This window comes from Flavobacterium sp. JLP (genome assembly GCF_015350755.1).
Classification (GTDB): Bacteria; Bacteroidota; Bacteroidia; order Flavobacteriales; family Flavobacteriaceae; genus Flavobacterium.
Window position 1 is genome coordinate 1,095,755 of record NZ_JADKPS010000001.1, and the last position, 115,343, is coordinate 1,211,097.

General features: G+C 33.7%; 100 protein-coding genes and 1 tRNA gene (2 of these 101 running past the window's edge). 75 read left to right on the forward strand and 26 right to left on the reverse strand.

The genetic code is table 11. The features are described from left to right. Together pepT and IRZ83_RS04905 are read left to right on the forward strand one after the other, a co-directional pair. On the forward strand, positions 1-364 hold the 3' portion of the coding sequence (gene pepT, locus IRZ83_RS04900) for a peptidase T (protein WP_194567179.1). Its footprint begins 914 nt before the window's first position; 364 of the gene's 1,278 nt are visible here — the last part of the coding sequence; its start codon lies beyond the left edge, outside the window; the stop codon is at positions 362-364. Continuing rightward, positions 365-952: a YdeI/OmpD-associated family protein gene (locus tag IRZ83_RS04905; RefSeq protein ID WP_194567181.1), complete on the forward strand. Its 588-nt coding sequence runs from the start codon at positions 365-367 to the stop codon at positions 950-952. It begins immediately after the preceding gene. A gap of 289 nt (positions 953-1,241) precedes the next feature. Here IRZ83_RS04905 and yajC read toward each other — a convergent pair whose 3' ends face one another. From yajC to IRZ83_RS04920, 3 genes are all read right to left on the reverse strand, one after another. Beyond that, positions 1,242-1,514 carry a preprotein translocase subunit YajC gene (yajC, locus tag IRZ83_RS04910; RefSeq protein WP_026981843.1) on the reverse strand — a complete coding sequence of 91 codons (273 nt, stop codon included), beginning with the start codon at positions 1,512-1,514 and terminating at the stop codon, positions 1,242-1,244. Between the two features lie 52 nt (positions 1,515-1,566). Next, positions 1,567-2,478, reverse strand: a complete 912-nt coding sequence (gene nusB, locus IRZ83_RS04915; protein WP_029268695.1) for a transcription antitermination factor NusB — start codon at positions 2,476-2,478, stop codon at positions 1,567-1,569. A gap of 212 nt (positions 2,479-2,690) precedes the next feature. Next, a complete protein-coding gene (locus IRZ83_RS04920; RefSeq protein ID WP_194567183.1) occupies positions 2,691-3,800 on the reverse strand; it encodes a Glu/Leu/Phe/Val family dehydrogenase in 1,110 nt (369 codons plus the stop codon). A 204-nt stretch (positions 3,801-4,004) separates the two neighbouring features. Here IRZ83_RS04920 and IRZ83_RS04925 point away from each other — a divergent pair, with 204 nt between their 5' ends. The 4 genes from IRZ83_RS04925 (at position 4,005) to IRZ83_RS04940 (ending at position 7,787) form a co-directional block, all read left to right on the forward strand. After that, on the forward strand, positions 4,005-5,783 hold the full coding sequence (locus tag IRZ83_RS04925) for an ABC transporter ATP-binding protein (protein ID WP_194567185.1): 1,779 nt from the start codon (positions 4,005-4,007) through the stop codon (positions 5,781-5,783). A 68-nt stretch (positions 5,784-5,851) separates the two neighbouring features. Then, positions 5,852-6,220 (forward strand): PUR family DNA/RNA-binding protein, encoded by a 369-nt coding sequence (locus tag IRZ83_RS04930; protein ID WP_029268690.1) that lies wholly within the window; start codon positions 5,852-5,854, stop codon positions 6,218-6,220. A gap of 173 nt (positions 6,221-6,393) precedes the next feature. Continuing rightward, on the forward strand, positions 6,394-7,224 hold the full coding sequence (locus IRZ83_RS04935; protein ID WP_194567186.1) for an alpha/beta hydrolase: 831 nt from the start codon (positions 6,394-6,396) through the stop codon (positions 7,222-7,224). 17 nt (positions 7,225-7,241) lie between these two features. Next, positions 7,242-7,787 carry an RBBP9/YdeN family alpha/beta hydrolase gene (locus IRZ83_RS04940; protein ID WP_194567187.1) on the forward strand — a complete coding sequence of 182 codons (546 nt, stop codon included), beginning with the start codon at positions 7,242-7,244 and terminating at the stop codon, positions 7,785-7,787. Between the two features lie 72 nt (positions 7,788-7,859). Here IRZ83_RS04940 and IRZ83_RS04945 read toward each other — a convergent pair whose 3' ends face one another. After that, the gene (locus IRZ83_RS04945) at positions 7,860-8,195 is read right to left on the reverse strand and encodes a tRNA-binding protein (protein WP_194567188.1); all 336 of its coding nucleotides are present in this window, start codon (positions 8,193-8,195) and stop codon (positions 7,860-7,862) included. A 128-nt stretch (positions 8,196-8,323) separates the two neighbouring features. Here IRZ83_RS04945 and IRZ83_RS04950 point away from each other — a divergent pair, with 128 nt between their 5' ends. From IRZ83_RS04950 to IRZ83_RS04960, 3 genes are all read left to right on the forward strand, one after another. Then, a complete protein-coding gene (locus tag IRZ83_RS04950; protein WP_029268684.1) occupies positions 8,324-9,217 on the forward strand; it encodes an alpha/beta fold hydrolase in 894 nt (297 codons plus the stop codon). A 127-nt stretch (positions 9,218-9,344) separates the two neighbouring features. Further along, positions 9,345-9,899 carry a thioredoxin family protein gene (locus tag IRZ83_RS04955; RefSeq protein WP_029268683.1) on the forward strand — a complete coding sequence of 185 codons (555 nt, stop codon included), beginning with the start codon at positions 9,345-9,347 and terminating at the stop codon, positions 9,897-9,899. A 379-nt stretch (positions 9,900-10,278) separates the two neighbouring features. Further along, on the forward strand, positions 10,279-10,674 hold the full coding sequence (locus tag IRZ83_RS04960) for a GreA/GreB family elongation factor (RefSeq protein ID WP_194567189.1): 396 nt from the start codon (positions 10,279-10,281) through the stop codon (positions 10,672-10,674). Positions 10,675-10,791: 117 nt separating this feature from the next. Here the strand turns inward: IRZ83_RS04960 and IRZ83_RS04965 are convergent, their stop codons facing one another. The 6 genes from IRZ83_RS04965 to IRZ83_RS04990 all read right to left on the reverse strand — a co-directional run bounded on the left by IRZ83_RS04965 (position 10,792) and on the right by IRZ83_RS04990 (position 15,242). Further along, positions 10,792-11,109, reverse strand: a complete 318-nt coding sequence (locus IRZ83_RS04965) for a cytochrome c (RefSeq protein ID WP_194567190.1) — start codon at positions 11,107-11,109, stop codon at positions 10,792-10,794. Between the two features lie 98 nt (positions 11,110-11,207). Beyond that, a complete protein-coding gene (locus IRZ83_RS04970) occupies positions 11,208-12,140 on the reverse strand; it encodes a peptidylprolyl isomerase (protein ID WP_194567191.1) in 933 nt (310 codons plus the stop codon). A gap of 67 nt (positions 12,141-12,207) precedes the next feature. Beyond that, positions 12,208-13,350: an MFS transporter gene (locus tag IRZ83_RS04975; RefSeq protein WP_228520660.1), complete on the reverse strand. Its 1,143-nt coding sequence runs from the start codon at positions 13,348-13,350 to the stop codon at positions 12,208-12,210. A 142-nt stretch (positions 13,351-13,492) separates the two neighbouring features. Then, positions 13,493-13,843 (reverse strand): cupin domain-containing protein, encoded by a 351-nt coding sequence (locus tag IRZ83_RS04980; RefSeq protein WP_194567194.1) that lies wholly within the window; start codon positions 13,841-13,843, stop codon positions 13,493-13,495. 47 nt (positions 13,844-13,890) lie between these two features. Further along, on the reverse strand, positions 13,891-14,763 hold the full coding sequence (locus IRZ83_RS04985) for a sugar phosphate isomerase/epimerase family protein (RefSeq protein ID WP_194567196.1): 873 nt from the start codon (positions 14,761-14,763) through the stop codon (positions 13,891-13,893). A 116-nt stretch (positions 14,764-14,879) separates the two neighbouring features. Next, the gene (locus IRZ83_RS04990) at positions 14,880-15,242 is read right to left on the reverse strand and encodes a hypothetical protein (protein ID WP_194567198.1); all 363 of its coding nucleotides are present in this window, start codon (positions 15,240-15,242) and stop codon (positions 14,880-14,882) included. 247 nt (positions 15,243-15,489) lie between these two features. On the opposite strand from IRZ83_RS04990, the gene trmD reads away from it, so the two are divergent. The 14 genes from trmD (at position 15,490) to uvrB (ending at position 30,278) form a co-directional block, all read left to right on the forward strand. Beyond that, the gene (gene trmD / locus IRZ83_RS04995; protein WP_029268668.1) at positions 15,490-16,164 is read left to right on the forward strand and encodes a tRNA (guanosine(37)-N1)-methyltransferase TrmD; all 675 of its coding nucleotides are present in this window, start codon (positions 15,490-15,492) and stop codon (positions 16,162-16,164) included. A gap of 195 nt (positions 16,165-16,359) precedes the next feature. Continuing rightward, the gene (gene rplS / locus IRZ83_RS05000; protein WP_007804248.1) at positions 16,360-16,710 is read left to right on the forward strand and encodes a 50S ribosomal protein L19; all 351 of its coding nucleotides are present in this window, start codon (positions 16,360-16,362) and stop codon (positions 16,708-16,710) included. Between the two features lie 279 nt (positions 16,711-16,989). After that, the gene (locus IRZ83_RS05005; protein ID WP_194567200.1) at positions 16,990-19,212 is read left to right on the forward strand and encodes an NADP-dependent isocitrate dehydrogenase; all 2,223 of its coding nucleotides are present in this window, start codon (positions 16,990-16,992) and stop codon (positions 19,210-19,212) included. 144 nt (positions 19,213-19,356) lie between these two features. Continuing rightward, a complete protein-coding gene (locus IRZ83_RS05010; RefSeq protein WP_194567202.1) occupies positions 19,357-21,741 on the forward strand; it encodes a TonB-dependent receptor in 2,385 nt (794 codons plus the stop codon). A 36-nt stretch (positions 21,742-21,777) separates the two neighbouring features. Beyond that, positions 21,778-22,599, forward strand: coding sequence for a DUF4249 domain-containing protein (locus IRZ83_RS05015; RefSeq protein WP_194567204.1), 822 nt, complete (start codon positions 21,778-21,780; stop codon positions 22,597-22,599). Positions 22,600-22,608: 9 nt separating this feature from the next. Continuing rightward, positions 22,609-23,091, forward strand: a complete 483-nt coding sequence (locus IRZ83_RS05020) for a GyrI-like domain-containing protein (RefSeq protein WP_194567206.1) — start codon at positions 22,609-22,611, stop codon at positions 23,089-23,091. Positions 23,092-23,108: 17 nt separating this feature from the next. Continuing rightward, the gene (locus IRZ83_RS05025; protein ID WP_194567208.1) at positions 23,109-23,552 is read left to right on the forward strand and encodes a DinB family protein; all 444 of its coding nucleotides are present in this window, start codon (positions 23,109-23,111) and stop codon (positions 23,550-23,552) included. A 120-nt stretch (positions 23,553-23,672) separates the two neighbouring features. Continuing rightward, the gene (locus tag IRZ83_RS05030) at positions 23,673-24,335 is read left to right on the forward strand and encodes a thiamine diphosphokinase (protein ID WP_194567210.1); all 663 of its coding nucleotides are present in this window, start codon (positions 23,673-23,675) and stop codon (positions 24,333-24,335) included. 333 nt (positions 24,336-24,668) lie between these two features. Then, positions 24,669-24,905 carry a hypothetical protein gene (locus tag IRZ83_RS05035; RefSeq protein WP_194567212.1) on the forward strand — a complete coding sequence of 79 codons (237 nt, stop codon included), beginning with the start codon at positions 24,669-24,671 and terminating at the stop codon, positions 24,903-24,905. Between the two features lie 20 nt (positions 24,906-24,925). Beyond that, entirely contained in the window at positions 24,926-25,189 is a 264-nt protein-coding gene (locus IRZ83_RS05040) for a hypothetical protein (protein ID WP_194567213.1), read from the forward strand. Between the two features lie 171 nt (positions 25,190-25,360). After that, complete coding sequence (rlmF, locus tag IRZ83_RS05045; RefSeq protein ID WP_194567215.1) at positions 25,361-26,311, forward strand: 23S rRNA (adenine(1618)-N(6))-methyltransferase RlmF; 951 nt, start codon at positions 25,361-25,363, stop codon at positions 26,309-26,311. Positions 26,312-26,493: 182 nt separating this feature from the next. Next, positions 26,494-26,730, forward strand: a complete 237-nt coding sequence (locus IRZ83_RS05050) for a DUF3800 domain-containing protein (protein ID WP_194567217.1) — start codon at positions 26,494-26,496, stop codon at positions 26,728-26,730. A 516-nt stretch (positions 26,731-27,246) separates the two neighbouring features. After that, positions 27,247-28,191, forward strand: a complete 945-nt coding sequence (locus IRZ83_RS05055) for an alpha/beta fold hydrolase (protein WP_194567219.1) — start codon at positions 27,247-27,249, stop codon at positions 28,189-28,191. Between the two features lie 95 nt (positions 28,192-28,286). Further along, positions 28,287-30,278 carry an excinuclease ABC subunit UvrB gene (gene uvrB / locus IRZ83_RS05060; protein ID WP_029268645.1) on the forward strand — a complete coding sequence of 664 codons (1,992 nt, stop codon included), beginning with the start codon at positions 28,287-28,289 and terminating at the stop codon, positions 30,276-30,278. On the opposite strand, the gene IRZ83_RS05065 is transcribed toward uvrB, so the two are convergent. Continuing rightward, positions 30,275-30,676, reverse strand: a complete 402-nt coding sequence (locus tag IRZ83_RS05065) for an excinuclease ABC subunit B (RefSeq protein ID WP_194567221.1) — start codon at positions 30,674-30,676, stop codon at positions 30,275-30,277. The genes uvrB and IRZ83_RS05065 overlap by 4 nt on opposite strands. Before the next feature lie 57 nt (positions 30,677-30,733). Here IRZ83_RS05065 and IRZ83_RS05070 point away from each other — a divergent pair, with 57 nt between their 5' ends. The 4 genes from IRZ83_RS05070 (at position 30,734) to IRZ83_RS05085 (ending at position 34,156) form a co-directional block, all read left to right on the forward strand. Next, positions 30,734-31,537: an alpha/beta hydrolase gene (locus IRZ83_RS05070; RefSeq protein ID WP_194567223.1), complete on the forward strand. Its 804-nt coding sequence runs from the start codon at positions 30,734-30,736 to the stop codon at positions 31,535-31,537. Positions 31,538-31,565: 28 nt separating this feature from the next. After that, entirely contained in the window at positions 31,566-32,576 is a 1,011-nt protein-coding gene (locus tag IRZ83_RS05075) for a dipeptide epimerase (RefSeq protein ID WP_194567225.1), read from the forward strand. Between the two features lie 5 nt (positions 32,577-32,581). Beyond that, the gene (locus IRZ83_RS05080; protein WP_194567227.1) at positions 32,582-33,610 is read left to right on the forward strand and encodes an aminotransferase class I/II-fold pyridoxal phosphate-dependent enzyme; all 1,029 of its coding nucleotides are present in this window, start codon (positions 32,582-32,584) and stop codon (positions 33,608-33,610) included. Between the two features lie 81 nt (positions 33,611-33,691). Continuing rightward, positions 33,692-34,156 (forward strand): DUF1456 family protein, encoded by a 465-nt coding sequence (locus IRZ83_RS05085; protein WP_029268637.1) that lies wholly within the window; start codon positions 33,692-33,694, stop codon positions 34,154-34,156. Between the two features lie 190 nt (positions 34,157-34,346). Here IRZ83_RS05085 and sucC read toward each other — a convergent pair whose 3' ends face one another. Then, on the reverse strand, positions 34,347-35,540 hold the full coding sequence (sucC, locus tag IRZ83_RS05090; RefSeq protein ID WP_029268636.1) for an ADP-forming succinate--CoA ligase subunit beta: 1,194 nt from the start codon (positions 35,538-35,540) through the stop codon (positions 34,347-34,349). A 415-nt stretch (positions 35,541-35,955) separates the two neighbouring features. Here sucC and gltB point away from each other — a divergent pair, with 415 nt between their 5' ends. From gltB to IRZ83_RS05140, 10 genes are all read left to right on the forward strand, one after another. After that, a complete protein-coding gene (gene gltB, locus IRZ83_RS05095) occupies positions 35,956-40,473 on the forward strand; it encodes a glutamate synthase large subunit (protein WP_029268635.1) in 4,518 nt (1,505 codons plus the stop codon). 97 nt (positions 40,474-40,570) lie between these two features. Next, positions 40,571-42,025, forward strand: a complete 1,455-nt coding sequence (locus IRZ83_RS05100) for a glutamate synthase subunit beta (protein ID WP_194567229.1) — start codon at positions 40,571-40,573, stop codon at positions 42,023-42,025. Between the two features lie 312 nt (positions 42,026-42,337). Next, on the forward strand, positions 42,338-43,561 hold the full coding sequence (gene lysA, locus IRZ83_RS05105; RefSeq protein ID WP_194567232.1) for a diaminopimelate decarboxylase: 1,224 nt from the start codon (positions 42,338-42,340) through the stop codon (positions 43,559-43,561). A gap of 450 nt (positions 43,562-44,011) precedes the next feature. After that, positions 44,012-44,407, forward strand: coding sequence for a DUF5004 domain-containing protein (locus tag IRZ83_RS05110; protein WP_194567234.1), 396 nt, complete (start codon positions 44,012-44,014; stop codon positions 44,405-44,407). A gap of 29 nt (positions 44,408-44,436) precedes the next feature. Continuing rightward, a complete protein-coding gene (locus IRZ83_RS05115; RefSeq protein WP_194567236.1) occupies positions 44,437-44,886 on the forward strand; it encodes a hypothetical protein in 450 nt (149 codons plus the stop codon). Between the two features lie 63 nt (positions 44,887-44,949). Continuing rightward, the gene (locus IRZ83_RS05120; protein ID WP_194567238.1) at positions 44,950-45,312 is read left to right on the forward strand and encodes a hypothetical protein; all 363 of its coding nucleotides are present in this window, start codon (positions 44,950-44,952) and stop codon (positions 45,310-45,312) included. After that, positions 45,309-46,469 (forward strand): DUF1624 domain-containing protein, encoded by a 1,161-nt coding sequence (locus IRZ83_RS05125; RefSeq protein ID WP_194567240.1) that lies wholly within the window; start codon positions 45,309-45,311, stop codon positions 46,467-46,469. Before IRZ83_RS05120 ends, IRZ83_RS05125 begins: the two co-directional genes overlap by 4 nt. Positions 46,470-46,617: 148 nt before the next feature. Next, on the forward strand, positions 46,618-46,944 hold the full coding sequence (locus IRZ83_RS05130; RefSeq protein WP_029268623.1) for an ArsR/SmtB family transcription factor: 327 nt from the start codon (positions 46,618-46,620) through the stop codon (positions 46,942-46,944). After that, positions 46,934-47,437: an SRPBCC domain-containing protein gene (locus IRZ83_RS05135; protein ID WP_194567242.1), complete on the forward strand. Its 504-nt coding sequence runs from the start codon at positions 46,934-46,936 to the stop codon at positions 47,435-47,437. The genes IRZ83_RS05130 and IRZ83_RS05135 overlap by 11 nt, the downstream gene beginning before the upstream one ends. Positions 47,438-47,680: 243 nt before the next feature. Further along, the gene (locus IRZ83_RS05140; protein ID WP_194567244.1) at positions 47,681-48,358 is read left to right on the forward strand and encodes a GNAT family N-acetyltransferase; all 678 of its coding nucleotides are present in this window, start codon (positions 47,681-47,683) and stop codon (positions 48,356-48,358) included. Positions 48,359-48,425: 67 nt separating this feature from the next. On the opposite strand, the gene IRZ83_RS05145 is transcribed toward IRZ83_RS05140, so the two are convergent. After that, positions 48,426-49,961, reverse strand: a complete 1,536-nt coding sequence (locus tag IRZ83_RS05145; protein ID WP_029268618.1) for a YifB family Mg chelatase-like AAA ATPase — start codon at positions 49,959-49,961, stop codon at positions 48,426-48,428. 696 nt (positions 49,962-50,657) lie between these two features. After that, a complete protein-coding gene (locus IRZ83_RS05150) occupies positions 50,658-51,635 on the reverse strand; it encodes a Gfo/Idh/MocA family protein (RefSeq protein ID WP_194567245.1) in 978 nt (325 codons plus the stop codon). Between the two features lie 131 nt (positions 51,636-51,766). Here IRZ83_RS05150 and IRZ83_RS05155 point away from each other — a divergent pair, with 131 nt between their 5' ends. From IRZ83_RS05155 to IRZ83_RS05165, 3 genes are all read left to right on the forward strand, one after another. Continuing rightward, positions 51,767-54,766 (forward strand): amidohydrolase family protein, encoded by a 3,000-nt coding sequence (locus IRZ83_RS05155; RefSeq protein WP_029268609.1) that lies wholly within the window; start codon positions 51,767-51,769, stop codon positions 54,764-54,766. Positions 54,767-54,803: 37 nt separating this feature from the next. After that, positions 54,804-56,111, forward strand: a complete 1,308-nt coding sequence (locus IRZ83_RS05160) for an amidohydrolase family protein (RefSeq protein ID WP_194567246.1) — start codon at positions 54,804-54,806, stop codon at positions 56,109-56,111. Positions 56,112-56,458: 347 nt separating this feature from the next. After that, positions 56,459-57,784, forward strand: coding sequence for an ammonium transporter (locus tag IRZ83_RS05165; RefSeq protein ID WP_029268605.1), 1,326 nt, complete (start codon positions 56,459-56,461; stop codon positions 57,782-57,784). A gap of 171 nt (positions 57,785-57,955) precedes the next feature. Here IRZ83_RS05165 and IRZ83_RS05170 read toward each other — a convergent pair whose 3' ends face one another. The 3 genes from IRZ83_RS05170 to IRZ83_RS05180 all read right to left on the reverse strand — a co-directional run bounded on the left by IRZ83_RS05170 (position 57,956) and on the right by IRZ83_RS05180 (position 62,785). Then, entirely contained in the window at positions 57,956-60,052 is a 2,097-nt protein-coding gene (locus tag IRZ83_RS05170; protein WP_194567248.1) for a protein-disulfide reductase DsbD family protein, read from the reverse strand. Continuing rightward, the gene (gene tilS, locus IRZ83_RS05175; RefSeq protein WP_194567256.1) at positions 60,052-61,362 is read right to left on the reverse strand and encodes a tRNA lysidine(34) synthetase TilS; all 1,311 of its coding nucleotides are present in this window, start codon (positions 61,360-61,362) and stop codon (positions 60,052-60,054) included. The genes IRZ83_RS05170 and tilS overlap by 1 nt, the downstream gene beginning before the upstream one ends. 124 nt (positions 61,363-61,486) lie before the next feature. Beyond that, complete coding sequence (locus tag IRZ83_RS05180) at positions 61,487-62,785, reverse strand: anthranilate synthase component I family protein (protein WP_194567258.1); 1,299 nt, start codon at positions 62,783-62,785, stop codon at positions 61,487-61,489. A gap of 185 nt (positions 62,786-62,970) precedes the next feature. On the opposite strand from IRZ83_RS05180, the gene IRZ83_RS05185 reads away from it, so the two are divergent. Together IRZ83_RS05185 and IRZ83_RS05190 are read left to right on the forward strand one after the other, a co-directional pair. Beyond that, on the forward strand, positions 62,971-63,867 hold the full coding sequence (locus IRZ83_RS05185; RefSeq protein ID WP_194567260.1) for a DUF4349 domain-containing protein: 897 nt from the start codon (positions 62,971-62,973) through the stop codon (positions 63,865-63,867). Between the two features lie 206 nt (positions 63,868-64,073). Further along, the gene (locus IRZ83_RS05190) at positions 64,074-64,448 is read left to right on the forward strand and encodes a DoxX family membrane protein (protein WP_029268596.1); all 375 of its coding nucleotides are present in this window, start codon (positions 64,074-64,076) and stop codon (positions 64,446-64,448) included. A 60-nt stretch (positions 64,449-64,508) separates the two neighbouring features. Here the strand turns inward: IRZ83_RS05190 and IRZ83_RS05195 are convergent, their stop codons facing one another. From IRZ83_RS05195 to IRZ83_RS05205, 3 genes are all read right to left on the reverse strand, one after another. Next, positions 64,509-65,051, reverse strand: a complete 543-nt coding sequence (locus tag IRZ83_RS05195; protein WP_029268593.1) for a lipocalin family protein — start codon at positions 65,049-65,051, stop codon at positions 64,509-64,511. A gap of 168 nt (positions 65,052-65,219) precedes the next feature. Then, positions 65,220-66,623: a dihydrolipoyl dehydrogenase gene (gene lpdA, locus IRZ83_RS05200; protein WP_029268591.1), complete on the reverse strand. Its 1,404-nt coding sequence runs from the start codon at positions 66,621-66,623 to the stop codon at positions 65,220-65,222. Positions 66,624-67,117: 494 nt separating this feature from the next. Then, positions 67,118-67,576, reverse strand: coding sequence for an Lrp/AsnC family transcriptional regulator (locus IRZ83_RS05205; RefSeq protein WP_029268589.1), 459 nt, complete (start codon positions 67,574-67,576; stop codon positions 67,118-67,120). Positions 67,577-67,851: 275 nt separating this feature from the next. Between IRZ83_RS05205 and IRZ83_RS05210 the strand changes: the two genes are divergently transcribed. Continuing rightward, entirely contained in the window at positions 67,852-69,102 is a 1,251-nt protein-coding gene (locus IRZ83_RS05210) for an aminotransferase class I/II-fold pyridoxal phosphate-dependent enzyme (RefSeq protein ID WP_194567262.1), read from the forward strand. Positions 69,103-69,253: 151 nt separating this feature from the next. Here the strand turns inward: IRZ83_RS05210 and IRZ83_RS05215 are convergent, their stop codons facing one another. Together IRZ83_RS05215 and IRZ83_RS05220 are read right to left on the reverse strand one after the other, a co-directional pair. Further along, a complete protein-coding gene (locus IRZ83_RS05215) occupies positions 69,254-70,348 on the reverse strand; it encodes a DUF695 domain-containing protein (protein ID WP_194567264.1) in 1,095 nt (364 codons plus the stop codon). A gap of 147 nt (positions 70,349-70,495) precedes the next feature. After that, positions 70,496-72,430 (reverse strand): amino acid permease, encoded by a 1,935-nt coding sequence (locus IRZ83_RS05220; protein ID WP_194567266.1) that lies wholly within the window; start codon positions 72,428-72,430, stop codon positions 70,496-70,498. A 457-nt stretch (positions 72,431-72,887) separates the two neighbouring features. On the opposite strand from IRZ83_RS05220, the gene IRZ83_RS05225 reads away from it, so the two are divergent. Further along, positions 72,888-74,042, forward strand: a complete 1,155-nt coding sequence (locus tag IRZ83_RS05225; RefSeq protein ID WP_194567268.1) for a Gfo/Idh/MocA family protein — start codon at positions 72,888-72,890, stop codon at positions 74,040-74,042. 155 nt (positions 74,043-74,197) lie between these two features. On the opposite strand, the gene IRZ83_RS05230 is transcribed toward IRZ83_RS05225, so the two are convergent. From IRZ83_RS05230 to IRZ83_RS05240, 3 genes are all read right to left on the reverse strand, one after another. Then, on the reverse strand, positions 74,198-77,104 hold the full coding sequence (locus IRZ83_RS05230) for an FAD-binding and (Fe-S)-binding domain-containing protein (protein ID WP_194567270.1): 2,907 nt from the start codon (positions 77,102-77,104) through the stop codon (positions 74,198-74,200). A 312-nt stretch (positions 77,105-77,416) separates the two neighbouring features. Then, positions 77,417-77,929, reverse strand: coding sequence for a hypothetical protein (locus IRZ83_RS05235; RefSeq protein WP_194567272.1), 513 nt, complete (start codon positions 77,927-77,929; stop codon positions 77,417-77,419). Positions 77,930-78,365: 436 nt separating this feature from the next. After that, on the reverse strand, positions 78,366-79,115 hold the full coding sequence (locus IRZ83_RS05240; RefSeq protein WP_194567274.1) for a DeoR/GlpR family DNA-binding transcription regulator: 750 nt from the start codon (positions 79,113-79,115) through the stop codon (positions 78,366-78,368). A 214-nt stretch (positions 79,116-79,329) separates the two neighbouring features. Between IRZ83_RS05240 and IRZ83_RS05245 the strand changes: the two genes are divergently transcribed. The 27 genes from IRZ83_RS05245 (at position 79,330) to IRZ83_RS05375 (ending at position 111,850) form a co-directional block, all read left to right on the forward strand. Continuing rightward, positions 79,330-82,410, forward strand: a complete 3,081-nt coding sequence (locus tag IRZ83_RS05245) for a SusC/RagA family TonB-linked outer membrane protein (protein ID WP_029268566.1) — start codon at positions 79,330-79,332, stop codon at positions 82,408-82,410. 10 nt (positions 82,411-82,420) lie between these two features. After that, positions 82,421-84,037 carry a SusD/RagB family nutrient-binding outer membrane lipoprotein gene (locus tag IRZ83_RS05250; RefSeq protein ID WP_194567276.1) on the forward strand — a complete coding sequence of 539 codons (1,617 nt, stop codon included), beginning with the start codon at positions 82,421-82,423 and terminating at the stop codon, positions 84,035-84,037. A 27-nt stretch (positions 84,038-84,064) separates the two neighbouring features. Then, the gene (locus tag IRZ83_RS05255) at positions 84,065-84,967 is read left to right on the forward strand and encodes a DUF4397 domain-containing protein (RefSeq protein ID WP_194567278.1); all 903 of its coding nucleotides are present in this window, start codon (positions 84,065-84,067) and stop codon (positions 84,965-84,967) included. Between the two features lie 111 nt (positions 84,968-85,078). After that, the gene (locus tag IRZ83_RS05260) at positions 85,079-86,272 is read left to right on the forward strand and encodes an exo-beta-N-acetylmuramidase NamZ domain-containing protein (protein WP_194567280.1); all 1,194 of its coding nucleotides are present in this window, start codon (positions 85,079-85,081) and stop codon (positions 86,270-86,272) included. A 141-nt stretch (positions 86,273-86,413) separates the two neighbouring features. Next, positions 86,414-87,235, forward strand: a complete 822-nt coding sequence (gene murQ / locus IRZ83_RS05265; RefSeq protein WP_194567282.1) for an N-acetylmuramic acid 6-phosphate etherase — start codon at positions 86,414-86,416, stop codon at positions 87,233-87,235. Between the two features lie 34 nt (positions 87,236-87,269). Continuing rightward, positions 87,270-88,775, forward strand: coding sequence for a sodium:solute symporter (locus IRZ83_RS05270; RefSeq protein ID WP_194567284.1), 1,506 nt, complete (start codon positions 87,270-87,272; stop codon positions 88,773-88,775). Positions 88,776-88,837: 62 nt separating this feature from the next. Continuing rightward, positions 88,838-91,837, forward strand: a complete 3,000-nt coding sequence (locus IRZ83_RS05275; protein WP_194567286.1) for a glycoside hydrolase family 3 N-terminal domain-containing protein — start codon at positions 88,838-88,840, stop codon at positions 91,835-91,837. A 212-nt stretch (positions 91,838-92,049) separates the two neighbouring features. Continuing rightward, entirely contained in the window at positions 92,050-93,255 is a 1,206-nt protein-coding gene (locus IRZ83_RS05280; protein ID WP_194567288.1) for an anhydro-N-acetylmuramic acid kinase, read from the forward strand. 50 nt (positions 93,256-93,305) lie between these two features. Continuing rightward, positions 93,306-94,577, forward strand: coding sequence for an acyltransferase family protein (locus tag IRZ83_RS05285; protein ID WP_194567290.1), 1,272 nt, complete (start codon positions 93,306-93,308; stop codon positions 94,575-94,577). 95 nt (positions 94,578-94,672) lie between these two features. After that, on the forward strand, positions 94,673-96,244 hold the full coding sequence (locus IRZ83_RS05290) for a glycoside hydrolase family 10 protein (protein WP_194567292.1): 1,572 nt from the start codon (positions 94,673-94,675) through the stop codon (positions 96,242-96,244). Continuing rightward, positions 96,231-97,778 (forward strand): MFS transporter, encoded by a 1,548-nt coding sequence (locus IRZ83_RS05295; protein ID WP_194567294.1) that lies wholly within the window; start codon positions 96,231-96,233, stop codon positions 97,776-97,778. Before IRZ83_RS05290 ends, IRZ83_RS05295 begins: the two co-directional genes overlap by 14 nt. Before the next feature lie 22 nt (positions 97,779-97,800). Continuing rightward, a complete protein-coding gene (locus IRZ83_RS05300; protein ID WP_029268541.1) occupies positions 97,801-98,142 on the forward strand; it encodes a hypothetical protein in 342 nt (113 codons plus the stop codon). Positions 98,143-98,168: 26 nt separating this feature from the next. Continuing rightward, positions 98,169-98,618, forward strand: coding sequence for a GNAT family N-acetyltransferase (locus IRZ83_RS05305; RefSeq protein WP_194567296.1), 450 nt, complete (start codon positions 98,169-98,171; stop codon positions 98,616-98,618). A gap of 2 nt (positions 98,619-98,620) precedes the next feature. Continuing rightward, positions 98,621-100,234 carry a glycoside hydrolase family 3 protein gene (locus IRZ83_RS05310; RefSeq protein WP_194567298.1) on the forward strand — a complete coding sequence of 538 codons (1,614 nt, stop codon included), beginning with the start codon at positions 98,621-98,623 and terminating at the stop codon, positions 100,232-100,234. A gap of 136 nt (positions 100,235-100,370) precedes the next feature. After that, positions 100,371-101,009: a peroxiredoxin gene (locus tag IRZ83_RS05315; RefSeq protein WP_194567300.1), complete on the forward strand. Its 639-nt coding sequence runs from the start codon at positions 100,371-100,373 to the stop codon at positions 101,007-101,009. Between the two features lie 222 nt (positions 101,010-101,231). Next, entirely contained in the window at positions 101,232-101,540 is a 309-nt protein-coding gene (locus IRZ83_RS05320; protein ID WP_007805605.1) for a thioredoxin family protein, read from the forward strand. A 109-nt stretch (positions 101,541-101,649) separates the two neighbouring features. After that, the gene (locus tag IRZ83_RS05325) at positions 101,650-101,907 is read left to right on the forward strand and encodes a DUF6952 family protein (RefSeq protein WP_017495510.1); all 258 of its coding nucleotides are present in this window, start codon (positions 101,650-101,652) and stop codon (positions 101,905-101,907) included. A gap of 301 nt (positions 101,908-102,208) precedes the next feature. Next, positions 102,209-102,706, forward strand: coding sequence for a thiol peroxidase (gene tpx / locus IRZ83_RS05330; protein WP_194567302.1), 498 nt, complete (start codon positions 102,209-102,211; stop codon positions 102,704-102,706). Between the two features lie 13 nt (positions 102,707-102,719). Beyond that, on the forward strand, positions 102,720-103,094 hold the full coding sequence (locus IRZ83_RS05335; protein ID WP_029268526.1) for a diacylglycerol kinase: 375 nt from the start codon (positions 102,720-102,722) through the stop codon (positions 103,092-103,094). Positions 103,095-103,112: 18 nt separating this feature from the next. After that, positions 103,113-105,569 carry a DNA translocase FtsK gene (locus IRZ83_RS05340; RefSeq protein ID WP_194567305.1) on the forward strand — a complete coding sequence of 819 codons (2,457 nt, stop codon included), beginning with the start codon at positions 103,113-103,115 and terminating at the stop codon, positions 105,567-105,569. A 7-nt stretch (positions 105,570-105,576) separates the two neighbouring features. Then, entirely contained in the window at positions 105,577-106,269 is a 693-nt protein-coding gene (locus IRZ83_RS05345; RefSeq protein WP_051662694.1) for a LolA family protein, read from the forward strand. Positions 106,270-106,276: 7 nt separating this feature from the next. Continuing rightward, a complete protein-coding gene (locus IRZ83_RS05350; RefSeq protein WP_194567307.1) occupies positions 106,277-107,731 on the forward strand; it encodes an LptF/LptG family permease in 1,455 nt (484 codons plus the stop codon). Between the two features lie 2 nt (positions 107,732-107,733). Next, complete coding sequence (ribB, locus tag IRZ83_RS05355) at positions 107,734-108,867, forward strand: 3,4-dihydroxy-2-butanone-4-phosphate synthase (protein WP_029268517.1); 1,134 nt, start codon at positions 107,734-107,736, stop codon at positions 108,865-108,867. 1 nt (position 108,868) lies between these two features. After that, positions 108,869-109,267: an acyl-CoA thioesterase gene (locus tag IRZ83_RS05360; protein ID WP_029268515.1), complete on the forward strand. Its 399-nt coding sequence runs from the start codon at positions 108,869-108,871 to the stop codon at positions 109,265-109,267. Between the two features lie 150 nt (positions 109,268-109,417). Continuing rightward, a tRNA-Ser gene (locus IRZ83_RS05365) sits at positions 109,418-109,502 on the forward strand. 421 nt (positions 109,503-109,923) lie between these two features. After that, positions 109,924-110,445, forward strand: coding sequence for a hypothetical protein (locus IRZ83_RS05370; protein WP_194567309.1), 522 nt, complete (start codon positions 109,924-109,926; stop codon positions 110,443-110,445). A gap of 319 nt (positions 110,446-110,764) precedes the next feature. After that, positions 110,765-111,850: an adenylate/guanylate cyclase domain-containing protein gene (locus tag IRZ83_RS05375; RefSeq protein WP_194567311.1), complete on the forward strand. Its 1,086-nt coding sequence runs from the start codon at positions 110,765-110,767 to the stop codon at positions 111,848-111,850. A gap of 274 nt (positions 111,851-112,124) precedes the next feature. Here the strand turns inward: IRZ83_RS05375 and IRZ83_RS05380 are convergent, their stop codons facing one another. Beyond that, positions 112,125-112,727 (reverse strand): 2,3-bisphosphoglycerate-dependent phosphoglycerate mutase, encoded by a 603-nt coding sequence (locus IRZ83_RS05380; protein ID WP_194567313.1) that lies wholly within the window; start codon positions 112,725-112,727, stop codon positions 112,125-112,127. A gap of 401 nt (positions 112,728-113,128) precedes the next feature. Here IRZ83_RS05380 and IRZ83_RS05385 point away from each other — a divergent pair, with 401 nt between their 5' ends. The 4 genes from IRZ83_RS05385 to IRZ83_RS05400 all read left to right on the forward strand — a co-directional run. Then, a complete protein-coding gene (locus IRZ83_RS05385) occupies positions 113,129-113,269 on the forward strand; it encodes a hypothetical protein (RefSeq protein WP_194567315.1) in 141 nt (46 codons plus the stop codon). Positions 113,270-113,284: 15 nt separating this feature from the next. Beyond that, positions 113,285-113,764, forward strand: a complete 480-nt coding sequence (locus tag IRZ83_RS05390) for a hypothetical protein (RefSeq protein ID WP_194567317.1) — start codon at positions 113,285-113,287, stop codon at positions 113,762-113,764. A gap of 78 nt (positions 113,765-113,842) precedes the next feature. Continuing rightward, positions 113,843-114,652, forward strand: coding sequence for a universal stress protein (locus tag IRZ83_RS05395; protein ID WP_194567319.1), 810 nt, complete (start codon positions 113,843-113,845; stop codon positions 114,650-114,652). Positions 114,653-114,665: 13 nt separating this feature from the next. Beyond that, positions 114,666-115,343, forward strand: the start of a protein-coding gene (locus tag IRZ83_RS05400) for a cation-translocating P-type ATPase (RefSeq protein ID WP_228520661.1). Its footprint extends 1,836 nt past the window's final position; 678 of the gene's 2,514 nt are visible here — the first part of the coding sequence; its start codon is at positions 114,666-114,668; its stop codon lies beyond the right edge, outside the window.

Consider the following 115,343-nt stretch of genomic DNA (forward strand, 5'->3'; position numbering starts at 1 on the left):
AAAATATGCCAAACAATTTGGCGAAGATATTGTAATTACTGAAGTTAAAGATCAGTATTACAACATGAAAGAAAAAGTGCTTCCTGTAAAACATATTGTAGATATTGCTGAAAAAGCAATGCGTGAGTTAAACATTAAACCTATTATCAAACCTATTCGTGGCGGTACTGACGGCTCACAATTATCCTTTATGGGATTGCCTTGCCCGAATATTTTTGCTGGTGGTCATAACTTTCATGGAAAATACGAATATGTTCCTGCAGAAAGTATTCAAAAAGCAACCGATGTTATTGTAAAAATTGCCGAATTGACCGCAATTCCAGGCATTTTTGATGCTAGTGAAAAACCTAAAAGAAAAAAATAATTGGAACCGACTTCTGAGAAAAAACACGTTTGGAATAAAGTCAATCAATGGGAAGAAGAACTTCTTTACCTGAAAGCAATTATTGACAAAACTGAACTTGTTGAAACCATAAAATGGGGCGGTCCTGTGTATGTTTACAACAAGAAAAATGTGATTGGAATTGGAGGATTTAAAGATTATTTTACCATTTGGTTTTTTAACGGAGTTTTTCTGAAAGACGAAAAAAAGAAGCTCATTAATGCTCAGGAAGACAAAACAAAATCTTTACGCCAGTGGCGATTTACATCTAAAGAAGAGGTTAATGAAAAAGACGTTTTAGAATATATAGCGGAAGCAATCGAAAACGAAAAACAGGGAAAAATCATAAAACCTGCAAAAAAAGAAGCAATAGTTTCTGAACTTCTTGAAAATGAAATGACTAAAAATCCAGCTTTAGCAGAAGCTTTTCAAAAATTCAGCGCTTACAAACAATATGAGTTTTTAGAATATATTGAAAGTGCCAAACAGGAGAAAACCAAATTAGCAAGAATCGAGAAAGTGATTCCGATGATATTAGCAAATATTGGTCTGAATGATAAATACAGATAGTTTTATTGAAGTCTAGCAATCATCTGTCACATCGAGCGGACAAACATTAACAACAAATTTTTTTTACGTATTTTTTATCATACTGAGGAACGAAGGATCACACTAGAAGCTCGACAACGTTTTTCGACAATCTTTGAGGAATTCCTTGTGTGATCCTTCGTTTCTCAGGATGACAAGATTGGTTTAGTACTTTATGAATATTTCCTAAATCATTACAACAAGATTAATAAAAAAATCCCAAATTCTAAATTAGAATTTGGGATTTTAAATTTTATTGGAATTTCTAAAATTAAGCCTTTTTCAAAGCAGCACTCATTTCCATTGAAATTGCTGAACGCTCGATTTTTAATTTCCCAGACATTGTTTCGATGATTGCACTTGTTTCAGCAAGTTCAACGATTTTACCATGAAAACCACTTTTAGTGATTATTTTATCACCTACTTTTAGGCCGCTTTCAAATTCTTTCTCGTTTTTTGCTCTTTTTTGTTGTGGTCTGATCATGAAGAAATACAACACTACAAACATTAGTAAATAAGGAGCAAATTTCATTAAATCTTGCATAATATTCAGTTTTTATTTTTGTTATTAAATTTGTTTTTGGCTTTTTAAAATATTACATCAAACCTCTTCCTACTTTAACCATCTTTTTATTGGCTGTAAGTTCCTTCACAAGGTTATCTAAAATACCGTTGATAAAAATACTGCTTTTTGGCGTAGAATATTCTTTAGCAATTTCTAAATATTCGTTTAATGTTACTTTTACTGGAATAGAAGGGAATTTTAAAAATTCGCAAATAGCCATTTTCAAAATAATGGTATCAATTTCAGCAATTCTTTCGCTGTCCCAGTTTGGCGTTTTATCATCGTATTCTTTTGCCAAGATTGATTCGTTTAAAACTGTTCTTCTGAACAAATCTTTAGCGAAATCTTTATCTTCAACATCTTTGTACAATTTTGGCACTCTAAAATCGTCTGGATCTTCAGTTTTTATTGCTTTTAATTGCTTAACAATATGTGTATTTACAACCGGAATATCATCAACCCAAGTCAATTTATCATCTTCTAAATACTCATATAATTTTTCGTTTGGAACAATTACTTCCGCGAACAAATCAATTATAAATTGTCTGTCTTCTTCAAAAGTATTAGTGGAAGTTGTCATGTATTTTGCATACAATTCGCTTGACTTGATATCATTTAAAAGCAATAAAATATAATCATCATTTAATGACCAGTTATTGATTTTACGATTTTCTAGAGCGATACTAAGGGAATTGCTTTCGGCAAGAAGTTGAAAAATTTTGTTTTTGATAAATTTTTCATTCGGATTACGTTCTGCAGCAGTTGCAAGATGTTTTTTGCTTGAAAGATGTAAAAAAACAGATTCTTTTTTGCAGATTTCAATCAATGAAGAAAGCATTATAAGATATAAATCCTGAATATTATCAATACTGTAAAAAAGAAATTTCTCTTCTTTTTCCATATTATCAGAACCGCTTTGATGCATTGCATAAATGGATTGCATTACTTTAACGCGTATGTGTCTTCTATTTACCACCTTGTAAGAACATTTAAAAATTAGTCTGCAAAATTAGGAATTTCAATCCTTAAAATAAAATTAAATCGTAAAAAAGTCGCAGTTTTCAGCCACCATTTTTAGTTTTAACTCAATAAATAAAAAAGTCTCAGTTTTCAGTTTACCTGAAAACTGAGACTGAGACTGTAAACTAAAAAAAATTATTTCTTAGCAGCGTTTTCAATTCTTCTCGCATCAATACGATTTTGAGCAATTGTAAGCGCAGCTTTATGTGTTGTCATTCCGTTTTTCACAGCGTAATCGATAATTTCTAAAGTTGTGTTATAGATATTTTCGGTCTTACTCATGATTTCAGCTTTTCCGTAGTGCTCTAATTCAGCATACACATTAATGATTCCACCAGCATTGATCAAGAAATCTGGAGCATACAAAATACTTCTTTCCTGCAATCTTGCACCGTGAATGTTTTCATCCGCTAATTGATTGTTGGCAGCACCAGCAATAACCTTAGCTTTAATTTTATTAACTGTATTATCATTGATTGTTGCTCCCATTGCGCATGGTGCATAAATATCAACATCCGCACTATACAAATCTTCACCTGTATAAATTGTTGCGTTGTATTTTTGAGCAACTTCATATAATTTTTCTTCGTTGATGTCAGCAATAGTAACCTTTGCTCCTTCTTTAGTTAAATATTCAACCAAAGCTTCACCAACGTGGCCAATTCCCTGAACCAAAACTTTTTTACCATCTAGAACATCAGAACCAAACTGGCTTTTTGCAGCCGCTTTCATTCCTAAATACACACCGTAAGCAGTTACAGGAGAAGGATTTCCAGAGCCGCCTCTTTCTTCTGAGATACCCGTTACATAAGGCGTAACATCTCTTACAGTATCCATATCTTTTGTTTCCATTCCAACATCTTCAGCAGTGATGTATCTTCCGCTTAAAGAGTGAACAAATTCACCAAACTTACGCATCAATTCTGGTGTTTTTTGCGTTTTTGCATCACCAATAATTACTGCTTTACCACCACCAATATTTAAACCAGTAATAGCAGATTTATATGTCATACCTCTAGAAAGACGCAAAACGTCGTTTAACGCTTCCCATTCCGTATTATAATTCCACATTCTAGTTCCTCCTAAAGCTGGACCCATAACCGAATTATGAATACCAATAATTGCTTTTAAACCCGTATCTTTGTCATTGCAAAAAACAATTTGTTCGTGATCGTCAAAAGATAATTGACCAAAAACAGGGTCCATTTTTTGAAGTTCCTTTCCAGTTGCGAAAGTTGCATCCATAGTGATAGTATTTATTAGTTGTAAATTATGAATTTGTCAAAAAGACATCTCAAACTTAAACAAAAAATACATATGTGCTATTTTTTTATCTTTAAAATAACAATTTTACAATATAATTGTTTTGATTAAATTACATTTTATTATACTTTTAATTAAGAATAATTCATAAAATTCAATCAAGTCAATATTGAATCTCTTAAAAAAATGAAAGAATTAAGCTATTTAAACAAATATTTCATTAAATATAAATACAGTTTCTCCTTAGGAATTTTAATAACCATAATCGCACAAATATTCTCTTTATTTACTCCTAAGCTTATCAGCAAGTCATTAAACGCTATCGAAAAGTTTGATAAACTTCCTGAAGGACAACAAACTTCTCAAGTTATAATCGATTCTTATCGTCAAGGTTTAATTCATAACGTACTGCTAATCATAGCAACTACAATTGTAGCCGGGTTTCTAACTTTTTTAATGCGCCAGACTTTAATCGTCATGTCACGTCATATTGAGTTTGACTTAAAAAATGAGGTTTTTAAACAATATGAAAACCTTTCACAGAACTTTTACAAACAAAACCGTACTGGAGATTTAATGAACAGAATCAGCGAAGATGTTTCAAAAGTTCGTATGTATGTAGGTCCGGCCGTAATGTATACTATAAACACGTTTATTCGTTTTGCTATCGTTATTATATATATGTATAGCGTTTCGCCTTTGCTTACATTATATACAATTTTGCCTTTACCAATTTTATCCTATTGTATTTTTAAATTGAGTTCAGAAATTAATAAGCGAAGCACAACTTTTCAACAATATTTATCCAAGGTTTCAAGTTTCTCTCAGGAAATATTTTCAGGAATTCGCGTTATAAAAGCCTATTCATTAGAAAATCAGCATCAGAATAATATGGTGGCTCTTGCTGATGAAAGCAAAAAGAAAAGTTTAGATTTAGCCAAAGTACAATCATTATTTGGTCCTTTGATGATTGCGCTTATCGGAATCAGTAATTTGGTTGTAATTTATTTTGGAGGCGTTATGTATATTAATGGAACAATTCCGAATATTGGTACGATTGCCGAATTCATTTTATATGTAAACATGCTGACTTGGCCGGTCGCTTCGCTAGGCTGGGTTTCATCAATGGTACAGGAAGCAGAAGCTTCGCAAAAACGATTGAATGAATTTTTAAAAATCGAACCAGAAATTAAAAACAACAATCACGGTTCATCCGATATTCAAGGCTCAATTGCTTTTGAAAATGTAAGCTACACTTATGAAGATACTAATATTGAAGCTTTAAAAAATGTGACTTTTACAGTTAAAAAAGGAGAGACACTCGCCATTTTAGGAAAGACAGGTTCTGGAAAATCGACTATTTTATCTTTAATTTCGCGATTATATGATGTTACTGATGGAAGAATCGCGATTGACCAAAATGAAATAAGTACTTTAAATTTAAATGATTTAAGAAACAACATCGGAATTGTACCTCAAGATGCTTTTTTATTCTCAGACACTATTAAAAACAACATCAAATTTGGCAATCAAAATGCTTCTGATGAAGAAGTAATCGAAGCGGCTAAAAATGCTGTGGTTCATGATAATATTATTGCTTTCAACAAACAATACGACACAATTTTAGGCGAAAGAGGAATTACCCTTTCGGGCGGACAAAAGCAGCGTGTGTCTATTGCGAGAGCGATTATTAAAAATCCTGCCATCTTACTTTTTGACGATTGTCTCTCTGCAGTTGATACTGAAACAGAAGAAACAATTTTGAATAATTTGTTTGAAATCTGCAAAGACAAAACAACCATTATTGTAAGTCATCGAGTGTCTTCTGCTAAGAATGCAGACAAAATAATCATTCTAGAAGATGGCAAAATCATTCAACAAGGTTCTCATAATCAATTAATAAATCAGGACGGTTATTATTCATCGTTATATTTAAAACAACTTTCGGAAAAAGAATTACTTTAAATGTTGCGTAATAGATTATTTTTTATGATTTTTGAGTACTATTAATTCCAAAAATGATAGAACGTATTATGAGAGAAAATGACATGTTAGAAAAAGAAGAAATTTTTTCTAAAGTATTACGAGCAGGAAGAAGAACTTATTTCTTTGATGTGAGAGCTACTAAAGCTGACGATTATTATATCACTATTACAGAAAGCAAAAAATTTACTGAAGAAGATGGTTCTTTTCATTTTAAAAAACACAAAATTTACTTGTATAAAGAAGATTTTAGTGCTTTTGCTGAAATACTAGAAGAAATGACTTCATACGTCTTGAACCACAAAGGCGAAGAAGTAATCTCTGAAAGACACCAAAAAGATTTTAAAAAAGAATACGGTTCTGATAAACCTGAAGGACAAAGATCTAGTTTTACTGATATTGATTTTGACGATATTTAGTCCCAAATAACTTTTTGAAAAGTACGAGTCCAATATGTCCAGCATTTTGGACTTTTTTTATATATTTATTTCATTGTGAAATGTTATTTGTAAAGTGTGAAACGAAACAAAAGAATTTAAGATGCTTCTTTTTCACATTTAACATCTTACCTAAAACTTCTAACAAACTAAAAATGAAAAAATTAATTCTTTTACTTTGTTTCTTTTTTATCTGCATGAATTCATTTTCGCAGAAATTAGAATACGAAACAAAATCAAACATTCAATATTATAACGCAGCAACAAACAAATCTGACAGTTATATAAACGAAAGATGTGTTTTAGATATTTATTATCCAAAAAACACAAAAGGTTTTGCAACAATTGTTTGGTTTCACGGCGGTGGATTAACCGGCGGAAGCAAAGAAATTCCAGAGGCATTAAAAGACAAAGGTTTTGCCATTATTGGTGTAAATTACAGACTATCACCAAAAGTAAAAACTGCAAAAGCTATAGATGATGCTGCTGCAGCCGTTGCTTGGGTTTTTAATACTATTTCAAATTACGGGGGCGATACTTCTCAAATTTTTGTCTCAGGACATTCTGCGGGAGGCTATTTAGGTTTGATGATTGGTCTGGACAAAAAATACCTTCAGAAAGAAGGAATTGATGCGAATAAAATTGCAGGACTTATTCCGTTCAGCGGTCAATGTATTACGCATTTTGAAATCAGAAAAGAAAGAGGAATCCCTGATACACAGCCAACAATAGATGAATTTTCACCTTTATTTTACGTTCGCGCAGATGCTCCCCCTCTTTTATTAATTACGGGCGACCGCGAATTAGAAATGCTGGGCCGTTATGAAGAAAACGCATATATGGCAAGAATGATGAAATTAGTTGGCCACAAACAAACTAAACTATATGAATTAGACGGATATGGCCACGGCATGACTGAACCAGGTTTTCCGTTGCTTGTAAACGAAGTAAACCGAATTTTAAAAGAGAAACAATCTAAAAAATAAACATAAACTCCACGGCAATGGAAATTCAACTATTCATTTTACCCGGCTTAGGAAATTCTGGTGAGAAACACTGGCAAACCTTTTGGCATAAAAAATTCGAAAACTCAATTCGTTTAGTTCAAGACAATTGGGATGAACCTATTCGCGAAGAATGGCTTGAAAGATTAAATGAAGAAATTGCTAAACTAGACAAGCCTACTATTTTAATAGCACACAGTTTAGCTGTCTCATTAGTTTTGCATTGGGCCGAGTCAAACCATAACAAAAATATTATTGGCGCTTTACTAGTGGCTCCAGCTGATGTAGATTCACCTCAGCATACTCCAGAAATTATACGCAATTTTGCACCAATGCCTATTTATAAATTACCATTTCCGTCGATACTTGTGGCAAGCGAAAATGATCCCTATGCTTCATTTGAAAGAAAACAGTATTTTGCCGAAAAATGGGGAAGTGATTTTGTAAACGTCGGAAAAAAAGGCCACATCAACTCTGACTCTGACTTAAAATACTGGGAAGAAGGACAAGTGATTTTACAGCATTTGATTGATAAAGTAAAGTAGTATTCAATCTCAGTTTACAGTCTCAGTCTTCTGTTGATACTGAAACTGTAAACTGCAAACTGAGACCGTAAACTAACCTATACGAAGTCCATTCGGAATCTTAAAATCAGGCGCCAATAAAATAACATCTCCCTCCTCACCTACAGCACCTAAAACGAGGCATTCGCTCATAAATTTTCCTATTTGTTTTTTAGGAAAATTTACAACTGATACGATTTGCCTGTTTAACAAATCTTCTTTTTGATAACGTTTGGTAATCTGAGCCGATGATTTTCTTATTCCTATTTCAGCCCCAAAATCAATTGTGAGCTGATAGGATGGTTTTCTGGCTTCGGGAAAATCATTTACCTCTATAATAGTTCCTACACGCATGTCGGTTCTTTCAAATTCATTCCAAGTTAAATCCATTAGTTTTGAAAATAGGTTATTTACAAACCTATTAATTTTGTAATTATAAATACTAATTCTATAACTGATTTTTTTAGTACTGCTTCTAATTTTACATACACTACACATTCTAAATAAAAAAATGTAAAATGGAAAATAGTCTTATTAATACAGCCCAATCTTTGAGAGATTCAGATTTTGATGTTCAAGAGCAAAATACTGATAAATATATAGAAACTGCAAAAAACGTAAAACTCTACGTAAGAGATTACGGAAAAGGAAAACCTGTAATTTTAATTCACGGGTGGCCATTATCTAACGAGATGTGGGAATATCAAATAGACTTTTTAGTACAAAATAATTATAGAGTAATTGCTTATGACCGACGTGGTTTTGGAAAATCATCTCAGCCTTGGAACGGTTATGATTACGATACACTAAGTGATGATTTAAGTGAAATCATTGAACAGCTGCAATTAGAGAATGCAACTCTTGTAGGTTTTTCTATGGGAGGCGGTGAAGTAGTACGCTATTTCAGTCGTCATGGCGGAAAAGGCGTTACAAAAGCAGCATTAATTTCATCAATCATCCCTTTTCTTTTAAAAACTGAAGATAATCCAGAAGGACGTCCGAAAGAAAAAGGAGAAGCAACTGCGGCTGCAATTAATGAAGACAGAATAGGATTTCTAGAAAATTTTGGCAAAACCTTTTTTGGAGTTAATATTATAAACAAACCCTTAAGTACGCCTTTGTTAGAATATTACAGAATGTTATGTTCATTTGCATCGCCTAGAGCTACGCTAAAATGTTCAGAAGCTTTAACGAATACTGATTTTAGAGATGAGCTTCATACTATTAAAGTTCCAACTTTAATAATTCATGGAGATGATGATAAAAACGTTCCGATTGAATTAAGTTCAGAAAAAACTGCTGCTGCTATAGCAAACAATACTTTCCTTGTTTATGAAGGTGCACCACACGGGCTATTTTACACTGAAAAAGACAAATTAAATCAAGATTTACTTGAGTTCTTGAATTCATAAATTTAATATACATATCCAAAGAGTTTAATAATTTCGAGTAAAATTCTCTTTGGATATTTTTTTTTCTGCTTGTGCTGTTCTTTTTCCAGAATTTAAAAGTTATTTTTGAGTAAATAATTCTTTAAAAATGGCACGAACTCCTTCAAATATGGTTCCACTTGGAACTCTTGCTCCAAACTTTAAGCTTCAGGATACCAATTCTAATAATGCTTTTTCATTTGAAGATTTAAAAGGAGCAAAAGGTACGCTTGTCATTTTTATGTGCAATCATTGCCCTTTTGTACTTCACGTAATCAAAGAAATTGTTATGATTGCCAATGATTATCGCGTACAAGGACTTGGGGTTGTTGCCATTTCGAGTAATGATATCGAAAAATTTCCACAGGATTCACCAGAATTAATGACAGAATTTGCATTTCAGAATAAAATAGATTTCCCGTATTTATTCGATGAAAATCAAGAAGTTGCTAAAGCTTATGATGCTGCCTGCACGCCAGATTTTTATTTATTTGATAATCAGAATCGATTGTTTTACCGAGGTCAATTAGACGATTCTAGACCTGGAAACGGAATTCCGTTAAGCGGAAGTGATTTAAGAAGCGCCATTGACGCCTTAATTTACAACCGAACTCTAAATGAAATTCAGAAACCAAGTATTGGCTGTAGTATCAAATGGAAATAAGGTTTTCTATATTTTAGAAAAATTTTCCTACCTTTGTATTTCAATAATCAATTCTCATTGTGAGCACTATAACAATAATTACAGTTTATATCCTGTTGTTTTCTTTAAAAAGAAAACCAATTATTGGTGTCTTTATATCACATAGCAAGGCCTTTATTAATTAGGCCTCCGTCTGTTTCAATATCTTCTTAAGGCGGAGGATTTATACCACATTTTAATTTTTATTTTTATTTTATTTGGAGCTGTTGCTTTCGAATAAATATTATCCTTACTCATCCTTATTTTCCAACTGACATTCTATTTTTAAATAGAGACAGTTGCCAATGTCATTCATATAAATTAGGAAAAAAATATTCAATATTAATAAATACAAATAGATATGAAACCAATACCAACTTTCTGTAAAACAGATTATCAATTTTTAAGAGAATTGATATTAAAAAGCAAAAATTCAACAAATGCAAAAGAAGCAAATCAGCTTTCGCAAGAATTAGATCGTGCTGTCATTAGCAAGGAAAGCGATTTAGACAGTTCAGTTATCAGGATTAATTCTTTTGTAACAATTGAAGATGTAAACGCAAAAAAACAAATGAAAATTCAAATCGTTTTACCTTCATATGCAGATTTAAAACAATCTAAAATTTCAATTCTAGCACCTTTAAGTGTTGCTATTATTGGTTTTAAAGAAAATGACGAAGTAGATTGGGAATTACCAGCAGGAATCAAAACTTTAAAAGTAATTGCTGTAGATAATTCGGCTGTATATCATTCTTAATTTTTTAAACACCTCATTTTGTGAAGGTGTTTTTTTTTATATCTTCTTTAAACATAAAAAAAAACTATTCAAATATAATTATTGAATAGTTTCATTTAAATCTGCTTTCTAAACTTCTTATAATTGAGAAGTAATATAATTTGAAATTGATGCCATTTGAGTGTCATCTAAATGTGCTTTTTTCTGCATTCTTGTCAAAATTGGCTTCCATTCTTCTTGAGAGAATTTCTTTGGTTCATATAATTTATGACATCTTGCACAACTATTTTCATACAAGTTTTTGCCTGCTGCCAATTCTGGAGTTAATTCTGTGGCTTTTACTGTTTCAGTTACTGCTGGAGCAACTGGGGGTGTTGAAGCTGTTGGTGCTTTCTTAGTACCGCACGAAACTAAAAGCATCGTTACGGCAGTTAGAGTTAAAATTTTTGATTTCATTATTTTGCTTTGTTTTATTTTGAGTAAATATAAAAAAAATCCCATTCGGCAAGCGAATGGGATTCTTATTTAAAACAAAACTAGATTGCTCTAATTCCTTATTTTACTTCCATTAATTCAACGTCGAAAATTAAAGTTGCGTTTGGTGGAATAACTCCTCCTGCTCCAGATGCACCGTAAGCCAAATCAGATGGAATTACAAAACGAGCTTTGTCTCCAACTTGCAATAAAGCAATACCTTCGTCCCATCCTTCGATAACTTGACCTTGACCTAATCTAAATTCGATTGGTTTTTTACGTGGATAAGACGAATCAAAAACTTTTCCGTTTTCTAAAGATCCTTCGTAATGAACCGCAACTGTTTTACCAGCTTCTGCTTTTTTACCATCTCCTTTGTTAATCATTTTATAACGTAATCCGCTTTCTGTTTTATCAAAACCAGCAGCCAATTGCTCCATTTTTGCTTCAGATTCTGCTTTCAAAGCTGCGTCTCTTTTTAGACGTGCACCTTTTAAACCAACAAAAGCTTCGATAGCGTTAAATTTTTCAGCTTCTTCTCCAACTCTAATAATTTCTATAGTTTGCAAAGCATCACCTTGAGCAACTGCATCAACAACATCTTGACCTTCGATTACATGACCAAAAACAGTGTGTTTTCCGTCTAACCAAGAAGTTGGTACGTGAGTAATGTAAAATTGAGAACCGTTACTTGCAGGTCCTGAATTTGCCATTGCTAAAACTCCTGGACGATCGTGTTTTAAACTTGGGTGAAATTCATCATCAAATTTATATCCTGGATCTCCAGTCCCAGTTCCCTTAGGACATCCACCCTGAATCATAAAATCAGGAATTACTCTATGAAATGTTAATCCGTCGTAGAATTTTTGTCCTTGAGGTTTTACTTTATTTTCCATATTTCCTTCTGCAAGAGCTACAAAATTCCCTACGGTTCCTGGTGTTAAATCGTGTGTTAGTTTTACTAAAATCGAACCTTTGCTTGTGTTGAATTTAGCGTATATTCCGTTTTCCATTGTTGTAATTTTTAATTTGAATGCAAATTTACAAATTAATTCTATATCAATTTGTGTTTTCTATTTGTTAGTCCCGACGTTTCGAGATAGATTTATAAGTAAGTCCATAAACTGTAAATGCCAATACTGACAGCCCAACACATCCGATAGTTACAGCGTGCCATCCGCCCAATTTCCAAAGTAATAATCCGTAAGCAGATCCTGCTGCAGTTCCTAAGAAGCTAAATGACATAAATACTGTATTTAATCTGTTTCTGGCTTCTGGCAATAACGAATACACACGTGTTTGATTGGAAATATGAACACCTTGAATTCCTATGTCAATAAACACAATTCCAATCGCAATTCCGATTACACTTTCTATTGAGAAATAAAAAATCAAAAAACTGACTAAAATTAATAAACAGCCGTAACCAACTGCAACTCTAGAACCTCCCTTGTCTCCCATTTTACCAACTAATGGTGCTGCTAAAGCTCCAGAAGCTCCTACAATTCCAAATAAACCAATTGTGGCACTGTTAAAGTGAAACGGTTCTCCTGAAAGCAACAAAACCATTGTAGTCCAGAAAGCACCAAATTGTGCAAAACTGAATACATTAATCAAAGTTGCTTCGCGCAAAACAGGCTGTGTTTTTATTAAAGTAAAAAGAGATTTAATTAATTGTCCATAAGTTCCTTGAAACTGTGGTTTGTTTACTGGAAATTTATTTTGAATGACGAAAAAAATCAAAAGACAAATTCCAGATGCTATATAAAACATTGATCTCCAACCTAAAACCTGACCGATAAAGCCACTTAAAGTTCTAGAAAGTAAAATTCCGACCAATAATCCGCTCATGATTGTTCCCACTACTTTTCCTCGTTGTTCCGGCGCACTTAAAGAAGCTGCCAAAGGCAAAATAAGCTGTGGTACAATTGATGTAATTCCGATTAATAAAGAAGCAATTTGCAAAAGGAAAAAACTTTTTGCAGTTGCTGCAAGAATTAAAGCAATTACAGAAGCGAAAGTCGTTATTAGAATTTGTTTTTTGCGTTCGATTTTATCACCCAAAGGCACCATAAAAAACAGTCCGATTGCATAGCCAGCTTGTGTTAGATACGTTATTGTTCCGGCGCTGGCTTCGGGAATTTTAAATTCGTTGGCGATTAAAACAATTAAAGGCTGGCAGTAATAAAGATTTGCAACTATAAGTCCAGTGCAAGCTGCCATAAATAAGACATTCGTTTTGGATAAATTCATTTTACAAAAATACTACTCTAATTCGAATCAAATCTTTAAAAATTGTATTAATTTTAAAAACTTAAGTCTAAATTGTACCTGTTTACTGTGAATTATACTGATTTTTAAAAACTTATTGTTTCATAAAATCTTCTCGAATAGGACTAAATACATCTGTCAAAAGACCACTTTCCAAACAAACAACGCCATGAATTGCATGTGGCGGAATATAAAAACTATCGCCTTCTTTTAATGTTTGGGTAATTCCTGAAATAGTAACATCAAATTTACCGCTCGAAATATAAGTAACCTGCGAATGATAATGTTCGTGTAAAACGCCAATTCCACCTTTTTCAAAATGAACATTTACCAACATGATTTTATCATCGTAGGCCATGATTTTGCGTTTTATTCCTTCTCCAACCACTTCCCACTCCAGCTCATCTCCTTTTATAAATTCTTTACTTGTTCCAAAACTTTGCATGTCTACTTTATTTAATTCTTTACAAAAATAGTATTTAGATGATTATTTTAGAGCAATTCTTTTGAAATAAAATCAGAACTGGCTTTAATAGAAGCAAAAGAATTTACGGCAAAATTGTTTTCCTGTTCTACAAAAAAGTGTTTCATTCCAGATAATTGTGCTTCTTTAAAAATCGTTTTAAAATCGATAGAACCGGAACCAACTTCTGTATTTAGGGAAGGATTTATTTTATCCATATCTTTTACATGCCACATTTTAAAACGGCCTTGATTTTCTCTAAATAGTTTAAGTGGATCATTTCCTGAACGGATCACCCAGTATAAATCTAATTCAAATGAAACTAAATTTTTATCCGTTTCTTTTAATAAAATCTCGTAACCAGTTATGCCGTCATGTTTTTGGAATTCAAAATCATGATTGTGATACGCCAGTTTTAAACCAGCATTTTTACATAATTTCCCTGCTTCATTAAGGCGAGAAGCAATCTTTTTATAATCTTCTGTATTTTTTCTGAAAGTTTCATCGACCCAAGGAATCGTAAGAAATTCATTTTTTAGTGTTTTAGCAGCTTCAATCGCAGCCATAAGTTCTGCTGTATTTCCATCCGCTAAAAAACTTCCTAAATTATAATGTCCGCTGATTGCTTTTAAATGATTAGCATCTAAGACTTTTTTAAGCTCAATGGGAGTCAATCCCCAAAATTGATCTTTTATCGAAAATCCGTAAGTTTCAACTATAGTATAACCCGCCGCGGCAACTTTTTCTAAAACAACATTTACATCTTTAGATATTTCGTCACGCAGCGTATACAATTGCAGACCAATTTGTTTTTTATTCATAGTAAACGCTAATGAAGGCATAGCTAGAACGGCCGTTGCAGCTAAACTGGTATTTATAATAAAGTTTCTTCTAGTAACCATTTTTATCTTAAAATCGAAAAGTAAAGCTACTCTTTTTATTGAAATACTTTATAAGATACATTCAAAATTGATTTTAAAAATCTGTAAAAGATTCAAAATGAATTATTATTAAACAATTATTTTGACGTCAATAATTTCATATCAACCATTTTATTAGAATCTATTGCTTGTGGAGGATAATTTTGTTTTTCATTTCTAAAAGAAGAAACTTTTCCTTTTTTATCTACATATATATATCTGTAGTTCCAATAATTTGTGCCTGCCATTCTAGAATTATGATTTCTGTCTGAGCCATCATAAACTTGATCTGCATACACAAGTATTTCGCCATCCTTATCATTATCAAGGGTTCTAATTGGTGTGCCCCAATTTTTAATAAGACTTTGTTTTGTCTTTCCGATCCAGTTTTCGCTTATGTTTTGAGAACTTGAGCAAGCATAAAAAGCAAGTATAGCTATTAATGGTATAATTTTTTTCATAGCGTAAATATTTATGTTTTTGGTGAATTATTAATGCAAAAAATAATTCTGTAATGGTAGTTCAATTTAATGATAAAATATTTACATAACAAAATTAATATGTTATATAATTATTACTTTTCAACATGCAACACACTAGATACTAATACATTATATCTTTAAAAGAGAAAATGCTTTTTGAGTTTTGTTTTTAAATTTCACAAATATTTACTTTGTATATTTGCCTTCAAACTTTTGAAGAAGAAAAATGCGAATTGACATTATAACAATTTTACCAGAATTATTGAGAAGTCCGTTTGAGGCTTCGATTATGAAACGTGCTATCGACAAAGGTTTAGTTGAAGTACATTTTCATAATTTACGCGACTATACTACCAATAAACAAAAAAGTGTTGATGATTATCCGTTTGGAGGAGGCGCAGGAATGGTAATGACGGTACAGCCTATTGATGATTGTATTACCCATTTGAAAAGCCAGCGCGAATATGACGAAATTATTTATATGTCGCCTGACGGAGAAACATTAAATCAAAAAATGGCCAATACTATGTCAATGTATGAAAATATCATCATTTTATGCGGACATTATAAAGGTGTAGATCAACGCGTGAGAGATCATTTTATAACTAAAGAAATTTCGATTGGTGATTACGTTTTATCTGGCGGAGAATTGGGTGCTCTAGTTTTATCTGATGCTTTAATCCGATTAATACCTGGTGTTTTAAGTGATGAAACTTCAGCTTTGACAGACAGTTTTCAAGATAATTTACTTTCAGGCCCAATATATACAAGACCCGCAGATTATAAAGGATGGAAAGTTCCAGAAGTTTTAACCAGCGGTCACTTTGCTAAAATTGATAAATGGCGCGAGGATATGGCGTATGAACACACGAAGAATAGAAGGCCAGATCTTCTTGAATAAATTTCAAATTTATAATTCCAAATTCCAATTGATCAACTACTTAAAAAATTAGAATGTTGATTTTCTTTTATTGGAATTTGCAATTTATTTATTTTGGAATTTCATTTTTTTAATTACCTTTGCACCCGAATTAGACTAACCTCTGGCGAGATCCGTGAATGTTGCTCTATATAAAAACCATAATTATAAGATATCATGGCAGATTTAATGAAATTCGTTCAAACCGAATTAGTTGCTAAAAAAGATTTCCCTGTTTTTGGAGCTGGAGATACTATCACAGTTTTCTACGAAATTAAAGAGGGTGAAAAAACAAGAACTCAGTTTTTTAAAGGAGTTGTTATTCAAAGAAGAGGTTCTGGTAACACAGAAACTTTTACTATTCGTAAAATGTCTGGAGCTATTGGAGTTGAGCGTATCTTCCCAGTAAACTTGCCAGCTTTGCAAAAAATTGAAATCAACAAGAAAGGTGCTGTACGTAGAGCTAGAATTTTCTACTTCAGAGAACTTACTGGTAAAAAAGCTAAGATTAAAGATAAAAGAAGATAATCATTTATCTCTTTGTTATAAAAAACTCGTTTCAAGTAATTTGAAACGAGTTTTTTTTTGTGCCTAATTTTTAAAATAACAAAACTGCAATATTTTAATACCAAAATCATCGATTTAGCAATTTAAAGAGCTCGAAATAACAATCTGATAATTCCGGTATTTGTCTGGAAAACTACACCGTTTTCGAACTGATTTTATTATATTTGCTCCGCTCATTTTGAGCCGACTATACCATTTACATCGTTATTCCTTGACGATACGATTATAAAAAAAAAAAAAATGACACAGAATTCAAAAATTTTTTACACCTTAACTGATGAGGCGCCTCTATTAGCGACTTATTCTTTATTACCAATTGTTCAGGCATTTACTGCTACTGCTGGGATTGCTATTGAAACCAGAGACATTTCGTTAGCAGGTAGAATTTTATCTAATTTCCCTGAAGTCTTAACAGATGCTCAAAAAACTGGAGATGCATTAGCTGAACTAGGCCAATTGGCAACAAAACCTGAAGCGAACATCATCAAATTACCAAATGTTTCTGCATCTGTACCACAATTAAAGGCAGCTATCGCTGAATTGCAGTCACACGGTTACAACATTCCTAATTTTCCTGAAGATCCGCAAAATGATGCTGAAAAGGAAATTAAAGCAAAATATTCTAAAGTTTTAGGTTCTGCTGTAAATCCAGTTTTACGTGAAGGAAACTCTGATCGTAGAGCTCCAAGAGCAGTTAAAAACTTTGCAAAAGCAAATCCACACTCAATGGGTGCTTGGTCTGCCGACTCAAAAACTAAAGTAGCTTCTATGCCAAACGGCGATTTCTACGGAAGTGAAAAATCACTTACCGTTGCAGAAGCAAATGATGTAAAAATCGAATTTGTTGGAAAAGACGGAACAATAACTGTTTTAAAAGCAAGTACTCCTCTAAAGGCAGGTGAAATTATCGACAGTTCTGTATTAAACTTAAAAGCTTTAAAAAGTTTTATTGCTGATGCGATTGCTGATGCAAAAAAAGAAGGTATTTTACTTTCTGTGCACTTAAAAGCTACAATGATGAAAGTTTCAGATCCAATTATCTTTGGCGCTATCGTTGAAGTATATTTTGCTGATCTTTTCAAAAAATACGAAGCTTTATTTAATGAATTAAACATTGACACTCGCAATGGTTTAGGTGATATTTATGCGAAAATTGCCGGAAGACCTGAGCAAGCTCAAGTTGAAGCTGACATTACTAAAGCTATCGAAAACGGACCAGCTTTAGCAATGGTAAATTCTGAAAAAGGAATTACTAACTTACACGTTCCTTCTGACGTTATTGTTGATGCTTCTATGCCAGCAATGATTCGTACTTCAGGACAGATGTATAACAAAGAAGGAAAACAACAAGATACTCTTGCTGTAATCCCAGATCGTTCTTACGCTGGAATTTACACTGCAACTATCGATTTCTGTAAAAAACACGGTGCTTTTGATCCTAAAACAATGGGAAGTGTTCCTAACGTTGGATTAATGGCTCAAAAAGCAGAAGAATACGGATCTCACGACAAAACTTTCCAATTGAAAGCTGATGGTGTTGTTCGTGTTATTGATACAAACGGAAACGTTTTAATGGAACAAAACGTTGAAACAAATGACATTTTCAGAATGTGTCAAGCAAAAGATGCTCCGATTCAGGACTGGGTGAAACTAGCTGTAAACAGAGCTCGTTTATCTGATACTCCTGCTGTTTTCTGGTTAGACGAAAACAGAGCGCATGACAGAGAATTGATAGCAAAAGTTCAAAAATATTTAAAAGATTACGATACTACTAATTTAGATATTCGTATTTTAAACCCGGTTGCTGCAACTGAATTTACTTTAGACAGAATCATCAAAGGTTTAGATACTATCTCTGTAACAGGAAACGTTTTACGTGATTATTTAACTGACTTATTCCCTATTTTAGAATTAGGAACTTCAGCTAAAATGCTATCAATTGTTCCGTTAATGAATGGTGGTGGATTGTTCGAAACTGGTGCTGGAGGTTCTGCTCCTAAACACGTTGAGCAATTTACGGAAGAAGGCTATTTACGTTGGGATTCATTAGGAGAATTTTTAGCACTAGGTGCTTCATTAGAGCATTTAGGACAAACTTTAGATAATTCTAAAGCTATTGTTTTAGCAGAAACTTTAGACCAGGCTAATGACAAATTCTTAGCTAACGATAAGTCTCCAGCGCGTAAAATTGGTCAAATTGACAACCGTGGATCTCATTTCTATCTTGCTTTTTATTGGGCTCAAGCTTTAGCGGCTCAAAATAAAGATGCTGAATTGAAAGCGATCTTCACTCCTATTGCTGCTGAATTTGAAGCTAACGAAGCTAAAATTGATGCTGAATTAATTGGTGCTCAAGGAAAACCGCAAAACATTGGAGGTTATTATCAGCCAACTCCTGAATTAGTAAGCAAAGCAATGCGTCCTAGTGCAACATTCAATGCAATTCTTGCTAAAATAAAATAACAGAAAGCATTTATGCACTACAAATAAATAGTAAAAAGGACAATCTAAAACGGTTGTCCTTTTTTTATCTTAACTAATGTTTAACAATCGTTCCGCATCAAAGTTTAGTAAGAATTCTTAACTATGTAAATCAAAATAAAGACAATGATTCCAAAAAAAATTAGCTTTCTTATTCTTTTAATTTTTACTGCATTTACTTCATTTTCTCAAGAAAAATTTACACTAAGCGGGACTATAACCGACTTCAAAAGCAATGAAACTCTAATTGCTGTCAATATTTACATTCCGGCTTTAAAAATCGGAACCACAACAAACGAATATGGTTTTTATTCCCTTACAATTCCGAGTGGTGAACATCAAATTGAAATTAGTTATGTTGGCTATCAAACGATTCAAAAAACAGTAGTTTTAAATCAAAACACTAAGATAAATTTTAACTTAAACGAAGGTGGCGGTGAGGAACTTCAAGAAGTTGTAATTACAGATAACAAAGGCAAAGTCAATATCAAATCACCAGAGATGAGCGTTAACAAACTCTCCATCTCAACCATAAAAAAAATGCCTGTAGTTTTAGGCGAAGTTGATGTTTTAAAATCAATTTTATTACTGCCAGGTGTTACTAATGCGGGCGAAGGTGCATCAGGATTTAATGTACGCGGCGGTGGCGCAGATCAAAATTTGATTTTATTAGATGAAGCTACTATTTTTAATTCTTCTCACGTATTTGGTTTTTTCTCCGTTTTTAATCCAGACGCTATTAAAGATTTAAAATTGTACAAAGGTGGAATTCCAGCTCGTTACGGCGGAAGAGCCTCTTCTGTTTTAGACATTTATCAGAAGGATGGAAACAGCAAAAATTTTCATGTAAATGGAGGCATCGGACTAATCTCCAGCCGAATTTTAGCAGAAGGTCCAATTGTAAAAGATAAAGGTTCATTTCTAATTGGCGGACGTGCTTCTTACGCTCACTTATTCTTGAAATTTTCAGAAGACAACAAGGACAACTCTGCGTACTTTTATGATTTAAATACCAAATTAAGTTATAAACTAAACGACAATAACAGTTTATATTTATCCGGATATTTTGGACGCGATGTCTTTAGCCTAAATAAAAGTTTTACCAATATTTATGGAAATTCTACTTTAAATCTTCGTTGGAATCATCTGTACTCAGATAAACTGTTTTCAAATTTATCTTTGATTTACAGTGATTACTATTACGGACTCGATTTAGATTTTGTAGGCTTTAAATGGGATTCTGGAATTAAAAACTACAATATCAAATACGATTTCAAAAACTATATTTCAGATAAATTCAAATTGAATTATGGTTTGAACGGAATTTATTATGAGTTTAATCCCGGAACGATTAAACCAAGTGACGCATCATCTGGAATTAATCCTGATCAATTGGATAAAAAATACGCTTTTGAACCTTCCATTTATATTGATGCCGAAAATCAGCTTTCAAAAAAAATCACCGTTTCTTACGGATTGCGATACAGTTTATTTTACCGTTTAGGAGCTTCGACAATAAATTTATATGAAAATAACAATCCTGTTATATTTAATACTGATTTGCAGATTTATGAAAAAGCAACTCCAATTGGAACAGAATATTACAGCAAAAACAAATCGATTAAAAATTATAATTATCTAGAACCTCGATTTGCAATTTCGTATCAATTAAATGATGATCAGGCGATAAAAGCCAGTTATAATAGAATGGCGCAATATCTTCAATTGATTTCGAATACCTCTTCTCCTACTCCGCTGGATGTCTGGATGCCAAGCGATAACTACATCAAACCACAAATTGCTGATCAGGTTGCGCTGGGATATTTTAGAAATATTAATAATGGCGCTTATTCTGTAGAAGTCGAAACTTATTATAAAGAAATACAAAACCGACTCGATTATATTGATGGAGCCGATTTGATTGCGAATAATGCCATTGAACAAGTTATTTTGAACGGACAAATGCGTGCATATGGTTTAGAAATTATGGTTAAAAAAAATGAAGGCAAATTTAATGGGTGGATTTCGTATACTTTATCAAAGTCGCAACAACAGACTCCTGGAAGAACGCCGGAAGAAACTGGCATTAACAACGGACAATGGTACAATTCAGCTTATGACAAAACACATAATTTGGCGATAACTTCGGCTTATAATTTAAATGAAAAATGGTCATTTGGCGCTAACTTTGCCTTACAGTCCGGACAGCCTGTTACTTATCCAAACGGTCAATATGAATATTTAGGAATTACTGTTCCCAGTTATGGTTTACGAAACGAAAACCGTTTACCTGCGTATCATCACTTAGATGTTTCGGCAACGTTGACTCCGAGAAAAAATAAAGACAGAAACTGGAAAGGCGAATGGGTTTTTAGTATTTACAATTTATACAACCGTAAAAATGCGGCTTCGATTAATTTCCGCCAAAATGTAGATACGGGCGAAAATGAAGCAGTTAAAACATCTATTTTCGGAATTGTGCCTGCGGTAAGTTATAATTTTAAATTTTAAGAACTACTTTCTCTCAAAAGAAACAAAAGATATATTATGAAAAAAGCAATCTTATTAATCGTATTTTTTATATCCATTTTCTTTACAAGCTGTGAAGAAGTTGTCGACGTCGATTTAGATACTGCTCCTCCAAAATTGGTAATCGAAGCCGCTATAAACTGGCAGAAAGGGACAAACGGCAGACAACAAACTATAAAACTGACGACAACAACCGGTTATTTTGAGAATGTTATTCCAACAGTTTCTGGGGCAACAGTATATATAAAAAACAGCCAGAACCAACAATTTAATTTTATTGAAGTTCCCAAAACAGGCCGTTATGTCTGCACTAATTTTAGGCCGGTAATTAATGAAAAATATAGTTTAACCGTAATAAACAATGGCGAAACTTACACTGCTGATGAAACTTTTCAGTCTGTGGCTCCAATTACACGAATAGAGCAAAATAATGAAGGCGGTTTTACAGGAAAAGACATTGAAATAAAAGCTTTTTATAACGATCCGGCAGATGCTGATAATTTTTATCTGTACAAATATGTGTATTCAAATAAGATAAAATCAAACTATTACGTTGATGAAGATAAGTTTTTTCAAGGCAATGAATTTTTTAGTATTTCGGATGATGACGAATTAAAAATTGGAGATGAAATTGAAATCACGCACATCGGAATCTCAAAACAATATTACAATTATATGAGTATCTTAGTCAGTATTGCGGGCAATAATGTTGGCGGACCATTTCAATCTCCTCCAGCAACAGTAAAAGGCAATATTATTAATACGACAAATAAAGCTAATTATCCGCTTGGGTATTTTTCGCTTAGCGAAACTGATTTAAGAAAATATACTATTCAATAAAATTACTAAATGGAAGCCCAGATCAGAACTTTAGCCGAGAAAAAATTAATCGGAAAACATATTATAATGTCATTTACTGAGAATAAAACTTTTCAATTATGGAGCGGTTTTATGCCAAGGCGAAAAGAAATCAAAAATACAGTCGACACTATTTTATACTCTCTTGAAGTTTTTAAAGAAGGCCATTTCGACAATTTTAATCCGGAAAAAACTTTTCAGAAATGGGCTGCAGTAGAAGTTACAGACTATAAAGACATTCCTTCTGAAATGGAAACCTTAGTAATTCCGACTGGTTTATATGCCGTTTTCATGCATTACGGACCAGCGACTGACGCGCATAAAACGTATCACAGTATTTTTACAGAATGGCTTCCAAATTCTGAATATACTGTAGACGATAGACCTCATTTTGCCGTCATGGATGAAAGATATAAAAAAGACGATCCAGCTTCTGAAGAAGAAATCTGGATTCCAATAAAAAATAGAGCTTAATTTAAATACACTGAATCATGTTAATTGAAACTCTAAAAACGCTTTTTAACAGAGATCTCCACAAATTAAAAGTTGAAATCGAATCTTATCAAAACGAAAGTCAGATTTGGGCAATTGATAAAAACATTTCAAATTCAGGAGGCAATCTTTGTTTGCATCTTATCGGTAATATTAATACTTATATTGGAGCCGAAATCGGAAAAACACGCTATATTAGAAATCGTCCTTTAGAATTTTCTATAAAAGATATTCCACGATCAGAATTAATCAATAAAATTGAAGAAACCATTTTAGTTGTAAATAACGCTTTTAATACTTTGACAGAGGCTGATTTAGAAAAAATTTACCCGCAAATCGTTTTCGAAAAAGAAATGACAACTGGTTTCTTTTTAGTTCATCTTTCTACACATTTAGGCTATCATTTAGGGCAAATTAATTACCATAGAAGATTGGTGATTTAAGATTTTTGAGTACGATTTTAGATTTAAGATCTATATCGTTTTAAAAAATCAAAAATCTTAAATCGTTAATCATCATTCATAAATCCTATCGTACATTTGCAAGCACATAAAAATAATTCAATGTCATCACATCACATAGTTCGCGACGATCAGGAACCCGCTTTAATTATTGCCAATGGAGCGGCATGCAATCCTGAATTATTAGGACAATTGCTCGAGTGGTCGCCGCTTGTTGTTGTACTTGACTCGGCTATAGAAAGAGTGATTGAATTGGACATTAAAGTAGATGTTCTATTAGGTGACTTCGATCGTGGCTTCGATCCTGAAATTTACAAAACTTCACAATATCCAATAGAAATTGTGCACACTCCAGATCAGGATAAAACAGATCTTGAAAAAGCTTTTGATTATTTGATAGCCAGAAAAATTCCTGCTGTAAATGTAGTCTGGGCAACCGGAAAACGCGCTGATCATACCATTACAAATCTTACCAATATTGTTCGTTATCGCGATTTATTAAAAATTGTAATTCTCGACGATCACTCCAAAATATTTTTGCTACCCAACAAATTTGAAAAATGGTATACGGCAAAAACGCCAATTTCTTTAATTCCAATTGGTGTTGTAAACGGTATTCATTCTACTAATCTAGAATATCCCTTAAAAAATGACACGCTGACAATGGGATACAGAACCGGAAGCAGTAATGCAGTTGCAAAAGATGGTCTTGTTACAATCGTACATGATAATGGTGATTTGCTGTTAATGGAATGTGTTGATTAAAAGTGTTTTGCGTTATTCAGAATATTTTTTTATGTTTACATAAATGAAGCAATTGTAATTTCTAAATGATATAAAAATTGCGCAAAGTAGAGGAGACATTTGCCATTTTTTCATGAGTACTCTTTAGAGGGAGCAGGATGTGGCTTAATGGAAAAATTGATTTGTATTTGGATCCCGAAGTCTCGGGATGGCAAATCCGAACAATGGGCTTAATTTCGTCCCTAACCCGCTTTAGTGCCACAACGTTAGAGCCTATTTTGCTAAACTAAATCTATAGTTCCCTGTAAGCATTTACAAGGATTGGGTTGAAAAAATCATACACAAGAAACATACATGGAATACAATATAATCTATTTGACATCTAAAGTTATTCTCAGCAAGAAGCAATTTGAATCATGGAACGATATTCAAGAGTTATACGAAGATTATAAAGCATCATTGAAATTCGAAACAATTGAGGAAGTAAATGATTTTTTAAGTTCTGAGTATAGAATTGATGAAGAAAGCACAAAAAAAATGACCAAGAATATTTATCAAGAAGAAAGTATTGAATTGATCTTTTTAACTTAACCTGAAAATATAATTTTAAAATGGCAACCATTAAATTTAATTCTCGTTGGAAAGAAGAGTTGGTAGCAACAAGCGAAGAAGGTTCTTTGGTTTTTGAGTTTACAATGGGAGAATATAATGTCTATTTTCCAACTAAAGATGTTTGGCAAACTTCTGCGCCTGAATGGGCTAAACAAAAATGGGCAACTTATTTAGATGAGTGTAAAATATGGTGTACAGAAAATAATATTCCAATAACAATTGTTGATAATGGCACAGTTTACGAAGATAAAAACAGTCGCTAACATTTACTACAAGGGATTTAGACAATTGGCTTAATGAAAAGTTGTTTAAGCAATCATAAAAACTTAATTTAGTTTCGCTCCTTCAGGCGTTTGTGACCATTAAGCACACTCCCTTTCATAATTACCCTTTCCTCAAAAAGGAATGACTATCTTTGCACTCAAATTTACAAAATGAAAACAATAGACAATTCTGAAAAAACCAATTTACATCCTCGAAATCTTCATCGTTCACGCTATGATTTCGAACTTCTTATTACGAATTGTCCTGAGTTAAAATCGCATGTTGCAATCAACACTCACGGAATTGAAACTATTGATTTCAGTAATCCCATTTCAGTAAAAATGCTTAATAAAGCTTTATTACAAACTTATTACGATATTCAAAATTGGTCTATTCCTAAAAATTACCTTTGTCCGCCAATTCCCGGAAGAGCAGATTATATTCATTATTTAGCTGATTTACTGGCTGAAACTAATAGCGGAATCATTCCGACAGGTTCAGACGTTCTAGGTTTAGATGTAGGAACTGGCTCTAATTGCATCTATCCGATTTTAGGAAATGCTATTTACGACTGGAGTTTTGTTGGAACCGACATTGACCTTCAAGCGATTCAAAACTGCAGTAAAATTATCGAAGCCAATCCTAAATTAATTGACGCTATAAGCTTACAGCAGCAAACCGAATCGAGATTTATTTTCAAAAATATTATTACGCCCGAAGACCGATTTACATTCACGATCTGTAATCCTCCTTTTCACTCTTCTGCCGAAGATGCTAATCAGAGTACAGTTCGTAAAGTTTCAAATTTAAATCCAAAGGAAAAGAAAAAAACTAATCCCGTTTTAAATTTTGGAGGTCAAAATACTGAGTTATGGTGCGATGGAGGTGAAATTGGTTTTATAACGCAAATGATTTACGAAAGCGCAAAATATGCCATGCAGTGTTTGTGGTTTACTACTTTAGTTTCTAAAAAAGAAAATCTTTCGAGTATTTATAAAACTTTAAATAAGGTAAACGCAGCTTCTATAAAAACTATTGATATGGCTCAAGGCCAAAAAACTAGCCGTATTGTTGCTTGGACATTTTTGAGTGAAGCACAACAGAAAAATTTTAAATTATAATAAAATTCTTTCAATAAATTAATTTTTGATTTATTTTTATTATCTTTGTTTATATAAATAGGTAATTCCTGATTCTACGTGGCGGTGAAACATCTACCATAAATGTATTATCAATACATCGTATTCGGGGGCTATTTTAAAAATACCAAAGGGCTATAAAGCCTTTTTTTTTATGCCGAAAAATGAAAATATACATTGATGAGAGCGGAGATTTAGGCTGGAAAATGGAGAAACCTAATAGATCTGGTGGGTCAAGTAAATTCATTACAATTACTGGATTTATTATATCTAAAGATGAAGAAAAGTATATCTCGCGCTTTATTTCAGACATTTATAAAAAATACAATCTAACTCCAAATGTTGAAAAAAAGGAGCTAATTTTATACCAGCACATTCTTCTTTTATTACTTCTCAATTAACTAATAAGATAATTAATAAAAGTACTTCATTCAAAATTATTTCCATTACTGTAAATAAATGCAAAGTCTTTGATTCATTAAAAAAAGACAAAAATATATTTTACAATTATGTTCTTGGACTATTATTAAAACCCGAGATAATTAAATTTGAAAGTGCTGAAATCATTCTTGATAAAAGAACGATAAAAGTTAGTCATGGGGAAAGTTTTCCCGATTATATTAAAACAGAAATTTGGGGAAATGGATTTGACATGACTATTTCTTGTAACTTTTTAGAAAGCGCAAATAATAAAATGATTTGGTTTGCAGATTGGTATGCTAATTTTATTTGGAGACATCACGAAGACAAAGAATCCAGTTCTTATAATCAGATCATAAATCTTCCAAAAGAAAGATTTTCAGAAAAAAGGCTATTTTTCTAATTAGACCAAAGATTATAATTATGATACTTTAAAACAAAATTCTAATACTTTTTCCACGTACCATTATCGTACCTTTAAAAGTAAATAGAATTTTATGACTCCAACTAAAATATTCGTTCGATTAGTATTGTTTCTTGCCCTTGCAAGCTGCGCCTCTTCTAAAAAAGCAAAATTTGAAGATTATGTTTTTGAAACAAAAACTGAAAAACAAGCTTACTTAAATTCATACGATAAAGCATTAAAACTTTGGGATATTCCTTATACGGAAGAAAACATTCAAACTAGTTTTGGAACAGCACATATCATTATTGCAGGACCAAAAAATGGAAAAGATTTAGTTTTACTTCACGGAATGGACGCTACTTCAACAATGTGGTATCCGAATATTAAATCTTTAGCAAAAAATCATAGAATTTATGCCATCGATTTTTTGATGGAACCTGGAAAGTCAACACTTACAGCCAAACCTCTTTCTTCTGAAGAAATTGTAATTTGGTACAATGAAATTTTCAAACATTATAAATTAAAGAAATTTGATATTGTCGCTGCTTCGCGCGGAGGCTGGATTGCAACTTTATTGGCAGTCCAAAAACAAAATTCAATTGATAAAATAGTTCTTCTGAGTCCCGCTCAAACTTTTAAATTTATTGACAAAATGGGAAAAACAACAACGGCATTAATGTTGAAACTTTTTCCAAGTGAAAAGAAATTTGGAAAAACATTAAAGACCTTCTCCACACATCCTGAAAAAATCAGTCCTGTTTATAAAAGACAATTTTATTTAGCCAATAAATACGCAAAATCGAATTCGAGTATGCTAAAAATGACGCCTTTTTCAGATGATGAATTAAAGTCGATTACAAATCCAGTTTTAGTTTTAATTGGTGATAAAGATGTAATTAATTCTGACGAAAGTTTAGAACGTGCAGAAAAATATCTAATTCATGTCAAAACAAAAAAAATACCAGATGCAGGGCATTTTTTAACTATAGATCAGTCAAAAATTGTCAACGATGCAATTGCTGATTTTTTAAATTAGATCAATTTGTAATTTCTCAAGTTACACTCTTTTAAAGCTTTTTTAAAGGATTCAAACTTTGTATCTTTACAAAACAAATATTTTATCGCGTAAAAATGAATTTCCAAGTATCCTCAGAATATAGTCCAAAAGGTGATCAGCCACAAGCTATTGAAAAGCTTTCGCAAGGAATTGTAGATGGTGAAAAATATCAAACTTTATTAGGAGTTACCGGATCTGGAAAAACATTTACAGTTGCCAATGTTATTCAGGAAGTGCAAAGGCCAACTTTAGTTTTGGCACACAACAAAACATTAGCGGCGCAGTTATATTCAGAATTCAAACAGTTTTTTCCGAACAATGCTGTTGAATATTTTGTTTCCTACTACGACTATTATCAGCCAGAAGCTTTTATGCCTGTAACTGGGGTTTTCATCGAAAAAGATTTATCTATCAATGAAGAGCTTGAAAAAATGCGTTTAAGCACAACTTCTTCTCTCCTTTCAGGAAGAAGAGATATTTTAGTTGTGGCATCAGTTTCGTGTTTATATGGTATTGGAAATCCCGTTGAATTTAAGAAAAACGTAATTGCCATCGAAAGAGATCAAGTGCTCTCTAGAACTAAATTCTTGCACAGTTTGGTGCAAAGTTTATACGCAAGAACTGAAGCTGATTTTAATCCGGGAACTTTTAGAATTAAAGGCGATACGGTTGAAGTTTATCCAAGTTATGCTGATGATGCGTATAGAATTCACTTTTTTGGGGATGAAATAGAAGAAATAGAATCTTTCGATGCTAAAACTTCTCAAGTTATTGAAAAGTTTAAAAAGCTGACCATTTATCCAGCCAATATGTTTGTAACGTCGCCAGATGTTTTACAAGGGGCGATTTGGGAAATTCAGCAAGATTTAGTGAAACAAGTTGATTATTTTAAAGAAATAGGAAAACATCTTGAAGCAAAACGCCTTGAAGAACGCACGAATTTCGATCTTGAAATGATTAGAGAATTAGGCTATTGCTCCGGAATCGAAAATTACTCTCGATATCTTGACGGAAGAGAAGCTGGAACAAGACCTTTCTGTTTACTAGACTACTTTCCTAGCGATTATTTAATGGTGGTTGATGAAAGTCACGTAACCGTTTCACAGGTGCATGCTATGTACGGAGGCGATCGCAGCCGTAAAGAAAACTTAGTGGAATATGGTTTCCGTTTACCTGCCGCAATGGACAACCGACCTTTGAAATTTGAAGAATTTGAAGCCTTGCAAAATCAGGTAATTTACGTGTCAGCAACTCCGGCAGATTATGAATTGCAAAAAACGGATGGGATTTATGTGGAACAAATTATTCGTCCAACCGGATTATTAGATCCTATTATTGAAGTACGCCCAAGCTTGAATCAGATTGATGATTTAATTGAAGAAATTCAAGTTCGTTGCGAATTAGACGAAAGAGTTTTAGTGACCACTTTAACCAAAAGAATGGCCGAAGAATTAGCCAAATACTTAACTAAAGTGGGCGTTCGCTGTCGTTATATTCATTCTGAAGTAGACACTTTAGAACGTATCGAAATCATGCAGGATTTGCGAAAAGGTATTTTTGATGTTTTAATTGGAGTAAACTTGCTTCGTGAAGGTCTTGACTTACCAGAAGTTTCGCTTGTAGCAATTTTAGATGCAGATAAGGAAGGTTTCTTGAGAAACCACAGATCGCTTACGCAGACAATAGGACGTGCGGCTAGAAACCTAAATGGAAGAGCAATTTTGTATGCTGATAAAATTACAGGAAGCATGCAAAAAACAATTGATGAAACCAATTATCGCCGTACAAAACAGATTAATTACAATACTGAAAACAACGTTGTACCACAAGCCCTAAATAAAAAAATCGAAAGTGCATTTACTAAAAATCCTTTGGTAGAATATGAATTAGGACATACTTTATCTATTGCAGCTGAGCCAGAAACAAAATATTTATCTAAAGCCGAATTAGAAAAAATGATTCGCGAGAAAAGAAAATCAATGGAAAAAGCCGCAAAAGAATTAGACTTCCTGCAAGCTGCTAAACTTCGCGATGATATTAAAAAATTGCAGGAACAATTGGCTTAATTATGCTGTTCCTGAAAAACTTTCAATAAAACTTTAGGATCGATCATAGCGTTTGATGATTTTTTCATTAAATCGAGAACGCGTTTTACAGCACTTGGATTCAACCCCATTTCAATCGCAATTTGCTGAATGGCTTTTGCTTCTTTTTCGTGTAGAACCCCGTCACAATGCATGATCAGCGCTAATCTGTAAAATTGCTGAATGCGCTGAAACTCTGATTTTACAACTTTAGTGATGTGTTCCTGATGAAATAAATCCTGAAAAAGAGTCTTATCAATATTGAGTTCTTGCGCAACAAGCCATAAAAATTCTAGCTCGCGTTTGTGCAATTCACCATCAACAGTTGAGAAAGCGATCATTTCTAAAAGTAAACTTCTCTTTTCTTCTTCGGAATTCATCAAATTTGTTATTTTTAGCTAAAATATCATATTTAAATCTAAAACACAAAACAACTGATGATTAGAGGACTTTTCTTTTTTATTTTTCTGTGGATGGCCAACATTGGAAACGCACAAGAAAGCACAGCTTCAAAAAACGTGTCGACTTTTACTATTGAAGCTCCTCAACTCAAAACCACAAAAAAAATCTGGATTTATTTACCAGAAGGCTATTCGGCTTCAGCCAAAAAAAAATACAGTGTAATCTATATGCACGATGCTCAAAATTTATTTGATGCAAAAACTTCTTTTGTCGGTGAATGGAATGTAGATGAAAAACTTGACAGTTTAAGAGCACCGGTAATTGTGGTTGGAATCGAACATGGTAATGATAAACGAATTGACGAATTGACGCCATTTAAAAATGAAAAATACGGCGGAGGAAATGCAGATAATTATCTTGAATTTATTGTAAAAACTTTAAAACCATACATAGATAAAAATTACAGAACCAAAACCAAAGCCAAAAACACCACTATAATGGGAAGCTCGCTTGGCGGTTTAGTATCATATTATGCAATTCTTAAATATCCGGAAGTTTTTGGAAAAGCGGGTGTGTTTTCGCCTTCATTTTGGTTTTCTAAAGACATTTACACTTACGCAGAAAAAGTTCCTAAAATCAAAACCAAAATTTATTTTTTATGTGGAGACAAAGAAAGTGATGACATGGTAAAAGATTTAAGTAAAATGGAACGTTTATTAGATACTAAAAGATGTTATTGCCTTCATCTTAATAAAACCAAAATTGTAAAAGGTGGCGAACACAATGAAAAATTATGGCGCGACGGTTTTGTAAAAGCAGTACTTTGGCTAGGCTATTAAAAATATCAAAAAAAATAATCATATAATTATGAAACTAATTTTAAGAGAATACAACTTAAAACTAAAACACACTTTCACCATTTCGAGAGAATCAATCGATGTACAGCCTTCGCTGATTGTTGAATTGCAAAGTGAAGGATTTTCTGGTTTTGGAGAAGCAACTTCAAATCCGTATTACAAAACAACAGTTCCGATAATGATGGCAGATTTAGAAAAAATCAGAACTATTATCGAAACTTCAGAAAATGAAACTCCAGAAGTTTTTTGGGCAAAAATATATCCGTATTTAAAAGAAGATATGTTTGCTTTATGTGCGCTAGATTTAGCCTACAATGATTTATATGCTCGTAAAAAAGGCAAAAAATTATACGAATTATGGAATTATACTACCGAAAGAAACCCATTAACTGATTACACAATCGGTATTGCTTCTATAGAAAAGATGGTTTCTAAAATGCAGGAACTTCCTTGGCCGATTTATAAAATTAAATTAGGAACCAAAGAAGATATTGCAATCGTAAAAGAACTCCGCAAACATACCGATGCCATTTTTAGAATTGATGCCAATTGTGGCTGGGGCGTAGACGAAACGATAAATAACGCAATTGAATTAAAGAAATTAGGTGTTGAATTTTTAGAACAGCCTATGAAAGCTGATAACTGGGAAGCGCATAAAGAGGTTTTTAAACATTCTGTTCTTCCAATAATTGCAGACGAAAGCTGTATTATCGAAGAAGATGTTGCTAAATGTTTTAACCATTTTCATGGAGTAAATGTAAAATTGGTTAAATGTGGTGGTCTGACTCCTGGAAAGCGCATGATAGAAGAAGCTAAAAAATTAGGCTTAAAAACTATGGTTGGATGTATGACAGAATCTACGGTGGGAATTTCTGCAATTGCTCATTTACTGCCTCAGCTTGATTATGTCGACATGGATGGCGCATTGCTTTTGGCTGAAGATATTGCAACTGGAGTAACTATTAAAAATGGTATCGTTTCTTATTCAGCTCTTAACGGAACTGGCGTTACTTTAATCTAATCAAAATGAACGTCAACCAATTTCCTGACAGAGTTATAGAAATCGACCAAGAACAGTATTTGTATTTTGGAGGAACTGCTTATTTGGGTCTGCCAACCAATATAGCTTTTCAGGAATTGGTTGTCAAAAATATTTTAAAATGGGGAACGACTTACGGAAGCTCTAGAAGTGCCAATATAAAATTGACAGCTTATGAAAATGGCGAAAATTTTTTAGCCAAATACATAAAAGCTGAAGCTGCTGTTACCGTTTCATCAGGCATGCTGGCCGGAAAACTGGTGATCGATGAAATAAAAAAAGCAACAGATTCTTTCTTCCATTTTTCAGATATTCATCCTGCTATTCAAACCAGTAATAGTATACCGATTTTTATAAATGGCGAAATAAATCCGCTTTTGACAGATTCAAAATCAGAGAGAATTACTATTTTGGCGGATGGAGTTCCTTCTTTTGAAACCAAAGCGATCGACTTATCTATTTTGAAGAAAATTCCAAATCATAAAGAAATTACTTTAATAGTTGATGAATCGCATTCGTTGGGAATCTTAAATAAAAATGGCTGTGGAATTTACGCTGAAATTAATTTTCCTATAAAAAGAAAAATCATGGTTTCATCTTTAGGAAAAGCTTTTGGCTTAACGGGCGGTGTTATTGCGAGCGATGCTATTTTTATAAATCAAATAAAAAAACTGGATACTTTTGTTTCTGCTGCTGGAATGAATCCTGCTTTTGTACAGACTCTTGCTGATGCTGCAGAAATTTATCCAAAACAACATCAAAAATTACTCGATAATTTGGATTATATAAATCACAAATTAATTAAAAATGATGCCATTAAATTTGATAAATACTATCCGCTGATTTATCTTAGAGATGATAATCTTATTGAAATTTTAAAAGCAAATAAGATTATTATTGCGAGTTTTAAATATCAGGAAAATTCAAATAATTTAAATAGAATTGTAGTCACAGCCAATCATCTTCACGAAGATTTAGATAAACTGATATCCGTAATAAATAAATATTATGCTTAAAAGCGGCAAAAAACTTAACATATTTGGCTGCAATTTTAAGTGTAATTGCTTTTAAAACGTACCTTTGTAAAAAATTAAACGATGACGAACAACGATATACTAAAAAAACTTCGCGTGGCTTTGATGCTCCGTGACGATCAAATAGTTGAAATTTTAGAATTAGTAGATTTTAGAATTACAAAATCAGAATTAGGAGCTTTTTTTAGAGCCGAAGATCATGAAAATTACATGGAATGCGGTGATCAGGTATTACGTAACTTCTTAAACGGATTGGTAATTCATTTAAGAGGAACAAAAGAAAATCCTAAAAACCCGAATGATGTTTTAGCAAAACACAAAGCAGAAATTCCAAAAAAAGAGAGCACGAAAGAAAGACCTGAATTTAAAGCAAGCCCAAAAGATGCTGAAAAATCAAGAGGTGACCAAAAGCCATCAAAATCTGGAACGGCTGCTAAAAAACCTTTCAAGAAAAACAATTCTAAAGCTACACCAAAAATTCAGGTAGTAGAAAAAGTAATTTACAAAAACGGTAAGAATAAAAAATAATCGATATTACGAGTTATAATTTCATAAAATCCTTTCGAATATTCGGAGGGATTTTTTATTACACATCATTCATTCTATATGATATACTTCTCTAAAAAATATTCTCAAACGGAATACTTGACGTAATTACAAACAAAAAATCCCTCCGAATATTCGAAGGGATTTATTATATAATTGAAATCTTATTTGATTAAGATAATGCAGCTTTAACTTGATCAGCAGCTTCTTGAAATTGAACAGCTGATAAAATTGGCATACCAGAATTGTCAATTAATTCTTTTGCAATTTCAGCATTTGTTCCTTGCAAACGAACGATGATTGGCACCTTGATAGCGTCTCCCATGTTTTTGTAAGCATCAACAACACCTTGAGCAACACGGTCACAACGAACGATTCCTCCGAAGATGTTAATCAAAATAGCTTTTACGTTTGGATCTTTCAAGATAATTCTGAAAGCAGTTTCAACACGTTTAGCATCAGCAGTTCCACCAACGTCTAAGAAGTTTGCAGGCTCAAAACCAGCGTATTTAATTAAATCCATAGTTGCCATTGCAAGACCTGCTCCGTTTACCATACATCCTACAGTACCGTCAAGATCTACATAGTTCAAACCTACTTCTTTCGCTTCAACTTCGATTGGATTTTCCTCACGGATATCTCTCATTTCAGCATATTTTGGTTGTCTGTATAAAGCATTATCATCGATATTTACTTTAGCATCAACAGCCATAATTTTATTGTCTGAAGTTTTCAAAACTGGATTGATTTCAAACATAGAAGCATCAGAACCAATGTAAGCATTGTATAATGAATCGATGAATTTTACCATTTCTTTGAAAGCATTTCCAGAAAGACCTAAGTTAAAAGCAATTCTTCTTGCTTGAAAACCTTGTAATCCAACAGAAGGATCAACTTCTTCAGTAAAAATTAAATGTGGAGTGTGCTCAGCAACTTCTTCAATATCCATTCCACCTTCAGTAGAATACATAATCATGTTGCGTCCTGTAGCTCTATTCAATAAAACAGAAACATAAAACTCAGAAGTTTCACTTTCACCAGGATAGTAAACATCTTCAGCAACTAAAACTTTGTTTACTTTTTTACCCTCAGCAGAAGTTTGAGGTGTAATCAATTGCATTCCGATAATTTGTCCTGCAATTTCTTCAACTTGCTGCAAGTTTTTAGCCAATTTAACTCCTCCGCCTTTTCCACGACCACCTGCGTGAATTTGCGCTTTTATTACGTGCCATCCTGTACCAGTTTCGGCAGTTAATTGTTTTGCAGCAGCTACAGCTTCAACTGCATTATTAGCCACAATTCCGCGTTGAATGCGTACTCCGTAACTCGCTAAAATTTCTTTTCCTTGATATTCGTGTATGTTCATAATATAGAATTTGTCTGGTTCTGAATTTATTTCAGAATAAAAGTGCGACAAAAGTAGCAAAATTCAACTTAAAAGTAAAATCTTTTTCAATTAAAAAACGCGTGTGATATATATTGAAGGAATATTCTATTTTAAAGAAAACTAATCGTTAAACTATTGCATGTAAATTGTTAACTAAAAAACACTATTTCGTTTGAAATTTAACAAAAACTCCAATGATTTCAATAGCTGAGAAAGGTTTTTTACTAAAATAATTTAAAACATATTGTGATTTTATCATTTCGCAATGCTTTCTACGAAATTATTATCATTTAAGAATCGTTTTTCTAATATTACAACAAAAATGTACGCCAAATTACAATTTCACTACATTATGTTTAACGAAATCTCTATTTTTGTAGAAAAAATATCAAGAATGAAAGTTAAAGAACAAGGGCTTTATTTGCCTGAATTTGAACACGACAATTGTGGTGCAGGATTTATTTGTAATTTGAATGGTATTAAATCTAATGATATCATTCACAAAGCATTGGACATCTTAATAAAATTGGAACATCGTGGTGCAGTTAGTTCTGATGGAAGAACTGGAGACGGAGCTGGAATTTTATTCGACATCCCACACGCTTTTTTTAAAAAAGTATGTGATTTTGAAATCCCTGAAACGCGTGAATATGCAGTAGGAATGGTTTTTTTACCAAAAAGCAAAAACCAGGTTTCTTTTTGTATCAACGCTTTCGAAGCAACTATTAAAGATCAGAATTTAAAGATCTTAGGTTGGAGAGACGTACCTGTTGAAGTAGAAAATTTAGGGCAGATTGCCGCAGAAAAAGAACCTACAGTTAAACAAGTTTTTGTTAGCAAAAACGGTCAGGATTTAACTGAACAAGAATTTAATGCAAAACTTTTTGCAGCTAGAAAAATTGCTGAACATGCCATAAGGGGATCTAAAACCTCTGAAAGTCATATGTTTTACTTCTCTAGTTTATCGACAACTACCATAATATATAAAGGTTTATTGATGCCGGAAGACATCAGCCGTTATTATGTTGACTTAAAAGATCCAGATTTAGTGACTCGTTTGGCGTTAGTTCACCAGCGTTTCTCAACAAATACTTTCCCTTCATGGGAATTAGCACAGCCATTTAGATATATGTGTCATAATGGTGAAATCAATACACTTCGTGGAAACGTAAGCCGTATGCGTGCTCGTGAAGAGCTTATGCAAAGCAAGGTTTTTGGCGATGATATCAAAAAATTATTCCCAATTATCTTAGAAGGAAAATCAGATTCTGCTTCTATGGATATGGTGGTAGAACTTTTATTAATGACTGGCCGTTCATTGCCAGAAGCGATGATGATGGTAGTTCCTGAAGCTTGGGAAAAACACCAAACTATGTCTCCAGAAAAGAAAGCTTTCTACGAGTTTAATGCTTGTATTATGGAGCCTTGGGATGGTCCTGCTTCTATTCCGTTTACAGATGGAAACGTAATTGGCGCTTTATTAGACAGAAACGGACTTCGCCCTTCTCGTTATACATTAACAAAAAGCGGTTTCGTAATCATGTCATCAGAAATTGGTGTTCTTGATATTGATCCTGAAGATGTAATTCAGCACGGTCGTTTAGAACCAGGAAAAATGTTCTTGGTTGATATGAACGAAGGCCGTATTATTGAAGATGATGAAGTTAAAAAAGCAATTGTAACTAAGCGTCCATATAAAGAATGGCTAGATGCAAATTTATTGCCTTTATCTAAAATTCCGTACACTAATAATCCTACTCCAATTGAAAAATTAGATTTTCAAACAAGACAAAGATTATTTGGATATACGATTGAAGATTTAAAAACAATCATTAATCCAATGGGAGGCCAAGGAGCTGAAGCAATCAGTTCTATGGGTAATGATACGCCTTTGGCAGTATTGTCAGACCAGCCTCAATTGCTGTACAACTATTTTAAACAATTATTTGCTCAGGTTACTAATCCGCCTTTGGATGGTATTCGTGAGGAAATTATTACTGATATCAGTTTAGCGGTTGGTGGCGATTTCAATATTTTTGAAATTGAATCTAAACAATGCAAAAAATTAAAAATCCAAAATCCAGTTATTTCAAATGAGGATTTAGATAAAATAAGAAACATTGATCACGCAGATTTTAAATCTGCTACTATTACTACTTTGTATAAAATAGAAAAAGGAGTTAACGGTTTAGAGCGCGCGCTTGAAAAATGTGTTCAGGCAACTTACAAAGCTGTTTCTGAAGGATGCAATGTAATCATATTATCAGACAGAGGCGTAAGCGAAGAATTAGCTCCAATACCAATGTTATTGGCTTGTTCTTATATTCACCACTCTTTAAACATTTTACAGGTTCGTTCTAAATTCGGAATCATAATCGAATCTGCAGAACCTCGCGAACCACATCATTTTGCTTTATTATTCGGATACGGAGCGAGCGCTATTAATCCTTACATGGTAAATGAAATCATTCACGATCAGGTAAACCAAGGATTTATTAAAGGTGTAAAAGCAGATTATGCAATTGTAAATTATAACAAAGCGATTGCAAAAGGAATCGTTAAAATAATGAACAAAATTGGTATCTCTACTTTACATTCGTACAGAGCGGCCCAAATTTTCGAGATTTTAGGTTTAAACAAAACATTTACTTCTAAATATTTCCCGTACACGCCTTCTAGAATTGAAGGAATTGGTTTGATGGAAGTTGAAAAAGAAGTTAAAAAACGTTTCCAAAAAGCATTTCCAAATTCAAAAGTGGCAAGTTTGCTTCCTTTAGAAATTGGAGGTATTTACAGATGGAGACGCGGTGGAGAAAAACACATGTTTAATCCAACAACAATTGCTAAATTACAGCAGGCCGTTCGCTTGAACAGCCCTGAAAGTTATAAAGAATACTCTAACATGGTCAATGAGCAAAGCTCTAACTTAATGACTATTAGAGGAATGTTTGAATTCAATAATTTAGATCCAATTTCTATTGATGAAGTAGAACCTTGGACCGAAATTGTCAAGAAATTCAAAACGGGTGCAATGTCTTACGGATCTATCAGTAGAGAAGCACACGAGAATTTAGCTATTGCAATGAACAGAATTGGCGGAAAAAGTAACTCTGGAGAAGGTGGAGAAGATCCTAAACGTTTCCAGAAAGAAATTAACGGAGATTCTAGAAACAGTGCAATCAAACAAGTTGCTTCGGGACGTTTTGGTGTTTCGATTAACTATTTGACAAACGCTAAAGAGATCCAGATTAAAATGGCTCAGGGAGCAAAACCTGGTGAAGGTGGACAATTACCTGGAGAAAAAGTGGTGCCTTGGATTGCTGAAACAAGAAACTCTACACCTTATGTAGGTTTAATTTCCCCTCCTCCACACCACGATATTTATTCTATTGAGGATTTATCTCAGTTGATTTTCGACTTAAAAAATGCCAATCGTGAAGCACGTGTAAACGTAAAATTAGTTTCTGAAGTTGGAGTTGGAACAATCGCTGCCGGTGTTGCCAAAGCAAAAGCTGACGTGATCTTAATTTCTGGTTATGACGGAGGAACAGGTGCTGCACCATTAACTTCACTACAACACACAGGTATTCCTTGGGAACTTGGTTTAGCGGAAGCACAGCAAACTTTGATATTAAATGATTTAAGAAGCCGTGTAGTTTTAGAATGTGACGGACAATTGAAAACAGGTCGTGACGTTGCAATTGCTGCATTATTAGGAGCAGAAGAATTTGGTTTTGCAACTGCACCGCTTGTAGCTTCTGGATGTATCATGATGAGAGCTTGTCACTTAAATACTTGTCCGGTTGGTATTGCAACTCAGGATCCAGAATTGAGAAAAAATTTCAAAGGAACTCCAGAGCACGTAATCAACTTCATGTATTTTATTGCGGAAGAGCTAAGAGAAATCATGGCACAATTGGGTTTCAGAACTTTGAAAGAAATGGTGGGTCAGTCACAAAAATTAAATGTGAACAAAGCCATCAAACATTATAAAGCAAATGGTTTAGACTTATCATCAATTCTATACAAACCGGAAAAAGCTAAAACTGAGCCAAATCATAATACAACTACGCAAGATCACCAACTTGAAAACGTATTGGATTTTGACATCATCAAAGAAGCAATTCCGTCTATCTATAGAAAAGAGAAAACAAGAGTAACTTTTAAAATTAAAAATACAGACCGTTCTGTAGGTGCGATTTTGAGTAACGAAATCTCAAAAATATATGGCGCACAAGGTTTACCTGAGGACACTATTTTAGTTGATTTTGAAGGTTCTGCCGGACAAAGTTTTGGTGCTTTTGCAACAAACGGATTGTCGTTTAAAATTCACGGAAACTGTAATGATTATTTAGGAAAAGGTCTTTCTGGAGGAAAACTAATTGTAAAAGTACCTCCTACTGCAACTTTCAAACCTGAAGATAACATTATTATTGGAAACGTTGCCCTTTACGGAGCTATTACCGGAGAGGCTTATATTAATGGAATGGCCGGTGAGCGTTTTTGTGTAAGAAATTCTGGAGCAACAGCAGTTGTGGAAGGAATTGGAGATCACGGATGCGAGTACATGACCGGTGGTACAGTAGTAATTTTAGGAAAAACAGGAAGAAACTTCGCGGCTGGTATGAGCGGTGGTGTGGCTTATGTTTACGATCCAAATCAAAGATTCGATTCGACTTTATGTAACATGGAAATGGTTGCATTTGATCCGATGGAAGATGAAGACGTTATCAAACTAAGACGATTGATCAAAAATCATTCATTGTACACAAGCAGTCCATTAGCAAAAAGAATTTTAGCAGACTGGGAAAATGAACAAAAGCACTTCGTAAAAGTAATGCCAACTGATTACAAAAAAGCATTACAACGAATTGCAGAAGAGAAAAAAATAGAAGAATTAATAGCTGATTAAAAGGTTCTGAGTTACAAAGGTGCAGAGGTACTAAGGTTGAGTTTATCAACTCACTTCTCACATTTCACATCTCACAACTAAATTTAATAAAAATGTCATGGGTAAAATAGGCGGATTTAAAGAATATAACAGAGCCGACGAAAGTAATTTAGCAGTTGCAGAACGTGTTTCGAACTACAACGAATTTACTATTCCGTTAGCAAAAGATAAAGTAAAAGAACAAGGTTCAAGATGTATGGATTGTGGTATTCCTTTTTGCCACAGCGGTTGTCCGTTAGGAAATTTAATTCCGGACTTCAACGATATGGTACATCAGGAAGAATGGCAGGGTGCATTAGAGATTTTGCAGTCTACCAACAACTTTCCGGAATTTACAGGCCGCTTATGCCCTGCTCCATGCGAAAAAGCATGTGTATTGGGAATCATAAAAGATCCTGTATCTATCGAAAATATCGAAAAAAACATTGTTGAAATTGGTTTTGCAGAAGGATGGATCAAACCTCAAACTCCAAAAACAAGAACAGGAAAAACAGTTGCCGTTATTGGTTCAGGACCTGCGGGACTTGCAGCAGCACAGCAATTAAACAGAGCCGGACATACGGTTACGGTTTTTGAAAGAGACAATGCAATTGGCGGTTTATTACGTTACGGAATTCCGAATTTTAAATTAGAAAAAGAAATTATCGACAGACGTGTAGCAATCCTTGAAGCAGAAGGAATCACTTTCAAAACAAACGTAAATGTTGGAATTAATTTTAGTGTAGCAGAATTGAACGCTTTTGATTCTATCGTTTTATGCGGAGGAGCAACAGAAAGAAGAAGCTTGCCAACTAAAGGAATCGAAAGTAAAGGCGTTGTTCAGGCAATGGATTTCTTAACACAGCAAACTAAAGTTTTATTTGGAGAATCTATTCCAAACCAAATTAAAGCAACTGGTAAAGATGTAATCGTTATTGGTGGTGGAGATACAGGTTCTGACTGTATTGGAACTTCAAACAGACACGGAGCAAAATCGGTAACTAACTTTGAGATTTTACCAAAACCTCCAGTTGGAAGAAGCGAATCAACTCCTTGGCCTTTCTGGCCGCTGCAATTGAAAACATCATCTTCTCACGAAGAAGGCTGCGACAGAAACTGGTTAATCAACACTAAAGAATTCATTTCTAACGATAAAGGCGAATTAACCGGATTAAAAACGGTTGAAGTAGCATGGAAAATGACTCCAGGTCAGCGCCCTGAATTAATCGAAAAAGAAGGTTCTGAGAAAATCTGGCCTTGCGATTTGGCTTTATTAGCTTTAGGATTTACAGGTCCGGAGAAAACTTTAAGCGAGCAGTTAGGAATCGAAACTGATTTTAGAAGCAACTATAAAGCACACAATTATCAAACAAATGTTCCTCACATTTTCACTGCCGGTGATATGCGAAGAGGACAATCATTAATTGTTTGGGCAATTTCTGAAGGCCGTGAAGCCGCAAGAGAAGTAGATTTATTTTTAATGGGTTCTACCAACTTGCCAACCAAAGGAAACGGAGATTTACCGAGTTTGTAAACTAAGTTCCTAAGATACTAAGTCGCTAAGGTTCTAAGTTTTAGAAAAAAGGCACTGAGATACTAAGTCTCTAAGATTCTAAGTTTATTTTTCTTGGAATTTTAGAGACTTTTTTTTACTTCGTTAAGAATTGTACTAAAAACTTAGTAACTTAGTCTCTCAGCAACTTAGAAACTTTAAAAAAGATTTACAAAAATCTTTTTTTAGTCGATTTTTGTTTAAAAACAAACAATTTGTTACAATTTGTTATTTTTCTGCAAAAAATTTGTAGTTACTCAAAAGTGTAATAACTTTGCTCAAAATAGTTTAAAAATGCAAGCAAAAGATTTACTGCAGTTAGCAGACCAATTTGGAAGTCCATTATATGTTTATGATGCCGAAAAAATCCAATCTCAGTACAATAGGTTAACTAAAGCTTTCTCTAAGGTAGAAAACTTAAGAGTTAATTACGCCATGAAGGCATTGTCAAATGTTGCGATTCTTCAGTTATTAAAGAACATGGGTTCTGGTTTAGACACTGTATCGATTCAAGAAGTTTTATTGGGACTTCATGCTGGCTATGATCCTGACAAAATTTTCTTTACACCAAACGGAGTTTCTCTAGAAGAAATCGAAGAAGTTGCTGCAATGGGTGTTCAAATCAATATTGACAACTTATCTATTCTGGAGCAATTCGGAACAAAATATCCACAAATTCCGGTATGTATTCGTATCAATCCGCACGTAATGGCGGGTGGAAATGCTAACATTTCTGTTGGACATATCGATAGTAAATTCGGAATCTCTGTTCACCAAATTCCACATATCTTACGAATTGTGGAGAACACAAAAATGAGCATTGTTGGAATTCACATGCACACAGGATCTGATATTTTAGATATCGAAGTATTCTTGTATGCTGCTGAAATCTTGTTTGATACGGCAAAACACTTCAAAGATCTAGAATTTTTAGATTTCGGAAGCGGATTCAAAGTTCCTTACAAAAAAGACGATATCGAAACAGACATCGAAGAATTAGGTAAAAAATTATCTAAAAGATTCAATGCTTTCTGTGCAGAATATGGTAAAGATTTAACGTTGATTTTCGAACCAGGGAAATTCTTGGTGAGCGAAGCAGGTTTCTTCTTAGCAAAAGTAAACGTAGTAAAACAAACAACATCAACCGTTTTTGCTGGCATTGACAGTGGTTTCAACCATTTAATCCGTCCGATGTTTTACGGTTCACAACATTATATCGAAAACATTTCAAACCCAAAAGGAAAAGAGCGTTTTTATTCCGTTGTAGGATACATTTGCGAAACCGATACTTTTGCCAACAACCGCAGAATTTCAGAAATTACTGAAGGAGACATTTTAGCTTTCAGAAACGCCGGAGCGTATTGCTTCTCAATGGCATCAAATTACAATTCAAGATACAAACCAGCCGAAGTTTTATGGAAAGACGGAAAAGGAATCTTAATCCGTCAGCACGAAACTTTTGAAGATTTGCTTAAAAATCAAATTCCGTTGCCAGAAGAAGTTGCTGCAACAGTTTAAAATAAAAAAAAAGAGAATATCTACGAAGTCCCGTTTCTTAATTGAAATGGGATTTTTTTTGTTTTTTTGTTTCACGCAGATTTTGCAGATTGAGCAGATTTTATTTTTGATAATGTCAAGCTAGGCGAAGTCAAAGCCTTTAACACAATCTTATTGTAGACTTCGGTAATTCTTAAGACTATAAAGTTGAGTTTACTGTCGCAAAATAAAACTCGATAGCTTAGATTTATAATCTTCCCCAGAAAAAGAATCTTTACTAGCGCAAACATCAAAGCTGTCATGAGCGAGAGACTCGCACTAGCATATGAATAAATCTTTAGTTTTTCTACATAAAAATGAACCTTAATTAACTCAAATAAAAATATTATTTTAGCAAAGTTCAAATTCAATTACTTTAGCAAGCAAGCTAGTAATTCAGAAATTTATTAAACAAAAAACTAACCTTTAAAAATGAAAAAATATCTTTTTATCTTATCGATCTTATTATTTTCTAATCATATCATTTCTCAAGAAATTAATCAAAAAAATATAATTGGAAAATGGAAAGTGATTAAAGTTTTAAAGAAGATTGACAATCCAAATCTAAAAGATATAGTTAAAGGTTTTAGTACCGCAACATTTGAGTTTAAGCAAAACTCAGATTTTAAATTAACAACAGAGAACGATTCAAAATCATTTTCAATGATTGCGAATATGACTAACAATTCTAAATGGTTATTAAACAAAAACAATTATGTCATTCATATTGGCGAGAATATTTTAAAAATAATTATAACTGAAGTCAATGGTAAAACAATTTTCCATTTGAGCGAAACAGAACTTGATTTAGAAGTAAAAAAAGAATAAAAAAGACCAAAAACCAAACCTGAAAACCAATGAAACTCACCATTCCCCTATCAACACTCCTCATACTTCTTACCACAAATTCATTCAGCCAGACCATTGCTGATTTAAAATTAAAACCTAAAGAAATTCCAAAAGGCTACACCTTAAGCGACGGTCAAATTTGCGTTACGAATGCGGCTTGTAATTTTTACACTGATATTGCCACTTACAGCAACATTATTGGAACCGTAAAAAGCAAAGCAATTCAGAGTTTTAAAAATAGAGCAGATAGCGGAAGTATTATGTATATTGAATTTGAAAACAGATTTAAAGGCGATAGATTTCTGCAAGGATTGCTTTGGGGAAAAGACGGTCAGCCGACAGACGAGCATCCGGAAGAATATCTTGCATTGGGAAAATTTCTGATCATCTGGAGTTTTCATCCGGACAGTCCCGTCAAAGAAAAGTCAGAAACCAAAATAGAGTCGATTTTGCAATAATCAAAAAACATATTTCAGAAACTTCTTTTATTGTTTTTAAGTAACTTTACTGAAAAAATCATAATGAAACCACAAATACGAATTCTGCTTTATTCTATATTATTCTTTTTATACCTGATCTCAACGTCATTTTTACTGACAATAGGCGAAAAATTAAAAACAGATCCGTATATCACTTTGGGCTGTGGTTTTGCTTTTTTCAATCTCATTTATGCTTTCATGACCCTAAAATGGAATGTTTTGTTAAATATAATCTGCTCTGTAGCAATTGCAGCATTAGCTTTATTTTTAGCTTTGAAGTTTACAAATTTACATCTGCTTTTAAAGTACGATCCGTATCAGGTTAAAACTGCCATATTCGCCAATGCCATTTTTTCGATTATTTTTTGGGAAATTGTCTATCAGGTGAAAGTTAGAAAAAAATGAAACGCCTACCTTCAATAGATATAGTCCGCGGTATTGTAATGATCATTATGGCTTTAGATCATGTTAGAGATTTAATGCATATCGATTCAATTACTCAAAGTCCGACAGATTTGGCGACAACCACGCCTCTATTGTTTTTTACGCGCTGGATCACGCATTTGTGCGCACCTACTTTTGTTTTCTTGGCAGGAACATCCGTTTATCTTTCTTTAAAAAACAAAAATAATTTACAAGAAACGAGACAGCATTTACTCAAAAGAGGCTTGTTTTTATTATTGCTAGAATTTACTGTTTTCAATTTTGGATTGTTCTTCGATATTGGCTTTCATACACTTTTGTTTGAAGTAATAGCCACGATAGGTTTTGGATTTATTGTTTTAAGCTTCTTACTAAAAGTCCGTTCTCAAATATTGGGCAGTATTGGACTCGTAATTATTTTTTGCCATAATCTTTTACCGCTTATTCCGTTTTCAGAAAATTCAGTTTTAAAAACCATTTTATCGCCTTTATTTGGTCCTGTCGTCTTTCCGTTTTCTGGAAGAGTATTTATAATGGGCTATCCTCCTATTCCTTGGCTGGGAATTATGCTTATTGGTCTTGCAGCAGGGAAATTCTTTGAAATGGCAGAAGAACGAAGAAAAAAAATATTCATAAAAATTGGTTTTAGCGCTATAGCTTTATTTGCAATTATTCGTTTTATCAATATTTATGGAGATCCTGCTTTATGGGCTGTGCAGAAAAATGCCTTATTTACCTTTTTATCTTTCATGAATGTAACCAAATATCCGCCATCGCTCTTATTTGGTTTGATTACTTTAGGCATTATGCTTTTATTGCTTGCTTTCGCAGATCAATTTAATAATGGAATTAAAAGAGTAACTTCAGTCTACGGAAAAGCACCTTTATTTTACTTCATTGTTCATTTTTATGTCGTTCACATTTTAACTCTTATTATGCTGTTGATACAAGGTTTTAATTGGTCGCAATTCGAATTTGCAACTGGAACCTTTGGACGTCCAAAAGATTTGGAAAGCGGTGTTGCACTTTGGGCAATTTATCTAATTTGGATTTTTGTCGTTATATTACTTTATAAACCATGCGAATGGTTTGGAAATTATAAAGCAAATAATAAATATTGGTGGTTGCGGTATATATGATTTAAACTTTTTTTCTAAATTCATTAGACAAAATACAGTCCAGCTCTCTATTTTACTAAATCGGATAAAAAAAATAGCAAAACCGTTTTACGGAAATAAAAGTTGCGTATATTTGCAACTGATTAGTTGCGTATTTAAATAAATCAAAATGAAACGAGATATTTTTCAAGCTATTGCAGACCCCACCCGAAGAGCGATTTTAGTATTAGTAGCTACAAATGCTTTGACACCTAATGCTATTGCAGAACAGTTTAATACCACAAGACAAGCTGTGTCTAAACACATTAAGATTCTCAGCGAATGCGAATTATTAGACGAACAAAAAGTGGGAAGAGAAATTTATTATCAACTTAAAATTGACAAAATGAAAGAAGTTGACAAATGGCTGGAACAATTCAAAAAAATATGGGAAAGCCGTTTTAGCCAACTGGATCAAGTATTAATAAATCTAAAATCTAAAGAAAATGAAATCTAATCTTTTAATGAATTTTACTGTAGACAAAGAAACGAGTACTGTTAATGTAAAACGTGAATTTAATGCACCGATTTCGGCTGTTTGGTCGGCTTGGACAGAACCTGAAATATTAGACCAATGGTGGGCGCCATCTCCGTGGAAATCTAAAACAAAAAAAATGGATTTTACAGAAGGTGGGCGAAGACTTTACGCCATGATTGGACCAGAAGGTCAAGAACATTGGGCAATTGCTGATTTCACCTCTATAACACCGAAATCAAATTTTAAATATTTAGATGCTTTTTCAGACAGCGAAGGCAATTTAAATATTGATTTCCCACGTTCTGACTGGAATGTCAATTTCTCTGAACAAGGAAATTCTACTATCGTAGATATTGCCATTAAGCACGATAAACTTTCTGATTTAGAGAAGATAATAGAAATGGGCTTTAAAGAAGGTTTCACCATTGCCATGGAAGGTTTGGACAAAATATTTGCTTCCAAAGACAAATAATTTTTTTTTCAATATCATAAAAAAATCCCGTTTTCAATATAATCGGGATTTTTTGTTTTAAATCTAATTCAATTTCTGTACTTTAAATTTGTATTTTAGATCATCAGAAATATCATTTCTAATACGTAACTCCAGTTAATATCATCGTAAAAAACACTAAAGGAGATTTAGGCAAATCGTCTGATCCTGTTTTAATGAAAGCATTAACATTGGAGTAAAATAATTTTTATAAGAGATAGATTCATGAAAAAACAATCAGAGACAAAATTGGATAATCCGGTTTGGAATGCACTTGCAGAAACTCATTCGGCATTTGCAATTGATTATGGAAATACAAAGTTTTACAATCCTAATTATTGTACGTTTGGAGGTTTTTCGGAATTAGAAAGCACTTTTGATGCAACACGTCAATATGCGTCTTTAACTGAAAGTTTTTTTATTGTTGGAGAAAAACCGTCTCTTCCAGATTCGTTGAAAATTGAAAAAGAATTAGTTTGCCTTCAAATGATTGTTTACAACAAAATAGAACAGCCCATAAATAATGAAATTGTAAAACTTACTCAAAAACACAATGATGATTTAGTTCATTTGGTAAATTTAGTACAGCCAGGATATTTCAAAAACAAAACGGCATCACTAGGAAATTATTACGGCATTTTCAAAGACAATCAATTAATTGCTGTAACTGGAGAACGAATGAAAATGAATGACTTTACAGAAGTAAGTGCCATAATCACACATCCTGACCATACCGGAAAAGGCTATGCAAAACAATTAATAGCTCATTGTGTAAATACTATTTTTGATCAAAATAAAATTCCTTTTCTACATGTTGTTGAAAGCAATGTAGGTGCAATCGCTTTATATGAAAAACTAGGTTTTATAACCCGAAGAGAAATGAGTTTTTGGAATATTAAATAGTAACAATTAACAATTAACAATTAACAATTAACAATTATCAATTAACAATTATCAATTATCAATTAATTTACCCCAGCCACCCATCACGATCCAAACTTCTGTATTGAATTGCTTCGGCAATATGCTGTGAAACTACGGTTGGCGCTGCATCTAAATCGGCAATTGTGCGGGCGACTTTCAAGATTCTGTCGTATGCTCTGGCAGAAAGATTTAAGCGTTCCATTGCAGTTTTCAGCAATTCTTTTGATTGTTCGTCGAGCGCACAAAACTCCCGAATCAATTTACTGCTCATCTGTGCGTTATAATGTATATTTTCAATTTCTTCGAATCGTTTGGTTTGAATTTCACGAGCTGCGGTAACACGTTTTCTGATTTCGACACTGCTTTCGGCTTTTCTGTCATCGGCTAATTTCTCGAAAGGAACAGGCGTAACTTCAATATGAATATCAATTCGGTCTAATAAAGGTCCAGAAATCTTGCTCATATAACGCTGCATTTCATGTGGTGATGAAGTATTCGGCATGCTCGGATCATTAAAAAATCCGCTCGGACTCGGGTTCATACTTGCCACCAACATAAAAGAGGACGGATAAGTCACCGTAAATTTAGCGCGAGAAATCGTTACTTCACGATCTTCCAAAGGCTGTCGCATTACTTCTAAAACATCACGTTTAAATTCTGGCAATTCATCTAAAAATAAAACTCCGTTATGCGCCATCGAAATTTCGCCAGGCTGCGGATAACTTCCACCGCCAACAAGTGCCACATTCGAAATAGTATGGTGCGGACTTCTAAAAGGTCTTTGATTCATCAATCCAACTTCTTTTAATTTTCCGGCAACACTATGAATTTTAGTTGTTTCTAATGCTTCGCGCAAAGTCATGGGTGGCAGAATACTCGGTACACGTTTGGCAAGCATTGTTTTTCCTGCTCCCGGCGGTCCAATCAAAATAATGTTGTGACCTCCAGCTGCTGCAATTTCCATACAGCGTTTTATACTTTCTTGACCGCGAACATCAGAAAAATCAAATTCAGGAAAATCTAAGGTTTTGTAAAACTCGGCTCGCGTATCAATAACAGTAGGTTCAAGCGTGCCTTTTCCTGCAAAAAAATCGATAACTTCCTGCAAGTTTGTAACGCCATACACATCAAGCCCAGCAACAATGGCAGCCTCTTTTACGTTTTGAATTGGGAGAAAAAATCCTTTATAACCTTCTTCTTTTGCTTTTATGGCAATTGGCAAGGCACCGCGAATAGGCTGTAAACTTCCGTCAAGCGAAAGTTCTCCCATAATAATATATTCTTCAATTGCCGGCGCTTTTATTTGGTCAGAACCTACTAATATTCCCATTGCCAAAGGCAAATCGTATGCAGAACCTTCTTTTCGAAGGTCGGCGGGCGCCATATTGATTGTGATTTTTTTTCCCGGCAAACTTAAACCGTTGTTTTTAAGTGCGGCTGCAATTCGGTAACTGCTTTCTTTAATTGCATTATCTGGCAATCCAACTAAGTGATAACCAATTCCTTTATCCATATGTACTTCGACTGTAATAGTCGTTGCTTCTACTCCAAAAACAGCGCTTCCGTAAACTTTTACTAACATAATAATTCTTTCATTAATTGTTTTTAAAACTAATGAAAAAATAATTATTGTAAATATTTTATTACAAATAAATTTAAATTAAAATGAAAGTCGAATCTCAATTTTAATCTTCTCCACAATCTTACTTAAATCCAAATTGTGATGTTAATTAATTATTGGTGTTAAACATTTTAAATGTTAGCCTTAGCATTTAATAATATTCGATATACAACAAATCTTTATTTATATTTTTTATTTCTGTATGAAATTGCTTCATTATTTTATTTATGTTTATAAAATAATTATAGCACTATTAATTATATTGTAAACCCTATACAAGGAAACTCTAATTGCAATTATCCAAAATATTAACATAATTTAATTTTTTAAAATATTTTTAAAGTTATGCATTTTTTAAAATTACCGCCAACTTATTATCTATAATTTATTAACTATAATTTGGGTAAAAATTCCATTGTAAATATCAGTAATCTAAACCATTAATTTTAATTTACATACCGACAATTAAATAAACACAACAATTTTTAAAGGTAGTCTAGGGTTAAATTAAAAGCTATTTTGACTCTTTCATATTCTTTTGCGAGTAGATTGTTGCTTTACAACTGATTTATAAATAACAATCACTTTATATCAAATATATTATTTTCTTTTTTCACATTAGAAAAGTACTCTTCCTTAATTAAATTGATAATCACATTACGTAAAACTTAACCCAATCTTATTTTTAATTTCCTCCACAATCTTACTCAAATCCAAACTATTCTGATGTGACCAAAGTGTACTTTCGATTTGATTGTTTCTAATGCATTGATGGCATTCAATCGCTTCATGCGTATAGCCTTTTCCCAAATTTGGCAAACTAAAATTTTCTTCTTTTCCATCTTTAAAAATAGAATATCCATCGGCAATGTACCATGGAGCGTTCAATTCAATTCGGCCATTGTTTCCAGAAATTGCTGCTTTCATATCAGAATCAGAAACGATAGAAGCCTGCAAAACAGCTTGTGCATTTTTGTATTGCAAAATCATTGAAGTCTGCAAATCGATTCCGTTTTTATGAAAAATTGATTTCGCTACAATTTCTTTTGGAATCCCAAGCAGTATATAAGAAAGAAATAAGGGATATACTCCAATATCAAAAAGAGCACCTCCACCCAAATTTTTATCAAAAAGCCTTCCTCCTTCTATCTCATTTCCGTAAAAAGCAAAATCAGCCTTAACCGATTTAATATCACCGATTATTCCTCCATCTACTTTTTCTAAAACTTCACGAACCGTCGGAATAAATCTTGTCCAGAACGCTTCCATAAAAAATTTATTATTCTTTTTAGACGATTCAATCATTCTTCGTGAATCTTCATAAGACAATGCCATAGGTTTTTCGCACAAAACATGTTTGCCATGTTCTAAAGCTTTAATAGCTAATTCGGCATGCGAATCGTGCGGAGTTGCAATGTAAACAATCTCAACTTGATCATCGGCAAAAAGTGCATCGTAAGAATCATATGTTTTTGAGCAATTGTATTTTTGGGCAAACTCATTTGCTTTGAAAATATTTCGAGAGGCAACTGCCACTAAATCCGCATCTTCCAATAATACTAAGTCGGCAGCAAATTGATTCGCAATATTTCCTAAGCCAACGATTCCCCATTTTATTTTATCTAAATTTCTCATACTGTTATTTTTAACGTTTTAATCAACGTTTTAGTAAAAACTTTAGTCAAAATAAAGAAAAAACATTTTAAAAAAATAAAAGCAGTATAACATATATTTCATATTTTTAGCAACAAATTAGCAAATACCATATGAAAAAAGCCCTACTACTACTCTTTTTGAGTGTTTTTTTAACAAAAACATACGCTCAAGATTATTTTCCTGTTAATGAAAGTGTACATAACAAAAGCAAAAATTACACTGTTTTTACAAATGCCACGATTTATGTAACCCCAACTCAAAAAATCGAAAAAGGAACTTTACTTATTCAAGACGGTAAAGTCGTTGCAGTTGGAACAACAGTTGCAATTCCTAAAAACAGCATTACAATTGATCTGGCAGGAAAAACAATTTACCCATCATTTATTGATATTTACACCAATTTTGGAATTGAAAAACCAAAAATGAACGCTACACCTGGACGTAATCGTAACCCGGTATACGACACAAAAAGAACTGGCTATTACTGGAACGAAAGTGTAAGACCAGAAGTTAACGGTTACGAAACTTTTAAATACGATCAGCCAAAAGCCGACGAGCTTTTAAAAGCTGGCTTTGGTGTTGTGGGAACTCATATTCCTGACGGAATTGCTCAAGGAACCGGAGCTTTGGTTGCCTTAAACAATGAAGACAATAGCAAACAAATTATTGCGAACAAATTAACAAATCACTTCGCATTTTCAAGAAGCGCACTTACTAATCAAGCATATCCAAGCTCTTTAATGGGGATGATGGCACTTTTGCGCCAGATGTATTTAGACTTAGACTGGTACAAAAAAGGAAATTCTGAAACTAAAGACTTATCATTAGAAGCATTGGCAAATAATGAAAAACTAGTTCAGATTTTTGCTTCTGAAGATAAATTAAACAGTTTGAGAGCAGCTAAAATCGCTAAAGAATTTGGTTTGAATTATGTTTTAAAAGGAAGCGGAAATGAATTTGAAAGAATCGAAGAAATTAAAGGAACGAATGCTAAATTCATCATTCCGATAAGTTTTCCTGAAGCTTATGATGTTTCAAATCCGTACTTGTCTAACCAAATTGAATTGGCAGATATGCGTTTCTGGAATCAGGCGCCAACAAACTTAAAAGTACTTTCGGATAACGGAATTGTTTTTGCCTTGACAACAGACAAATTGAAAAAGATTGAAGATTTTAAACCCAATCTTTTAAAAGCCATTAAATATGGTTTTGATAAAACAAAAGCTTTAGAAGCTTTAACCACTGTTCCGGCTGCAATACTTGGAAAAAGTGACGAAGTTGGAAGTTTAAAAACAGGAAGTTATGCCAATTTCATCATTACTTCTGGAGAAATTTTTGACGAGAAAACAGTTTTATACGAAAACTGGGTTCAAGGTTCTAAATTTATCGTAACAGATATTAACGCAAAAGATATTCGCGGCAACTACGACTTAACAGTTGGAAAAGATACGTATAAATGGAAAATTGACGGAACTCCGGAAGCTCAAAAATCTGACGTAACTACTGTTGATGCTAAGAAAGTAAAAAGCACTTTTTCTATTTCTAAAAACTGGATTTCATTGGTTATCAAACCAGCAGATACCATCAAATCGAATTTTACACGTTTGACTGGATTTGTAGAAAAAGCAGAAAATTTATCCGGAAAAGCGGTATTGTCAAACGGAGACGAATTAGTTTGGACAGCTGTAAAAACGAGTCCGTTTGTTGCTGTAAAAGATTCTGCTAAGGTAGAAAAACCAAATCCGATCATGCCTGTAACGTATCCGAACGTTGCTTTTGGTGATACAAAAAAACAGACTGCTCAGACTTTATTATTTAAAAACGCTACTGTTTGGACGAATGAAAAAGACGGAATTTTAACTGATACTGATGTTTTAATTAAAAACGGAAAAATCGCTGCTGTAGGCAAAAATCTTGCTGATGCCGGTGCAACTGTTATTGATGCAAAAGGAAAACACATTACCAGTGGTATTATTGACGAACACTCCCACATCGCGATTTCTAAAGGTGTAAACGAAAGCGGACACAACTCAACTGCTGAAGTTACAATTCAAGATGTTGTAAACTCAGAAGACATTAATATATACAGAGATTTAGCGGGCGGTGTAACTATTTCGCAATTATTGCACGGATCTGCAAACCCAATTGGCGGTCGTTCTGCGATTGTAAAATGGAAATGGGGTTCATCTGCAGATGAAATGTTATATAAAAATCAGCCTAAATTCATCAAATTTGCTTTGGGTGAAAATGTAAAACAAGCAAATTGGGGAATTGATAATCCGACTCGTTTTCCACAGACAAGAATGGGTGTTGAACAAGTTTTTACTGATTATTTTCAGCTTGCAAAAGAATATGATGAAAGCTGGAAAAAATTCAACGCAGGTTCTAAAAAAGGAAAAGCCCCAAGAGTCGACTTAGAATTACAGACTCTTGCTGAAATTTTAAACAAAGAGCGTTTTATTACTTGTCACTCTTATGTAGAGTCTGAAATTTTAATGTTGATGAACGTTGCTGAAAAATTCAACTTCAGAGTAAATACTTTCACTCACATTTTAGAAGGTTACAAAGTGGCTGATAAAATGAAAGAGCACGGAGTTGGAGCTTCTACTTTCTCTGACTGGTGGGCCTATAAATTTGAGGTTAATGATGCAATTCCGTATAACGGACCAATCATGCATAACGAAGGCTTAGTTGTAGCTTATAACTCTGATGATGCAGAAATGTCTCGAAGATTGAATCAAGAAGCGGCAAAAGCAGTGAAATACGGAAACATTTCTGAAGAAGATGCGTGGAAGTTTGTAACACTGAATCCTGCAAAATTATTACACATTGATGATAAAGTAGGAAGTCTTAAAGTGGGCAAAGATGCCGACGTTGTTTTATGGAGTGAAAACCCATTGTCTATATATGCTAAAGCAGAAAAAACAATTATCGAAGGTGTTGTTTATTTTGATATCGAAAAAGATGCTCAAAAACAATTGGCTGTAACTAAAGAAAGAAGTGCTTTGATTGGACAAATGCTGCAGGAAAAAAACAAAGGAAACAGCACGCAACAGCCAACTAGAAGAGAGAAAAAAGAATATCACTGTGATACTTTAGAGCAGTTATAAAAACTTTAGAAAACTCATAATGATAAAAAAAGACAACATGATAAATAAAAACATATATAAATTACTGCTGCTGTTTTGTGCTTCTGTACAAATAAATGCACAGCAAATACCGGCTCCAAAACAATCCAAATCGGTTTTGATTTTAAATGCGACGGCACACTTGGGGAACGGAACTGTTATTCAAAATAGTGCAATTGGATTTAAAGACGGGAAATTAACTTTAGTAGCCGATGCATCAACAATTAGATTGGCTGATGGCGCATACGACACCACTATTGATGCAACTGGAAAACATGTATATCCCGGATTTATTGCTTCTAACTCAACTTTGGGATTGGTAGAAATTGATGCCGTAAAATCATCAGGTGACGAGGAAGAAATTGGAAGTTTTAATCCAAATGTAAGAAGTATTATTGCTTATAATTCTGAATCGAAAGTAGTCGAAACTGTTCGTCCGAATGGAATTTTAATTGCTCAGGTTACACCTCGTGGCGGAAGAATTTCTGGAACTTCTTCTGTAGTTCAACTAGATGCTTGGAGCTGGAAAGATGCTATCTTAAAAGAAAATGACGGAATACACCTTAACTTTCCATCAAATTTTAAAAGATCTGGAACTTGGTTTGAGCCTGGCGTTATCGAAGCAAACAAAGATTATCCAAAACAGGTTGAAGAAATAAATGCTTTTTTAATCAGTGCAAAAGCCTACAATCAAACTGCTCCTAAAGATAGAAATCTAGTTTTAGAAGCTACAAAAGGATTGTTTGATGGAACACAAACACTTTATGTTCACGCAGATGAAGAAAAGCAAATTGTAGATGCGATTCAATTAGCAGCAGACAATCAAATCAAAAAGATTGTTATTGTTGGGGGATTTGAAGCTTACAAAGCAACAGCTTCATTACAAAAATATAATGTTGGCGTTTTATTAAGACGTGTACACGACATGCCGACAAGCGATGATCAAGATGTGAACTTGCCTTATAAAATGGCAAAATTGCTAGTTGACAAAGGTATTGTTGTTGGTTTGGAAAACAGTGGAGAACACGAACGTATGAGTGTGAGAAATCTGCCTTTCTTAGCAGGAACCTGCGCTGCTTTTGGCTTAGACAAAGAAGTTGCTGTACAGCTAATTACTTTAAATCCTGCAAAATTACTAGGAATTGATGCAACCTGTGGTACCTTAGAAACTGGTAAAGATGCAACTTTGTTTATATCTGAAGGTGATGCGCTAGACATGAGAACAAATAAATTGACTACTGCGTTTATTCAAGGAAGAGCAATCAATTTAGATACTTTTCAAAATAAGCTGAACAGAAAATTCAAAGAAAAATACGGTCAGAAATAGGTATTAAACTAGTTTTATTTTTTTATAAAAAAGGCATCATTTGAAAATTCATTTGATGCCTTTTTATTTGAAAACAAAATCATTTTAAGAATTTTATCAATTATTTAAACACAATTACTCTTAAATTTAAAATTATTTAACAAGTTTTTTATCAACGGCACTTCGAAATATTTCTATTTATAGTTTCAAGATTAATAAAAACCAAATTTTAAGTCCATTTTAACAAATACACGCAAATTAGAGGGGGTTAAATTTAAAAATTAACAAAAATTAAACATTAGACTCTATTTTTAATAGGGGTGTCGAATGATTTTATATTTTTATAAAAAATTTAAAACTAAATAACTATGCGAAAAATTATTTTAAGTGTGATACTCATCACAATTTTATTACTATCTATTTTTTCTCTCTCATTTGTTACTGAGTCAAAAACATTAGGCGCACACGTTGTCGAATTAAAACTTGACACCGGAGATACTGCTTGGATGGTTGTTGCAACCGCTTTTGTATTATTAATGACTCCAGGATTAGGATTTTTCTATGGAGGTATGGTAGGCAAGAAAAACGTAATTAGTACTATGCTTCAAAGTTTTATGGCAATGGTAATTGTTACAGTTCTTTGGGTAGTAATTGGTTTCGGATTGTGTTTTGGGCCGACAATTGGCGGCTTCATCGGAGATCCTTCATCAAATATATTTTTTCAAGGAGTAAGTGCCAACACTGCTTGGGAATTAGCACCAACAATCCCAATGATTCTTTTTGCTTTATTTCAAGCAAAATTCGCAATCATTACTCCAGCATTAATAACAGGAGCTTTTGCTGAACGTGTACGTTTCTGGGCTTATTTATTGTTTATGGTTTTATTTATCATTTTCATTTACGCTCCATTATGTCATATGACTTGGCATCCTGACGGAATGTTCTTCAAATGGGGAGTACTTGACTTCGCTGGTGGAACTGTAGTACACATGAGTGCTGGTTGGGCTGCATTAGCTGGAGCAATCTTCTTAGGAAAACGTAAAGTACAAAAAGTTAATCCTGCTAGAATTACGTATGTATTATTAGGTACAGGTTTATTATGGTTTGGATGGTTTGGTTTCAATGCAGGTTCTGCTGTCGGAGCCGGAAGTCTTGCTGCACAAGCTTTAGGAACTACTACAATCGCTGCTGCTTCTGCTGCTATGGCTTGGGTTTTCCTTGATAAAATATTAGGACACAAATTATCTGCTATGGGTGCTTGTATTGGTGCTGTTGTAGGTTTAGTTGCGATTACACCTGCTGCAGGTTTCGTTAGTATTCCTCACGCTCTGGCAATTGGTATTATTGCTGCAGTTATAAGTAATCTTGTAGTAAGCAAATTCCCTAAAGGAAAAATCGATGATGCTCTTGACGTTTTTGCTTGTCACGGTGTTGGTGGAATGGTCGGAATGTTATTAACTGGTGTATTTGCTTCTAACGCGGTAAACTCAGTAGTTGGTGAGCACCAAGGTTTAATTTTTGGTGATGCTACTTTATTCTTAACACAATTAAAAGCATTAGTACTTGTTTCAATCTTTGCTTTCGTAGGTTCTTACATTTTATTCTTTGTTGTAAACAAAATAACTCCTCTAAGAGTTACTGAAGAAAAAGAAGAATTAGGACTAGATATCTCTCAGCACGGAGAATACTTATAAGAATTAATTTCCATTATTTGCCATTATAAAAAAAGTCCTCTAAGCATAAAAAACTTAGAGGACTTTTGTTATTGCAGAGTTAGATTGGAGATTTTAGAATTTAGATTTCAGAGTGTAATTCTGACTTATTCATATAACTAATAACTAATAACACATAATTCAATAGTTAACTTACTTGAAATTAGAAATCCCTTCTTTCAGCCAATTTAAATATTCTTCTGTACTTACATAACTAATTGTAGGCTTAGAATTGTTTAAATTCTTTCCTTCTAAATCAGTTATAACATATAAAGGCTGTGTATTTGTTTTGTATTTTGAGATCATAAAATCGGTCCATTTATCACCAACTGTTTCTATTTTATCTCCCGCTGCAGTTACAAATTGTTCTTCTTTTGGTAATTCTCTTTTATCATCAACATAAAGCGAAATCAAAACAACATCATTTTTTAATATTGGTAAAACCGTTGGATCAGACCAAACATTGTTTTCCATTTTTCTACAATTTACGCATGCGTAACCAGTAAAATCAAGCATAATTGGCTTATTAATTGATTTTGCAAAAGCCAAACCATCTTCATAATCGTGAAAAACCATAATACCATGTGGCCCTAATTCTGCACCTTCTGGCATACCTTTTATATCTCCATTAACAGTTGCATTGCTTGAACCTCCTACTCCAAACGGACTTTCGCTATATGTTGGCGGAGGCGGAAAAGCACTGATTAACTTTAATGGTGCTCCCCAAAGTCCTGGAATTAAATACACCGTAAACACAAGTGTAAGTAATCCTAAATACAATCTTCCAACAGAAATATGCTGTAGAGGACTATCATGTGGCAAGGTAATTTTTCCAAACAAATAAAGAGTTAAAGCAGCAAAAATGGCAATCCAGATTGCAATGAAAACTTCTCTTTCTAATAAATGCAATTGTAAAACTAAATCGGCATTTGATAAAAATTTTAACGCTAAAGCCAATTCTAAAAATCCTAAAACAACTTTTACTGTATTTAACCAGCCACCTGATTTTGGCAATGAATTTAACCAGCCTGGGAACATAGCAAATAACATAAATGGCAAAGCCAATGCTAATGAAAACCCAAGCATACCAACAACTGGAGCAATTCCTCCGTTCGAAGCGGCTTCAACCAGCAAGGTTCCAACAATTGGCCCAGTACATGAAAATGAAACAATAGCCAAGGCCAAAGCCATAAACAATATTCCAATTAATCCACCTTTATCTGCCTGTTGATCTGCTTTATTTGCCCATGAATTTGGAAGCATAATTTCGAAAGCACCTAAAAATGAAGTTGCGAAAATGATTAATATTATGAAGAAAATCAAATTAAACCAAACATCTGTAGACAATGCATTTAACGCATCGGCTCCAAACACTTTCGTAACTATTAAACCTAATATTACATAAATTGCAATAATCGAAAGTCCATAAAAAATAGCATTACGAATACCTTTTGCTCTGCTTTTGCTTTGTTTGGTAAAAAAACTTACCGTCATTGGGATCATCGGAAAAACACAAGGTGTCAGCAAAGCGGCAAAGCCAGAAATAAAAGCGATAAAAAAGATCGACCATAAACTTCTTGAAGGCGCTGGTGCGGGCATATCATCTTTTGATATTGGCGCATCTGCAGTTGTTTTTACAACTTGTTTTTGAGCTGGATCTCCAGCTTTTTTTACCGTATCAATTGCCAAACCAGCAACTTTTGTTTCATCTAATTTCGACTCAACTATAGCTGGAACAGCAGACATTTTAAACGTTGACGGAATCGTGATGGAGAATTTTTTATTCGAATTGATACAAACTTCTTTACAAACCTGAAAATCAAAATCAACATCAACTGTTTTTAAATTTGGGTTGATGATCGTTATTTCTTGTTCGATGTGTGCTTTTCCTTCGAAGAAAGTTTCGTTTACTCCAAAAACATCATTAAAAGCCGTTTTGGTTTTTCCTTCTTTGGCTTTTCCAACCAATTCGTAATTCCCTTTTTGATTCTTAAATGCAATTTCCAGTGCGAGCGGTCCGCCATCTGGCGTAAATTGCGAATACATATGCCAGTCTTTTTCAATCGTTCCATCAAAAATTAAAACGGCATTATTTCCTGCTTTTTTTTCAATTTTAGCGGTCCATTTTACTGGCTCTAAAATTTGAGCATTGCCTTTTGCAAACGCAAAAAAGAAAAACAGTAAAAATAAAATGGATTTACTCCAAACACTTCTTGGCACTATCGCCTGACGGTCTTGATTAAAGTTCATTATTGTAGTTCTATTTTAAGTATTTTATTTGTGGTATTTTCGATTCTAAAACGTTCATCCTGTCTAATGCCGACAATCCAAACTATTTGATTATCAGAAGATAAAATCCAAGTTTTTTCTTTCTCAATCAAAGACAATTTTTCGTCTTTAAAGAGTTTGCTTACTTTTTTAGATTTTCCCTGCATTCCAAAAGGATGAAAAACATCTCCCTCATTCCATTTACGTAAAACTAACGGAAACTGGATTTTTTCAGCGTCAACAAATATAGCCTTATTTGAATCTATTGTTATATGATCTACTTTACAAAGACTCAATTTTAAGGGAAAATTAACTTCTGTTTCGTTTTCTCTAATTTCGAATTCGTCTTTTTCTGACATTTCAGAAATCGGACTTAAAATCAATACATTTCTGTTTTTCAGCAATCTAAACTCAGTAGAAAAAACTTGTTTTCCCGACTGTCCTTCAACTAAATCATAGATATCATTCCATGCCAAAAAACCAAATTCATTCAGCCATTGGTACAAATACGATTTATAATTGGGTAATTTTTTAAGTTGATTTAGATCAAAATGAATATCTTCTTCCACTTCTTTCGCTACTTGCTGATAAATCATAATCGATGCGTCTTCAACCATTTCTTTTGATTCTTGGAGATACGATTGTGTTTTTTGAAAAGCATTCAAAAAGTTCGGATTGATTTCTTTTAAAATAGGAACTAAATCATGACGAATTTTATTTCGGAGGTATTTATTCGAAGCATTACTGCTGTCTTCTCTCCACTTGATATTATTTTCTTGAGCATATTTCAGAATTTCTTCTCTTGAAAAAGGCAAAAGCGGACGGATAATTTTATCATTTTGTTCCGGAATTCCAGTTAATCCTTCTAAACCCGTTCCGCGTGTTAAATTGATAATAAAAGTTTCAAGATTGTCATCAGCGTGATGAGCCGTCAAAACATAATCAAAATTTTTGGTTTCTAAAAGTTCGTAAAACCAGCTGTATCTTAATTCGCGTGCGGCAACTTGGGTAGATAATTTATAATCTTTTGCAAAAGCTTCGGTATCAAATTGCGTGGTAAAAACTGAAATATTATTTTGATCGCAATATTCCTGAATAAAATTCTGATCGCCAAAACTTTCTAAACCGCGCAATTGAAAATTACAATGCAAAACTGCAATTTCATAAGGTAATTGATTTAACAAATGCAATAAAACCATGCTGTCTAAACCTCCGCTAACAGCTAAAAATAGTTTTTTCTCTTCCAAAAATGGAAATCTAGAAGTGATGTGATTTTTAAATTTTGAAAGCATTTGATAAATGTAAAAAATTAAACTCTATCTATTTTTAAATGAAATGTTAACCGTGTCTTTTTTTTGCTCCGAATATTTTCACGCAGATTCTGCACTAATTTGCAGAATCTGCGTGAAAAAAAACTTACTGCAAAACTTCGTGCATTGCTTTGGCTTTCAATAAGCATTCTTCATATTCTTTTTCAGGGATGGATTGCGCTGTAATCGCACTTCCAACAGAAAAAGAAACGTATTTATTTTCCTGATTGTACAAGATACTTCTGATAACTACATTAAAATCAAAATCACCTTCTGGAGTAAAATACCCAACTGCTCCGCTATACAAGCCGCGTTTGGTTTCTTCGAGATTTTCGATGATTTTCATTACCGAAATTTTTGGCGCTCCTGTCATACTGCCCATTGGGAAAGTAGTTCTTAGAACATCTATTGGTCCATATTGAGGATCTAATTTTGAAGTTATGGTTGAAATCATTTGATGAACTTGCAAAAAAGAGTAAATTTTGCAGAGTTCAACTACTTCTACAGAGCCTTTTTGTGCAGTATGCGATAAATCATTGCGAACCAAATCAGTAATCATGATATTTTCAGCACGCTCTTTTGAATCAGATTCTAAAAATTGTTTTGATTTTTCATCTTCAATCGAATCTTGAGATCGTTTTGAAGTTCCTTTTATTGGCTGCGAAATAATCTTATTCTCAATTTTCTTCAAGTAACGTTCAGGTGAAGCCGAAAGCAAATATTGTGTATGATTTTTAAAGAAAACTGAAAACGGCGCCTGTGAAATAGCATTTAGTTTTTGGAATTTCTCTAACGAATTTATTTCAGCATTTTCAGCAAAAAATTCCATACAGAAATTCGCTTCGTACATATCTCCTTTATGAATATGCTCCAACATTTTAGTTACTTTTTCAACATATAATTCTTTTGAAATTCGCTGTTTAATTTTCAGAGCTGTTGTGTTTTCAACTTTTGCATCTAGACTACGGGATTGACTTTCAACTATTTCTTTGAAATCATCTTCGACCTCATCATCACAAAGCAATAAATATTGAATTTCGAGTTCATCTCCCTTTAATAAAAATATTTTTTTAGGCTGAAAGAAGAATAAATCCGGGAAGCCTAATCCATCAAAATTAGAGGATTCCAGTTCTTCAACATCATTTTTTAAATCATAAGAAAGACAACCAAAAAGCCAGTCTTTAGTTGTTTGCTGATATTGTTTTAAATCATCAAAAGCATTTTGAAAATCGGTTTTTAAAGACGTAAAAGCATCTACAGCTAATAAAAAGTCAAAGCTCGAATATTCTTGCGGATAGGAATTGCTATCTAAAAAAACGATTTCTCGAAACTGCTGTGACCAGCCTAAAAGCTGCTGTTTAAATTGTTCTGGATTTGAAATCTTTTTATGAATGGAAACTCTCAAAAATGAATGGATTTTAGACTTCAAAATTACGACAAAAAAAATCCTTCAATAAAAGAATCCTAAAAAAAATATTGGCACACTTTTTAGTACATCGAGTTTATATCAATTAATAAAAACAATTTAACAACAAAAACATATTTACATCGCGTAAATATTCTATTTATTAATCAAATTTTTAAAAATTTATGAAAACAATTGCAAAATTAGGCTTGACTACCTTAGTAATTATCGCATTACTATTTTCTTGTAAAAAAGCAGATTATGCTACTAGCAAAGAATCAGCAGATTACGCATCCGCAGCAGACAGCACTGCAGTATCTTCATCGGCAGCGGTGGAGAAAAAAGACAGCAAACAAAAATTCATTCGAACTGCTGATATTAAATTCAAGGTTAAAAGCGTCGTCAAATCTACTTATGCAATTGAAAATGCTACCCAAAAATTCGGTGGTTTTGTTACTTATACCAATTTGCAAAGCAATATTCATGATCAGATTAAAACTAAAATCAGCCAGGACAGCACTTTAGAAACTACTAAGTATTCTGTCGAAAATAATATTACGATTCGTGTTCCCAATACCCAGCTAGATACCGTAATAAAAACAATTGCAAAACAAATCGATTTTCTTGATTTCAGAATTATCAAGGCAGATGATGTTTCTTTGAAGTTATTAGCCAATCAGCTTTCGCAAAAAAGAAGTAAGGTCAGCGAAAAAAGAGTCGAAAAAGCAATTGATGCTAAAGGCAAAAAAATTAATGATATTATCGAGGCTGAAAACTCTTTGGATGACAAAAAAGAAGCCAATGACAATCGCACTATTGATAATCTATCAATGCAGGATCAGATTAATTTCAGCACAATTAGTTTACAGCTTTATCAAAACGAAACCATCAAGCAAGAAATAACTGCCGGCGAAAGAGACAGTGCATTTTACAAACCTAATTTAGGAATTCAAATTTTTGATTCTTTAAAAACTGGCTGGTACATTTTGCAGTCGATTTTGGTTTTCTTTCTTAACCTTTGGCCGTTTATTCTAATTATTCTAGGCAGCATTTTTGTCTATAAAAAATACGGAAAGAAATAAGAAAAGTGTTAATAAAATAGCAATATCGTAAGTAAAAATTCGTTATATTTGATATAGCATTCAATTAATCCCAAAATAGGACAGTATTGATTGTATTATCCTCAATAAAATGGCTTTTAAAGTTGAATTTCATTTTATGAGAAGTTCAGATTATAATATTCTCAGCACATAAATTATATTTTTAACCTATTAAAATCCTAAATATTATGAAAATTGCTACTATTATTGTCCGCGTTTTAATTGGCCTCTTATTGCTTTTTGCCTCGATTAGTTATTTTTTCCATCTAATGCCAGAACCAGAAACGACAGGGAATTTTAAAGCCTTTAATGTCGGTTTAATGGCTTCAACTTATTTAATGCCTTTGGCAAAATCAATCGAATTGCTTTGTGGCATTGCATTTGTAACTGGGCGTTATGTTACATTGGCTAATATTTTGATCTTACCTATAACAGTAAATATTTTATTTATCAACTATTTCTTAGCTCCAGAAGGTTTGCCAATTGCGGCACTATTATTTGCTGCTAACTTATTTTTGATTTACAGATATTGGAATAATTATAAAAGTGTTTTCACTGCATAAAATCATAATCAATTAAAAAAAAACAAACCCGGCAGCTTTTAAACTGTCGGGTTTATTTTTTTAATTGGTTTTATCATGTTTGACCCAAACTAGATCGGTAACATTATAACCAATTTCTTGTGCTTTAATAAGATAATCTGCTTTTACACTTTCAGGAATTGTAGCTTCTCTTGAAAGAATCCACATGTATTTTAGGTTTTCTCCTGCTACAAGTGCATATTTATAATCTGGATCAATGGCAATTACATTATATCCTGAATAAAAAGGACCAAAAAATGAGACCTTTAGCATTCCAACATCGTCCTTTTTGACAAACTTGGCTTTCCCAATGCTTTCTTCCCATTTGTCTTTTTTGACATTATAGCCCTTATTATCTACTTTTATTGTGCCGTTATCGTTTAAAGAATATTCGGCAGTTACATTGTCTAAATTCTTTTCCCATTTATAATCTAATCTGGCAATTTCAAACCATTTTCCCAGATATTTTGCTTTATCAAATTTTTTGACAGCTGCAGCTTTCTTCGGAATTGTTGATCCGCAAGAATAAAGTACAAACGCAATTCCTGCCCCAAGAAGAATTGGAGCTATATATCTATTTTTCATAATGTTATCTTTTAAAGAAAGTAAAGATAACACCATATTGGCACATCTAATTTACAAAATTTTTATGGATTTTTACATTTTTACAAAGATTATTTCTTGAACAAAAAGAAAAAACCGCCAATCCCAAAATTATGGAAATGGCGGTTTAAAATATAATTTAAACGTAGATTATACGTGTAATGCTCTATTATCAGTAGCTGCTAATGCTGCTTCTTTAACTGCTTCAGCAAAAGTTGGGTGTGCGTGGCTCATCCTTGAAATATCTTCAGCAGAAGCTTTAAATTCCATTGCAGTAACTGCTTCCGCAATTAAATCTGCTGTACGAGCTCCAATCATATGAACACCTAAAACCTCATCCGTTTTTGCATCAGCAATTATTTTTACGAATCCGTCTAAATCTCCGCTTGCTCTTGCACGGCCTAAAGCTTTGAAAGGAAAACTTCCTACTTTATATTCTGTTCCTGAAGCTTTCACCTGCTCTTCAGTTTGTCCAACTGCAGCAACTTCAGGCCAAGTGTACACTACACCAGGAATTAAGTTATAATCGATATGTGGTTTTTGTCCAGCTAAGATTTCAGCAACCATAGTTCCTTCTTCTTCTGCTTTGTGTGCCAACATTGCGCCACGAACTACATCTCCAATTGCATAAATGTTTGGAACATTAGTTTGCAAATGATCGTTTACTTCAACTTGTCCTCTGTCAGAGATTTTAACTCCTGCCTTATCAGCATTTAATCCGTCTGTGTACGGACGACGACCAACAGAAACTAATGAATAATCTCCCTCAAGAGTGATTGTTTCTCCTTTTGCATTTTCAGCCTGAACTACAACAGCATCGCCGTTTCTTTCTACTGATTTAACTTTGTGAGATACGTAGAATTTCATTCCTTGTTTTTTCAATACTTTAGTCAATTCTTTAGACAATGAACTATCCATTCCTGGAATAATTCTGTCCATAAATTCAACTACAGAAACCTGAGCTCCTAAACGCAAGTAAACTTGTCCAAGCTCGATTCCGATAACGCCACCTCCAATAATTACTAAGTGTTTTGGAACTTCTTTTAACGCTAAAGCCTCAGTAGAAGTGATAATTCTTTCCTTATCGATTTTAATGAAAGGCAAAGAAGATGGTTTTGAACCTGTAGCAATTACAGCATATTTAGTTTCAATAGTTTCAGATGTTCCGTCAGCTTTTGCCACTGCAATGTGTGTTGCGTCTACAAAAGAACCTAAACCAGTGAAAACAGTAATTTTATTTTTATCCATTAAGTAGTTGATTCCACCTACGGTTTGATCTACAACTGCTTGCTTGCGCGCGATCATTTTCTCTAAATTGATTTTCACATCTCCAGAAACTTCAATTCCGTGATCTGCAAAATGTGCAATTTCTGCATAGTGATGAGAAGAAGATAATAAAGCTTTTGAAGGAATACAACCTACGTTAAGGCAAGTGCCGCCTAGAGAGTTATACTTTTCTACAATTGCAGTTTTGAAACCTAATTGTGCGCAACGAATTGCTGATACATATCCGCCAGGACCTGAACCTATAATGACTACGTCAAATGAACTCATAGTTTGTCTATTTTATTTTTAGCGATACAAAATTAAGGAATAAAGTTTTGTTTAAAGTTTAAATCTCAATGTTTTTTGTGTGAAATTTTGGGTGGGAGTTTCTGCCACAAAGACTCTAGGGCGCTAAGCTTTTTTATGGATTGTGCATTTTAAGGAAAAGGTTAGTAAAGTGTTATGCAAAGTTTTGAGGCTTTTATTTTTTTAATCTCGCAAAGGCGCAGAGTCGCAAAGTTTTTTTTAAAATTAAAATGAATTGCATCCAGCTTTAGCTGGATGACAAAAAAATTACAAACTCTTAGGCTTTAGCCTAACTTTGCTTTTTGGCTAAAGCCTTTTCTATATCAAATCTTAATTCCTCCAGCTAAAGCTGGAGGCAATTCAAAGTAGCTTTGCGTCTTTGCGAGATTAAAAACTTAGAACCTTAGTAACTTAGAATCATAGTCTATCTTTTTTTTAAACCTTTGAACCTTTGTTTCTTTGAACCTTTGAACCTCCTAAAAAGAAATCACCGTCGAATTCTTCACCTCACTAATCATAAACATACTTTGCGTACTGCCAATATGTTGAAGCGAAGTCAATTTGGTAACCAAAAATTCTCTATACGCTTCCATATCTTTTACTAAAACTTTCAGAATATAATCATAATCACCGCTTACGTGATGGCATTCTAAAACTTCGTTTAGCTTAATGACTTCGCTTTCGAATTTTGTTAGGAATTCTTTGGTATGCTGAATTAATTTTAGATGACAGAAAACCACAAACCCCTTTTCGATTTTGGATTTATCGACTAGTGCCACATAGTTTTTAATGATCCCTTCTCGTTCTAGTTTTTTTATTCGTTCGTAAACTGCGGTTACAGAAAGATTGAGTTTTAAAGATAATTCTTTGGTTGTTTTTTTACTGTCGGTTTGAAGTAAAACAAGGAGTTTTTTATCGATGGCATCAAGAGTCATATTTACGTCATTGCGAGGAACGAAACAATCTCATCCTCTGGTTAACATTTATTGTCTTTTTTGAATAGAAAGAAAATCTATTGAACTAGATCTTTAATGCCAAAATTAGATAAAAAATCATAGTAAATACATTTTTATAGTTTTAAAATCTAATTATATAATTTATGATTGATTAATTTTCTAATTAAACCTTATTTTGAATAGAATTTATTAAAAATGAGCTTACTCGCTCTCAACTTGAAACCTGAAACTTGAAACAAACAAAAACTAAACATATGAAAAACTTTAACCCAGCAGATAAAATTCAGGATTTGCAATACTTTGGTGAATTTGGCGGTGTGAATCCGTCGATTTCTGATTCTTCGACTTATACTTTTCTTTCGGCTAAAACCATGTTTGACACTTTTGAAGGCAATATGGAAGGCTGTTATTTGTATTCGCGCCATTCATCGCCAAGCAATTTGTATTTAGATCAGGCTTTGGCTGCAATGGAAGGAACAGAAACGGCTAATGTTTCGGCTTCGGGAATGGGTGCGATTACGCCTACTCTCTTGCAGTTGTGCGGTGCAGGCGATCACATTGTTTCAAGCCGAACAATTTATGGCGGAACATACGCTTTCCTAAAAAACTTTACACCAAGATTCGGAATTGAAACGAGCTTTGTAGATATTACAAAACTGAATATTGTAGAAGCGGCGATTACGCCAAAAACCAAGGTTTTGTATTGCGAAACGGTGAGTAATCCGTTATTGGAAGTGGCTGATATTGCTAGTTTGGCTAAAATTGCTAAAAAACATAATTTGAAATTGGTCGTCGATAATACATTTTCACCCTTATCTGTTTCTCCCGCAAAATTAGGTGCTGATATCGTAATTCATAGTTTGACAAAATACATTAACGGAAGCAGCGATACTGTCGGAGGCGTGACTTGTGCGTCTAAAGAATTTATTAATTCCCTGAAAAATGTAAATTCTGGTGCGAGTATGCTTTTAGGTCCAACGATGGATAGTTTACGATCTGCAAGTGTGATGAAAAATTTGAGAACACTTCATATTAGAATTAAACAACACAGTCATAATGCGCATTATTTGGCGGATCAATTTGAGAAAGAAGGCTTAAAAACGGTTTATCCAGGATTGAAAAGCCATCCGAGTCATGAATTGTATAAAACGATGATTAATCCCGAATATGGTTTTGGTGGAATGCTGACGATTGACGTTGGTACTTTGGAAAAAGCTAATGAATTAATGGAATTGATGCAGGAACGAAACCTTGGGTATTTGGCAGTAAGCTTAGGTTTTTATAAAACGTTATTCAGCGCACCAGGAACTTCAACTTCTAGTGAAATTCCGTTGGAAGAACAAAAAGAAATGGGGTTAACAGATGGCTTGATTCGTTTTTCTATTGGTTTAGATAATGATATTCAGCGTACTTATGAGATGATTAAGGCTTGTATGGTGGAACTTGGGGTTTTAAAGGGTTCAATTCACGGAGATTCACAGAGAGCTTTCGCAGAGAATCACTAAGAGTTTTTGTTTCTCTCGCAGATTTAGCAGATAATGCAGATTATTTTTTTAAAGATCGGCTAAATCTGCGAGAGACAAAATTTTTTTATCATTTCAATCTGTGACAAAATAAAAAAACCGTTCTGGTTAATCTCAGAACGGTTTCTATAATTTAATTTTGCTCAAAATGCCTAAAAGACTGCCAGTATTTGTCTTTGTAGATTTCATAACTTATCTCCAAAGAACCGCTGTATTTTTTAATTAATTGATCTGCTGTTTTTGATGGTTTTCTGAAGTCTTTACAAGCGAAAAAGATTTCCCTTTTGCTGTCTGCAGTTTCTCTTCCTATATTTAAATAACCTTCCAAATCTTTAAGATCCAATCCTATTTCATCTTCAATTTCATTTAATAATTGATAGGCTTCGTTATCTGGCATTCCATTATTATTATTTCCATCAAACGGAATCGTAACAATAAATACCCACGGATGAGAGGCTTTTTTATCCCATTTTAAAAGATCTGTATTTAATATTGCAATAACAACTCCTCCATCTTTTGTAGTGGCCTCGTAACTTGAATAATTATCATTATCAGTATTATGTCTAGTGCCTTCGTATTTTTCGACAAATTCTTTTTCTCTCCAAATTAAATAATCTTTCAATTTTTCAATCGGAATTAATTCTTCAGAGGTTTCATTTAGCCCCACTACCTTCATATTATCAATTAAAGTAACAGAATGTAGTTCACCTAGAAAATTATCCAGAAAAATATAAACTCCATTTGTCACCAATTGTTTTTTATCTTCTGTGAAATGGTTGTAAACAATGGTTAAATCAATTTCATCAGGATAACCGGTATGAATGTTAGGATAGAATTTTAAATTATCTTTATTAAATTCAAAATTCTCATAATTTATTCCAACATCTGTAATAGCTGATGCTGGTTTAAGAGCAGTAAATTTCCAGCCTTCCATTTTTGGAGCAGTATTGACTAACTCTTCTATTACATAAATATTTTTAATGGCTCCATCAGGTGTTAGAATAAGTTCGGCTGTTTGATCATTAAACATTCCAGTGAGAAAATAAATTCCATCGTGAATTTCGTCTAGTTTTGGTCCCAGTCTATTAAAAAAATCTTTATGTATATTTTTTCCGTTTTGAACAATCTTAAAAAACTCTTTTTCGTTTTTCAAAAACCAATTCCAAAAATCACTGTAGGATTGTATTGGAGATTCCTTTTTACCCAATATTTTATCAAGAAAGCCCATGTATTATAAATTAAATCTAAAATTTTTCTGAAACAAACTTAAGGAAAAGTGTTTTTAAAACATAAGAATATTTCTATAAACATTAAAAATAAAAAAGCCGCTCTGAGATTATTCTCAGAACGGCTTTTCACATATAACCTTTTACTTCTAACTCACAACTTGAGTATTTAGTTTACTATTTTTTCTGCTATAAGTAAAGTAAATCAATAGTCCGATTAATAACCAGATGGTGAAGTAAATCCAGTTCCAAACGCTTAATTCCGCCATCATGTATAGACAGCAAATTAATCCTAAAAGCGGAATTAGAGAAAGATTTTTTCTGAAAGCCCAAACCGCTAATCCAACTAAAACAAATAAGAAAATCCACATCGGAATTTTGTGTTTGAACAAGCTGAAACCTGATTCGTATTTTAGTGAGTCATTGATTGGCAAACCTTTTACAACTTCGACATATTTAGTGTCATCATCTTGATATTGGCCTAATAAATGCTCTAAATCTGAAGTTTCGGCAGTTTTATTTTTTACGTCAATACTTTCTAAATAATTGAAAACTTTTGCAGATTCTTCCTTATCTAAAGAAGTAATAATTGTCGTAGCATCATTTGTCTGTGCTTCGTTATTTATAAAAGCCATTGTTGCTTTATTGTTGAAAGCAAAAGCATAATACAATCCGGCAATCATTAAAACTGGCAATATATATTTTGAATTGACATAAGGCGTTTTGAATTTTCCTCTTGGAATTTCAGGTTTATTCTGCAACACTAAAACTCCTGCACAAACTAATACAAAGGCAAATAAAGTCCCAATACTGCACAGATCCGTTACCATTGTCAAGTTTAAGAATAACGCGGGAATCGCAACCACAAAACCGGTTACAATTGTAGCGAAAGAAGGTGTTTTGAATTTTGGGTGAACCGTAGAGAATTTCTTTGGCAATAAACCATCACGGCTCATGCTCATCCAGATACGAGGCTGTCCCATTTGGAAAACCAATAGAACACTCGCCATTGCAATTACAGCACTTACTGCGATAATTCCAGACATCCATTTTAGGTTTAATTTATCGAAAACAAACGCTAAAGGATCTCCAACATTCAATTCGTTATAACGCACCATTCCGGTTAAAACCAAGGCAATTGCAATATATAAAAGTGTACAAATTATAATTGCCCACATCATACCGCGCGGTAAATCACGCTGTGGATTTTTACATTCTTCAGCAGTAGTCGAAATCGCATCAAAACCAATATAAGCAAAGAAAACAGCTGACACTCCTTTTAAGACACCGCTAACTCCATTTGGTGCAAACGGATCCCAATTGGCTGTATCTACATAAAATATTCCAACTGCGATTACTAAAAGCACGATACAAAGTTTTACAACAACCATTATATTACTCGCATTACGAGATTCTTTCATTCCTCTGTAAACCAATGCTGTAATTAAAACAATAATAAAAAGAGCTGGTAAATCAGCCACAAAGTGAAAAGAGCCAATCGTTGGCGCTGTTGTCCAAGCCGTATATGCTGCCTGTAATCCTGCACCTAAGTTTTCGTATGTTTTTCCGCCCTGCATTAAAGCAGTTGCATCTTTAAATCCGTTTGAAGCAGTTAAATAATCCATCTGAATCCATTGCGGTAAATGAATTCCGCCGCTCTGGAGCAGTCCTGTAAAATAATCACTCCATGAAATTGCCACGGTTATATTTCCAACAGCATATTCCATAATCAAGGCCCAGCCAATTATCCAAGCGATAATTTCTCCAAAAGCGACATAAGAATACGTATAAGCACTTCCGGAAACGGGAACCATTGAGGCAAATTCGGCATAAGCAAAAGCTGCAAAACTACACGCTAGTGCAGTAAATAAAAACAGAAAGATTACGGCTGGTCCACCGTCGGCACTTGCTTTTCCGATCGTACTAAAAATTCCTGCACCTACAATTGCTGCGATTCCAAAAGCTGTTAAATCTCTGGTTGTTAAATGCTTTCCTAATGCATTATGACCATCTGCTTCGTTCTTTGCAACTTGCTTCAGAATATCTTGTACCGTTTTTTTTCGGAATAAACCTGATAATGCCATATGTGGTTTTGCTTTTATAAATTAATATATTTAGGACTTTGTGGTTTTATTTTGCAAATAATGCAAAAATTATCCTGATTTCAAATATATAAAACCATTTTGTTTTAATGGGAATTATTTTTTGCTGTGAAGCCACTAGGACAAGAAGTGTTTTTGTCTCGAATTTCTCGAATTTCCGCAAAATTTTTTTGCCAATCGCAGGAATTATTTCTCACGCAGATTCGGCAGATTGAGCAGATTTTTCTCCGCCACTAGTAAAAAAAACAAAATTCATACAATATCAAAAAAAAGAATCTGCAAAATCTGCGATAAACAAAAAAGTCAGAATCAATCTACCCAACTCCGCCTCATCAGCTTGCCATCTTTTCAGCATAATACATTTAAAACAAACACAAATGTAACATTTATCAAAAAGAGCTTACTAATAAATTGATATTTAACTTAAAAGATAAACGATATGGAAAAAATTACAAGAAGATCCTTTGTGAATAAATTTGGAGTTGGGGTTGGTGCTTCGGTTATTATTACTACTCTTCCTTCTTTTTTATCGGCAACCGAAGAGAATAAAATTCCTTATACCGGAAAAAAATTGAATATCGCGCTTTGCGGTCTTGGCAATTACGCCTCTATGTTAGCAGAAGGAATTCAAGCTTCTGAATATTGTCAGCTTGCAGGAATAGTTACAGGCACTCCTGCAAAAGCTGAAAAATGGAAAACCCAATATAACATACCCGAAAAGAACATTTATAATTATCAAAACTTCGACGAGATTGTAAAAAACAAAGATATAGACTTGGTTTATGTTGTCGTTCCAAATGGTTTGCATAAGGAATTTGCTATTCGTTCAGCAAAAGCTGGAAAACATGTTATTACCGAAAAACCAATGGCCATAACTGTGAAAGACTGCGAAGAAATGATAAAAGCCTGCGAAGACAATAATGTGCAATTAGCGATTGGTTATCGTTTGCATTATGAACCAACTCATTTAGAAATTAAGCGATTAGGCCAAGAAAAAGTTTTTGGACAAGTCCGTTTTATTGAAGCTTCTCTTGGTTACAAAATACATGATCCTCTTGATACTAAAAGTACTGTCAATAAAAACGACCGAAATGAATGGAGGCTTAACAAAAAGTTATCTGGAGGCGGTCCGTTAATGGATTTAGGAGTTTATTGCATTCAGGCTAGCCGTTACGTTTTGGGCGAAGAGCCAATTGCTGTGACGGCACAATTGGGCAAAGTGTATAACGAACAAATTTTTTCTGAAACAGAGGAAAGTATTTCCTGGCAGATGGAATTTCCGAGCGGTGCCGTATCAAATTGTACGACTTCTGTGAATTTTAATACGGATCGATTTTACGCTTCCGCGGATGAAGGTTCTTTTGAATTAAGTCCGGCTTTGAGTTATGGTCCGTTTCAAGGAAAATCTACAAATGGCCCTTTAAAATTTCCTGTTATAAATCAACAGCAAACGCAAATGGATGAAATTGCGAAAATACTATTAGAAAATAAAAAACTGCCCAATCATATTACTGGAGAAGAAGGGCTGAAAGATATTAAAGTAATAAATGCGATTTATAAGGCTGCAGAAACCGGCAAGAAAATTATAGTGTAATAGTTTTTTATAGCTATTGAAATGATTCACACACATTTTTAAAATTTTCATTTCACGCAGATTTAAAAAAGATTTAAGCAGATGCGAGCAGATTTATTTATTTCTAAATTTAAATAAATCTGCTAAAATTTGCCAAATCTGCGTGAAACAAAAAATCATTTCAGGCAATTCCTCAAAATACTAACCGGATGCTGGGCCTCACGTTTTGTTCCGTCAAAAATTTGATGACGGCAGCTGGTTCCTGCAGCCGCGATTTTCACATTTTCGGCAGTGGCACGCACTTTTGGAAATAAAGTATCCTCTCCCATTTGCATGCTTACCTGGTAATGTTCTTTTTCGTAGCCAAATGATCCTGCCATTCCGCAACAGCCTGAATTGTAAATTGTAACTGTATTATTGGTTGGTAAATTCAGCATTGCAAAAGTTGCTTCGACAGAACTTAACGATTTTTGATGGCAGTGCCCGTGAATTTTGATTTCTTTCTTTTCTTCTGAAAAAGCATCAGGTCTGATTTTCCCGTCGATGATTTCTTTTTTGAAGAATTCTTCAATTGTAAAGGCACTTTGCGCTACTTTTTCAGCCGCTTCCTTATCATCTGCCAAACGTAAATATTCATCTCTGAAAGTCAGGATTGCAGAAGGCTCGATTCCGATTAATGGCGCTTTCGCGGAAATTAAAGCTGCAAAAATATTGACATTGATATTGGCGATTTTTTTTGCTTCTTCTAGAAATCCTTTTGATAAATAGGTTCTGCCGCTTTCTTCATGATCTACAATTAAAACTTCGTAACCTAATTTTGTCAATAATTCAAAAGCGTCAATTCCGATATTTACATCGTAATAATTCGTGAATTCATCGTTAAACAAATACAATTGTCCGTTCGGGAAATTGTTGTTTTGTGGTTTCTGATTTTCATACCATTTTTTGAAAGTCTTTTTTGCCAATAACGGCACTTGTCTTTCTGGTGCAATTCCCATGCTTTTTTTAACGAGCGGCTGATTCGAAATAAAATTAGTAATCGACGGAAACAAGCTTCCCATTTTATTCAATTTTGCGTTGTGTGCAAAAATCTTATTTCGGGTCGAGAATCCGTTTGCTTTTTGATATTGGTATAAAAATTCGGCTTTTAAAGTTGCAACATCCACATTACTCGGACATTCACTGGCGCAGGCTTTACAGCTTACACACAACTCAAAAACTTCGTATAATTCTTTTTGGTCAAATTTATTTTCTTTTTCAGAATACGTTAAATATTCACGCAACGCATTGGCTCTTGCACGCGTAGTTTCTTTTTCGTTTTTGGTTGCACGGTAACTCGGACACATCGCTCCGCCTGCCGATGGCAATTTTCTGCAATCACCGGATCCGTTGCATTTTTCAGCAGCACGCAAAATTCCTAAACTGTCTGAGAAATCCTGAAACGTTTTAATATCTGGTTCTACTCTGCCCGAAATTACTCGATGATTTTCGTCCATTTTTAAGGCGTTTACAATCTTCCCGATATTCAAAACCGAATTCGGGTCAAACGCCAATTTGATTCTTTTCAGCAATTCGTAATTCGTTTCGCCAATCATAAACGGAATAAACTCACCGCGCACAATTCCGTCGCCGTGTTCCCCGCTTAACGAACCTCTGTATTTTTTTACCAAAATTGCCACATCAGTAGCGATGGTTCTAAATAACTTTAAATCAGAAGTTTTCTTTAAATTCAAAACCGGACGCAAATGCAGTTCTCCCGCGCCGGCATGCGCATAGTAAATCGCGCCTTGTCCGTGGCGTAACATCATAGCCGAAAACTCTGCAATATAAGCCGGCAAATCGCTCAATTCTACTGCTGTATCTTCAATAGAATCGGCTGCTTTGTCGTCGCCAACAATACTTCCTAAAAGTCCGAGACCGGCTTTTCTAAGTTCGTTTACTTTTTCAATATCAGCTCCGTAAATTTTTACGAGCGCATAACCAAATTTGTTTTTTTCTAAATCCGCAACCAAGGCATTTGCTTGACTTTCAGCATCGGCTAAATCATGCGAAGCAACCTCAAACATCATAATCGCTTTTGGTTCGCCAACCAAAAAGAATCTGTTTTTTATGTGTTCCCGATTGGTTTTGGTACAATCTAAAATCGTGTCGTCGATCATTTCGCAAGTGTACAAATGATGTTTCATTGCGACTACAACAGATTCTAGCGATTCCTGAATGCTATGATAATGCGCTACAACCATAATATTATGAGCTGGCGGCAAATCGTCAACTTTTAAGGTAATTTCGGTTGTAAAAGCCAAAGTTCCTTCGCTTCCGCAAAGTAATTTTCCGACGTTAATTGTGGGTTCCGTTCCGCCAAACAAATCTGATTTCAACAGAATATCGACGGCATAACCTGTATTTCTTCTGTGAATTTCCGGTTTCGGAAACTCTTTTATAATTTCATCCTGGGTAGCTTTTACCGAAAGTTCGTCGTAAAGGCTTTTGTATATTTTATTTTCTAATGAATCGCCTTTGGTTTTTTCTATAAATTCAGCCGAAGTCAATTCCTTAAAAACCGCTTCAGAACCGTCGCTTAAAATTGCTTTTATTTCTACAATTTTATCGCGCGTAACACCATAACGAATCGACGTTGTTCCAGAAGAATTATTCCCTACCATTCCGCCAATCATACAGCGGTTTGAAGTCGAAGTATTCGGTCCGAAAAACACACCGTGAGGTTTCAGAAATAAATTCAGTTCGTCGCGAATTACGCCGGGCTGTACGGTAACCGTTTTTTTAATCGCGTCGAAATTCAGGATTTTAGTAAAGTTTTTCGAAACATCTACCACAATTCCGTCACCAACTGTTTGTCCTGCCAGAGACGTTCCAGCAGTTCTTGGCGTAATCGAAATATGATGCTGCGCCGCAAACCGAATCAGTTTACTGATATCTGCTATAGTTTTAGGCACGGCAACCGCTTTTGGTTTGATCCGGTATACCGAAGCATCGGTCGAATAAAGTGTTTTATGAAGATCATCGTATAAAAGTGTTCCTTCTAATGATGCTGCTAATTGTTCTAAATCCTTAAGTATTGACATTTTTGTTGAATATGATTTCACAAAAATAGTTATTTTTTAAGGTTCAAAGATGCAAAGGGACAAAGGTTAGAAGGTTTTTTCTTTGATTGTATTTTCTGTATTGTAATTTGGGATTTCTTTATTGTAGTTTTAAGGAGCTATTTCCTGCTATCTGATTCAATCTTTTGCTCATCCCGAAGCCTGGAGACAGCACAAAAGATTTTCCTTCCTATGAGGGTCAGGGAAATTGGTTTAGAAGAATATTTATTGAGTAAACTAACTTATAACAAAATGATCTTATATGATTAATTTTAAAAATGATAGTAAGAAAAACTAAAGAATATCATTTTCAATTTCAACTGATTGAATTTTTCTAAAACTTGTATTATAAGATTTTAAACCTTCACCTAAATTTCTCTCTAAATTATTTATTCTTTTTTTCTGATTAATATAATCCTTATTATATTCAAAATTAATTAAAACTAAACTTATATTTTCAAAAGCAAATTTAGCTGCTTGATGAAGTGACTCATCTGTTATTTTTTTATCAGTAAACTTATGTTTAATAATAGTTTTTAGTAAACTATTAAACCATCCTACTTTTCTTAAATCAAAATGTGCGGGAATACGTTCAGCAAAACATCTCGAAACACAATTACCTACGTAATAACATTTTTCCTTTGATTTAAAAATATATACTCCAATTCCTGACCGAATTGGGTCCCCGTTATGGTAAATCAAATCCATTACTTTTAAATCTTTTAAAGGCAGTCCTTCAATATTATTTATCTCTTGTATAATTTGTTCAGTTGATTTATTATCGTTGTATGTAATTAAATAATTCATAATTGGATTTAATTTTTCATTGTTAGAACAGGCACGCAGTCAGGAGGCTTCACACAGCACATAACTTTTAATAATATTTTGTTTTCTTTTGGAAGAATTCAAAAAAGAGGTTTATATAAATATTTAAATACTTAAATTAGTAACACAAAACGTTATTAAAGACTTAACTTATTATCAATCAAAAATATGAATTAACCATTCTAAAAAATCAAGTACATATACCTGTTTTTACAAATAAAAACATAAGTGCCGTTTTTGAGATTAATCAAAAGTGACCGAAAAAACAATAACTTAATTCACAAAACTTACACAAACTAAAAAAGCGCAAAAGTCTAAAACAATTGCGCTTTTTTAACCTCTCATTTAATGAAGTTTTCTTATTTTTATTAGATATATATTTAAATAAAAACCGCATAAAAATGCATTTATACCTAACCTACAATACTTTAATTCCAGAATCAACAAAATTCTGGATTTTAGGACTTGCAACATTTAAGTCGGTTACCAGAGCATAAAGCTTATCAAGATCGCAAACTTTATGAGGCATTTTGCTGTTCATTTTTTCAGAGGTTAAAAGCGCTATTACCTTGTCTGACGCTTTAATCATCTCTTTTTTAATTACTGAAACTTCGTAACCCATTTCGGTAAGACCTTGATTTACATCGATACTGCTGACACCCATAAAACATATATCAGCCTTGATTTTAGAGAGTACCTGAACCACATCGATACCAATGGTTACCATTGCCTGTTTTTGCAATTTTCCTCCAATAAAAATCAATTCGATATTAGGATGCTGCGATAACTGCATGGCAATCGGGAGACTATACGTATAAATTGTGGCGGTAAAATTTATTGGAATGAGTTTGCAGAAAGTCAAATTTGTTGTTCCGCCGCTCATAATAATTACTTGTCCTTCACTCAAAAAAGAAAGTGCTTTTTTAGCCACACTTATTTTCTTGTCTTCATTTACAATAGTAATATCAAAAACATTTTTATGATTGTTTTTGGCTAAAAATGCACCACCATAGACTTTATTTATTAGTCCTTTATCATTTAATTCAATAAAATCTCTGCGAATGGTGTCTTCAGAAATATTCAATTCTAAAGCTAAGTCGATCGTATTTATTCTTTCGGCCTGTTGAAATTTATTCATAATAAATTGCTGTCTTTCCTTTTTGAGCATACGATCTTCTTTTTTACAAATTTAGAAAAACATCGCAGTTATGAAAATGTGCTAAATGAAACTTTTTACGATTTACATATTCCCAATTAATTAAAAAGAAATTATGCGTTTTTATGCATTATTGAATAGAATTTGTATAAATACCACATAATGTTGCATTTTTTTTAAAAATTATTTATACATTTCAAGTCTCTAACCAAAACAATTAACCCTTATGAAAAAAAAGTATTTAATTCTTCTACTTTTCTTTTTTGGAATGCTCGCAGGTTATTCCCAAAACACCACAGTAAAAGGTAAGGTAACAGATGGCGGCGGCAATACGCTTCCAGGCGCGAACATACTCGTTCAAGGCACTAAAGATCAAACCTCAACGGGATCTGATGGAACTTTCTCTATCAAAGCGCGTCAAGGAGATATTCTTTTAGTCTCTTATATCGGGTTTAACACCAAAGAAGTTATTGTAAACGGAACCGATTTGAAAATCGTTATTTCTGAAAGTGCCCAAACTCTAAACAATGTAACTATTGTAGGTGCTATGGGAATTGTGCGCAACAAATCTTCTTTAGGATATGCTGTACAAGAAGTAAAAGGTAAAGAAATCGCAGACACACAGCGTCCGAACTTTGCAACGGCACTTCAAGGCCGTGTTGCAGGTTTGACTGTTACCAGCACTTCTGGTGCTCCAGGAGCTTCTGCTGCGATTCAGTTAAGAGGTGTAAATTCGCTTAGTGGCAGCAACTCGCCTTTGTATGTTGTTGACGGATTACCAGTCAGCAACGAAACAATGAACCAAGGTTTAACGATTTCTGATGCTCCTAACAGAACGCAGGATTACACCAACAGAGGTGCCGATATTAACCCAGACGATATCGAATCTGTGGTTATCTTAAAAGGCCCTGAAGCGGCAGCACTTTACGGAATGCAGGCTGGAAACGGTGCAATCGTGATTACCACTAAAAAAGGCAAAAAAGGAGTGGGCAGACTTACCTACTCTACCAACACAAGATTCGACAATTTATACCGTTTTCCAGAAACTCAAAAAGTATATCAAAGAGGTTCTGACGGCGTAAACAATCCAGATTACAGAAGACAATTTGGAACTGCTTACGAACCGGGAACCAAATTTTATAATAATGTTGAAAATTTCTTTCAAACTGGAGTTTCAACCAATCATAATTTGTCGTTTGAAGCGGGTACAGAAACTACTTCATACCGTTTGTCTATTGCGAACTTAGAGCAAGAAGGGGTTGTTCCGAATACTGGATACAGCCGTTTGACTGCTAATTTGAATGCAACTGCAAAATTATCTTCAAAATTAAGATCTGAGGCTAGTTTTAATTTTACAAAATCAGACAATCAAAAAGCAGCAAAAGGAGCTGGATCTGCTGTACAGATTCCGGGTGTAACAAATGCAGGTTATTTGCTTTCATTATTAACTTGGCCGGCAAATGATGATGCAAGTGTTTATCTTAATCCTGACGGAACAAGACGAAAAATAACAAGCGGTGCACTAGATACTGAAACCGATAATCCATATTGGGAGGTAAACAAAAATTTATCTGAAGATTTTAATAATCGTTTTATAACCAATGTTGGCTTAGTTTACGATCCGTATTCTTGGCTTAATTTGACTGGACGTGTGGGCTGGGATGTCAATTCTGCTCAAGGTTACAGAGCCATTCACCCTGAATCTGCCGCGGGAATTTCTTCTGGCGGTTATATTGAATCTTACTATTCTAATACAAGTAATTTAAACACGACTTTATTAGTTACAGCTAAAAAATCTTTCGGAAAGTTCAATACCAAACTTATGGTAGGTAATTCTGTTAACGATAATGATTATAAAATATTATCTACAACAGGAAGCCGATTTTTTGACCCTAACTTCTACTCGATCAATAATACAGATGCTACAACGCAAAGATCACAAGAGAGAATTATTCAAAGCAGAATCATTGGTTTCTTTTCTGAGATGAGTTTAGATTATGACAAAATTGTTTATTTAACTTTAACTGGACGTGAAGACTGGACTTCTGTATTACCAGATCCGTTTTTCTATCCTTCTGTTTCAACGAGTTTTGTTTTCACCAACCTAAACGGATTGAAAGACAAAGAAATTCTTTCTTACGGTAAATTGAGAGCTTCTTATGCTGAAGCGGCAAATATTCCTTCGCCTTATTCTGCAGAACCAGTTTTTAATCCGCAATTGACTACCGATGGAGGTTATGCGTATGGTGTTACCGGTGCAAATCCGAATTTGAAACCAGAATTCCGTAAATCATTTGAATTAGGTACAGAATTAAAATTCTTTAAAAACCGAGTTGGATTAGACGTTGCGGTTTACAGCACCAAAACAATCGATCCTATTCTTAAAAATATGCGTTTAAGCTACGGAACTGGATTCGTTGTAACTTCTGCAAACTTTGGAGATTTACAAAACCAAGGTTTAGAGGTTACTTTAAACGGAACTCCAATTCAAAAAGATAATTTCTCTTGGAATGTTAGTGCGAACTTCAGCAAAACGCGTTCGAAATTATTAAATCTTCCTTCTGTAGTTTCTGAATATTATGTTTCAGATACTTGGCTTTACGGAAATGTTCGCGGCGGGGTAACAGTTGGAAATCCGCTGACAACTTTAACTGGAAATGATTATTTAAGAAATAATGCCGGCGAACCTTTAATTGACCCCAATACAGGATTTGCTTTAAAAGATCCAAACTTTAAAATTATTGGAGACCGAAATCCAGATTTTATGTTGGGTTTACAAAATACATTTACATACAAAAACCTTGCTTTATCTTTCTTGTTAGACATTAGAAAAGGCGGTGATATTTACAACGCAACCGAATTCTATTTATATCAAAACGGATTGTCTACTAAAACATTAGACCGTGATCAAACCAGAATTGTAAAAGGTGTATTGAGAGATGGTCTAGAAAATTCGGCTACCCCGACACAAAATAATATTCCGGTAAGACCAAGTGTTCAAAACGAATATTACAGAACTGGCGCTATTGATGCTGATTTTGTCGAAAAAGACATCAATTGGCTGCGAATGAGAGATATTACTTTAAGCTATCAAATGCCTTCAGAAATCTTGAAAAAAACATTCATAAACAATCTTTCGCTTTACTTAACGATGACCGACGTTTTCATTATTACCAATTATACTGGAGCAGATCCTTCGGTTAACGGAACTAATGCTTCAACTGGAGGTGCTGGAGGAACAGGTTTTGACTTTGGAGTAGTTTCTACACCAAGAGGTTTGAACTTAGGATTGAAAATCGGACTTTAATTAATTGACCATGAAAAACATAAAAACATATATAGCAGCATTAGGTTTTGTAACCACAATGATTTCTTGCAACGATTTAGAAGATATAAACGTAAATCCAAGTTTTCCTGTTGATGTTTCTGCAACAGCTTTAATGCCGCCAATCGAACAGCAAATGGCAGTTGGGCTACAATTTGACAACAGATGTTTAGGACGTTACATTCAAAATTTTAGTATTGCTACAACTGGCGCAGTGGGCAGCGAATGGGATCGTTTTGGCTATCAGGCAAACAGTGATACTGGTGGCGAAATCTGGAAAATGGCGTATTTTGCCATTGGTTTAAATTTAACCAAACTGCAGGAAAAAGCTGCGGCAGAACAACGTCATGATATTACTGGAATCTCAAAAGTAATCAGAGCTTGGTCTTGGCAGGTTGCAACAGATTATCATTCAGAATTGATTGATTTTGACCAGGTTTTTACACAACGTCTTTCTTTTGATTATGTTTCGCAAGAAAAAGTATATGCAGAAGTTGTTCGTTTGTTAGATGAAGGCTTAATAGACTTAAATCGTACAGACGGAAATGTGTCGCAGACTTACACGGCTGCAGGCGATAAAATGTATGGAGGAGACCGTTCTAAATGGATCAAATTTGCGTACGGCGTTTTAGCAAGAAACTTAAATAATCAAATCAATAAAGCTTCTTACGATCCTAACAAAGTAATTGAATACTGCGATAAATCACTTGCTTCTAATGCAGACAATGCGTTGATCAGATACAACGGAACAGTATCTGCCGATATCAATTTTTACGGTCCGGGAAGAAACAACTTCAGCACATATCGTCAAACTGATTTCGCCGTAAGAACAATGGATGGAACTATTTTTGGAGGCGTTAAAGATCCTAGAATTTCTAGAGTTTTAGCTCCTTCTGTAGGTCTTTCTGAAACTGCTCCGGCTTCTGCTGCAAATCCAGATCCTAGTAAATATACTTTTAATGGAAATCCGCTGAATACTACAGCTTCAACAGTTGCTACAAACGTAAGCCGAATCCCAAATATTTACGGAACCTATGCCGCAGGAACTATTACAACTCCGGGAAGATATATTTTTAGAGACAAAGCGAATTTTCCTTTAATGACCTATTCTGAAATTCAATTTATTAAAGCTGAAGCTGCTTTTATAAAAGGAGACAAAGCGATGGCTTTAGATGCTTACAAAAAAGCAATTGACGCTAACATTGATTTTGTAAATGCAAATACGGTTGTAAGTACTACTTTCCCTATTACCTCAACAATTACAGCTGCTGAAAAAACAGCCTTTTTAACGGATGTAAATATCGTTCCAGCTGCTGCAAACTTGACTATTAGCCATATTATGCTTCAAAAATATGTCGCCTTATTTGGTTATGGAATGCTAGAGACTTGGACAGACTTGCGTAAATATCATTATGATAATACGAATGTGTACAAAACAATGACTTTTGCCCCAAACGGAGGTTTATTTGTTGACAACAATGGAAAGTTACCCTACAGAGTTCGCCCGAGATTTAACTCCGAATATGTTTGGAATTTTGATGCTTTAAAAGCCATTGGAGCTGATAAAGTAGATTACCATACTGTCGAAATGTGGTTTTCTAAACCGTAATTTTTTATGAATTAAAAATCTAATCAGATGAAAAATATATTTAATCATTTTAAAAAGTTAATCATTCCTGCTTTAGGACTTCTTGTGTTTACGTCCTGCGGAGATGAGAACGATCAAACTCCTTACCAGACTAAGGATGGAATTGCAAATGCTTCTAACGTAAAATTTGTTCATGCGGCAGTTGGCCCAAACGGAACTAATTTTCAAATCAATTACTTTACAGGAACAGAAAAAATATCAGCTGTCGGCGTTACAACTGGAGTTCCTATTGGTATGAGTTATGGTGCTCAATATCCAATTCCAATCAATTATGTTTTAATGAAGCCTGGAACACAGCCTTTGAAAATTGTAACTCCTACAACGCCAGCAGTTACTATTTTTGACGGAAATATAGTTACCGAAACAGGAAAATATTACACCAGTTTCTTGCTGTCAACGCCGCCGTCTGTTACGCCTCCAGTATATTCTGTTTATCAGTTAAATGATGATTTATCAGTTGCAGATTTAGACAAAACTAAGGCTTACATTCGTTTTATAAATGTCATCAGCAATTCTGCTCCTGCAGGTTATGATTTAGGATTAATAAAAGAAACGTCAATTGCAGGTGCAACACCTGTGACTACACAAGAAATTTATACTTACAGAAATGTAACCTTTAAAGGTGGCAGTGAGAAATACATTGCGATTGAACCACAAGATCCAAAAGATACAAGAGGATATCAATTGCAGGTTCGTGTGGCTGGTTCTCCAACAAATGTACCAGGAACAATTACGGGAACTACAATTGCCAATCTTGCCAATTCACCAGCTAGTGCAGCTTTTATTCCTAGAGCGGGAAGGGTTTACACCATTTATTGCAGAGGAATTATAGGCGGATTACCAACGGCGACCTTAAACGCTCCATCGGTTACTTTCATCACGAATAAATAAGCCTTAAAAAATCGAACCACTTCAATCTAAAAGTGGTTCGATTTCATTACCTAATTTCGTTTTTTGTCCTTTATTAAACGTAATTTTAATCGTAATTTAAACTTTTGTGTTATGTTTCAATCCTTTAAAAAAATCGCTTTTATTTTATTTTTGATCATTTCAAGTGCGTCGAATGCCAATTCTTCAACAGAAATCATTCAAAATAAAATCAATGGCAGTAATGAAATTAAAACAGGAGCTGATAATTTCGAAAAATATCTTCCTTTATTAAAAGACAAAAAAGTTGGCATTGTAACCAATCAAACTGGAATTTTATCCAACAAAAAACACTTGGTTGATTTTTTATTAGAGAAAAAAATAAATATCAAAACCATTTTTGCTCCTGAGCACGGTTTTAGAGGAACTGCAGATGCAGGCGAGCATGTTGTTGATGGAAAAGATGCCAAAACCGGACTTTCGATTGTTTCGCTTTATGGAGAAAATAGAAAACCAAAAAAAGAACAATTAGCTGGAATTGATGTAATAATTTTTGATCTTCAAGATGTTGGTGCTCGTTTTTACACTTATATTTCATCTTTGCATTATGTTATGGAGGCTTGTGCAGAAAACAATATACCGCTTGTCATTTTAGACCGGCCAAATCCAAACGGAAGAATTACCGATGGCCCTTTGCTCGAAAAAGAATTCACGAGTTTTGTGGGCATGCACCCAATTCCGCTTTTGCACGGCATGACAATTGGTGAATACGGGCAAATGATTAATGGAGAAAAATGGCTTAAAGATGGTGCACAATGCAAATTAACCGTAATTCAATGTTTAAATTATAAACGAGAAATGAGTTACAGCCTTCTTGTAAAACCTTCACCAAATCTTCCTAATGATCAAGCTATAAATTTATATGCAAGTTTATGTTTATTTGAAGGAACCACCGTGAGCGTTGGCCGAGGAACCGAAAAACAATTTCAAATCTACGGTTCTCCTTATTTGCCAAAAGGAAATTTTTCTTTTGTTCCGAAACCAAATTTTGGTGCAAAAGATCCTCTTTATAATGGCAAAGAATGTTTTGGAGAAGATTTAACTGCTTATCCAAAACTGAATCAGCTCGAATTGAAATGGCTCATTAAAGCGTATCAAAATACTTCTGACAAATCTAAATTCTTTACTCCGTTTTTTACAAAATTGGCTGGAACAAAAAAACTGCAACAGCAAGTAGAAGCCGGAACTTCAGAGAAAGAAATTCGAGAAAGCTGGAAAAAAGATTTAGAAAACTTTAAAAAAATAAGAAAACCCTATTTGCTTTACTAACAAAGCTGTTCATCAAAATAAACTTCCTCAAAACTGCCTGTTCTTTTTATAAAATAGAACTTAACCTAGTATTAACAATCGAAATTCTGAATCAGAAAAGTTTTTGAATTTCACGCATACCGCCTACAAAAAAAAGAAAAAATGAAAAATAAAAATCCTGAAACTGAGCAAGAATCTTTATACAAAGATTTAGATCAAATGAGCGTTAAGGAACTTCTCCTTAACATCAATACAGAAGATAAAAAAGTACCGCATATTGTTGAGCAGCAAATTCCGAAGATTGAGAAATTAGTAAAATCGATCGTGAAAAAGATGCAGCTCGGAGGCCGATTATTTTATATTGGAGCAGGAACTTCTGGCCGAATCGGAATTTTAGACGCTTCTGAATGTCCGCCAACTTTTGGAGTTTCACACGATATGATTATCGGAATCATTGCGGGAGGTGACACAGCGATCAGAAAAGCGGTTGAAAATGCAGAAGATGATACCGAACAAGCTTGGAAAGATTTAGCTAAATTTGAAGTGTCGAGCTTGGATTTTATTATCGGAATTGCAGCTTCAGGAAATACGCCTTATGTTTTGGGAGGATTGAAAAAAGCAAAAGAAAACAACATTAAAACAGGAAGTATTTCTTGCATCAGCAACGGACTGATTGCTCAAGTTGCAGACCATCCGATCGAACTTATTGTTGGACCGGAGTTCCTTACCGGAAGTACAAGAATGAAATCAGGAACGGCACAAAAATTAGCTCTAAACATGATTTCGACAGCTGTAATGATAAAACTCGGAAAAGTAAAAGGCAACAAAATGGTAGACATGCAGTTATCCAACGAAAAATTAGTAAAACGCGGTATCAAAATGATAATGGAAGAATTGGAAATTGAATATGATCTAGCTGCCGAATTATTGCAAAAACACAAAAGCGTGCGTGCTGTTTTATCAGAAAACAGTTTAAAAAAATAACCAAAAACAACCTGATAACTAAACCAAAAACATAATGTCTTCAAGTACTATTTTAATTTTCATCTTTGTTTATTTTGGGCTTTTACTGCTCATTTCAAACATTACAAGCAAAAAAGGTCAGGACAATGATTCTTTTTTCAAAGCAAATAAAAATTCTAAATGGTACTTAGTTGCTTTTGGTATGATTGGCACCGCGCTTTCGGGCGTAACTTTTATTTCTGTGCCGGGAGAAGTTGGTTCGCCAAACGGAGAACAATTCAAATATTTTCAGTTTGTATTAGGAAACGCAATCGGATTTATCATAATTGCTAAAGTCTTGCTCCCACTCTATTATCGAATGAATCTGACTTCGATTTATAGCTATATTGAGCAGCGAATGGGCGCAAAAAGCTACAAAACTGCCGCTTCAATATTCTTGATTTCACGAACAATCAGTTCCGCTTTTAGGCTTTATTTGGTTGTCATTGTTTTACAGCGCTATGTGTTTAACTATTATCATATTCCGTTTCCACTGACAGTATTTTTAGCACTTACACTCATCTTTTTATACACTTATAAAAGCGGACTGAAAACTATTATTATAACAGATACGCTGCAGACATTTTTCTTGGTGACTTCTGTTTTTATCACCATTTATTTTGTCTGCGACAGTTTAGATTTAACAATTATTGAATCGATTTCCACCATTCAAAAAAGCAATTATTCTAAAGTATTTTTCTTTGATGATTTCTTTAGCAATAAATATCATTTTGTAAAACAAATTCTTGGCGGCATGTTCGTGACAATTGCAATGGTTGGGCTGGATCAAGATTTAATGCAGAAAAACCTGAGCTGCAAAAACATCGGCGAGGCACAAAAAAACATGTTTACGTTTACCGGAATTTTTGTTTTAATCAACATCATTTTTTTAAGTTTAGGCGCATTATTATACATCTACGCTAATCAAAATCATGTTGCAATTCCGTTAGATTTGGTAACAAATAAACCTCGAACCGATTTGCTTTTTCCAGAAATTGCCTTAAATCATTTGTCTATTATTCCGGCTTTTGTTTTTCTTTTGGGAATTATAGCAGCAACTTTTGCCACAACAGATTCGGCTTTAACGGCACTCACAACTTCTTTTTGCGTTGATTTTCTCGGAATGGATAAATCTGAAAATTTAACCAATACAAACAATATTAAGAAAAGACATTTTGTGCATTTTGGATTTTCAATCTTGCTTTTTTTAGTAATTATTGTGCTGAATTCTTTTAACGACAGTTCTGTTGTAGCCCTGATTTTTAGAGCCGCATCTTATACTTACGGACCACTATTAGGATTATATGCTTTCGGATTATTGCAAAAATTAAGAAGAGTAAACGACAAATTGATTCCTATAATCTGTCTTATTTCTCCAATACTAACTTATTTTTTAAGCGAAAATTCAGCTCAATTGTTAGGATATACTTTTGATAACGAATTAATTATAATAAACGGATTATTTACTTACATCGGAATTTACTTTACCAGCAAAACTTCTGACGAAAAAATATCTTTTTAAAAACATGAAAAACAGCAATACAAATTCATTTAATTGATATTCTATTGCCAAAAAATAATTCAATGAAAAATTCAATTATAAAAATAGGCCTCTTTTTAGCTGTCCTTTTTTTAATTATAAACTGTGGCGTTTCTAAAAAAAATAAAACAAAAGCTATTGTTGACAAATCAATTTCAACAGAAAAAAAAGAAACCTACATTGCCAAAAACAAATCAGAAAGAAAGTCTTTTTTAAAAGACTCTGATGCTGAAAATCGTTGGGCAGACAGCATTTATTCTAAAATGGATTTAGATGAAAAACTGGGACAGTTATTTTTTGTTTCGGCTTATTCAAACAAAGATTCCGTTCATGAAAATAAAATAAAAGCTTTGGTTGAAAATTATAAAGTTGGCGGGATCATTTTTTTTCAAGGCGGTCCGGTTCGCCAGGCAAAATTGACCAATGTTTATCAGGCAAAAGCAAAAGTTCCTATGTTTATAGGACTAGATGCCGAATGGGGCTTGAGCATGCGCTTAGATTCAACATACCGTTATCCTTGGAACATGACTTTGGGCGCGATTCAGGATTTAAATTTAATTGAAAATGTCGGTAAAAATATGGGCGCCGAATGCAAGCGAATGGGAATCCACTTTAATTTTGCGCCAGTTTTAGACATCAATACAAATCCGCTGAATCCTATAATTGGTAATCGTTCTTTTGGAGAAAACAAAGTAAATGTTGGCAATAAAGCCGTTGCTTTAATGAAAGGAATTCAAAGTCAAGGCGTTCTTTGCACAGGAAAACATTTCCCCGGACATGGCGACACTTCTTCAGATTCGCATAAAACATTGCCAATCGTTTCTTTTTCTAAAGAACGTATTGACGAAGTTGAATTATATCCGTACAAACAATTGTTTGATGAAGGTTTAGCATCTGTAATGGTGGGTCATCTTAATATTCCGAGTTTAGAACCACGCGAAAATTATCCATCTTCTGCCTCTTATGAAGTGGTAACAAATCTGCTTCAAAAACAAATGGGTTTTGATGGACTAATTTTTACGGATGGTTTAGGCATGAAAGGCGCAAGCAATTTTAAAGGCGTTGGCGATCTTGAATTAGCCGTTTTACAAGCCGGAAATGATATTTTTCTCTGTCCAGATGATGTACCAACGGCAGTAGAAAAACTAAAGACTTTTTACGCAGATGGCCAAATTACAGAAGATCGTTTGGCACATTCGGTTAAAAAAATTCTTCATTATAAATACAAGGCTGGCTTAAACAAATACAAACCTGTTGATTTACAAAATTTACAGCAAGATATTAACGGTCCGCAAAATGATGCGCTTCATTATAAATTATATGAAAATGCCATTACCGTTTTAAAAAATGAAAAAGAAATTCTGCCAATAAAAAATCTAAATCAAAAAATTGCTTACGTAAAATTAGGCGACGATGATAACAGCGATTTTATAACTGCATTAAAAAAATATACCGAAATCACTGAAGTTGCGAATACCAACGTCGACACTTTAAACGCAGAATTAAAAAAATACGATCTCGTAATAATTGGTTTTCATAAAATCAATAAACCTTGGGAAAAGCAAGATTTTACAGAAATGGAATTATTTTCGCTTCAAAAAATTGCCGAAAATAATAAAGTAATTTTAGATGTTTTCGCTAAACCATATTCACTGCTTCCAATACCTAATTTTGATGATATTGAAGGGGTAATTGTTTCGTATCAAAATGCAGCGATTTCTCAAATTGTCTCTGCCGAAATTTTATTTGGAGCAAAAGAGGCAAAAGGAAAACTTCCGGTTTCTATTAATGAAAATTTTAAAGTTAATGAAGGCTTAACAACTCAAAAAATAGATCGCTTAGGTTTTGAAACGCCAGAAAACGTGGGAATGAATTCTGCTATTCTTTCTAAAATTGATGCCATTGCACAAAAAGCAATTGATGGCAAAATGGCGCCAGGAATGCAGGTTTTAGTGGCCAGAAAAGGAAATGTCGTTTTTCAGAAATCGTACGGATATCATACGTACGATAAAGATGTAAAAGTATCTAATACTGATTTATTTGATGTCGCATCGATTTCTAAAATGATTTCGACACTTCCAAATGTCATGCAGTTGTATGATAAAAACAAAGTTGCTTTAGACACAAAACTAGGAACAATGCTGCCGCTTTTTGCAAAATCAAATAAAAAAGATATTTCGTTTAAAGAGCTATTAAATCATTATGCCGGACTTATTGCCTGGAGTCCGTTTTACAAATCTACAATTGATGCGAAAGGTTATCCGCTGGCTAAATATTATAGAAAAATTCCAGAGAAAAATTTCACCACAAAAGTAGCTGACAGCCTTTTTATTCGAAATGATTATCACGACACGATCATGAAATTTATCGCCGACTCTCCAATTTCAATTAAAAAAGAATACAAATACAGCGATTTTACTTTTATCATTTTAAAAGAATATTTAGAAAGAGCAACGCACGAAAAATTGGAAGATTTAAGCAAAGAGAATTTCTACAACTCAATCGGAATGAATTACACGACATACAATCCGCTGTCGAGATTTGATAAAAATGCAATTGCTCCAACTGAAATCGACACTTATTTTAGACATCAGGTAATTCAGGGTTATGTGCACGATATGGCTGCGGCTATGGAAGGCGGCATTGCTGGTCACGCGGGAATTTTCTCGAATGCAATGGATGTTGCTAAAATGATGCAACTGTTTTTGCAAAAAGGAAGTTATGGAGGCAAACGTTATTTTTCTGCTGCTACTTTCGATACTTTTAATACTTGTTTTTATTGTGCCGAAGGCGTTGAAAGAGGTTTAGGTTTTGATAAAAGAATGGGAAAAGACGGCCCGACTTGCCAATGCACATCACCTTCTAGTTTTGGACATACCGGATTTACTGGAAACATGGCTTGGGTTGATCCCGAAACTGAAATTGTATACGTTTTTCTGTCTAATAGAACCTATCCTGAAGTTGGCGAAGAAGGAAATAAATTAGCCAAAGAAAAAATTCGGGAAGATATTCAGAAAATTATTTATGAATCTATAATAAAATAATTTTGCCCTGTTAGGTTTTATTAAACCCATAGAAACATAGATTTTATATTTTGAATAAAAAAGTGTACAAAAAGAAACTCATTTCTAACACATAGAGCTATCTGCTTTATTTTTAGTGAAAGGATTTTTATAAAGCTAATAAAATCTATGTCCTTATTTGTTAGAATTAATTGCTCCCAAGTGGTTAACTTTAGCATTTTAAATGAACTTTTATGAACAAAAATATTAAGGTACTTTATCAAATTGCCCAAAAGCAAACTCGAAAAATTATTGGGCTTATGTCCGGAACTTCTCTTGACGGCCTCGATATTGCGTTATGCGAAATCTCTGGTTCAGGCGAAAACACTGACGTGAAAATTATTCAGTTTGAAACCATTGATTATTCTGAAGAAATTAAAATTGAAATTCGAAAAGTTTTTGCTCAAAAAAATATCGACTTTCAACATTTGGTTTTGCTTAACGAATGGATTGGTTTGCTTCATGCCGAAATGATAAATGAAAGCCTAAAAAAATGGAAAATTTCATCGGATGAAGTCGATTTAATTGCTTCGCACGGACAAACTGTTTTACATGCGCCAAAATTTCTTCACAAGCAGGAAAAGTTCCCAAACGCTACTTTACAAATTGGCGATGGAGATCATATTGCGGTAAAAACAGGCATCATAACATTATCTGATTTTAGACAAAAACACATTGCTGCAGGTGGTGAAGGTGCTCCATTAGCCGTTTATGGCGATTATTTTTTATTCGGAAAAAAAGGAGAAAATCGTATTATGCTGAATATGGGAGGAATTGCCAATTTCACTTATTTGCCAGCGACTTTAAATGCCGAAGAAACTTTTGTAACCGATTCTGGTCCCGGAAATACTTTAATCGATCTTTTTGTAAAACAATATTATCCTGAAAAAAGCTATGATAAAGATGCAGAAATAGCCAAACAAGGAACTGTAAATAAATTGCTTTTGCAGCATTTAAAAGACAATGATTTCTTCAAAAAAAGTTTTCCAAAAACAATCGGCCAAGAATTATTTGGCGCCAATTATGTAAATACTGCTCTGGAAAAAAGCAACATTCAGAATATTCCAGCTCCAGATTTATTGGCAACCTTAACGCGATTTAGTGCTGAAACTATTGCAGAAGCCATTCAATACGCTGTAAAAAACACTTCATATAAAATTGAAGATTTCAAAATCTATATGTCTGGCGGCGGAACAAATAATCCGTTACTGGTAAGCTGGCTAAAAGAATTATTGCCATGTCAATTTTATAAAAGCGATGATCTAGGTATTTCCAGCGATGCCAAAGAAGCTGTTTTATTTGCCGTTTTAGCCAATGAAACAGTTGCTGGAGGAGATTTTAATTTTGGTTCGCAAAAAATTCCATCTGTAACTATGGGAAAAATTTCGATGCCCAATTAAATCAAAAAAAGACTAACGAAACCAAAATCTAACCACAAACCAAAAAAAAAATGAAAGACCGCATCATCTCAGTTGATGTTTTAAGAGGACTGACTGTCTTATTAATGACACTTGTAAACAATCCAGGAAGCTGGAGTTATGTTTACCCGATTTTAGATCACGTAAAATGGAACGGCTGTACGCTAGCCGATTTAGTTTTTCCAACTTTCATATTTATCGTTGGGATCGCAATTCCTTTGGCTATGCCAATAAAAAAAGACGATCCTGAAAACTTCCTTAAAATAATAACACGCTCTCTAAGAATCATTTGTTTAGGAATGTTTCTTGGCTACTTCTACTCCATCCATTTTTTAGGATTACAGCCCGGATTGCTTCTTTTAAGTATCCGTTTGTTTTTTACCATTTTGGTGGGTTACTGTTTAATTGGAAATTTCAAACTCAAAACAAAAACCATTTTAGCAGTTTTAATTTTTATCACTCTTTTAGGATTAGCTTACAGCGGTCACGAAAACTTTGCTAAAGTTCGATTATTTGGCGTCTTACAGCGTATAGGAATTGTCTATTTTTTTGTCTCGCTTATTTATTTAAAAACAAATATCAAGGCACAAATTATTTTAAGCGCCTCAATTTTATTGGGTTATTGGGCATTGATGACTTTAATTCCTGTTCCCGGCATTGGTTATGCAAATCTTGAACCGGTTACTAATTTTGCATCTTGGCTGGACAGTGTTTTGCTTGAAAATCATATGTATATCGAAACTAAAACCTGGGATCCCGAAGGTATTTTAAGTACTTTGCCTGTTATTGCAAATGGCGTGATTGGTTTATTAATTGGGCAATTGCTTATCAAGCCTTTGCCAAAATTACAAATTACCAAAACAATGGCAATTACAAGTATTGGTTTGATCGCTTTAGGACTGCTATGGTCTTTGGCTTTTCCTATAAACAAATCGATCTGGACCAGCTCGTACGTTTTATTCACATCCGGAATTGCGCTTTTAATCCTTTCTATAATTTATTATATTATTGATGTTCTCAGCTATAAAAAATGGACGCCTTTTTTATTGTCTTGGGGCGTTAATCCAATGATTGTGTTCTTTGTTTCCGGAATTTTACCGCGTGCGCTTACCATGATTAAAATTCAAGATCCTGAAAATATTGGAGATACAATCAACGTTAGAGATTATGCTTATCATTTCTGGATTAGTCCACTTTTTGAAAACCAAATGGTATCATCTTTGTTGTACTCAATACTATATATAATTTTATGGAGTTGTGTATTATGGTATTTTTATAAAAAAGGACTAATTTTTAAAGTATAAGACAGCCTCAAAATATAAGAACACTATTATAAAATTATAATTTCTTATACTCATCTAAAAAAACTATTTTTGGTTTTTGTTTAAAAAAGATTACAATGCATAAAAATCAGCAACTATTATTCTCTATCATACTTTTATTGTTCCTTGGATGGAGCGTTAACGCACAGGAAAAAGCACTTTATCCTAAAAACGAATTTAGAGGTGTTTGGATTGCAACCGTCGTAAACATTGACTGGCCAAAAACAGCAACAGACGGTGTTGAGAAAGAAAAAGCTGATTATCTTGAAATTTTAGATACTTATAAAAAACTAAATTATAACGCTGTAATTGTACAGGTAAGAAGTGTTGGCGATGCTTTTTATCCTTCTGAACTGGCACCTTGGTCTCGCTTTTTAACTGGGAAAGAAGGTCAGGCTCCAACTCCTTATTATGATGCACTTGCATGGATGATTGAACAGGCGCATGCGAGAGGTTTCGAATTTCACGCTTGGCTTAATCCGTATCGTGCGACTTTCGATTTGAATAAAAATCTGTTAAGTCCAAATCATGATATTTTCAAACACCCAGAATGGATGATTGAATATGGCGGAAAATATTACTACGACCCTGCTTTGCCTGAAGTTCAGGAACATTTAACTAAAGTAGTAAAAGAAGTTGTTGATAAATACGATATCGATGCGATTCATTTTGATGATTATTTCTATCCGTACGCAGTTCCAGGAAAAGTATTTAACGATACAGCATCTTATAAAAAATATGGTTCTGGTTTAAGCGTTGGCGACTGGCGCCGTGCCAATGTGAGCAACTTTGTGCACACGATTTCTACTACCATCAAAGCAAGCAAACCTTGGGTTCAATTCGGAATTAGTCCATTTGGCGTTTGGAGAAATAAATCACAAGATCCGAAAGGTTCTGAAACACAGTCAACTTCAAACTACGACGATTTATATGCCGATCCTGTTTTATGGATGGACCAAAAATGGATTGACTACATTATGCCGCAATTGTACTGGAGTATGAATAATCCGAGAGCTTCTTATTCTAAATTGGTAAAATGGTGGGCAGAAAATTCTAATAATACTGCAGTTTATATTGGTCACGCTTCTTATAAAATTAGAGGCGACAGCGATAAAAGCTGGAACTTTGCAAGCGAAATTCCAACACAGATTGATTTTGCCAGAAGTTTCAAAAAAGTAGGCGGGAGTGCTTATTTCAGTGCCAAGTGGTTCATGACTAAAAACTTTGACATTGTAAGACTAATACAAGAAAATCAATACAAATATCCTGCACTTACGACTGCAGTTCCAAATTTAAAACACGTTATTATAGATACGCCGGTTGTAAATGAATATGCAAAAGACAGCATTCATTATACTTTTACCATTAAATCTCCGTACAATACAAAAGTCCGTTATATGGTAATTTACGGAGCAGATCATATTTCAAAGATTGATATTAACGATGCTAGGCAAATTGTTCAGAAAATGTTAGTACGTGATAACGCTGAAACAATTGCATTTTCTATCCCTGCAGAAAAAATGAATCAGTATAAAGCTTGCGCTGTGACATTTATTGATTATTTTGCAAACGAAAGTACACCAACTATTATCGACTTAAAAAAGACATTTAAAATCTATTCCCCTGCTCAGCCTAATGAAAACAGATAATAAACCTTGGTATTGGATTCCGCTTCTAAATTTTGCTTCTGGCCTGCCTTACGCCGTAATTATTTCGGTTTCGGTAATCATGTACAAAAAACTTGGAATCTCTAACAAAGACATTGGTCTTTATACCAGTTTATTGTATCTGCCTTGGGTAATCAAACCACTTTGGAGTCCTTTTATCGAATTAATCGGAACAAAAAGAAAATGGTTTTTATCGATGCAATTGCTTATTTCAATTGCCTTTTTATTAGTCGGATTTACAATTCCAACAAGTGGTTTTTTCATGATGACCTTGGCCATTTTTTGGGTTGCCGCCTTTGCTTCAGCTTCAAATGATATTGCCAGCGATGGCTTTTATTTATTGGTTTTGCCTGAAGACAAACAATCATTTTTTATTGGAATAAGAAGTACTTTTTATAGGCTCGCAATGTTGGCCGGAAACGGATTAATTGTTTTATTAGCTGGATATCTGGAACACAAATATGGAGACAATACTAAAGCTTGGTCTTACACCATGATTGCTGTTGGTTTCTTAATGACTTTTATAACCGTATACAATTTTTTCTCCACACCAAAAACTGAAATAAACGCAGGCGAAAAACCTATAGATACAAATAAACAAAGCTTTGCAAGTATTTTTGCAAGTTTCTTCAAGAAAAAACAAATTCTTATAGTCCTTGCTTTTATCTTATTATTCAGATTAGGAGAATCGCAATTAATTAAAATGCTGACTCCTTTTTTAGTAGATCCAATTAAATATGAATTAGTTGAAACAGGATTGGGATTAGATGAAGGTCAGATAAAGGCATTAGAATTATACAATTCAAAGGTTAAAAACGGTGAAAGGTTATCGGATTTAGAACTACAATCGCTTTATTCTAAACTGCCTATTTTAGTGCAGATGAGAGATGAGACGAAACCGTTGGAAGAAGTAAAAAATAAAGATAAGGAAGAATATAAAAATGCAAATAAAGCCAGAATTGACTTTGTAAATTTATTGATTACTAATAAAGGAAATCAAAAAACAATCAAAAAAGGCGGTATGGGACTTGAAACCGAAGATATTGGTTTGATTTATGGAACTTTTGGATTAATTGCTTTAACCTTAGGTGGCATTTTAGGCGGAATTGCAATTTCAAAACAAGGTCTGACAAAATGGATGCTTCCCATGATTTTAACCATGCATTTGCCGATAATTGGTTTTATCATGTTAGCACATTTTCATCCGGCTTCTATTTATTATATTTATGCTGTTGTAATAATCGAACAATTTGGTTACGGTTTTGGTTTTGCTGCTTTTATGATGTATTTGATTTATGTGGCTGAAGGAGAATCTAAAACTGCACATTATGCACTTGCAACCGGTTTTATGGCAATGGGAATGATGTTGCCGGGAATGGTGAGTGGTTACATTCAGGAATATTTAGGTTACGGAAATTTCTTTATTTGGGTATTTCTGGCTACAATTCCTGGTATTATTTTATCACGTTTTTTAATTTTCCCGAAAGATTTTGGGAAAAAATCAGAAGAAGTTTAACCCCAAATCAAACATCTTACCTATGGAAATCAATGAAAATTTGCAGGCCGAACGCAACTTGAAAGGAGTTGAATTCGAAAAAACCGGAAATCTTGAAAAAGCAATTGAATTATATGAGGAAAATGTCGCGGAAAGCTTTAAAGGAAATCATCCTTACGATCGACTGGCTACAATCTACAAAAATCAACTCGATCTTGACAATGAAATTCGGGTCTTAGAAAAAGCAATAATTGTTTACGAAGAAATTACAATCGAAGACCGAATTGAAGGTTTGCCAAAACTTTTTCGTTTTAAAAACCGATTAGAAAAAGCACTTCAAACTAAAACTCAGCTTGCCAAACAAAAGAAAAGCAAACTCAAATAACAGCATAAATCTTAGCGCATTTAATCATGAGCAACATAAAAAGAACAAACTCTGACGATAATGATTTCAAAAATCTGGTTGTTTTATTAGACCAAGATTTAGCAATTAGAGACGGAGATGATCACGCATTTTATAATCAGTACAATAAAACAGACAAAATAAAACACGTTATTGTTTTTTACGAAAATGACGTTGCAGTGGGCTGTGGCGCTTTTAGAGAAAAAGAACCGCAAACAGTCGAAATCAAGCGTATGTTCGTGCATCCAGATTATCGAAAAAAAGGAATTGCTTCAAAAGTTTTAGATGCTTTAGAAATTTGGGCAGGTGAATTAAATTATCCTTACAAGGTTTTAGAAACAGGAAAAAAACAGCCAGAAGCCATTAACTTGTACCAAAAACTAGGTTATTCTATTATACCGAATTACCCTCCTTACGAAGAGATGGAAAACAGTGTTTGCATGAAAAAGATTTTATAATAATGAAAATGACGACTCAAGATTTAAAACAAAAGGTGGGACAATTTTTTTTCCCAGCTGTTTTTATAAATGACACCGAAGAAAACATTCAAGAAACGGAGCGTTTAATAAAAGAATATAACATTGGCGGATTGACTTTTTTTCACAGTCGTGCCAGTGCTGCAACGAACTACGAAAGCAAGAAAAAAGTTGTTTTTAATGATGATAGTTATCAAAAAATCAAAGATTTGATTATTCGTTATCAAAAAGCCGCTTCTACTCCACTCTTAATCAGTATTGATGCAGAATGGGGTTTGGCAATGCGAATTGAAAAAACACCGCAATATCCGTATGCGATTACGCTTGGTGCTTTACCAGAAAATAAATCATACTTGGTTTATGAAGTTGGAAAACAAATTGGCTTAGACTTAAAAGCTGCCGGAATTCATTACAATTTATCGCCTTTGGCAGACATTAATAACAATCCGAATAATCCCGTTATTGGTTATCGCTCTTTTGGTGAAAACAAAGAAAAAGTAGCCAATTTTGCTGTTGAATATTTAAAGGGAATGTCTGAAGTTGGTATTTTAGGCTGTCTCAAACACTTTCCAGGACACGGAAATACGAATGTCGATTCGCATTTAGGATTGCCCGTTTTAAATGAAACGCTAGAAGAATTATTAGAAAACGAATTATATCCATTCATCAAAGGAATTGAAAATAATGTCGACTCGATTATGATCGGACATTTGGCTGTTCCTAGTTTAAACGACGGAAAAGATACATCTGCAACTTTATCAAAAGCGGTTATTCAAACACTTCTGCGCGAGAAATTAGGCTATGATGGTTTAGTGATTTCTGATGCCTTAAACATGCACAGCGTTTCTAAATTATACGAAACCAAAGGAGATTTAGAATGGGAAGCTTTCAATGCTGGAAATGATGTTTTATGCTTTGCTGAAAATGTTCCAGAAGGAATTGAAGCAATTCTTAAAAAAGCTTCTCTGGAACGCATTGAAGAAAGTTTCAATCGAATTATGAAAGCCAAAGAAAAAGTTGGAATTCTTTCTCAAAATAATTTTACTTCAGGAACATTAAATTTTGAAAAAGCATCAGAATTAAACTTTAAAATTGCTCAAAATTCAATTACAAAAATTATAGACAATTCGAATACAGAATTGGCTTTTGAAGCTCAAAAAAATAATCAATTAGCAAAGTTGAGTTTATATAAAAGTACTGAAAATACTTTTTTTGCAACTTTAAATTCAAAATTGCCCTCTCCTGAATTTGCTTTTGAAAATTTAGAAATTTCAGATAGTAAATCAATTGAAAAAGAGCTTGAAAATTTTGAAACCATAATTATTTCATTATTTGTTCCAAAGGCAAAACCATTGAATAATTTTGAAGTTAATGATGAAGTTTTTGCTTTGGTTTCAAATTTATTGCAAAATAAAAAATGTGTCCTCTATGTTTTCGGAAATCCGTATGTTTTACCTTTGATTCCGAATCTGAAAAAGGCTTCTGGACTTATACAAGTTTATCAGGACTTTGAAGAGTTTCAAAAAAATGCGGGAATTCAATTCTTAGAAAATAAAACTTGTAACGGATTATTACCAGTAAATATTGACCTTCAATAACTTACAAAACTCACAATCTAAGTCATAACTAAATACTATCACTAAATAAATATTAATAATCACATCTTATTGTGAGTAGCCCTACTTATGCCCTACTTTTGCAGCAGAAATAAATTTTTAACGTAAAACGAAAAATATGTCTTTAGTAGGAAAAAAATTCCCAAGTATTGCAGTAGATGCCATCTCAGAAATGGGTGATAACTTAAAAATCAACATTTTTGACGAAGCAGTAAACAACAACAAAAAAGTATTATTGTTTTGGTACCCAAAAGATTTCACTTTTGTATGTCCAACTGAATTACACGCCTTTCAATCTGCATTACCAGAATTTGAAAAAAGAAATACTATCGTAATCGGAGCTTCATGTGACACAAACGAAGTACACTTTGCTTGGCTAAACACTCCAAAAAACAATGGTGGAATCGAAGGTGTAACGTACCCAATCTTAGCAGATACAAACCGTAACTTAGCTAACATTTTAGGTATTCTTGATATCGAATCTACAGAATACAGCGAAGAAACTGATTCAGTTATTATCGAAGGTTCAAATGTAACTTACAGAGCTACTTACCTAATTGACGAAACCGGAAAAATCTTCCACGAAAGTGTAAACGATATGCCATTAGGACGTAACGTAAACGAATACCTTCGTATGGTTGATGCTTACACACACATTCAAGAAAAAGGAGAAGTTTGTCCTGCAAACTGGGAAGCTGGTAAAGAAGCTATGTCTGCAGACAGAGTTAGTACTGCTGAATACTTAAGCGCTAATTAAGCTGCTAAGATACTAAGATTCTAAGATGCTAAGTTTTTTAACTAAACTTTTGAATCTTAAATACAATTCTACAATAAAAGTCAAGAGATTCTAAGATTAAACTTAGATCTTAGAATCTCAACAACTTAAAAAACATCAAATAAATCCACACAAAGTTATTCGGTTCTAGAGCAAACTTAGCATCTTAGAACCTTGGCAACTTAGTGTCTTAAAATAAAAACTATGTTAATCGACTTAAACGAAGATACGTTAGCAGATTTAGTTGCTAAAAATGAAAAAGTAGTAGTACAATATTCAGCTTCATGGTGTGGAAATTGCCGTATTATGAAACCAAAATTCAAAAAATTAGCAACAGAAAATGAAGCTATCACTTTTGTTTTGGTTGATGCTGAAAATTCTCCTGAATCAAGAAAATTAGCCAATGTAAGCAACTTGCCAACATTTGCAACTTTCGTAAACGGACAATTAGTTGGCGAAACCCAAACCAACAAACAAGAAGTTTTAATCGATTTGGTAAACGCAATTGCTTAATTTAGATCGGTTAGACTTGCTTAGATTTTTAGACATCTTAGATGATGTAAAAAATTAAAGAAAGTCTAAGAAGTCTAAGAATGTCTAAAAATCTAAGAAGTCTACAATTATGAAATTACCTGTAATAAAGCAATTGACCCAATTTATCGAAGAAAACGATCAGGATTATATCATTGAAACGATTGAAGTTCTAGAAGCGATGACTGAAATTCCGTCTTTAAAAGATGAAGAATTAGATGTAATTGGCGAATTAATTTCGAATATGTATGGTGCACTTGAAGTTCATAAAATGGTAGTTCAAGGCACAGATAAAAAAGAAGCTTTGAATGCGTTTATGAAACGCGTTTTAGGTTCTATCGATAAATAACCTACCTATTTCCTGAGAAATAAAAAACATGACTAAAGAAGCGTTTCTGAATAAGAGGCGCTTTTTTTATGTCTGATTATCTGGGCGAGCCACCATTAGAAAAAGGGGCTAATATACCTTGCCTACATTTGCCCCTTTCCCTAATACTGTCGGGCTGTCCGCGCTACTTCGGTAGCCTGCTCCCATCCCTCTCGCGGGCAAAACAAATTCCCGTCTTAAACTATACTTAAACCCGCAACAAATACTTTTAGATTCAAATATTAATCCTTACTTTTGAGCCTCATTAAATTAAACAAAAATCATGGCTTCAATAACATTAGGAGGAAATCCAGTTCATACATCAGGCGAATTACCAGCGGTTGGATCTCAACTTGCTGATTTCAAATTAGTACAAAACGATTTATCAGTTGCTTCATTAAGCAATTTCGCTGGTAAAAAACTAGTTTTAAACATTTTTCCAAGTGTTGATACAGGAACTTGCGCAACATCTGTCAGAAAATTCAACGAAAGTGCAAGCGGATTACAAAATACTACCGTTTTATGTATTTCTAGAGATTTGCCTTTTGCTCAAAAACGTTTTTGTGGAGCTGAAGGGCTAGAAAATGTTGTTAATTTATCTGACTTTAAAGAAGGAAGTTTTGGTAAAGCAAACGGACTAGAAATTGTTGACGGACCTTTAGCCGGCCTACATTCAAGAGCAATTATTGTAGTTGATGCTGATGGAAAAATCACTCATACAGAACAAGTTGCAGAAATTGCAAACGAACCAAATTACGAAGCAGCTTTAGCAGCACTATAATATTTTCCTATAAATGGAGTTTCAAAAAGATAATACTTTTGTTACGGGCCGGTTAAAAAGCATGACATATGCTTTTAACGGCGCTGTAAAGCTTATTAAAACAGAACATAGCATTATGGTTCAATTCTCATTGGGGATTTTCATGACTATTGCTGGGTTCTATTTTCATATTTCACAAACCGAATGGCTATGTCAAACCTTAGCCATTGGTTTAGTTTTAAGTGTAGAAGGGCTAAATACTGCAGTAGAAAAAATTGCAGATTTCATTCATCCTGACTACAGCAAACGAATCGGATTTATTAAAGATATTGCAGCTGGGGCGGTATTTTTTGCCGCATTGACAGCTATAGCAATAGGCTTGATTATTTATATACCAAAATTTATTTAGGCAATAGTAAACGCAAGAATGGCAAAAACAACCAAAAAAGAAACTGTAGATAAAAAAAAAGAGCCAAAAACTGAGACTTTAAGATCTTGGAAAATAACTAAACAACAAAAATTTGTTTTAGGTTGCCTTTTGGTACTCTTTTCTATTGCATTATTAGTTGCATTTATTTCTTTTTATGTCAACGGTCAATGGCAGACAGATCAAAGTGCGGTAAGCCAGCTTGGCGATCGCACGGAAGAAGTACAAAATTGGCTTGGAAAATTTGGAGCTTATCTTGCCGATCTTATTGTTTATAGAGGTTTCGGTCTTGCTTCTTTTATATTAGTCCGTTTATTTTTCTTGACCGGACTATTTCTGGCTTTAGAAATGTCAACCAAAAGACTTAAAAGCATTTGGTTTTGGGACTTATTTGCCATTATTATCGTTTCTGTATTGTTTGGCTTTTTTGCTACTTCAGCTCCAGAATTAGGTGGCACAATTGGGTATGAACTTAATTTATTCCTTCAGGATTACATTGGAAAAACAGGTACACTACTAACCTTGCTTTTCGGAATAATTATTTATGTAATTTTTAAAATTAAATTATCTCCTGAAAAAATTCAATCTTATTTTCATTCGACTAAAGATCAATTTAAATCAGAATTGAATGCTATAAAAACACCTCAACAGCCTGAAAGTGCTTATAATTTAGAAGAATTTGCTATTGAGGAAGAAGATCCAGAATTAGACAATATCCATCTGAAAACAGAAGACACTCAATTCGAAATCAATAAGGAAGCTTTAAAACCAACGATTTCAAATCCGTCAGAAATTGATTTGAATCCGGTTTTAAAACCAGTGCAAATGAATATTAATCCAGCAACACCAGTAACCGCTCCAGTTCATACTGAAGAATTTGTTATTGAAAAAGCAGAAGAAGAAGATATCATTGAAGAGAATCTTGCTTCTCGCCTCGTTGCAGATTTTGGATTGTTTGATCCAACTTTGGATTTATCGAATTACAAATTCCCTACAATTGATTTATTAAAAGAATATTCGACTGGCGGAATTACAATTAATCAAGAAGAATTAGAAGAAAATAAAAACAAAATTGTAGATACACTTCGTAACTACAAAATTGAAATTGCTCAAATTAAAGCTACAGTTGGTCCTTCTGTAACGCTATATGAAATTGTACCGGAAGCCGGAATCAGAATTTCTAAAATTAAAAGCTTAGAAGATGATATTGCTTTATCATTATCAGCGTTAGGAATTCGTATTATTGCTCCAATTCCAGGAAAAGGAACAATTGGTATCGAGGTTCCGAATAAGAATCCTACTATGGTTTCTATGAAAAGCGTTATTGGTTCAGCAAAATTTCAGGAAGCTGAAATGGAACTCCCAATTGCTTTAGGAAAAACAATTTCGAATGAAACTTTTGTTGTCGATTTAGCTAAAATGCCTCACTTACTGATGGCGGGTGCGACTGGACAAGGAAAATCTGTCGGATTAAATGCTGTTTTGACTTCTCTTTTATATAAAAAACATCCTGCAGAAGTAAAATTTGTTTTGGTCGATCCTAAAAAAGTAGAGTTAACATTATTTAATAAAATTGAAAGACATTATTTAGCTAAACTTCCTGATACTGAAGATGCAATTATTACAGATAATGCTAAAGTTGTAAATACTTTAAATTCACTTTGTGTTGAAATGGATAATCGTTACTCTTTACTAAAAGATGCGATGGTTCGTAACATTAAGGAATATAATGATAAGTTTAAAGCTCGAAAATTAAATCCTGAAGCTGGACATAGATTCTTGCCTTACATTATATTGGTTGTCGATGAGTTTGCCGATTTGATTATGACAGCGGGTAAAGAAGTCGAAATTCCGATTGCTCGTTTGGCTCAGCTGGCCCGTGCTATTGGTATTCACTTAATTATTGCCACACAAAGACCATCTGTAAACGTTATTACAGGTTTGATTAAAGCGAATTTCCCTGCGAGAATTGCTTTTAGAGTAACCTCTAAAATTGACTCAAGAACAATTCTTGACACACAAGGAGCCGATCAGTTGATTGGGCGAGGAGATTTATTATATACGAATGGAAATGATGTCGTTCGTGTACAATGTGCTTTTATTGACACTCCAGAGGTCGAAAAAATTACGGATTTTATTGGTTCGCAAAAAGCGTATGCCACAGCTTATTTGCTTCCAGAGTTTGTTGGAGAAGAAACTGGCATCAATCTTGATATGGATATTTCCGAAAGAGATACCTTATTTAGAGAAGCTGCTGAGATTATTGTAAATGCACAGCAGGGTTCTGCTTCATTACTGCAAAGAAAATTAAAATTGGGTTACAACAGAGCCGGTCGTTTGATTGATCAGCTGGAAGCAGCAGGAATTGTTGGCCCCTTTGAAGGCAGTAAAGCGAGAAGTGTGAATATTTCAGATCTGAGTGCTCTTGATCAATTTTTTAATAATGAACAAAATTAACCCCATCATGAAAACAAAAATTCAGGAAATCAGAAACAATTCTATCACAAACATGACTAAAAAGTGTCTTCAAATGGCAGTTATTTTGCTTTTGAGCTTCACTTCTATTCAAGCTCAGGATAAAAAAGCCAAAGATTTATTGAACGAAGTAACTGCTAAAATAAAAAGTTACGATAACATTGTGATCGATTTTAAATATTCTTTGAATAATGCAAAAGAAAACATAAATCAGGATAGCAAAGGAAATGTAACTATGAAAGGAAATCAATATGTTTTGAATTTCATGGGCGTTACAAAAATATTTGATGGTCAGAAAACATACACAATTGTTCCTGAAGATGAAGAAGTTACTGTATCTAAAGTAAACGAAAAAGACGACAATGCTATTACGCCTTCAAAAATGCTTACTTTTTTTAACTCAGGATACAAATATAACATGGACATCGTTCAAAATGTTAAAGGAAGAAAGATTCAATACATCAAATTAGCACCAACTAATGCTAAAGATCAAAGAAAAGAAATTCTTTTGGGCATTGATGTTCAGACAAAACACATTTATAATTTGATTGAAACTGGTAAAAATGGAACAAAAACCACTTTAACCGTTAATTCTTTTAAAACCAATCAGCCTTTATCAAAAAATCAATTTACCTTTGTAGCGAGCAAATATCCAAAATACTACATCAACAAATTAGATTAAACCAAGGTTGAAAATTTTAGACAAATACTTACTAAAAACATTCCTGATTACATTTACTACGGTATTTGTAATCCTTTTTTTTATATTCATACTCCAGACAGTCTGGCTCTTTATCTCTGAACTTGCAGGGAAAGATCTAGATTTAATGCTGATTGTGAAGTTTCTTTTATTCTCAATGCCTCGAATAATTCCGCTGGTTTTACCGCTGTCTGTTCTATTGGCTTCAATTATGACATTTGGAAATCTTGCTGAGAATTATGAATTCGCAGCAATGAAATCTTCAGGAATATCATTACAAAGAGCCATGCGCGTTTTAATCGTTTTTATTTTTGTATTGAGTATTGTTGCATTTTGGTTTGCTAATAATGTGATTCCTTACGCAGAATACAAGTTTGTCAATTTCCGAAAAAATATTGCTCAGGCAAAACCAGCCATGGCAATTGCGGAAGGTCAATTTAATGATGTTGGAACTTATAATATTAAAGTAAATAAAAAATCAGGCGAAAACGGAAATATCTTAACCGGAGTTACCATTCATGAAAAAGCCAATAACGTTGGAGAAAATAAAACTGTTATTAAAGCAAAAAATGGTAAACTGATCAGTAATGAAAAATCAAGTATTTTAAAACTGGTTTTAAACGACGGTTATTACTACCAAGATGTCACCCCTAAAAAATATGAAGATCGTGCGAAATTGCCATTTGTAAAAGCGGCATTTAAAAAACAGATCATCAATATAGATCTTTCTGAATTAAATAAAGTTGATGAAGACAAAGAAAATGTAGGAAGTACAAACGGAATGTTAAACGTTAATGAGCTTCGCTATACTTTAGATTCATTAAACAAAAATTTAGATACTGAAATTCTATCTTTTTCAGAAAATATTAATCAGCGTGTTGGAATTAAAAAATCTCCAATCGAATCAAAAACAGATATAAAGAAAAAATCGTTGCCGAACGATCTTTTATCAATGTACACAAACAAACAAAAAGCGGATATTTTAAGAATGGCCAGCGGAAACGTAACCAGTAACATTTATTCGATAGAAGCCACTCAAAAAGATTTAAAAGACAAGCAGCGTGACATTAACAAACACCTCAGCGCCTTATATGAGAAATTTGTAATTGCTTTTGCGTGTTTTTTAATGTTTTTTATCGGAGCTCCGCTTGGTGCTATTATTCGTAAAGGTGGTTTAGGACTGCCAATTGTATTTGCAGTTTTGATTTTTATTACCTTTCATTTTATCAATACATTTGGAAAAAGACTTTCTCAAGAAGGCGGAATGACCCCTTTTATGGGATCATGGATGTCCTCTTTTATATTATTGCCGTTAGCTATATTATTAACGTATCGTGCAACAAACGATAACGGATTAATAAACTTTGACGCGATTACAACACCAATATCACAATTCTTTCAAAAAATTTCCGAGCGCTTTTTTCCCGCTCAAAATCAACAATAATTATGTCAACAACAAAAATACAACTAAACACCATTGAAGAAGCTATAGAAGATATTCGTCAAGGTAAAGTAATCATTGTAGTAGATGATGAAGATCGTGAGAATGAAGGCGACTTTTTGGCGGCAGCCGAAAAAGTAACGCCAGAGATGATCAATTTCATGGCTACTCACGGACGCGGATTGATTTGTGCACCACTAACTGAAAGCCGTTGCAAGGAATTAGACCTAAGACCAATGGTTACCAATAATACAGATCATATGGAAACTGCTTTTACAGTTTCTGTTGATTTAAAAGGACACGGTGTAACGACAGGAATTTCTGCAGCAGACCGATCTAAAACTGTTTTAGCATTAACAGATTCGAGTATTAAACCACATGAATTAGCAAGACCTGGGCACATTTTCCCCTTAGTAGCTAAGCAAGGTGGTGTTTTAAGAAGAACTGGTCATACAGAAGCTGCAATTGACTTCGCAAGATTAGCCGGTTTTAAATCAGCAGGTGTTATCTGCGAAATTTTAAATGAAGACGGTACAATGTCTCGTTTGCCTGAATTGGTAAAAGTAGCTGAGAAATTTAATTTAAAATTAGTTTCGATTGAAGATTTAGTTGCTTACAGAATGCAGCACGATAGCTTGATCGTTAAAAAAGAAGATTTTGATATCGAAACTCGTTTTGGAACTTTTAGACTGAGAGCTTACGAGCAAACAACAAATAAACAAATTCATATTGCCTTAACAAAAGGAACCTGGAATCTTGGAGAACCGATATTAACTAGAATAAATTCTTCTCAGGTAAATAATGATTTATTAGGTACCTTAACTAACAATGCTGAACAGCAATTAGACGACATGTTTAAAGTAATTAATGAAAATGGCAAAGGCGCTGTTTTATTTATCAACCAAGATATGTCTGCTGTTAATTTGTTAAATAGAATTGCAGAACTTAAAACATTACAGGCAGAAGGTACAATGAAAGCTCCAAAGGTAATCATTGACAGCAAAGATTACGGAATTGGCGCTCAAATCTTACATGACATTGATATCTCTAAAATTAGATTAGTATCGAATACTGAGCAAACGAAACGTGTCGGAATGATTGGATACGGACTTGAAATCACCGAATATGTAAGCTACTAATATGGGTACAATCGAAGAAAGAATTATAAAATCTGAAACGCACATTTTTAAAGCCGTTTTTCCGAGTACAACGAATCATTATGACACTTTATTTGGAGGAACTGCACTTCATCTTATGGATGAAGTTGCTTTTATTTGTGCGACGCGTTTTAGCCGAAAAAAAGTGGTTACAATATCGACTGGCCAAATTGATTTTAAAAAAGCAATTCCAGCCGGAACTTTAATTGAATTAGTTGCAAAAGTGATTAATGTCGGAAGAACCAGCTGTAAGATTCATGTTGATATTTTCATGGAACAAATGTATTCAGAGCTTCGCGAAACTGTAGTTTCAGGAACTTTTTCGTTTGTTGCCGTTGATGAAAACAAAAAACCTGTGCCAATTTTAGACGATTTAAAATAATTTTCAAGAAATATCTTTTTCAGGAATACTGATAATTAAGCACTTGAAAATTTCTTAAAAAAAGTTTCAAAAAAAGTCCTGAAAAAGTTTTGATAACCGAAAAACCGTCTTATATTTGCACTCGCAATCAGCAAATGATCGCAACATACTGGAGAAATGGCAGAGCGGTCGAATGCGGCAGTCTTGAAAACTGTTGACTGTAACAGGTCCGGGGGTTCGAATCCCTCTTTCTCCGCGAAGGCCCGAAAACAAAGAAAAAATAAAATTTTCAAAAAAGGCCAAAAAGAGCGGTAAACCCTGCAAATCCAACGATTTGCAGGGTTTTTTCTTTTATTTCAAATTGTACGATTCGAAATCCCTTCTGTATGCAAAAGTCACAAAACTTTATCTTGCTTACAGCCAAAATAAATCTTGATTTAACTTTTGCAAACGAATTCATCACCGCGACAACCAAACACCTGATACAGATAATCCAAAGATTAAATAATTGCATTTTAATATCATTTTTAATATATTTATATGGATAAAAAACATTTACCGACTTAGATAAATTGATAAATAATACAGAAGACTAAGCAGTAACTTATTATAATTGAAACTCCTTCGACTACGATATTTATAATCCAGTTTGGCAATAACACAAAAAAATGTAAAAAATGATGAAACTAAAAATAACTTTAAGCATTATTATTGTGCTACTTAATATTATCTTAAGTAATGCGCAGGAAAAGAATAAGACTTCTGCAAGCGACTTTAAATTATTGGTTGGCAATTGGCAAGGTACTCTGACATATCTAGACTATTCATCAGGCAAACCTTATACGATGTCAGCAGAACTGGAAATTAAAAGGCTTGATAAAACAAATAAATTTATTTTTTCAAATATTTATCCAAAAGAACCTAGTGCAAATTCAGTTGATACTCTAACAATTTCATCTAACGGTGAATATATTGACAATGAATTAATAAAATTAAGGAAAAAACTAGAAAATGGCGAAATTGAAATTATTACCGAAAAACCAGGTAAAGATGGAAACGATAATAAACCAGCGATATTGAGATACACTTATACTATTAGTAAAACAGCTTTCAAGAAAAGAAAAGATGTCCAGTTTATAGGAGAGACTAAATGGATAAACAGGCATGAATATTCATATAAATTAAAATCCAGATCATAAACGGTTTGCAATATCGAAATACCTCTTTACATAAAGACCGAAACTTATCTGTAAATTAAAATTGTAAAATTTTGCATGCCCTATATTTGGTGTGTGAAAACAACATATCAATTATGGAATTACGCTTTTATTACAAAAATTAAGATTTTTTTCTGTTATTTTTATAAAAAACAACTATATACCTTACTTAACAAACACTCTCCTTTTTTGCAGATCCTGACAGCGATACTATTGTTCAGGTCATGATAATGATTTATTTCCGCAAAAGGTTAATCATCAGCATCACAAAAATGAATATCTTTGAGATTTATCTACTCAGATGATAACACCAAAATATAAAAGATATATTGCACGCATTTTACCATTTGGTATCATATGGCTTGTATTTAGTTTGATTTACACTATCCTTGAACGAGGACTTTTAGGTGAACTTAACTTTTATCCCTCATCGGGTAATGAATATATTTTTGGCCGAAATATTATAGTCATTCCACTGCTGGCTACTTTATTTGGAACCATAATTGGTATACTTGAAATCCTTTATTTTAAAAAATACTTCATCCATATTTGCTTCACAAAAAAGATTTTATATAAATCTTCTGTTTACCTGCTTATCATTATCTTCCTTCTCATCATAATATTTCTGACAACCGCTAAAGAAATGCCAACAGCAATTTACAGCAAGGGCTTTTGGCTTGTGATGTGGGCCTTCTTTAATGATTATTCCTTTCTTGGAATCCTAACGTACATTGCCAGCATTATTCTTATAGCCCAGTTCTATACCGAGGTAAGTGAAAGTATGGGTACTGGCCTTCTTACTAATTTTTTTCTCGGAAAATACTACAAGCCTGTAGAAGAAGAGAGGATATTTATGTTTCTGGATATGAAATCCTCTACACAGATTGCAGAAAAACTAGGACATGTAGTATATTTTCAGATGCTCCAACAGTATTTTTCAGATCTGAGCGACCCTGTAATTGAGTATTCCGGTGAAATATACCAATATGCAGGTGACGAGATGATTATATCTTGGAGATTGGAAAAAGGTCTTAAAAACAATACTTGTATACGCTGCTTTTTTGCTATGAAACAATCCTTGCTTGACAAATCAGCTGGGTATAAAGAAAAATATGGATTATCACCACAATTTAAAGCAGGAATGCATTGTGGAAAAGTTACAACGGGAGAAATTGGAGTATTAAAAAAAGAAATTATTTTTACCGGTGATGTACTTAATGCAACAGCACGAATTGAAGGACTTTGTAATCAATATAATGTTGATATTCTTTTATCTGGCCTGCTTGCTGAAAAGCTTGACCTTAATACATACTATAAAGTACAATCACTAGGAAAAAACACTTTGAGGGGCAAGGACGAGCAATTTGAATTATTTACTTTGAATTAAAAATAATTAAATTTGTATACTCTTACCTGACAATATTTAAAAGCTCTAAAATCAATTGATTTTGGAGCTTTAATTTTTGTGATCTATACTCTTCATTTTATGTTTAAAAAGAAATTCCTTTTTTCAACATTGCCATTACTTCATGCTCCCTGCCAGTTAAGCAATGTTGTAAAACACAAAAACAGGGGATAATATTTTCTGCTTTTTTATTTAAAATTGTTTATTATTGTGCTCACTAATGAGATTATATTATGAACTGATACAATATTACAAACTATAAATCACTTACACTGGAAAGAAGGAGGCTTGTCTCAAAATTATACACCCTTGGTATTCCGGTTGCAATATTTACTTTAACAATCTCAAGTGGATTTATATTTTCAAGGTACATCATTAGGGATCTTAAACTGTTGCCATGAGCTACCAGTAATACATTCTCTCCTTTTTTTAATTTAGGCTCTATTTCTAATTTATAATAAGGAACTACACGGTTGTAAGTGTCTAAAAGGCTTTCTCCTCCGGGAGGACATATATCGTAACTTCTTCTCCAGATATCCACTTGGCCCAAACCATATTTTTGTGCTGTTTCATCTTTGTTTAGCCCTTGCAAAGTGCCGTACATACGCTCATTAAAAGCTTTATTTTTAACAATAGGAATCGTTGCCTTCATTTCATTCAGGATAATCTGCAGGCTCTCCTGTGCTCTTGTAAGCATCGAAGTGTATGCTATATTAAAAACATAACCTATTAATTTTTGTCCTGCCAGTTTTGCCTGTTCTTTTCCAAGATCAGTGAGTGGAATATCTAGAATTCCTGTAAAACGATTCTCTAAATTATAAAGCGATTGTCCATGTCTGACAAAGATTAATAGTGCCATTTTTTTTCTTTAAAACTAATATCAAAGCTAACGTAAAAATAGCTAAAAAAAATGTTCCAGATCACTTATTGCAATGTTTATGATCATTTCTCAATTAGTTGTTTTGGGTCAAATTTGCTAGACAGATTTAAAAATTCAATATTCTAAAAATTACAATCATGAAAACATTATTCGCACTTATCGCACTGGCCGCTTTGACAGCCACTATTCTTATGGATACTGTAGGCAGAAGAGTCAAACCCAGCTAAAACCAATAACTAACTCTATTTCCTTATGTGTTTTTCTGCTACAGCCAGTTTCACTGCTGGGATCGTCCTTTCAGTTATTGAGGTTGTCTCCATAAAAAAATACAACATCGCTCACTAGCTACAGCTGTTTATACCTAATAAAAATGGTCCTACATGCAAACAAGTATCACTTATTTTTATTTGATTATTGCACAAATTATATGGCCGGTCTGGGTTCAGAGTGCCATACTGCTAACTGACACAGTTCCTGCAACAGCAGATTTTATGCGTAAAGTAAATGAAATTCATAAATAAAAAAGTACCCAAAAGATGAAAAAACTGAACCCCTTCATTGCTGTCATTTTTGTAATCTCGATAAGTATAATTCTGCTCAACCGCTATACCCAGTTTAATATTAATGATTATCGGGTACATTTCTTTTTTTTGTTTTTTGCCACGTCATCATTGGTAATCATTATTGGTCAATTCTTTAAAAAATTACAAACCAACTGGTCTATTATTTCTGTAGCTATAATTATTGGTATCTTATGTGTACTCAAAGCTTTTTTTACCTGGGGAGGAGACTGGAAAACTCAAACAGTGCTTTACAGCAATATCGACAATCCAGCTAAAACCATTAATTATCAGCTTAGAGGAGACCGATTTGCATTTGGCTACAAAAAACGTGTTGTCAGTATTTATCGTTTAGCACCTTTTATAGAGTGGACAACAGATATAGATACGCTTCATTTAGACAAAACAAAATGGAAAAAACTAAATCTAAAACTCAATGAAATGAAGCTCAAATAAAAAAATCATACTCTAAAAACTACTGAAATAAATTTAGATATACCTCAAAATTAAAATTTAAGTTTTAAAGTAAATACCATGATAAAATTACTTGTTACCACCGATTTCTCAAATATCTCAAGAGCAGGTATACGATTTGCCATCCAATTTGCTTCTCAAACTCCCTGTGAACTCATATTTTATAGTGTAAACACAAAAACCTTTGAGGATAATATCGATAATTATTATAAAAAAACCACGCAGGATTATAAACTTAAAAAATTCATACTATCTATTTACAAAACAACTAAAAAAGAAGTTGGCAAAGTAGAATTTGTAACTGAGAACAATACTCAAGTGGACACGACCATTATTGCTTATGCTGAAAAATGCCATGCCGATTTTATTTGTATTAATACATCAGGTCCCGGAATATTTAATCATTTGATAGGAACTACTGCTGCAAAACTGGTTACTACTTCCCCTATTCCAGTTTTGCTTGTCCCTTATACCTATCGCATGAAGCCAATAAATCTTTTATTGTATGCCTCAGATCTTGTAAAACTAGGTGTTGAACTCCCTTTTGTTAAAAAATTCGCCACTCTGTTTGCTGCAGAGATTGCAGTGTATCACTACAATGATTTATTAGATCAGGGTGATTTTAAAGAAAGCTTTAATCAGATTGCACAAAACTATAAATCAGAAAAAGTCTCGTTTAATTTTAAAAAATTAAATATTGAATATTCTTTACTCAATCATTTAAAAGTAGATATCCTCAAGGTAAAACCCTCAATAATTGTGATGTTTACCAAACAAAACCGTGATTGGTTTGAACGTCATTTTCTATCGAGTAAAACCAAGGAATTTGGTTTTGACACACATACTCCTATTCTTGTTTTCAGAAAGTAAAAAAAGCAGCTTAATGATGATTACAAACAAATTCAATACAGATGGTTTAACAACTGCTCAAGTACTTGCGGCAAGAAAGAAATATGGTCAAAATGTATCTTTATATAAAAAGACGAACCGTTATACTCTTGCGATGATTCGAATAATCAAGGAACCCATGATGATATTGCTTTTCATTGCATCAAGCATTTATTTTCTTAGCGGAAAACTTGCTGATGGTTTCTTTTTAGCCTCAGCAATTGTTTTGATTGCGGCTATTTCATCTTATCAAAATGCCAGAAGTCGAAATGCTTTAGAGCAGTTGAAAAATTTCACCAGACCCAAATGCAAAGTCATTAGAAATGGTAATTCAGTAGAAATAAAAACAGAAGAAATTGTTATTGGAGACAGTCTTCTGGTAGAAGAAGGCGTTTTAATTGCTGCCGATGGAATTATATGTCATTCTAATGATTTTTCTGTAAATGAATCGATTCTTACTGGAGAATCTATGGCAGTCAGCAAAGATAAAGCAACCGACGACAATGCAATCTATCAGGGGACAACTGTGGTAGGCGGATTAGCCATTGCAACAGTTACTGCCATTGGAAGCGAAACCAAACTGGGCAAAATAGGCAAAAGCCTGGAGGGAATAAAAGAAGAAAAAACACCTTTAGAAATTCAGATTAGCAATTTCGTAAAAAAAATGGCTCTC

What these genes read in the sequence shown, in the direction of transcription:
- yajC (WP_026981843.1), bottom strand. Translation starts at nt 1,514, where the DNA reads ATGCAAGATTTAATGAAATTTGCTCCTTATTTACTAATGTTTGTAGTG.
- nusB (WP_029268695.1), bottom strand. Translation starts at nt 2,478, where the DNA reads ATGCAATCCATTTATGCAATGCATCAAAGCGGTTCTGATAATATGGAA.
- IRZ83_RS04920 (WP_194567183.1), bottom strand. Translation starts at nt 3,800, where the DNA reads ATGGATGCAACTTTCGCAACTGGAAAGGAACTTCAAAAAATGGACCCT.
- IRZ83_RS04925 (WP_194567185.1), top strand. Translation starts at nt 4,005, where the DNA reads ATGAAAGAATTAAGCTATTTAAACAAATATTTCATTAAATATAAATAC.
- IRZ83_RS04930 (WP_029268690.1), top strand. Translation starts at nt 5,852, where the DNA reads ATGAGAGAAAATGACATGTTAGAAAAAGAAGAAATTTTTTCTAAAGTA.
- IRZ83_RS04935 (WP_194567186.1), top strand. Translation starts at nt 6,394, where the DNA reads ATGAAAAAATTAATTCTTTTACTTTGTTTCTTTTTTATCTGCATGAAT.
- IRZ83_RS04940 (WP_194567187.1), top strand. Translation starts at nt 7,242, where the DNA reads ATGGAAATTCAACTATTCATTTTACCCGGCTTAGGAAATTCTGGTGAG.
- IRZ83_RS04945 (WP_194567188.1), bottom strand. Translation starts at nt 8,195, where the DNA reads ATGGATTTAACTTGGAATGAATTTGAAAGAACCGACATGCGTGTAGGA.
- IRZ83_RS04950 (WP_029268684.1), top strand. Translation starts at nt 8,324, where the DNA reads ATGGAAAATAGTCTTATTAATACAGCCCAATCTTTGAGAGATTCAGAT.
- IRZ83_RS04955 (WP_029268683.1), top strand. Translation starts at nt 9,345, where the DNA reads ATGGCACGAACTCCTTCAAATATGGTTCCACTTGGAACTCTTGCTCCA.
- IRZ83_RS04960 (WP_194567189.1), top strand. Translation starts at nt 10,279, where the DNA reads ATGAAACCAATACCAACTTTCTGTAAAACAGATTATCAATTTTTAAGA.
- IRZ83_RS04965 (WP_194567190.1), bottom strand. Translation starts at nt 11,109, where the DNA reads ATGAAATCAAAAATTTTAACTCTAACTGCCGTAACGATGCTTTTAGTT.
- IRZ83_RS04970 (WP_194567191.1), bottom strand. Translation starts at nt 12,140, where the DNA reads ATGGAAAACGGAATATACGCTAAATTCAACACAAGCAAAGGTTCGATT.
- IRZ83_RS04975 (WP_228520660.1), bottom strand. Translation starts at nt 13,350, where the DNA reads ATGGCAGCTTGCACTGGACTTATAGTTGCAAATCTTTATTACTGCCAG.
- IRZ83_RS04980 (WP_194567194.1), bottom strand. Translation starts at nt 13,843, where the DNA reads ATGCAAAGTTTTGGAACAAGTAAAGAATTTATAAAAGGAGATGAGCTG.
- IRZ83_RS04985 (WP_194567196.1), bottom strand. Translation starts at nt 14,763, where the DNA reads ATGGTTACTAGAAGAAACTTTATTATAAATACCAGTTTAGCTGCAACG.
- IRZ83_RS04990 (WP_194567198.1), bottom strand. Translation starts at nt 15,242, where the DNA reads ATGAAAAAAATTATACCATTAATAGCTATACTTGCTTTTTATGCTTGC.
- trmD (WP_029268668.1), top strand. Translation starts at nt 15,490, where the DNA reads ATGCGAATTGACATTATAACAATTTTACCAGAATTATTGAGAAGTCCG.
- rplS (WP_007804248.1), top strand. Translation starts at nt 16,360, where the DNA reads ATGGCAGATTTAATGAAATTCGTTCAAACCGAATTAGTTGCTAAAAAA.
- IRZ83_RS05005 (WP_194567200.1), top strand. Translation starts at nt 16,990, where the DNA reads ATGACACAGAATTCAAAAATTTTTTACACCTTAACTGATGAGGCGCCT.
- IRZ83_RS05010 (WP_194567202.1), top strand. Translation starts at nt 19,357, where the DNA reads ATGATTCCAAAAAAAATTAGCTTTCTTATTCTTTTAATTTTTACTGCA.
- IRZ83_RS05015 (WP_194567204.1), top strand. Translation starts at nt 21,778, where the DNA reads ATGAAAAAAGCAATCTTATTAATCGTATTTTTTATATCCATTTTCTTT.
- IRZ83_RS05020 (WP_194567206.1), top strand. Translation starts at nt 22,609, where the DNA reads ATGGAAGCCCAGATCAGAACTTTAGCCGAGAAAAAATTAATCGGAAAA.
- IRZ83_RS05025 (WP_194567208.1), top strand. Translation starts at nt 23,109, where the DNA reads ATGTTAATTGAAACTCTAAAAACGCTTTTTAACAGAGATCTCCACAAA.
- IRZ83_RS05030 (WP_194567210.1), top strand. Translation starts at nt 23,673, where the DNA reads ATGTCATCACATCACATAGTTCGCGACGATCAGGAACCCGCTTTAATT.
- IRZ83_RS05035 (WP_194567212.1), top strand. Translation starts at nt 24,669, where the DNA reads ATGGAATACAATATAATCTATTTGACATCTAAAGTTATTCTCAGCAAG.
- IRZ83_RS05040 (WP_194567213.1), top strand. Translation starts at nt 24,926, where the DNA reads ATGGCAACCATTAAATTTAATTCTCGTTGGAAAGAAGAGTTGGTAGCA.
- rlmF (WP_194567215.1), top strand. Translation starts at nt 25,361, where the DNA reads ATGAAAACAATAGACAATTCTGAAAAAACCAATTTACATCCTCGAAAT.
- IRZ83_RS05050 (WP_194567217.1), top strand. Translation starts at nt 26,494, where the DNA reads ATGAAAATATACATTGATGAGAGCGGAGATTTAGGCTGGAAAATGGAG.
- IRZ83_RS05055 (WP_194567219.1), top strand. Translation starts at nt 27,247, where the DNA reads ATGACTCCAACTAAAATATTCGTTCGATTAGTATTGTTTCTTGCCCTT.
- uvrB (WP_029268645.1), top strand. Translation starts at nt 28,287, where the DNA reads ATGAATTTCCAAGTATCCTCAGAATATAGTCCAAAAGGTGATCAGCCA.
- IRZ83_RS05065 (WP_194567221.1), bottom strand. Translation starts at nt 30,676, where the DNA reads ATGAATTCCGAAGAAGAAAAGAGAAGTTTACTTTTAGAAATGATCGCT.
- IRZ83_RS05070 (WP_194567223.1), top strand. Translation starts at nt 30,734, where the DNA reads ATGATTAGAGGACTTTTCTTTTTTATTTTTCTGTGGATGGCCAACATT.
- IRZ83_RS05075 (WP_194567225.1), top strand. Translation starts at nt 31,566, where the DNA reads ATGAAACTAATTTTAAGAGAATACAACTTAAAACTAAAACACACTTTC.
- IRZ83_RS05080 (WP_194567227.1), top strand. Translation starts at nt 32,582, where the DNA reads ATGAACGTCAACCAATTTCCTGACAGAGTTATAGAAATCGACCAAGAA.
- IRZ83_RS05085 (WP_029268637.1), top strand. Translation starts at nt 33,692, where the DNA reads ATGACGAACAACGATATACTAAAAAAACTTCGCGTGGCTTTGATGCTC.
- sucC (WP_029268636.1), bottom strand. Translation starts at nt 35,540, where the DNA reads ATGAACATACACGAATATCAAGGAAAAGAAATTTTAGCGAGTTACGGA.
- gltB (WP_029268635.1), top strand. Translation starts at nt 35,956, where the DNA reads ATGAAAGTTAAAGAACAAGGGCTTTATTTGCCTGAATTTGAACACGAC.
- IRZ83_RS05100 (WP_194567229.1), top strand. Translation starts at nt 40,571, where the DNA reads ATGGGTAAAATAGGCGGATTTAAAGAATATAACAGAGCCGACGAAAGT.
- lysA (WP_194567232.1), top strand. Translation starts at nt 42,338, where the DNA reads ATGCAAGCAAAAGATTTACTGCAGTTAGCAGACCAATTTGGAAGTCCA.
- IRZ83_RS05110 (WP_194567234.1), top strand. Translation starts at nt 44,012, where the DNA reads ATGAAAAAATATCTTTTTATCTTATCGATCTTATTATTTTCTAATCAT.
- IRZ83_RS05115 (WP_194567236.1), top strand. Translation starts at nt 44,437, where the DNA reads ATGAAACTCACCATTCCCCTATCAACACTCCTCATACTTCTTACCACA.
- IRZ83_RS05120 (WP_194567238.1), top strand. Translation starts at nt 44,950, where the DNA reads ATGAAACCACAAATACGAATTCTGCTTTATTCTATATTATTCTTTTTA.
- IRZ83_RS05125 (WP_194567240.1), top strand. Translation starts at nt 45,309, where the DNA reads ATGAAACGCCTACCTTCAATAGATATAGTCCGCGGTATTGTAATGATC.
- IRZ83_RS05130 (WP_029268623.1), top strand. Translation starts at nt 46,618, where the DNA reads ATGAAACGAGATATTTTTCAAGCTATTGCAGACCCCACCCGAAGAGCG.
- IRZ83_RS05135 (WP_194567242.1), top strand. Translation starts at nt 46,934, where the DNA reads ATGAAATCTAATCTTTTAATGAATTTTACTGTAGACAAAGAAACGAGT.
- IRZ83_RS05140 (WP_194567244.1), top strand. Translation starts at nt 47,681, where the DNA reads ATGAAAAAACAATCAGAGACAAAATTGGATAATCCGGTTTGGAATGCA.
- IRZ83_RS05145 (WP_029268618.1), bottom strand. Translation starts at nt 49,961, where the DNA reads ATGTTAGTAAAAGTTTACGGAAGCGCTGTTTTTGGAGTAGAAGCAACG.
- IRZ83_RS05150 (WP_194567245.1), bottom strand. Translation starts at nt 51,635, where the DNA reads ATGAGAAATTTAGATAAAATAAAATGGGGAATCGTTGGCTTAGGAAAT.
- IRZ83_RS05155 (WP_029268609.1), top strand. Translation starts at nt 51,767, where the DNA reads ATGAAAAAAGCCCTACTACTACTCTTTTTGAGTGTTTTTTTAACAAAA.
- IRZ83_RS05160 (WP_194567246.1), top strand. Translation starts at nt 54,804, where the DNA reads ATGATAAATAAAAACATATATAAATTACTGCTGCTGTTTTGTGCTTCT.
- IRZ83_RS05165 (WP_029268605.1), top strand. Translation starts at nt 56,459, where the DNA reads ATGCGAAAAATTATTTTAAGTGTGATACTCATCACAATTTTATTACTA.
- IRZ83_RS05170 (WP_194567248.1), bottom strand. Translation starts at nt 60,052, where the DNA reads ATGAACTTTAATCAAGACCGTCAGGCGATAGTGCCAAGAAGTGTTTGG.
- tilS (WP_194567256.1), bottom strand. Translation starts at nt 61,362, where the DNA reads ATGCTTTCAAAATTTAAAAATCACATCACTTCTAGATTTCCATTTTTG.
- IRZ83_RS05185 (WP_194567260.1), top strand. Translation starts at nt 62,971, where the DNA reads ATGAAAACAATTGCAAAATTAGGCTTGACTACCTTAGTAATTATCGCA.
- IRZ83_RS05190 (WP_029268596.1), top strand. Translation starts at nt 64,074, where the DNA reads ATGAAAATTGCTACTATTATTGTCCGCGTTTTAATTGGCCTCTTATTG.
- IRZ83_RS05195 (WP_029268593.1), bottom strand. Translation starts at nt 65,051, where the DNA reads ATGAAAAATAGATATATAGCTCCAATTCTTCTTGGGGCAGGAATTGCG.
- lpdA (WP_029268591.1), bottom strand. Translation starts at nt 66,623, where the DNA reads ATGAGTTCATTTGACGTAGTCATTATAGGTTCAGGTCCTGGCGGATAT.
- IRZ83_RS05205 (WP_029268589.1), bottom strand. Translation starts at nt 67,576, where the DNA reads ATGACTCTTGATGCCATCGATAAAAAACTCCTTGTTTTACTTCAAACC.
- IRZ83_RS05210 (WP_194567262.1), top strand. Translation starts at nt 67,852, where the DNA reads ATGAAAAACTTTAACCCAGCAGATAAAATTCAGGATTTGCAATACTTT.
- IRZ83_RS05215 (WP_194567264.1), bottom strand. Translation starts at nt 70,348, where the DNA reads ATGGGCTTTCTTGATAAAATATTGGGTAAAAAGGAATCTCCAATACAA.
- IRZ83_RS05220 (WP_194567266.1), bottom strand. Translation starts at nt 72,430, where the DNA reads ATGGCATTATCAGGTTTATTCCGAAAAAAAACGGTACAAGATATTCTG.
- IRZ83_RS05225 (WP_194567268.1), top strand. Translation starts at nt 72,888, where the DNA reads ATGGAAAAAATTACAAGAAGATCCTTTGTGAATAAATTTGGAGTTGGG.
- IRZ83_RS05230 (WP_194567270.1), bottom strand. Translation starts at nt 77,104, where the DNA reads ATGTCAATACTTAAGGATTTAGAACAATTAGCAGCATCATTAGAAGGA.
- IRZ83_RS05235 (WP_194567272.1), bottom strand. Translation starts at nt 77,929, where the DNA reads ATGAATTATTTAATTACATACAACGATAATAAATCAACTGAACAAATT.
- IRZ83_RS05240 (WP_194567274.1), bottom strand. Translation starts at nt 79,115, where the DNA reads ATGCTCAAAAAGGAAAGACAGCAATTTATTATGAATAAATTTCAACAG.
- IRZ83_RS05245 (WP_029268566.1), top strand. Translation starts at nt 79,330, where the DNA reads ATGAAAAAAAAGTATTTAATTCTTCTACTTTTCTTTTTTGGAATGCTC.
- IRZ83_RS05250 (WP_194567276.1), top strand. Translation starts at nt 82,421, where the DNA reads ATGAAAAACATAAAAACATATATAGCAGCATTAGGTTTTGTAACCACA.
- IRZ83_RS05255 (WP_194567278.1), top strand. Translation starts at nt 84,065, where the DNA reads ATGAAAAATATATTTAATCATTTTAAAAAGTTAATCATTCCTGCTTTA.
- IRZ83_RS05260 (WP_194567280.1), top strand. Translation starts at nt 85,079, where the DNA reads ATGTTTCAATCCTTTAAAAAAATCGCTTTTATTTTATTTTTGATCATT.
- murQ (WP_194567282.1), top strand. Translation starts at nt 86,414, where the DNA reads ATGAAAAATAAAAATCCTGAAACTGAGCAAGAATCTTTATACAAAGAT.
- IRZ83_RS05270 (WP_194567284.1), top strand. Translation starts at nt 87,270, where the DNA reads ATGTCTTCAAGTACTATTTTAATTTTCATCTTTGTTTATTTTGGGCTT.
- IRZ83_RS05275 (WP_194567286.1), top strand. Translation starts at nt 88,838, where the DNA reads ATGAAAAATTCAATTATAAAAATAGGCCTCTTTTTAGCTGTCCTTTTT.
- IRZ83_RS05280 (WP_194567288.1), top strand. Translation starts at nt 92,050, where the DNA reads ATGAACAAAAATATTAAGGTACTTTATCAAATTGCCCAAAAGCAAACT.
- IRZ83_RS05285 (WP_194567290.1), top strand. Translation starts at nt 93,306, where the DNA reads ATGAAAGACCGCATCATCTCAGTTGATGTTTTAAGAGGACTGACTGTC.
- IRZ83_RS05290 (WP_194567292.1), top strand. Translation starts at nt 94,673, where the DNA reads ATGCATAAAAATCAGCAACTATTATTCTCTATCATACTTTTATTGTTC.
- IRZ83_RS05295 (WP_194567294.1), top strand. Translation starts at nt 96,231, where the DNA reads ATGAAAACAGATAATAAACCTTGGTATTGGATTCCGCTTCTAAATTTT.
- IRZ83_RS05300 (WP_029268541.1), top strand. Translation starts at nt 97,801, where the DNA reads ATGGAAATCAATGAAAATTTGCAGGCCGAACGCAACTTGAAAGGAGTT.
- IRZ83_RS05305 (WP_194567296.1), top strand. Translation starts at nt 98,169, where the DNA reads ATGAGCAACATAAAAAGAACAAACTCTGACGATAATGATTTCAAAAAT.
- IRZ83_RS05310 (WP_194567298.1), top strand. Translation starts at nt 98,621, where the DNA reads ATGAAAATGACGACTCAAGATTTAAAACAAAAGGTGGGACAATTTTTT.
- IRZ83_RS05315 (WP_194567300.1), top strand. Translation starts at nt 100,371, where the DNA reads ATGTCTTTAGTAGGAAAAAAATTCCCAAGTATTGCAGTAGATGCCATC.
- IRZ83_RS05320 (WP_007805605.1), top strand. Translation starts at nt 101,232, where the DNA reads ATGTTAATCGACTTAAACGAAGATACGTTAGCAGATTTAGTTGCTAAA.
- IRZ83_RS05325 (WP_017495510.1), top strand. Translation starts at nt 101,650, where the DNA reads ATGAAATTACCTGTAATAAAGCAATTGACCCAATTTATCGAAGAAAAC.
- tpx (WP_194567302.1), top strand. Translation starts at nt 102,209, where the DNA reads ATGGCTTCAATAACATTAGGAGGAAATCCAGTTCATACATCAGGCGAA.
- IRZ83_RS05335 (WP_029268526.1), top strand. Translation starts at nt 102,720, where the DNA reads ATGGAGTTTCAAAAAGATAATACTTTTGTTACGGGCCGGTTAAAAAGC.
- IRZ83_RS05340 (WP_194567305.1), top strand. Translation starts at nt 103,113, where the DNA reads ATGGCAAAAACAACCAAAAAAGAAACTGTAGATAAAAAAAAAGAGCCA.
- IRZ83_RS05345 (WP_051662694.1), top strand. Translation starts at nt 105,577, where the DNA reads ATGAAAACAAAAATTCAGGAAATCAGAAACAATTCTATCACAAACATG.
- ribB (WP_029268517.1), top strand. Translation starts at nt 107,734, where the DNA reads ATGTCAACAACAAAAATACAACTAAACACCATTGAAGAAGCTATAGAA.
- IRZ83_RS05360 (WP_029268515.1), top strand. Translation starts at nt 108,869, where the DNA reads ATGGGTACAATCGAAGAAAGAATTATAAAATCTGAAACGCACATTTTT.
- IRZ83_RS05370 (WP_194567309.1), top strand. Translation starts at nt 109,924, where the DNA reads ATGATGAAACTAAAAATAACTTTAAGCATTATTATTGTGCTACTTAAT.
- IRZ83_RS05375 (WP_194567311.1), top strand. Translation starts at nt 110,765, where the DNA reads ATGATAACACCAAAATATAAAAGATATATTGCACGCATTTTACCATTT.
- IRZ83_RS05380 (WP_194567313.1), bottom strand. Translation starts at nt 112,727, where the DNA reads ATGGCACTATTAATCTTTGTCAGACATGGACAATCGCTTTATAATTTA.
- IRZ83_RS05385 (WP_194567315.1), top strand. Translation starts at nt 113,129, where the DNA reads ATGCAAACAAGTATCACTTATTTTTATTTGATTATTGCACAAATTATA.
- IRZ83_RS05390 (WP_194567317.1), top strand. Translation starts at nt 113,285, where the DNA reads ATGAAAAAACTGAACCCCTTCATTGCTGTCATTTTTGTAATCTCGATA.
- IRZ83_RS05395 (WP_194567319.1), top strand. Translation starts at nt 113,843, where the DNA reads ATGATAAAATTACTTGTTACCACCGATTTCTCAAATATCTCAAGAGCA.